The following is a 113,486-nucleotide window of genomic DNA, read 5'->3' on the forward strand; positions in this document are numbered from 1 at the left end:
GCCCCTGTACGCCTTCCAGCCGGCCACCGGCATCGACTTTACCCGCCCGGCGCAACACATTTCCTTCGAGCAGGTAGACCTGAACGAATGGGAGCGGCTGGTAATTGAGAGCTTCGACCAGCTAACAACGCCCGCCAATGAGGCGGCTATCCGGCGGCTGGATGAGCTGGCCGGCACGAAGCAGGGCAATACGCTGCGGGAGAACAAGCTCCGGTGGGCCGCGGTGCTGAAAAACCGCCTGCGCCCGGTATTCGCGGCGGAGGCGGCCACCGATTCGGCCGCCGCCCGGGAAGTATTCCGGCAGCGGCTGGTAGCCGGGCCGCTTGGGGCAATGTATTCCACCAAGGTGCTGCAGTTTGCCACCAAGCCGACCCCGCCGCTGCCCTCGGACATGGTGCCCTACGTGCTTGGGGAAGTAAGCCAGGTCGGGCCGCCAGACCACTCCCTCTCCCTGGCCGCGGTACCGCTGGCGCTGGCACCGGCCGGGCCGCTGCTGGTTTTTGTGGAGTCGCCGGCCGAAGACCAGGGCGCAGACCGCTACAAGCCCACGTACTTCGATCTGAAGCTGACCTACACGGGTCGCCTGCGGGAACTCCGGCCCAACGGCGGGCAGCCAGCCGAGTACGTGACCGAGCTGCGCTTTCTGACGCCGGCCGGGCAGCAATGGGCCAATATCCCGCTCACGTCAGACCTGGCCCTAGGCCACATTCCGGTGCTGCAGCACGATTTTCGAACCCTCTCGCTGATTTCCCAGGAAGCCCAGCCCGCCCCCGACTCCCTGCTGCGCTGGACCTGCCAGCTCGTGTACCGGCAGGACGCGCACTATCCCCAGGAGCGCCTCACGTTCAGGGTTGCCTTCAACGAAGCACCTGGAGCACCCCAGCCGGCGACGCCCCAGGTGCCGGCCGGCGTCTTTGCCGGGCTGGCCCAGTTTCGTAGCGTTTACCCAGACCTAATCCCCAACCTGCTCCCGATGCTGGCCCGCCTCGATGCTACCACCGACAAGCAGACTGCGACAACCGGCGCAGTGGCCCTGGGAGCCTTCAATGCTATGGTAACCCGCCTGGTGGCCGCCTTGGAGGCTCCGGCTCCCGGCCCCGACGTGGCCCAGCCGGCCCCGACGGGCAAGGATGTGTACACCTTCGAGCTACGGGAAAGCACTGCCACCATCGACGCGGTGGAGGCGCTGGTTATCCGCATTGGCACGCCTGCGCCGGCCGGGCTTCCTACGCCCGTAGTAGCGCTGGAAGGCTATACCACGCAGGTACACGAGCCAGCTCAGGAAGCGGGCGGCACCTGGTACTGCTTCCGGGATGCCGAGGGGCGCGTGCTATCGGCCGCCGACAGCCACGCGTTGACGCAACGCCTGCTGACCCTGCCCGATCTAAACGTGCTGGCCCACCAGCGCGTGCAGGTGCAGGTAACGGCCACCTGTAACGCAGAGCTCGTGCCCGGCCAACCATCTGCCCCGGCCTTTGTGTACACTACGGCGCCCAGTAGCTTCCCGAACGTAACGCCGCGGCCCAGCGACCCAGCGGCCGAGCCGCTGGATATTGCCGCCTTGCGGCCCGCCGCCGACCAGACGCATACGCGCCGCACGCTGGCCGGGCATCTACACGAGCTGTTCGACCACCTGCTGCCGGCCCAGATGCCCCCGGCCCTGTACCTGCAGCTGCAGTGCGCCTATACCTACGCCATAGCCCCAGGCCTGCCGCCGGCAACGCTACCCGTGCTGCTGCTGCCCTCCACGCTGCTCCTGATTCCGCCCGCTTCCCCGCCCCCCGCCGCCCCTGACCTTACCCGGCTACTCGACGAAGTGGCGGCTAGTATTGCGGCCTGGTACCAAGGTGCCCGGCCCGACTCCGCCGAGGGCGCTTTCGTCTTTGCGCTGAGCCTGTTCTCCGGCCTGGGCCCGCAGCCGGTGCCCCTGCTCCAGCTCCCCGAGCTAGTGCTGAAGACAGAGTACGTCACGGATTTTGCCTAATCCCAGCCTGCTCGAAGCTTCTGTGAGGTAGCCGCAGCACTAGGCGGTTCCCCGAAAAATGACAACCGCCGCTCCGAGCACATCGGGGCGGCGGTTGTCGTTGGTGGCCAGGGCGTGTATTCAGCCTAGTTTACCGCAGGAGTATCTTCTCGGTTTTGACGGTTTTGTTGGTCAGTACGGTAGCCACATAGAGGCCCTTGGCCAGGTGACGCACGTCGAGGGTAGTACTGCCGCTTTTCAGGCGGGCTTGCAGCACGATTTTGCCGCTGATATCTCGCAGGATAACTTCCGCCTCAGGTGTGTGCGCTTCCACGGAAAGGAAGTCAGTGGCCGGGTTCGGATATAGCTGCACGCCAGTAGCAGCGACGGCCGAGGTAGCACTCAGTACCGAGGCGCATTGCTGATGCTGGCCGAAGGCCCCATCGAGGTAGCTAAGCCGGCTTTGCACCCAGGCGCCTATAAAGGTTAGGTGGGCCTCGTCGAAGGGGAAGCCCGACCAGGTGCTGCCCTCCCGCTCGTACACGTTATTGGTGCGCAGATAGGCATGGTTGGCCCGAAACTTTTCTACGATGCGGGGCTGAGTAATAACATTTTTGCGCAGCTCTACCCAGCGCTTGTGTACCAGAGCCCGGAAGCCCGTGGGAGAGCAATCCTGCAGCAGCCGGTCGTAGAAGCCGTTGCCGAGCAGGTCGGTGGTTACTGTGTCGGGCTGCCCGGCCCAGTTGTTGCCAAATACCCCGTCCAGGTCCCAGGGCACGTAGAAATAAGGGTCCCCGGTTTTGTATTTGGCAATGTAGATGTTCTTGCCAGTGTTGTCGGCGGCCCGGGTCAGGTTCAGAAACAGGTAGTAGTCGACGGCACTCGTTATGTCGAAGCGCTTGGCGTAGTCGCGGTAAAACTCCTCGTTGGGGCTGTTCTTGACGAAGCTGACGAAGTTGTAGAGGTTGGTCCAGTTGATTTCCTCCTCGGGGTGCTTGTACTCAAACCCACCCCAGATGTCGCTCGTGTTGTCGAAAGGCGGCAGGCCGGTAAAGGTCACGGCTCCGCCCCAGTCGCTCCCCTTGTACAGCTCCCCTTTGATGCCGTTGCTGTACTTTTTGAGCTTAAGCTGCTTGCGGTCTACCCGCTCGGTCAGCGCATACAGGCCCCGGTACTCCTCATTGACGAATAGCTCGACATAGGTCATGGCAATGCCACTGACGGCATCCGGCTCGGCACTTTTGTAGTACACCTGGTGCATTTCCTTCCACAGCTCGTTGGCCACTTTGCTGTTCAGGCGCATGGGCTCGTTGTAGAGGGCCTGCAGGTTCCACTTGTTGTCGGTGCGCAGGCCCAGCAGGCTCAGGTCCCGACTCACGGCCCCGGTGGTATCGTTCCAGAAGCTGAGTTCGAACGACTTCTTGGGAAACGACTGCGAGTACGCCCCGCGAATTTCGACGCCCAGGTCCGACTGCGTCACGGTGCCGTTGCTTTCACTGAGCGAAAACTGCGCGTAGACGCTCGGGCTATCCACTATGGCGTGCCTGGTGGAAATATGGGCCACCGGCAGCGCGGTAAAGTAGAGCTTGTAGGGCGTGCCACCCAACTCCACCAGATACGAGACATTGGTTTGCCACACTGCCTGCGGCTGCGGAAAGGTGTAGGTCTGGTCGAGCCTCAGGTGCGTCTTTGCCCCCGGACTTTCGGTGTTTAGTGCCGCAACGCTTTTATTAATTACAATCAGGTGGTGAGCCTGGTCGATATGATAGTAGGCCGGCGCAATTGCAAGGGTGTCGCCAGCCGTTGCCTGCACCGCCGGAAATAGCAAAGTCACAAGTAAACGTGGTAATTTTGAAAGCATGAAGGGACTTTAAGTTTTTGACAACTAATTAAATAGCACGCTAGCACGAGCACGCAAAGCCTACGCTTGCGCACCCCGGTAATTTGTAATCATGCATACAGCTACTGCAGCTCCACGCCATTTGCCACTTTTCGGCGACTAGCTAATCCAGCGCAGAGCAAGACTCAGGGCTGAAATCCTGATCTGAGATTCCCAAAACCGGTATTCGGTTGCATCCGGCAGCAAAAGAAACGAAGCTCTTATTTCGCCTACATAGGGAAAGCCTATTTTTCGCAAACGGGCTGCGATTTACACACAAAACCCGGCAAATGATAATTAACGCGCATTATTAGTCAATAACTACTACTCTACAGGCCGTAGATCCAATATTTCCAAAAAGACTAGACGCAAAAAGCCCCGGCCGGCAGTCCGACCAGGGCTTATCAACTTAAGTACGGGCGACTATAGCAGTGCTCCGGCGACAGGAATACTGCCGGAGTATTGTCTACCGGTATTGTGGCTAGTGGCGGAGCCCGTTTATCAAATCAGCGTCGTAATATCCCGCACGCCCACGGGCCTTTCCCGGGTGAAGCCTTCCCCAAACTCGACGCCGATGATGTGGCCGAACTCCCGGGCCCGGGCTTCCATAAACTGGCTGAAGACCGGCGTCGATAGGTAGGTAACCGGCTCCTGGCTTTCGGGGTTGAAGAATTGGGTTTTGTAGGCCTGAATGGACTCCCACTTCTTGGGCCAGAACTCGGAGATGTCGACCACAAAATCGGGGGCAATCTGGCGGTCCTGAATGTAATGGTACACGTTGCGAGGCCGCCACGGCGCCTGGGGCCGGCCGTCGGCGTCGAAGGTTTCAATCATACGTAGGCCGCTCAGAAAGCAGGCCTCGGAAGCCAGGCTGGCCCCGCGGCCGTGGTCGGGGTGCCGGTCGTGAATGGCGTTGCAAAGGACCACGTCGGGCTGGTAGCGGCGCAGAGCCGCAATGAGCGGCAGCTGGTGTTCCCGGTCGTTGCGGAAGAAGCCGTCGGGCAGGCCCAGGTTTTCGCGGGCGCTCAAGCCCAGGATGTGGCTGGCCGCTTCGGCTTCGGCGGCCCGGGTAGCTGGCGTGCCCCGTGTGCCTAGCTCCCCCCGGGTGAAATCCACGATACCAACTTTCTTGCCCAGCGCGGCGGCGGCCAGCAAGGTGCCGGCAGCCGACATTTCAACGTCATCGGGGTGGGCGCCAAAGGCCAGGATATCGAGTTTCATGCGGGTGGGTGGGTTGATTTTACGGGAGGCAGTCAAAAAACCTGTCATCCTGAGCAGAACGAAGGACCTTATCACCGAAGAACAAGTCGTTGTTACGCTTGTCTTGCGAACGTGATAAGATCCTTCGCGCTGCGCAGGATGACAGGTCGTTAAAGCACAATTACAGGCTCTACTTAATCCGCAGTGTCTTGCCGGGGCGCAGCGTTTTCACGTTGCCGTTCAGGCGCCGCAGCTGGGCCTGCGACACGCCGTACTTCTGGGCAACTTCCGAAAGCGTGTCGCCGCTGCGGATGCGGTGCGTGACGACCCGACGGGCGGCGGAAGCGGCCGAGGCGCTGCGCTTTTTGGCGGCTGCTTTGGCCTTCAGGGCCTTGCTGTAGTAGTCAAACAGGGCCGAGGTAATCTGGAAGTTGTCCTTGAGCAGCTTGTAGTCGGGGAAGTCGTACATGCGCTCCGGGTCGATGGGGTTGCCCTCATAGCGAATTTCGAAGTGCAGGTGGGAGCCGGTGCTGCGGCCCGTGCTGCCCCCGCGCCCGATGAGCTGCCCGGCTTTTACAAAGGTGCCGGGTGCTACCAGGGCCTTGCTCAAATGGCCGTATACCGTCTCAATGCCGTTGTAGTGGCGCACCAGCAGGTAGTTGCCGTAGCCGCCGCCGTCCCACTTCGAAATGCGTACCACCCCGTCGAAAGCCGAGCGCACGGAGTCGCCGGTTTCCAGGTCCAGATCCACGCCGTAGTGCCAGCGGTAGCCCCTAAAGCCGAAGTCGGAAGTGAGGGGCGTGGAGCGCAGGGGCATCTTGGCGAAGCGCTGCTTCTCGGGTTCGATAAGCCGCAGGTTTAGGGTATCCCGGATACGGCGGCCATCGACCCGGTAAGGGTTAATGTTGCGCGTATCCCAGATAGCATAATAGCCGGCTACCTTAATCCAGGAGCTGTCAATCAGCACTTCTTCGCTCATTTCCACAATCTGCGGCTCGCCCTCGTTCAGCGTGGTCGTATCCTCACTAACGATGGAAAGCTTCTTGGCCGGATTGAAGAAAATAGAGCGGGCCTCGTCCGAGTTATCGTCGGGCAAATCCTTGGTTTCAATCAGAATCGTAGTATCAGGCCGCACGTACTTAATCTGGGGCGACTTGATGCGGAAGAAGTCTTTCCGCTTGCCGGCCGAGCCGGCCTTGGCCTTCGGTTGCGGCGCCTTCCGGCGCTGGGCCTGCGCCTGCCCCGTTGCCAGCAGCGCCAGCACCAGCAGCAACGTCCCCAGCCAGTATTTCACAAATTTCAACAAGAGTGAAGCTGTTTAGTGATGTAGTGATGTAGCGAATCAGTAATGGAAGGAATAGCCGGTCAACTTGCAGGGTTTGTACAAATTGACCGGCAGATTCACTTCATCATCAAGTCGCTAACTCACTTAATGAACGCCCAGCGCGGCCAGGTACCGCTCGGCGTCGAGGGCGGCCATGCACCCGCTGCCGGCGGCCGTCACGGCCTGGCGGTAGGTGTAGTCCTGCACGTCGCCGCAGGCAAAGACGCCGTCAACGTTGGTTTTGGCCGAGCCGGGAATGGTTTTCAGGTAGCCCTGCTCGTCGTGGTGCAGGTAGGGCTGGAAAATCTTGGAGTTGGGCTCGTGGCCGATGGCCACGAAAAAGCCTTCAACGGCCAGCTCGCGCGTTTCGTGTGTGAGCAGGTTTTTCACCCGCACGCCTTCCACCGCAAACTGCCCCAGAATCTCGTCGGTACCCGTGTTGAAGAGCACTTCAATCTTGGGATTGTCGAGCACGCGCTTCTGCATGATTTTCGAGGCCCGCATCTCCCCTTTCCGCACCAGCATGTACACCTTGTTGCACAGATTGGCCAGGTACGTAGCTTCCTCGGCGGCCGTGTCGCCGGCGCCCACAATGGCCACATCCTTGCCCCGGTAGAAAAACCCGTCGCACACGGCGCAGGCCGATACGCCCGAGCCATTCAGCCGCGCCTCCGATTCGATACCGAGCCACTTAGCCGAGGCCCCGGTGGCAATAATGACGGCATCGGCCGTCAACTGGGTCTTCTCGTCAATCGTGACCTTGTGCGGGTGGCTCGAAAAGTCGACGGCCGTGGCCAGCCCGTAGCGAATATCGGTGCCAAAGCGGGCCGCCTGCTTTTTGAGGTCCTCCATCATCTCCGGCCCCATAATACCGTCGGGGTAGCCGGGGAAGTTTTCCACGTCATTGGTAATGGTCAGCTGGCCGCCAGGCTGCAGGCCCTGGTACATAACGGGCGCCATATTGGCCCGGGCCGCGTAGATAGCAGCCGTATAGCCCGCGGGTCCCGAGCCGATAATCAGACACTTAACGTGTTCCGTGGTATTCTCCATGAGAGTAGTTGTGGCAATTTGAACTGCAAAAGTAACCTTCGCCGCGGCTTTTCACCCGCGACGCCTAACATTGGTTAGTCCCTAGCTTAAACTGAGCCATAGCCGGATTTATGCCTAAACGGCAGAGCCGGGCTACGGTACTGCACCAAGAACGTCAGGCGGAGGCAAAGCCACAGCCTGTCGCGTGTGCCGGTGAGGCACTACTCAGGCCTCAACCCGCAGCAGTATGTATCGGCCAGCACTGACTCTTCTTAATACTGGGTTGGATTTTTCGAATCACACTCACCAATCCACAAAGAAAAACCCCAACGGAACGCTGGGGTTTTTCTTTGTGGATAAGTAAAAAACTTATCCCAGGTAAGGTTTCAGGGCCTTGCTGCGCGAGGTGTGGCGCAGGCGGCGAATGGCTTTTTCCTTGATCTGGCGTACCCGCTCACGGGTCAGGTTGAACTTCTCGCCGATTTCTTCCAAGGTGAGGGAATGCTCGCCGTTGAGGCCGAAATACAGGGTGATGACGTCGGCTTCGCGCTTGGTGAGCGTGCTCAGGGCGCGCTGCACTTCCTTGCGGAGCGAGTCGTTCATCAGGCCGGTATCGGGGCTCTCCTCGTCTTCGTTTTCCAGCACGTCCAGCAGGCGGTTCTCCTCACCTTGCACGAAGGGAGCATCAACGGATACGTGACGGCCCGAAATCTTGAGCGTGTCGACCACTTCAGAAGTCGTCAACTCCAGTACTTCGGCAATTTCTTCGGGCGAGGGCTCCCGCTCGAATTTCTGCTCCAGCTCGGAAAACGACTTGGAAATCTTGTTCAGCGAACCGACGCGGTTCAAGGGCAAACGCACAATGCGCGACTGCTCGGCCAAGGCCTGCAGAATCGACTGGCGAATCCACCACACGGCGTAGGAAATGAACTTAAAGCCCCGGGTTTCGTCGAAACGCTTGGCGGCTTTAATCAAACCCAGGTTGCCCTCGTTGATCAAGTCGCCCAGCGACAAACCCTGGTTCTGGTATTGTTTGGCCACCGACACCACGAAGCGCAGGTTGGCTTTGGTTAGCTTTTCCAGCGCTTGCTGGTCGCCTTCTCGAATGCGTTGCGCCAGCGTTACCTCCTCGTCGGGGGTTAGCAAATCTACCTTACCAATCTCCTGGAGGTACTTATCCAGCGACTGGCTTTCGCGGTTGGTGATTTGCTTGCTGATCTTTAGCTGTCTCATTGCGGGCGCGGAAGTAGGGTATTTCTGAAAATATTAAAACATCGGGTACCCTTTCTACGGGTATCGGCTAATTGTGACCAACAGACCGATACCCGCGAAAGTTCTACGGCAGAAAAATGGTTAGGCTTGCGCCTCGCCGTTGCTGCCGGCTACGCGCTCCGGCTTGGGCAGCAATACCTTGCGCGACAAGCGGTACTTGCCCGTCTTCTTGTCGATGTCGAGCAGCTTTACGTCGATTTCCTGACCCACTTCAAGCACGCCTTCCAGCGTGGCGAGGCGGTCGTGCGAAACCTCCGAGATGTGCAGCAGGCCGTCTTTGCCCGGCATGATTTCCACGAAGGCGCCGTAGGGCTGAATGCTGCGCACTTTGCCTTTGTAGGTTTCGCCCACTTCCGGCGTGGCCGCAATGGCTCGGATCCGGTCGATGGCCGCCTGCATGTCTTCCTGGTTGGAAGCGTAGATGCTCACGTGGCCTTTCTCGTCCTTCTCCTCGATGATAACCGTGGCGTTGGTGTCCTTCTGAATCTGCTGAATGACTTTGCCGCCGGGCCCGATGACGGCCCCGATGTACTCCTTATCGATGATCATCTTATGCGAGCGAGGCGTGTGAGGCTTCAGCTCGGCCGCGGGCTGGCTGATGGTTTTGGCCATTTCGCGCAGGATGTGCAGGCGGCCCTCACGAGCCTGGTGCAGCGCCGCCGTCATGATTTCGGCGCTCAACCCCTGGATTTTGATGTCCATCTGGCAAGCTACGATACCCTTTTCGGTGCCGGTTACTTTGAAGTCCATGTCGCCGAGGTGGTCCTCATCGCCCAGGATGTCCGAAAGCACGGCGTACTCACCGGTTTCCTTGTCCTGCACGAGACCCATAGCAATGCCCGAAACGGCGGCACGCACCGGAATACCAGCGTCCATCAAGGCCATCGAGCCCGCACATACGGTAGCCATCGACGAAGAGCCGTTCGACTCCAGGATGTCCGACACGATGCGTACGGTGTAGGGGTTTTCGTCGTCCGAAGGCATCACCTTCTTCAACGAGCGCTGGGCCAGGTTGCCGTGGCCGATTTCGCGGCGGCCGGGGCCGCGGTTAGGTTTCACCTCGCCGGTCGAGAAGGCCGGGAAGTTGTAGTGCAGCATGAATTTGCTGTAGCCCGAGGTCATGGCCGTGTCGATGATCTGCTCATCGAGCTTGGTACCGAGGGCTACCGTGGTCAGCGACTGGGTTTCGCCGCGGGTGAACAAGGCCGAGCCGTGGGCACCGGGCAGGTAGTTCACTTCGCTCCAGATGGGGCGGATTTCCGTCAGCTGACGACCATCGAGGCGGGTGCGCTCTTTGATCATCATGTCACGGATAGCTTTCTTCTCGGCCGAAGAGTAGTAGCGGCCGAACATTTTCATGTCCAGCTCGGGCTGCTCTTCCAGCAGTTTCTCGGTCAGCGACTTCTTGATGGCACCGAAGCCTTCCTTACGGCCGGCCTTGCTGGGGTTGCCCGAGTGGGCCACCTTGTACGCCTGCTCGTACACGCCTTCCTGAATACGCTTTTTCAGGTCGTCGTTTTCCTCGTACTTGGGGTACTCGCGCTTCACATGGGATTTCTCCACTTCGGCGGCCAGCTCCAGCTGCACGCGTACCTGTTCCTTGATGGCTTCGTGGGCAAAGGCAATGGCTTCTACCATTTCTTCCTCGCTCACTTCGTTCATCTCGCCTTCTACCATGGCTACCGAATCGGCGGTGGCGCCAACAATCAGGTCGATGTCGGCGCGGGCAATATCGGCGGTCAGCGGGTTGATTTGCAGCTTGCCGTCGATACGGGCCACGCGAACCTCCGAGATGGGGCCGGCGAAGGGAATATCCGAAATCGAGAGGGCAGCCGAGGCAGCCAGGGCGGCCAGCGCGTCGGGCTGCACGGTCTTATCGGCCGAAATCAGGGTAATCATCACCTGCACCTCGTAGTGATAGTCCTTGGGGAACATCGGGCGCAGAATACGGTCTACGATGCGGCACACCAGAATTTCGTAGTCCGAGAGGCGGCCTTCGCGGCGCTGGAACGAGCCGGGAATGTTGCCGGCACCGCCGAACTTCTCTTGGTAATCGACCGACAGGGGCAGGAAATCCACGTCGCCGCGGGCGCTGGGCTGCGACACGACGGTAGCCAGCAGCATCGCGTCGCCGAGGCGCACGACTACGGCACCATCCGCGAATTTGGCCAGCTTGCCGGTTTCGATGGAAATCTGCCGACCATCGGGCAGGGTAATGGTTTTGGTAATAGCGGTGTAATTGGGCATCTTCTCAGTTTGCTTGAAAAAGCGACAGCGGGCGAGCAGCCTGGAAAAACAAGGGGCCGGCATCGGTCCTGTTTTGCTCTGGGTAGGCGGGAATTGCAAGGGCAACACCTGACGAGCACGGATTCGTTACCAGTCAGGCCAAAAAAAGAGCAGGGAACCTTCGTAAAAAGGCTCCCTGCTCCAATAGGGCGAGGTTACTTGCGGATACCCAGCTCTTTAATAATCGCGCGGTAGCGGTTGATTTCGCGGTGCTGCAGGTAATCCAGCAGACGGCGACGCTTACCAACGAGCTTCAACAGGCCCAGACGGGTTGAGAAGTCTTTCTTGTTCACCTTCAGGTGCTCCGTGAGGTGATTGATGCGGTGCGAAAACAGAGCAATTTGCGATTCAGCTGAGCCAGTATCAGTTGCAGTTTTGGTCAGGCTATTCTTCGCGAAAATTTCCTGTTTTAGTTCGGTAGTGAGTTTCATCGGCAGATAGGTTTTCCCCGTCTTGGATTTAAAATGTAAAAAAGCCACCCCGCACCTCGGGGTGGCCGCAAAGGTAGGGATTTACTGGGGAATATGCTAATGCGTTGGAATGTGGGTAATGTGCTAATGGAAGAGACGTGTCCTTGCGAGGCGCAGCCGTGGCACCCAAAGGACAGCGAAGCCAATCCGTCCCCCTGCGCGGTATGCCCCGCGCTTTTACCACAAAGCCCTCAACCGTACTAACGATTGAGGGCTTTTCATGGAAGGACACTCCGCACATGTCAGCGGACGGATTGCTTCGTGCCTCGCAAGGGCACTTTCAGCATTAGCACCTGAGCACATTAAATCAAACAGCTTTCTTATAGCCTCGGAACGGCCATTTTACTTTGCGGAACAGGCGGCCCCAGAAGTCGGTTTCGAGTAGGCCGGAGTCGCGGCGGGCCTGGTTGAGAAAGAAGACACCGACCGGCAGCAGCAGCACAGTGGCCATCCAGACGCCCGAGGCTACGGGCATAATTCCTTCCCGGCCATACTTCTCGCCGATGATGGACAGCACGTAATAGATGATAAAGAAAACGATGGAAATCAGCACGGGCACGCCCAAACCGCCTTTTTTAATAATAGCGCCCAGCGGGGCCCCAATCAGGAACATAAGCAGCACGGCCGCCGATTGGGTGTACTTCTTGTAGATTTCAATCCGGAAGTTGCCGGCCTCCTTGGCCAGGTTGCTCATGTGCTCGGAGGTGCTGCCCACGTAGGTGCGTAGGTTGCGCACCCGGTTTTCGGCCTGGTCCAGCAGATTGGCATTCAGCACAGGTAACTTGGTGGCGGGCACCTGCCAGTTCTCCACCTTACGGTTCAGGGCCCGGCCGCTGGTATCGAGCCGCATATACACATAGTACGGATTGAGCTGGCGCGGGAAAAGGCGGCGCTCCTGCACCAGTTTGTTGTGCAGCGAATCGGTGTACTGCTGCAGCTGGGGAATATTCTTCATCATCTTATTCCCCGTAAACAGCTTCTGATCCGTCAGATTCAGATTGAAAGAAGCCAGGGAAAAAGTAATCAGATTGCGGTCAAAGACCTGACGGTAAAAAGAAGCCCCGGCCCGGTCGCGCGCATCGGGCTGCTCCACGTAAGTGCGGCCGTGGAACAGTTCCAGGGCCAGGTAGCTGCCCCCGAAACGAGTAAACATGCGGCCTGAATCGGCCAGAATAACGGTGGCATTGCCTTGCGCGTTCCGGTGGTCGTAGATCATTACGCCCTTGAGCAGGTCGCCGTTTTCGCCTTCTTTCTGGTTGACCTTAATCGTGTAGCCGGGCAGGCCGGTGTAGAATACGCCTTCCTTGATATCGAGAGCCAACTTCTGCTGCCGTACGTCCCAGAGCAGGCTGAAGGTTTGCAGGTTGGCGCTGGGCACGATGCGGTTGTTGAACCAGAATGCCAGGCCCGTCAGCAGCAAACTCACAATCAGCACGGGCCGCAGAATGCGCGTCAGGGAAATGCCGGAGCTTTTGATGGCCGTCAGCTCGTGGTGTTCGCCCAAATTACCATAGGTCATCAGCGAGGAGAGCAGCACGGCCAGCGGCAGGGCCGTGGGAATGGTGATGACGCTGAAAAAGAAAATCAGCTTGGTAATCACCTGCCAACCTAGATCCTTGCCGATCAGGTCATCCATGTACTTGAGCAGGGTGACCATGAGCAGGATGAACTGCACCACGGCAAACGTGAGCAGGAAGGGCCCGGCAAAGGCCCGTAGAATGAGTTTATCGAGTTTTTTCATGACAGGCACTCCCCTGCCCGGCCACCGGGTGCGGCCGCCGCCAGGGAGCAAAAGACCAACGAAGATACAGCTCGTTTTGCTCTTGCTCCCCCAAGTTTATTTTCGCGGCTTCAGCCGCCAACCAGCTCACGCAGCTTCAGAATGAGGCTTTCCCACATTTCCTGCAGCTCGATATCGTCGGTTTCTTCGCTGTAGTCCATCACCCGCAGGTATACTTCCTGGGTTAGCTGCGACTCTTCCAAACTGAAGTCCAGATAGTTGGCATCGGGCGTATGGCGCTTGTTCTGGTCCAGGAATACGAAGCGCACCGAGCGGTTGGTGCGGTGGGAGCTCATTTCGGCGTAGTGCGACTGATTGTCCCAGATGAAATTGTAGCGGTGGTCCTCATCAATGCGCACATCCTGGCAGAACCACTGTGACAGGCCCGAAGCCGAAGCTAAATACGGATACAGGATTTTGGGTGAAGCATTTACGGGAAGCTCGACCGTGAAACGGTGCTTGGAACGAGTAGCGGAAAGCGGCATAAGCTGAACAAAAACTTAAGAAGAGAGGGAGAGCCCAGGGAAGAGACTTCGATGGGTAGAGCCAATATACACGGCTTTTTTTTTACACAAGGCTTGCGACAGTCGAAATCTTGTCATTACCTTTGCACCACCAAAACAGGGCGGGGTAGCTCAGTTGGTTAGAGCACAGGATTCATAACCCTGAGGTCACGAGTTCAACTCTCGTCCCCGCTACACTTGAAAAGGCCTTCCTAAACCAGGAAGGCCTTTTTCGTTTTCACTGACCCGTTCGTTCGCCTTTCGGCATCTATTCTACCACCCGGAATTCGACGACCCACACCCACTCGTTCCGGCTCCAGGCCGTGGGATAAATAGATTCGATAAGCGTCCGGAAAGCGTCTACCGCCGATGCTTGCGGGCACCGGCGCCCGGCCTCAGAATCAGCGCTGTACCCTGGCCCGCTACCCAATGCTGCCGGGAGCAAAACGATGCCTTCGGCCAAGGCCTGCGCTTCGGTAATAGCCTGCACCTGCTCGGCCCAAACGGCTGTTATTTCCAGCCTGACTGACGGCGCTTCCTGCACGCGCAGTACCTCTCCGGGTTGGCCAAATGGGCTGGCAATAGGCTCCACCAGAACAGCAGGCCACTGCCGATTGGTAAATAACGCGGAGCCGGCACTCATGCCCTGGAATTGGTAGTGGTCGGGAGCCTCGTTTAGCAGCAACGTGGGAGCGAAACGGCGACGGGTAACCGTTTTGCGGCCGGCGCGCAGCGCGTCCAGCATCAGAGGGCTAAATGAGAGCAGACGTTGCATTGGTAGCGGGCATTGAAAACAGCTTGGGCAATAAAATACTACCTTCCTTTTACTCTGTTTCTTCTTAATAAATACCGGCCGGGCGACCGGCGGCTGCTACCTATGGAGCAGGACATCTTGCCTTTTTTCCAAAGATACTGCCTGTGGCGGGTACGCCCCGACTTCGGCCGGGCCACGCCGAGTAATTCCTGTTGAGTGAATGTCCGCATTGGGTTATGTAGCCTTGAGCTTTTTACTTTGCTACTCTACTCCTGCAGTACCATTTCATACCGATGCTCAGCACTTACCCGCTCACCAGCCCGATTCCGACCATTAGCACCGAACGGCTGCGGCTGCGTGGCCATTACAGTACCGATCTGGCCCCGTTTACGGCTATGTTTCAGCAGCCTGCGGTTTACACCTACCTCGGCGGCCAGCCAGTGCCCGAAGAAGACGTCTGGACCAAGATACTGCGCAACAATGGCCTATGGCCGCTGCTGGGCTTTGGCTACTGGGCCGTGGAGGAAAAGGCCACCGGCCACTATATCGGGGCCGTGGGCTTTGCCGACTACCAGCGGGCCATTGAACCCAGCATCAAAGGGGAGCCGGAAATCGGGTGGGTATTGAGCCCGCAGGTGCATGGCCGGGGCTATGCCACCGAAGCCGTGCAGGCCGCCCTGGCGTGGGGAAACCGGCATTTTACCAGTTCCCGCACCGTTTGCATCATCGACCCGGCCAATACTGCTTCTCTGCGGGTAGCGGCCAAATGCGGCTATGAGCCGGTGCAACTTACTAGCTATAAAGGCCAAGACATTCTGCTGCTGGCCCGGCCGCAGTAGCCTGTTTCCTTCAATTGAACACAAAAAAAACCCGCAACCAGAACTGGTTGCGGGCCTTTTGAGCAAAGAGCGTATCTGGCGAGCCAGACGAGGCTATTTACTTAATCTTCTCCACAATGCCTTTGAAAGCGGCGGGGTGGTTGAGGGCGAGGTCGGCCAGAACCTTGCGGTTCAGTTCGATGCCGGCCTTTTTCAGGCCACCCATCAGTTGCGAATACGACAGGCCATGCTCACGGGCGCCAGCGTTGATACGCTGAATCCAGAGGGCGCGGAACTCACGCTTCTTAACTTTCCGGTCGCGGTAAGCATAGAGCAAGCCTTTCTCTACGGCGTTCTTGGCGACGGTCCATACGTTCTTGCGACGGCCGAAATAGCCTTTCGCCAGACGCATTACTTTCTTGCGGCGGTGGCGCGAGGCCACGTGGTTTACACTTCTTGGCATAACCTACTTGTTTTTGGCGGCCGGTGACTGTACAAATGAAGTCTTCGAGACCGGACGCCGGGTTGAAATTTATGAAAAGCTACTCGCTGAACTTAGATGTTCAGCATGTCCTTCACGCGGTTCATGTCCGCGGAGCTAACCAAGGTTACGTGCGTCAGGTTGCGCTTCTGCTTGGTCGACTTTTTGGTCAGGATGTGGCTTTTGAAGGCGTGCTTCCGCTTCACCTTGCCCGAGCCGGTGAGCGTGAAACGCTTCTTAGCACCGGATTTCGTCTTTACTTTCGGCATTGTGGTATGAATTGAGAAAAAAGAAAATGTGGGTGGGGAGGCTTATTCCTCTACCTCTTTGGGCTGCGCCTCTTTCGGAGCCGGAGCCCCGTCTTTGGCACCAGCGGCCGGGGCAGCAGGCTTCGGCTTGGCAACCGAGGGCGCTACTTTAGGGGCCAAGTACAGGAACATGCGTTTGCCCTCGAGCTTGGGCAGCTGCTCTACTTTGGCCAGCTCTTCGAGCGCCTGGGCAAACTTGAGCAGCAGGATTTCGCCCCGCTCCTTGAACACAATGGAACGTCCCACAAAGTGAACGTAGGCCTTGATCTTGGCACCTTCCTTCAGGAATTCCTGGGCGTGCTTCAGCTTAAAGGCGAAGTCGTGGTCATCGGTGTTGGGGCCGAAACGAATTTCCTTCAGAACTACTTTCGTAGCCTTAGCTTTCATTTCGCGGGTGCGCTTCTTCTGCTCGTACTTGAATTTCGAGTAGTCGATAACGCGGCACACCGGCGGCGTGGCAGTGGGCGAAATCTCGACCAGGTCGAGGTTCTGCTCCTGAGCCATCCGACGGGCCTGCTCGATTGAATAAATGCCTTGCTCGACGTTTTCGCCGACCAGGCGTACTTCCCGGGCCGTAATCTTCTGGTTGATTTTGAACGGCTCCTCTACCTGAGCACGGGGAATGTAGCGGCGGTTGGGGGTTGCTATGAGTTGGTCCTCCTTCTGAAAGGTGAGCTGATTATCTTTTAAGCTGGTTGAATGCTACAATGCCGGAGCTTTGTGGGTTCAATCAGCGGGCGAATATCCGCCTTTTTTTCCAAACCCTCAAAAAAGGCTATATAATTTAATGTCCTGGCCATGATTCCTTGTGTACTTACAAGACATAAGCTGACGCAATTCGTCATTGGTAATATGCCGAGTCACTTGATATAGAAAGCCCTTTCCTGCCCAAGCAGGAAAGGGCTTTCTGAGAAAAGCACGAGTCATACTGTGTAGCGCGAAGATTGATTCGCGCTACTCGCACCGACAGGTATTCTACCCCGCCATCATGGCCTCTACCTGCTCTTGGAAGCTGCGGATAAAGGCATCGAGGGGCACGCTGCCAATGTCGCCTTCGCCGTGCTTGCGCACCGAGACGATACCGTTTTCCTGCTCCTTCTCTCCTACTATAAGCATATAGGGCACCTTGGACATCTCCGCATCCCGAATTTTGCGGCCGATTTTCTCGTCGCGGCTATCCAGGGAACCACGCATTTCGGCCTGTACCAGCTTGTCGTACACCTGCTGGGCATACTCCTGATATTTCTCCGAAATAGGCAGCACGGCGAATTGCTCGGGCGAGAGCCACAGCGGGAAGTTGCCGGCGCAGTGCTCGATAAGCACAGCCACGAACCGCTCCAGCGAGCCGAACGGGGCGCGGTGCAGCATCACGGGGCGCTGCCGGGAATTGTCGGGGGCCACGTACTCCAACTCGAACCGCTCGGGCAGGTTGTAGTCTACCTGAATGGTGCCCAGCTGCCACTTGCGGCCCAGCGCGTCGCGCACCATAAAGTCGAGCTTGGGACCGTAGAAGGCCGCCTCGCCCAACTCCGTGACAGTGGTCAGTCCCTTCTCGGCGGCGGCTTCTTGAATGGCCGCTTCGGCGCGGGCCCAGTTCTCGTCCGAGCCGATGTACTTGGTCTTGTTTTCCGGGTCGCGCAGGGAAATCTGGGCGGTGTAATCGGCAAAGCCCAGGCTCTTAAACACGTAGAGGACAATGTCAATAACCTTCAGGAACTCTTCCTTTACTTGATCTGGCCGGCAGAAGATGTGAGCATCGTCCTGGGTGAAGCCGCGCACCCGCGTGAGGCCGTGCAGCTCGCCGCTTTGCTCGTAGCGGTACACCGTACCAAACTCGGCGAAGCGCACCGGCAGGTCGCGGTACGAGCGGGGCTTGGTCTTGTAAATCTCGCAGTGGTGGGGGCAGTTCATCGGCTTGAGGAAAAACTCCTCGCCGGGGTTGGGCGTCTTGATGGGCTGGAACGAGTCGGCGCCGTACTTCTCGTAGTGGCCGCTGGTCACGTAGAGCTCCTTGGAGCCGATGTGGGGCGTCACGACGGGCAAGTAGCCGGCCTTCACCTGGGCCTTGCGCAGAAACTGCTCGAGCCGCTCGCGCAGAGCCGTGCCCTTGGGCAGCCACAGGGGCAGGCCCGCTCCTACTTTCTCCGAAAAAGCAAACAGCTCCAGCTCCTTGCCCAGCTTACGATGGTCGCGGCGCTTGGCTTCCTCCAGCTTTTCGAGGTACTCGGTGAGCTCCTTGGCCTTGGGGAAGGTGATGCCGTAGATGCGCGTGAGCTGCTTGTTCTTCTCGTCGCCGCGCCAGTAGGCACCGGCCACGTTGAGCAGCTTCACCGCTTTAATCGGGGAAGTATCGGGAATGTGCGGGCCCCGGCAGAGGTCGGTGAAGTCGCCCTGTTGGTAGAAGGTGATGGTGCCGTCGTCGAGGCGCTCGAGCAGGTCGAGCTTGTACTCGTCGCCTTTCTCGGTGAAGTAGGCAATGGCATCGGCCTTGCTTACGTCGCGGCGCTCGTAGCGGCTTTTGTTCTTGGCCAGCTCCAGCATCTTCTTCTCGATTTCGGGGAAGTTCTCCGTCGAAATCGTGCGGCCTTCGCCCAGGTCGATGTCGTAATAAAAGCCGTTTTCGATGCTGGGGCCAATGCCAAGCTTCACGCCGGGGTACAGCGCCTCGAGGGCTTCGGCCATGAGGTGGGCCGACGAGTGCCAGAACGTGGCCTTGCCGGCGGTGTCGTTCCAGGTCAGAATTTCGAGGTTGGCACTGTCGTCGATGGGGCGGTTCAGGTCGCGAACCTCTCCGTTTACGCGGATGGCCAGGGCGTTGCGGGCCAGGCCCTCGCTGATGCTGGCGGCCACATCGTAGCCCGTTGCGCCGGACTCAAACTGGCGGACCGAGCCGTCGGGAAGCGTGATGTCAATCATGAGTGGGAAATAAAGTAGCTATACAAACAGCGTTAGCCCGCAAGTTAGCAGCTTGAGGCGGTTTTTAGCAGGCAAGAATAGAATTGAGCGGATATCCCGGCAGTTGCTACCAGGTAAAACAGCACTACCCTACTCCGTTACGGTGGGTGTGAAGCGCCGGGTGATGGGCGCAATGGGCTCGACGGAAGGGCGGCGGTATAGCCGGTACGTAGAGTCGGCGCGCAGCTGGCGGGCTTTTTCGCCGGCTTTCCAGACTTTGAAGGTCCAGTGGCGGTTGCCAGGGTTTTCGGCCACCAGCAGCCGGTATTGCGCCAGCGCATCGGCATTGCGGCCCACGCTCTCAAAGCTCTCAGCCAGCATCTGGCGGGCCGCGGGCAGGCGCGGCGCGCGGCGTACGGCCCGCTGCAGGTGCTGAATAGCCGTGGCGTACTGCCGCTGCTTAAAGGCGGCCAGGGCCAGGCGGTAGTCGGCGCGGTAGAGCGTGGTATCGAGCGTGATGGCGCGGGAGTAGCAGCGCAGGGCGCTATCGGGCTGGTTTTGCAGCTCAAACTGCCGGCCGTGGTCGTACCAGAGCAGGCCGTAGGTAGGCGCCAGCTTCAGGCCGCGCCGGGAGTAGACCACCGCTTCGGCCGGCAGCCCGTGGGCATTCGAGAGAAAAGCCAGCTGGTGCAGGGTTTCAGGCTGACGCGGGTCGCGGGAGATGCTGGCCCGTAGGTAGTGCAGGGCCTGCACCGTGTCGGCGAGGGCAATGTAGGCCACGCCCTTGTAGAAGAGCGCGGCGGCGTGGTCGGGCTCCTGCTGCAGGGTCCGGTCGAGCTGGTCGATGGCATCCTGGTAGTGGCGGGCGGCCAGCTGGGTTTCGCCCACCAATAAGTTGAGCTCCGGTGACGAAAAGCCGCGCCGTGAGGCTTCCTGGGCCGCATCCAGCGTGGCTTTAAGCTTATTCTGGGCCCGTAGCGCCCGGGCTTTGGTGAAGTAGAATTCGCCCGGCGCGTCGTCGAGGTCAATGGCTTTGTTGATATCTTCCAACGCGGCTACTATTAAGCCCGCATCGAGGCGAAAAGCGGCCCGGCGGGCGTAGAGTGAGGCATTGCGGGGCTGGCGGGCAATGGCGCCTTCCAGTTCCTGGGCCTGAATGCGGGGCCCGCTCTGCACCGTGGCCAGATTTACCATCGTTTCGGAGCGGCTGGCCGGGGCTTGCTCGCAGGCGCTCAGCAGCGTAGTGCTCAGCACAAAACCCAGAAAGTGGCGAAGGAAACTCACGGCAGAAGGAAAGGCAGTTGGGCAAAGATACGTGGCTTCGGCGCTTGGCGGCCTTAGAGCGTCTTTTTGACTTTGTGGTGGAGCTGCTTGAGCATTTTGCGGTTGAGCTGAATCAGCATCGCGCGGCAGCGGCGGCTCATTTCCAGCTCCTCGCTGGTAACGGGCGTAAGCTGGGCCGCTTCCTGCAGCACGTTGCTGGCGCGGGTGCGCTGGCCCTGGTTGAGGTGCACGCGGGCTAGGTCATAGCAGTACTGAATTTTTTTGGGCTCCAGCTCGTGGGCTTTTACCAGCGCCTCAATAGCCTTGGGTGTGCTGGCGCTGCCGGGCATGCCGCCCAGAAAAAGCTGGCTATAGACTTTTTCCAGCACGTTGTAGTGGTCGACGCGGTAGTGCCAGCGGCCCAGCAGCTGCCAGGCATCGGCCCACTTGGGCGCCTTTTCTACGGCCTTGAACACATAGGGCTTCATTTCCTTGTAGGCCACCAGCCGCCCACGGTTGCTGAGCAGCGTGGCCTGGTTGACCAGCGCCAGGGCTTCGGCATAATTGGATTCCGCTCCTTCCGGTTTTACCACCAAAGCCCGAGTGGAATACAGGCGAGCGGCGGCGAAATAGGCAGCTTTCCGGGTTTCATCGGTGTAGCGGGTGCCGATGTGCACGCTCAGCACCGAGGCCTGCCAGAGGGCTTCGTAGTGGCCGGGGGCCTGGGCCAGCACCTGCTCGTACTTGGCCAGCGCCTCCGACTCCTTGTACTTCTGTTGCAGGGCCCGGGCCTCGGCCAGCAGTTGGCTGATGTCGGTGGCCAACACTAGGAGGCGGTTTTCGGCGCCCACGGGCCACCCCGCTCCTGCCAGCAGCAGGAGCAGCAGCAACAGCCACTTTTTAGCGCAGAAAATCGGAGAAACCGGCATTAACAGAGAAAAGCCAAATCCGGCCAGCCCGGACTTGCGCTGGCGAAGGTGGCCTTGTTTGGCAAGAACACAAAAAAGTACCCCAGCTTCTCAACCGGGGTACATTACTTTTAGAACAACCCGAGCTGGGCTTTCGGTCGGCGCAGAATGGCCTGGGCCCGCTCCACGTCTTCATCCGTCACCTCCACCGGGCCCGTTATATCGGGCAGCGGGCCGGTGCCTTCGGGCGCGGCCGCCGCGGGGCGCGGAATGGTGGCCGGGCCCTTCTTCTTGGCTACCTGCCGGCGCTCCGGCTCGGGGCCTTCGTCGGTGAGCAGGGCCACGGAGTGGATTTTGAAGTAGTTGAGCTTGTTGCCCATGGCCTTCCAGCCCTTCACGTCGATAAACTCGTGGAGCAGCAGCTTTTCGGTTTCCTTGTCGGCCTTTTTGTCGCGCTGCAGCTTGATTTCCACCTGGGGCTCGGCAAAGGCCGTGGCGGCCAGCAGCTTCGAGCCCTTGGTTTCGGAAATGAAGATAAAGCGCTTCTCCAGGGTGCTCGTCTCGATTTTGAAACGCTTCACGTAGTGAATCTTCGTGTCACCGTCCATGTACACGGCGCTGAGTACGGTGTCGGGCTCCAGCTTGCGCAGCAGCACAATGTTGGGCACGTCGAAGTGCAGCGAAGGGTCAGGCGCCTTCATTTCGTACGAGCCATCTTTGTACACCACCAGCACCGTATTGTCGGTGTCGAAGGTACCCAGGTAGCGGCCGTGGCCAGCGGTGTTGAGGCGGCCCACCACGCTGTCGAAAAAGACCTCCCGGCCGCCCAGCGTGGAGTCGCCGAGGCTTTTCTGCGTAATTTTCTTGATGGGCTGCTTAGTCACGATGTTGCCCATCGAGCCCTTGCCCTTGATGGCCAACTCGGCAAAGTCGAAGTCGAACTGCTTGACGCGGGCCGGAGCCTTGTCGGTGAGCTGCACGCCCACCAGCTCCGACTCGGAGTTGGGGTTGGCCGTCAGATACAGCACTTTCGAGTTTTTGCCGCCCTTGGTCAGGTCGTACACTTTGTCGCGGGTGATGCCCGTGACCAGGAAGCGCTTGGCGTAGGCCACGCCCGAGGGCCCGTCCTGGTACACCATGTTGTACACCAGCCGGTCGTCGTTCTTGTTGTAGACGCCCACGTGCAGAATGTCCTTGCCGACGAAGGTTTTCTCGGCAATCTTGAACACGGTGAACGTCCCGTCGCGGCGGATGGCAATGATGTCGTCCAGGTCGGAACAGTCGCAGATGGTGACGGCGCTTTCGTCTTTTTTGAGGCCGTAGCCCACGAAACCGTCGGCGTAGTTGACGTAGAGCTTCTGGTTGGCCACGGCCACTTTCTGGGCCGTTACCACGTCGAAGGTGCGCAGCTGGGTTTTCCGCTCCCGCCCGGCGCCGTACTTTTTCAGCAGGTTTTCGAAGTAGGCAATGGCGTAGCGGGTGATGTTGGCCAAGTTGTCGGCCACCTCAGCCAGCTCGGCTTCGAGCCGCTGGATGTACTCGTCGGCCTTGAAGCCGTCGAACTTGCTGATGCGCTTGATGCGGATTTCGGTCAGACGCGTCAGGTCGTCCTCGGTGATGGGGCGGCGCAGCACCAGGCGCTGGTCGTCGGCCTTGGCCCGGGAGCCTTTCACGCGCACAAATTTGCTCAGGCCCTTCTCGATGGTTTCGAGAATATCGGCCCAGGTTTCGCACTCCTCGATTTTGCGGTAGATGCGGTTTTCGATGAAAATCTTCTCCAGCGAGGCATTATGCCACTTTTCCCAGAGCTCATCCTGCCGGATTTCTAGCTCACGTTCCAGCAGCCGTACCGTTTTCTGGGTGCTCAGCCGCAACATGTCCTCCACGCCCACGAAGCGGGGCTTGTCCTCGATGATGACGCAGGTATTGGGCGAAATCGAAATTTCGCAATCCGTAAAGGCGTACAGCGCGTCCATCGTCAGGTCGGGACTCACGCCGGCGGGCAGGTGCACCTGGATTTCGACGTTGGCGGCCGTGTTGTCGACCACCTTGCGGATCTTGATTTTGTTGGCTTCCGAGGCCTTCACGATGCTTTCCATCAGCGCCGTGGTGGTGGTGCCGTAGGGAATGTCGCGGATGACGAGCATGGTCTTATCGGCCTTCTCGATGGTAGCCCGCACCCGGATTTTAGCCCCGCGCAACCCGCCGTTATAGTTGGTAATGTCGCAGAGGCCGCCGGTGGGAAAGTCGGGAAACAGCTGAATTTCCCGGCCCCGCAGCACGTCGATAGAGGCCTTGCACAGCTCCCGGAAGTTGTGGGGCATGATCTTGGTGCTCAGGCCGACGGCAATGCCTTCCACGCCCTGGGCCAGCAGCAAGGGGAACTTGACGGGCAGCGTAGTAGGCTCCCGCTTGCGGCCGTCGTAGCTCATCTGCCAGTCGGTGATGTCGGGATTGAACACCACTTCGAGGGCAAACTTGGTGAGGCGGGCCTCAATATAACGCGGCGCGGCCGCCCCGTCGCCGGTGCGGATGTCGCCCCAGTTGCCCTGGGTTTCGATTAGCAGATCCTTCTGACCCAGGTTCACCATAGCGTCGCCAATGGAGGCGTCGCCGTGGGGATGGTACTGCATGGTCTGGCCGATGACGTTGGCGACCTTGTTGAAGCGGCCGTCGTCCATTTCCTTCATGGCGTGCAGAATGCGGCGCTGCACGGGCTTGAGGCCGTCTTCGATGGCGGGCACGGCCCGCTCCAGAATCACGTAGGAAGCATAATCCAGAAACCAGTTCTGGTACATGCCGGCCACGGTGGCCACGTCGTGAATGGTTTCGCCGGGGGCAAACTTGGGCTCCTCCTCGGTTTCCTCCGTCACGGGCGTCGATTCAGTTACGGCCTGCACGTCGTCCGACGATTCGGAGAGCAGCAGCTCGCCAGCTTCGCTCACGACCGACTCGGCCGTTTCGTCTTCGTCGCTCGCAGTAGCAGCCGGACCAGCCGCCGGGCCGGGCGTGGCACCGAACTCAATGGAGTCGCCGGCGCCGAACAGGTTGGGCTGCTCTTCCGGATTCAGATCGTGGGAATTTTTCTCTTCTGACACAGTGGGGTGTGGCATTGGCCACGGTTAATGTTCTTGTACCACTCTCCCAGCCTCGCGGCCGGAAGGATTTTCACGCAACAAACCGGCCCGGGAAGGGCACGGGCAACAACATGTAGGAGTCAACTCATGGGCGCAGAGTAAAAGCTACAAAGAAAACCAACGGGACGGGGCCATAGCAGCCCGCAACCCCGGAATATCAAAAGTACCGTTAGCTGCGCAGAACGCAATATTTGTAATGCGGACCACGGGCATAAAGTTCCTAATTATATTAGCCAAAGCCAAGCTTCCGGCTAAGTTTCCCGCCTTCTAAATCCGGCTTTATAGACACCTGACGCCTGATATACCCCGGCCCAGCCACCCAAATTAATTAGCATCAACATTCCTACTGCCTGCCGCTTCCCAGTCCAGCTTCCCAGCTCCGCCCGTTGGCAAGCTAGTCGCCCCAATAGTCGAGAGCGGCCAGGATGCAGAACACCACCACGAAAACAACGACCGATGCCCCCGCCGCCAGTACCATGCCCAGGCGGGGAAAGAAGCCCCCGGTATGACTGTCGCGCACATACTTTATCCAGTAGAGCAGCCCCAGGGCCAACGGCAGAAGCAGCCAATAAGGAGAAAAAGACATGGAGGATTGAGTAAGCACTGCTTATAATTCGTTGCCGTTACGGCAAGTCAAAATAGGGCGAGGATATCATCCGGCCTAGGCCGCCAAGGGAGCCCCGCCGGAGCCGGGGTTCAGGATAGCGAATTCCAAATAAATACCGAACATTGAACGGCCGCCGGCGCTTTATTGCCGGCCAGTATTTCATCCTCCGACTCTTTTTCTATGCTCGACTTAGTTATCAATGCCCGGCAGGCGGCCATCAGCGCCGGTTTCGACGTGAAGCGTATCCTGCCCTTCCGGGAGCGGCGCATGGTGGGGCCCTTTATCTTCATGGACCACGCCGGCCCCGTATCGGTGCCCGCCGCCCAGCTCCAGAGTCTCGACGTGCTGCCCCACCCCCACATCGGCCTGAGCACGGTGAGCTACCTGTTTGGCGGCCAGGTAACGCACCGCGACAGTCTGGGCGTGGAGCAGATCATCCGGCCCGGTGAGGTGAACTGGATGACGGCCGGCAGCGGCATTGCCCACTCCGAGCGGTTTGAGGACCCGGCCACGCTGGCCGGCGGGCAGCTGGAAATGATTCAGACCTGGGTGGCCCTGCCCGAGGCCGACGAGGAAACGGCCCCCAGCTTTACCAACTACCAGCCCCACGAGCTGCCCATCTTTACCGAGCCCGGCGTGTGGATGCGCCTGATTGCGGGCGACGCCTACGGGCTGCGCAACGGCGTGCAAACCCATTCGCCGCTGTTTTACCTGCACGTGGTGCTGCAGCCCGGCACCCGCTTCGGGCTGCCCCTGGGCCATCAGGAGCGCGGGGCCTACGTAGCCAAGGGTCAGGTGGAGGTAGCCGGCCATTTTTACTCGGCTGGGCAGCTGCTGGTATTCACGCCCGGCCAGGATCCGGTCATCACGGCCCGCGAAGCATCCACGCTCATGCTGCTGGGCGGCGAGCAGCTGGGCCCGCGCTTTATCTGGTGGAACTTCGTGTCGTCGCGCAAGGAGCGCATCGAGCAGGCCAAGGCCGACTGGGCTGCCGGCCGCATTGCCCTGCCCCCCACCGACAACCACGAATTCATTCCCCTGCCTCAGGATAAGTCGCGCCCGGCCTCCTCGGGGGCCGCGCCCGAGCCCCTCTCGTAGCCCGGTTTTCTACAAGCGCAAAGGCCACTCCCGATGGTTCGGGAGTGGCCTTTATGGTTTCTGGGGCTTCGTGCGCTTATTGGGTGCCGAGCAGCGTCATCGTCGGGGCGGCGTCGGGGCTTTTGGCCCGGCGGCTCACCACCAGCAGGCTGATCAGGGCCAGCAGCAACAGCCAGCCCATAGCCCGCTGCCGCCAGGGCGACGAATTGTTTTGGCCGGTCGGGCCAGAAGTGCCCGCCGAATAAGATTGTAGTGATGATGCCATAGATGTGGAGATGGAAGGAGCGGAAAAATACCTGTACGGATTACTACAAATAAAGTGGTAAACCACATACGGCGGTATCACATATTGATGTGCCCCGCCATATTGTGGGCAGTAAAAAACCGCACTGCCCACGGCGGCCACTCGGCCACCTATGAAATAGTCGGCGCCATCGGCAAGGCAGCTTCACTGCCGGTGCTTGCCGGCCGCAGCTTGGTTGCCGCGGGCAAAAACGCCCCACCCGGCGTAGGCCGAATGGGGCGTTTCAACTTTGGCACTGTACGCGGCTACGCGAAGGCCATATCCTCCTCGGCCACTTCGCTCACGGGCAGCACGTCGGAGGTTATCAGGTCTTTCTCCTGGCGCAGGTTGTCGATGATGAATTCCTGGCGGGCGGGCGTGTTTTTGCCCATGTAATACGTCAGCACCTGCTGGATGCTACGGTCGGACTGCAGAATCACGGGCTCGAGCTTGATGTTGTCGCCGATAAACTTGCCGAACTCGTCGGGGCTGATTTCGCCCAGGCCCTTGAAGCGCGTCACTTCGGGGTTGCGGCCCAGCTGGTGCATGGCATTCTGCTTTTCCTGCTCGTTGTAGCAGTAGATGGTCGTTTTCTTGTTGCGCACCCGGAACAGGGGCGTTTCCAGAATGAAGACGTGGCCGTTGCGCACCAAATCGGGGAAGAACTGCAAAAAGAAAGTGAGCAGCAGCAGGCGGATGTGCATGCCGTCGACGTCGGCATCGGTGGCAATAACGACGCGGTTGTAGCGCAGGTTCTCGATGCCTTCCTCGATGTTGAGGGCGTGCTGAAGCAGGTTCAGCTCCTCATTCTCGTACACGATTTTCTTTTTCAGCCCGAAGCAGTTCAGGGGCTTGCCGCGCAAACTGAAGACGGCTTCGGTTTCCACGTTACGGCTCTTGGTGATGGAGCCCGAGGCCGAGTCGCCCTCCGTAATGAAGAGAGTGGTCAGGGCTTCGGTTTCCTGCTTGCCTTCGCCGAGGTGGAAGCGGCAGTCGCGCAGCTTGCGGTTGTGCAGGTTGGCTTTCTTGGCGCGCTGGTTGGCCAGCTTTTTCACCCCGGCCATGTCCTTGCGCTCCCGCTCGTTTTGCTCGATGCGCTTTTTGAGGGCTTCGGCCACGGCCGGGTTCTGGTGCAGGTAGTTGTCGAGGTGCTCCTTGATGAAGTCCAGGACAAAGCCGCGCACCGTGGGCCCATCCTCGCCCATGTTGATGGAGCCGAGCTTGGTTTTGGTCTGGCTTTCGAACACGGGCTCCTGCACGCGCACCGAAATGGCGGCAATAATGGAGCCGCGAATATCGGCCGCGTCGTACTCCTTGTTCTTGTTGGCCTTGGCGTAGTACTCGCGCACGGTTTTCACCACGGCCTCGCGGAAGGCGGCCAGGTGGGTACCGCCCTGGGTGGTGTACTGCCCGTTGACGAACGAGTAGTATTCCTCGCCGTAGTCGTTGCCGTGGGTGAGGGCCAGCTCGATATCGGGGCCCTTGAGGTGGATGATGGGGTAGCGCAGGCTCTCGGGGTCGGCCTTGCGGGAGAGCAAGTCGAGCAGGCCGTTTTCGGAGTAGTACTTCTGCCCGTTGAAGTTGATGGTGAGCCCCGCGTTCAGGTAGACGTAGTTCCAGATCTGGTTTTCCAGGTATTCCGGAATGAAGCGGTAGTTCTTGAAGATGGTATCGTCGGGCTGAAATACCATCAGCGTGCCGTTGCGCTGGCTGGTTTTCTGGGGCTTGGGGTCCTGCACGAGCTTGCCTTGGCTGAACTCGGCGGCCTTCATCTGGCCCTCGCGCACGCTCTGCACCAGAAAGTAATTGCTGAGGGCGTTAACTGCTTTGGTGCCGACCCCGTTTAAACCCACAGACTTCTGGAAGACCTTCGAGTCGTATTTGCCGCCCGTATTGATTTTACTGACCACATCCACCACCTTGCCCAGCGGAATTCCCCGGCCGTAGTCGCGCACCTGCACGCGCTGGTCGGATATTTTGATGTCGATGGTGCGGCCGTGGCCCATCACGTGCTCGTCGATGGAGTTATCAATAACTTCCTTTACCAACACGTAGATACCATCGTCGTAAGCAGAACCGTCGCCGAGCTTGCCGATGTACATACCGGGCCGCAGCCGGATATGCTCGCGCCAGTCGAGGGAACGGATGCTGTCTTCGGTGTAGCCGTGGTCGGGAGTAGCAGCGATGGAGAGTTCTTCGTCAGCCATTGGGTTATGCGGAATTCTAATTTGAGGTAAAATAACGCAGAAAATTGAGGTTTTCCACGTATTGTTTTCGCTACTCAAGTTAGCAAAATCGTTTTTCACAACCTAGAAACCGTCCGCAAGGTTCACTCGAAATTTTCCCACCAAGCAAAATAACGCCCTTTTCTCCTCTCTCCAGCCTTCCAATCTAATTAGCAATATGCTCCCTCCCGTTACCCAACACCATTTGCCTCCTTCCGGCCACAAACCCCAGCCCGAGGTCAAGCAGCGCCCCATCGTCGAGTTCACCTTTATGCTCCTGGCGGGCGTGCTGCTGGTGTACTCCCTCAAAGTGCTCGACGACGTGCTGCTGCCGCTGGCCTTCGCGGCCGTGTTTACGCTGCTGCTGCTGCCCATCTGCCGCTGGTTGGAGGCCAAAGGCCTGGGCCGCGTGTGGGCCATCATTCTGTGCCTGCTGCTGCTGATCGTATTTTTTGCCGGTATTATTCTGGCCTTCGGCTCCCAGCTTACGCAGTTCAAGGACGAGCTACCGAAGCTGCAGACCAAGACGATGGAGTTCTTCAACTCGGCCCAGGAATGGGCTCACCAGCGCTTCGGTTACAAGCCCATGAGCATCGAGGAAGTGAAGGATTCGACGGTAAAGGCCCTCAAAAAGTCGGGTGGCACCTACCTGGGCACTACCCTGAACACCACGACTTCGGCCCTGAGCAACGTGGCCCAGGTGCTGATTTACATTTTCTGCTTGCTGCTCTACCGCGACCATCTGCGCCAGTTCATGTTCCGCTTCGTGGCCCCGGACAAGCGCACGGCCGTGCTGCACACCGTGGACAGCATCCAGACCGTGGTGCAGGCCTATATTTCGGGCTTGTTCAAGGTTATCGTCATCGTGGCTATTCTCAACGGTATCGGGCTGGTGGCGCTGGGCGTGAAATTTGCCATCTTCTTCGCCATTTTCGCCTCGGTGCTGGCCGTTATTCCCTACATCGGCATCATGATTGGGGCCACGCTGCCGGCCCTTATTACGCTGGTCGAAACCGGCTCCCCGCTGCAGGCCCTGGGCGTTATCGGCGTGTTTGTGTTCGTGCAGTTTCTGGAAGGCAACTTCATTACGCCCATGATTACGGGCTCCCAGGTGAGCATCAACCCGCTGGCCGCCATCCTGGCCCTGATTCTGGGCAACGAGCTGTGGGGCACGCCGGGCATGATTCTGAGCATTCCGATTATGGCCGTCATCAAGGTGGTACTCGATGCCAGCAAAACCACCGAGCCCTGGGGTTTCCTGCTCGGCGACACGGCCGAGGGCGAAGACTCCACCAAGCCCGGGGCACCCAACAAGGAGCCCACGTGGTGGGACCGGCTGCTGGGCCGCAAAGCCAAGCCCGCTAACTAACTACTGCCGCCGTTTCGGCCTTTTCTTCGCCCCTGCCCGCACCCGCCGGCAGGGGCTTTTTTGGCCCCAACATTCTGCTTACTACATATATAAACAAAATTTTATAGCGCCTCTTTGGCAACCCTACTGTCCAGCCGGGGGTATAAAAGCCAGGTCAGCCTACTGCGCTGGCCTTCTGAACTCTTACTTCCACCTAAACCTTTCTTGTCCTATGGCAATTATCACCGGAGAAACCGCCCGCGCTTATAACGACCTCGTAGAAATCAACAAAACGGCTGCTAAAGGCTACCAGGAAGCCGCCGAAGGCGTGAGCAGCCCCGATCTGAAGTCGAAGCTGAGCGAGCTAAGCCAGCAACGGGCCCAGTTTGCCTCCCAGCTGACGCAGCAGGCCCAGCAGGTGGGCATCAACGTAGAAAACGGCAACACCCTGGAAGGCGTAGTAGCTGATGCCGCCGCCGCCGTACACCGGGGCTGGATCAATATTAAATCGGCCGTAACGGGCCAGGACGACTCGGCCATTCTGGGCGAGTGCGAAACCGGCGACGCCACGGCGCTGTCGGCCTACGAAACGGCCCTGAAGTCGAACGAGATACCCGCCCAAGCCCGCACCGTAATCGAGAAGCAGCACGGCGAAATTCTGTCGGCTAAAAACTGGGTAACCCAGCAGAAAGGCAGCCGCTAGACGCCGGTTTTAGCCTATTGAATTGAAAAAGCCCGTTCGAAAGAGCGGGCTTTTTTTGTGGACTAGCGTTGACAACCAGAACGTCATGTCGAGCCTGCGAGACATCTCGCGTCCCATGGTAAAATCGCCTAATGCTGCGGTAGAGGTGCTTCGCGGGACGAATGCCAAATGAGGCCTGACGGTTAGTTTGGCAACGTCAGCAAGCGAGATATCTCGCGTTGCTCGACATGACGTTCAAGGTATTCATCCGGCCGGGCTTTTGCTAAACTTCCGGGCATGCAACCTTCGCTTGTGTTATCTTTGTTACCAACGCTATTAGTACTTCTCTTTCCCCTGAATCCGCACCGCTTTTGTACGCTATAATTGACCTTGAAACGACCGGGGGGCAGCCTGCGCAGGACCGCATCACGGAAATAGCCATCTTTATCCACGACGGCGAAAAAGTCGTTGAGCAATACGATACGCTCGTCAATCCGGGCCGGTCTATTCCCTTTTTTATCACCCAGCTCACCGGCATTACCGACGATATGGTGCGCGACGCGCCCAAGTTTCACGAGGTAGCCCGCAAAATTGTGGAGCTGACGGAAGGCTGCGTATTCGTGGCCCACAACGTGCGCTTCGACTATTCCTTTATGAAAAAGGAATTTGCCGACCTGGGCTACAACTTCTCGCGCAAAACCCTGTGTACGGTGCGCCTGAGCCGGTCTTTGATTCCGGGCCAGCCCAGCTACAGCCTGGGCAAGTTGTGCCAGAACATCGGCATTCCGCTAGAAGGCCGCCACCGCGCCGCCGGCGACGCGGCCGCCACGGCCATCCTGTTCGACCGGCTCCTCAAAATCAGCCAGCAGGATGAGGCCCTGCGCAACCCTGCCATTTCACCCGCCGACACCCTGGCCTCGGTAGATGCACTGGCTCCGGCGGGCCGCCCGCCCAAGGCTGCGCCGGCCGCCAAGCAGCCCAGCCCCAAGCGGGTGGCCGCCGTGCAGGAAGCCATCCGGACGGCACTGCTGCCGCCCAATATTACGCCCGAGAAAGTAGCCACTTTGCCCCAGGAGGCCGGGGTGTACTACTTCCACAACGAGCAGGGCGAGGTTATCTACGTCGGCAAGAGCATCAACATCTACAAGCGGATTCAGCAGCACTTTGCCGTCGACTACAAGTCGCGCAAGTCGCTGGAGTTTAAAAACTCGATTTCGGATATCACCTGGGAGCTGACGGGCTCGGAGCTGGTGGCGCTGCTCTACGAGTCGGCGGAAATAAAGCGCATGAAGCCGCTCTACAATCGGGCCCAACGCCGCTCGGTGTTTCCGGCGGGCATCTTCCTGCGCACCGACGAAAACGGCTACAAGCGCCTCTACTACGGCAAGGCCGACGACCACGCCGAGTCGCACCCGCTCATTGCCCTCGGCAACCAGTACAAGGCCAAGGGCTTCCTGTTTCATAAGGTGGCTAAGTTTAACCTGTGCCAGAAGCTCTGTGACCTGTACAAAACCAACGGCTCGTGCTTCGACTACCAGGTGCACCGCTGCAAAGGCGCCTGCCTGGGCCTGGAGCCGGCCGAGGAATACAACCTACGCGTGGAAGAAGCCATTGAGAGCTTCACCTACGAGCACGGCTCGTTCGTTATCATCGGCAAGGGCCGGCGCGAAGACGAGAAAACCGTGGTGGTGGTGGAGCACGGCCGCTACCTGGGCTTCGGCTACGTCGACGGCGAGTTTTCGGCCCGCCGCCTCAACGACTTCAAAGACATCATCACCCGCTACAACGACAACAAGGACGTGCAGCAGATTATCCGGCAGTACCTGCGCACCAAGCACAAAGACAAGGTGAAGGTTTTCAAGTAAGCCTGTTGTTTTTTCCTAAAAAGCCCGCCCGGCCTCGCGCCGGACGGGCTTTTGGTTTTCCGTCAAAGTAAGTTTCGCGGCCAAGGCTGGTTATTTATACAGCATTTGCTATATTCATTACGCAGTACCTCCGCTCTTGTCTACCCAGTAAACTGATGATGCTATGCAAACATTGTTTACCTCTTCCTACCTGCGTATTCACCACGATGGGTTTGCCCATGCCCTCGAACTGGAATGGCTGGATTTTGCCAACAGCGCCCAGCTGCGCACCGGCTTGAATACTGGCCTGCAGCTGGCCAGCCAGTACCACGTCCGGGCCTGGATTGGCAACCTGAAGCACATGCACGTTATCCGGCCCCAGGATCAGGAGTGGATTAACACCGACTGGTTTCCCCGCTTTGCGCAGCTCGATGTGCTGCACATGGCCGTGGTCGAATCGGAGGACGTACTCAACCGTCAGGGCGTAACGCACATCATGCACCACGCCCTGGGGCTGGCCCCGCTGAGCACCGCCTATTTCCGCACTGTAGAGGAAGCCCGGCACTGGGTACGCACCACGGCCTTTGCGTTTCAGCCGCACTAGCCTGACTGGGCTACGCCAGGCATTTTGGGAGCTACTTAATTTCTACTTGCGTTAACTATCAATTACTTGCCCTTCAAGCACGAGAGGCAAGCTGGTCAGCAGCGTGAATAAATACCGCAAAATAAAAGCGCTGCGAAGCTACTCAGCTCAGCATTTACCCGTATTATAGTATCCCGCCCCTCACCTACGCTTAAGCCGCTATTGCACGTGCCCAGTTCCTATCCTTTGCCTTAGCGGCGTACTATTATGGCCGATTTACTGTATCCTGCCAACGCTTCCCTGTATTACCACAACGAGCTGGCCACCGTCATTGAACATGCCCACGGTTACGCCCGCATCGACTGGAACCCCGTGCCGATACGCAGCAGCTCTTTGCGGGCCGTGTATGAGCACGCGCTGTACCTGCTGCGCGATGAAGGCTTTTCCAAAATTCTGACCGACCACCAGCTCATGCCGCCCGTACTGCCTCGCGACCAGGAATGGCTGACGCAGGATTGGGCACCGCGGGCCGTGCATGCCGGCTACCGCCTCTGCGCCGTGGTGCAGGCCTACGATGTGCTCAGCCAGCTTTCCACCCAGCAGATTGTCCAGCAAATCACCGACCTGCCCCTGACCATCCGCTACTTTACCGACAGCCGGGCCGCCGAAGACTGGCTGCGCTGCGCCTGAATACATACTAGGCGCTATTCAGGCCGCAAAATCAGTTAAAACAGCCGGTGCCGCAGCAACCAGCCAGCCGCGTCGAATTCGGTAGCGGCCGGCACGTAGCTCTCCACCTTCACGGGCTTGGCCACAGTGATGGTGTTGCCGTCGCCGCTGTCGTAGACCGTGACGCTGGTAGCGGCTTTGGCAGCTGATCCTTCCGTTTTGAGCGTTACCACATCCTGGCCTGCCCCGTCGTAGATGCCAATACTGAAGCGGTGGTCGGGTAGGCCGCGTAGCTCGAACACATCATTGCCGCCAAGGCCGAATACCTTGATGGAGCGCGTCTGGCGGTAGTCGAAGGTGCGCTGGCCCACGAGGCTGTCGGGCCGGCCAGCGTGCAAGCCGTACTGGCTCACGCGCACCAGTCCCGGCCCGGTGGGCTCGATGACGAACCGCTCGGATTGGTCGGTACCGGGCAGCTCAATGTCGCGGGCCAGCAGCTCGTAGAACTTGGCTGCTACCTCGTCGAGCTGGTCGCGGCGGCCGCGCAGGTTTTCGTCAAATTCGGCCCCGGCCTGAGCATACACCTCCTTGGGCCACAGTGCCAGGGCATTGTGAATTACCGGGTCGGAAAGGCTGCGCTGCATTGAGTCGGCCACTTGCTGGAAGTCCTGGGCGGTGAGGTAAGTCAGCAGCGACTTATCCATGGGCCGGGCGGCGCGGTTGAGGCCTTCCACGTCGGCCAGCCGGATTTTCTGGTGGAAGCTCTGGTAGTTGGATTTCACCCAGCCAATAATGTGGGTGATGAGGCCGTCGTCGAACTTGAAGAAAGCGTGGTCCCGGTCGCGGGGAATGGCGCGGTACACGGTGCTGCCGCCGGCGGCCGGAAAGCTGGCCCAGCGCCACTGGTCTTCGCGCCGGCTCCAGTCGCCGAGCCACATATCGAAGAGGCGGGCCCGCAGGTACCAACGGGCATCGATGCGGTGCTGCTGGTTGTACACCAGGTTGGAAAACACCTTGCGGGAACTTTCCACCTTGGCCGAGCGGCCAAAGCTGCTCACGGCGCTCTGGTCGCCCTCGGGCCGTTCCTCAAACAGGTAGAGGGCATTGGCAAAGGTTTGGCGAAACTCACCCAGGGCCGGGTCGTCGGCCACGTACACCAGCCGCGGGTTGGTATGATACACGCCGGCCGCCGCCGCCAGGGGGGCCACGATGTAGGCGCCGTAGGGGTTAATAACGCTGGTCTGGTCCTTCATCAGCCGGCCGATGGCCCCGTCGCGCAGGCCTTCCGGCAGGGCCTTGGTAGCATCCTTATCGACGGAGCGCAGCACGTACTGCACGCCGTTACGGTCGAGCAGGCGCAGGTTTTTGGTTTGGAAGCTGCCGCCTTCCCGCACCGGCGTAAGGCCGCCGGGCACAGCCGTGCGCAGGTTGAACACGGGAGCATCGATGGGTACGGCCCAGAGCTGCCGGTAGTGCTTGCCCCAGAAAAACCGGTGAACCGGCCCCCGCAGGTATTGGGGCCCCGCCGCCACACGCACCGTGGAATCGGGGCCGATGGTGGGCGGCGGACCGGCGGCGGGTGCGGCCGGGGCCGAGCAGGAACCCAGCAACAGGCCGCCAACCAGGGCGCTACTTACAATGGCAGGGCTCCATTCAACTTGAAAAAAGGACACGTAGGCAGAAGTAGAAAGGGCGGAAAGATGACTGGCCGGGCCAGCCCCGCCCTTATAGCGCAAACCGGCCGCCAGCGGTTGTGCTTGCTTTGCGGCCCACTTTTGTGGCGCAACTGCGTTGAAGGACTCGAGCCGCGCTTTTCCCCGTCCCGATGACCCAACGATTATTCTGTTCCCTGGCCCTTATTTTCTTCACTTCCTGCGTCCGGCAGCAGTATTTTCAGCCCGATGCCCGCCTGCCCACCGCCCCACCAGCCGCCGACAGTGCCCGGGTAACGGCGGGCCGGCATTACCAGCGCGGAGGTCTGCATAATTTATTCTGGGGCAAACATTACCGCCCGGTGTGGGCCACACCCGTGACGCTGCCCGTGCTGGACTTAAGCAAAACCGTGGCCGGCGGCCTGCAGGCCGGCAAGATGGGCGGGGGCTTCCAAAGCATCAGTATGACGCTGAACGGCACCCAGGGCCGGCAGTATTCATTGCGCACTCTTGACAAGGACCCGTACAAGACATTGCCCAAAGTGGCCCGCAAGTCGTTTCTGCTCAATATTGTGCGCGATGCCACGTCGGCCGCCAACCCATTCGGCGCTTTCGTGGTGCCGCCGCTGGCCGAGGCGGCGGGCGTGCTGCACACCAACCCCCGCCCCTACTACGTGCGCCCCGACGAAACCGGCCTGGGCGCTTCCTCGCCCCTGTTTCAGGGCAAAGTGGTGATGCTGGAAGAGAAATACGAGGGCCTGGAAAACCTGACGCCCGCCTTCGGGGCTGCCCGCGACCTGGAAGACAGCGACGAAATGCTGGCCCTGCGCTACCGCAACCCCACCCATCAGATCGACCAGCTGGCTTTTGCCCGGGCCCGGCTGCTGGATATCTGGCTCGGCGACTGGGACCGGCACGAGGGCCAGTGGCAGTGGGCTGTATATGAGCAAGCAGGCCGCACCCGCTACCGGGCCGTGCCCAAAGACCGGGACCAGGTTTTTTATCGCTTCGATGATGGCCTGATTCCGTGGCTGGCCAGCCGGCGCTGGGCCGTGCGTAAGTTTCGCACCTTCAAGCCCAAGTATGAAGACGTGGGTGGACTGGCAAAAAACGCCCAGTTCATCGACGAGCGGGCGTTGTCGGAGGTAAGCCGGACCCAGTTTCAGCAGCTAGCCCAGGACTTGCAGAAGCGCCTGACCGATGGTGTGATTGAGGATGCCCTGCATCTGTTTCCGACCCCGGTATATGCGCTGGAAGGCCCGCGCACGGCGGCGGCCCTGCGGGCCCGCCGCACCAGCTTGCCCAAAGCCGCCGATACATTTTACCGGCTGCTGGCCAAGCGCGTCACGGTAGCCGGCACCGACAAGGCCGAGCGTTTCGTGGTAGAGCGTCTCACCGATACCAGCACGGTGGTGAGCGTATACCGCATCCTGGACAAAGACGACAAGCCCACCACCGATACACTGCTCTACCGCCGCAGCTTCCGGCCCGACGAGACGAAGCGCATCACGCTGCACGGCCTCGAAGGCGAGGATATGTTTGAGGTGAGCGGGGAAGTAAAGCGCAGTATCCGGGTCGACATATATGGTGGGCCCAACGCGGATGAGGTAGTGAATACCTCCCGAGTGCAGCGCGGCGGTAAGAAAACCTACTACTACGACACCAAGCGCGGCAACACTATCGTGCGCGGCCACGACTTTAAGGACAAGACCGCCAGCGGCGTGCAAATGCACGCCTACGACCGGGAAGGCTACTAGGCGCTACTCTAGAAGCTGGAATAAGTAAAGTATCAGTTGTTTTTGTGGTCGGCCTATGGCAATACTTAGGTAGAAGTCGGTCTGCCTTTTAGGGTGTTCTTCTACCTAGTTAGGTAGAAGGCTATGCTGTTTTAGAGTATCCTTCTACCTGCCTGGGTAGAAGGTTGCCCTATTTTACACTAGTCTTCTACCTGATTAGGTAGAAGACTATGCTGTTTTAGAGCATCTTTCTACCTAGGCCGCCCTGCCATAGAAAAGCTCCTTGCAACTAGTTGCAAGGAGCTTTTCTATGGCAGGGCGGCCTACCGTATTTAACCCGGCTTTTCCACTTCGACCAGCATATCGAGCACCATGTGCTCGGTGGGCGTCAGCTGGTCGTTTTCGGCGGGGTCGGCATCGTGGCGGCGCAGGTAGTCGATGAGCTTATCGGAGTTAAACAGCTCTACTACCTGGGGGTGAATGTAGTATTTACTGCACACGGTGGGCGTGTTGCCCAGGCCAGTGGCTACGTCTTTCACGGCCCGCTTCAGCACCTTTTCTTTGGGTAGTTCGGGCTCTTCGTGCAGTATCGTTTCGAGGCACTCCACCATTTTCACAGTGCCGCCCCAGGTGCGGAAGTCCTTAGCCGAGAGGTTCAGGCCCGTGGCTGTGCGCAGGTACTCATTCACGTCGCCCGATTCGAGCTCCTGCCGGTGGCCGTCGGCGGCGTAGTACTGAAACAGGTGCTGGCCGGGTATTTCCTTGCATTTCTGCACTAGCCGGGCCAGGCGGCGGTTGTGCAGGCTCACATCGTGGGGCACGCCTTTCTTGCCCACGAAGGTGAAGTGCACCTCGTCGCCGGCTACCTGCACATGCCGGTCACGCAGCGTGGTCAGGCCGTAGCTCTTGTTCTTTTTGGCGTATTCCTTATTGCCGACCCGGATAAACGACTGGTCCATGAGGGTAAGCACAAGAGCCACCACTTTCTCGCGGTCCAGCTTGGGGCGCTTCAGATCCTGCTGAATCTGCTGGCGCAGGGCGGGCAGCTTTTCGCCGAAAGCGCGCAGGCGGCTAAACTTAGTAAGGCTCCGGGCCTGGTCCCAGGCCGGGTGGTAAATGTACTGCTTACGGCCCTTCGCGTCGCGCCCGGTTACCTGCAGGTGAGCGTTGGCCAAGGGCGAAATCCAGAGGTCAGTCCAGGCCGGCGGAATCACGAAGCTACCGATGCGGGCCAGGGTTTTCTCGTCGGTTATCTTCTCGCCCTTGGCGTCGAAGTAAGTGAACTTGCCGGTGCGGCCGGCCTTGCGGGTGATGCCGGCTTTGGTATCAGGCAGGTAGCGCAGGCCAGCCAGTTCGGCCTGCCGGGCGGGGTCTTTATAGAGTACATGAGCTTCTTCCTGGGGCAGCAGGTGCTTCTTTTTGGTTTTGGGGCGGGGCGCGGTGGTGGGCATATACATCAGCAAAGCCCACCGGGGTTGGCGGGCACCCGATTCTGTACGCAGAAAAGTTACCCGAGTAAATTCAGCAGGCATATTCCTGAAAAAAGCGGGCGAATTTCTTCCGCAAAACAGAGTCAGTCTCCTCCCCTAATCGGCTTGAAAATCAGCCGCCCAGTGACGGTTGGCAGGGCAGCTCGGAATCAGCACGGGCGCTTTTTGCAACACCGGCGCGTGCTTGGGCGTATCGAACAGCAACGGTTTTGGCACCGTTTTTTCTTTCGGGCCGGTACCTCTCCCTTTCGTTTTCCCTAATTCCTTCCTCCATGCATCGTTTATTCCGTAAGTCCTGGCTGTTTTTCAGCCTCGCGGCCGTTTCCCTCGGCTCCTTTTCCTGCTCCAAAGACGGCGACGGTGACGGCGTCGTATTGTTCTCTATTGAAGATGACCGCGCCCTCGGCGACCAGGTAGCCCACCAGACCGACTCACTGATGCGCGTAAACCCCGCCCAGTACGGCCGCCTGCTGGAGCGCAGCAGCAATGCCGCTGCCTACGCCGCCCTCGACAACGTGGTGAATAAGGTGCTCAACTCGGGCAAGCTTACCTACCGCACCGAGTTTCCCTGGGACGTAAAAATTGTGCAAAAGGATGAGAAAAACGCCTTTGCCACGCCCGGCGGCCATATTTACGTATACACGGGCCTCATCAAATACCTCGACCGGGAAGCTGAGTTGGCGGGTGTTATCGGCCACGAAATTGCCCACGCCGACCGGCGCCACACCACCAAGCAGCTCCAGACCCAGTATGGCATCGAGTTTCTGCTAAGCCTGGTACTGGGCGACAACTCCAACCAGCTCGTACAGATTGCCGCTGGCCTGGGTCAGCTCAAATTCAGCCGAGATGATGAAAGTGAGGCCGACAAGTACTCGGTTATCTACTTGGCTCCGACCGAATATTCCTGCGACGGTGCGGCTGGCTTTTTCATCAAGGCCCAGAGCGAAGGCGCCAGCAACCCGCCTACCTTCCTGAGCACCCACCCCAACCCCGACAACCGTATTTCGGCCATTCAGACCCAGGCTCAGTCGCTGAACTGCCAGAACAAGGCGGCTTCGGATGCGAATCTGAACAAGCTGAAGAGCCTGCTGTAAGCTGCTCACTGCTAACATTCTTAAGGCCCGCTGCTTCGGTAGCGGGCCTTTTTGTTGCGGGGCCGGTGGGGCCGACGGGCAACTTTTGGCCGGGCTGCCCGCGTAAGACTTACCAAATAGCTTGCTTTCTTTACGCGTACTATGGCTCCTTTACTCAACCGACTCGGCGACTGGGCCGAAAAAGCTGACGACCTGATTCTGCGCGCCCGCACCCGCCTGGGCCTGCTCGACCCGCTCCAGATTGTGCCCTACCGCAGCTACGGCACGCCCACGCGTCTCTACGTGAAGGGCCGCCTGCTCACCGATAAGGGCATCGGCGAGGCCGACCCCGCCGACTCGCGCTGGCACAACCTGCTGAATATGTACCGGCGCTTCGAAAGCAACGAAATTGCCGGCGCCCAATTACTGGTACGCCCCGCCGACAGTTCCGAGCACCTTGTGGTAACGGACGACGAGGGCTATTTCTCCCTGAACCTAGAACCGCAGGTGCTCGGGGAGCCCGTCGACTTTATGTGGTACCCGGTGGAAGTGCTGCTCCAGGGCTTGCCGGCCCACCTCACGATGCCGTCCGGCCTCTCGGCCCACGCCCCGGTTATGATTCCGCCGGCCGATGCGGAGTACGGCATTATCAGCGACCTGGACGACACCGTTATCCAGACCTCGGCCACCGATATTCTGCGCATGGCCCGCACCGTGCTGCTGCGCAATGCCCGCTCCCGCCTGCCCTTCAAGGGCGTGGCTGAGTTTTACCGGGCCCTGCAGCTGGGCCGCAACGGCAAGCGCAACAACCCGTTTTTCTACGTGAGCAGCAGCCCCTGGAACCTCTACGACCTACTGGAAGATTTCCTTACGCTCAACCAGATTCCGCCCGGCCCGCTCCTGCTCCGCGACTTTGCCGTGGTGCGCAAATCGGCCAAGGATGTATCGGAGCACCACGGGCACAAGCTCCAGGAAATTGACAACATTCTGCTGACCTACCCCAAGCTGCCCTTCGTGCTCATCGGCGACAGTGGGCAGGAAGACGCCAACATCTACCGCGAAGTAGTGCGCAAGCACCCCGGCCGCATCCTGGCCATCTACATCCGCGACGTGCTGCGCCCCGACCGCGCCACGCTCGTCGAGCGGGTATCGGAAGAGCTGCGCGGCGACAAAGTGGAAATGCTGCTGGTGCAGGACACGGTGCAGGCCGCCGAGCATGCCGCCAAAACCGGCCTCATTTTCACGGAAGCCATTCCGGCCGTGGCAGAGGAAAAGCACAAAGACGAAACCACCCCCGAAGACCCCGGCGAAGCCCACGACCAAGGCGCGTAGAGTTAATGTGCTTAGGTGCTAATGTGGTTGAATGTGCTAAATGTAGAGAATGTGTCATTGCGAGACGTAGTCGAAGCAATCCGTCCTCTGAAATGTGCGGCGCTACCTTCACTGAAAAGCCCTCAATCGTTGTTACGGTTGAGGGCTTTCTGGTAAAAGGACGTGACTACCTGCGCAGAGGACGGATTGCTTCGACTACGTCTCGCAATGACACGGGTTTAGCACATAAGCACATTAGAAATCTAGCTGGAATGGTCGGCGACGATAACCCACTGATTGTTGATGCGCCGGAAAACCAGCAGGAAGTGGCCTTGCAGGTCGCCGGCGGCGGGGCGGGCCAGGTGCCAGCGGCCTACTACGTGGGCCGTTTCGGGGCCGTCGGGGGTGATGCGCAGGTTGGTGAAGGTGAGCTGGCCCATGGCCGCCGCGTCGGGGTAGTTGCGGCGGTAATTATCCAGGGTGGGCTGCCAGCCGTAAGTCAGGCCGCGCTTACCGATGAAGACCAGCGAATCGGACTCCCAGTAGCCCTGCATGAAGCCGGCCACGTCGCCGCGGTTCCAGGCGGCCGTTTGGGTAGCCAGCACTTGCCGGATGGCCGCACTGGGCGAAGCCGAATCCGGGGTGGAGCAGGCGCTGAGGGCGGCGCTGAACAGGGCAATAACGAGTAGTTTTCTCATCGAGTCGGCGGGAAGCAGAGTTGGGGTCGGGCTTATTCTTCAATCAACTCGCGCACGTAGGTAGTGCCGCCCAGTCGGCGCATATTGCGCATCACGCGGCGCTGTTTGGCGCGGGCCGCCGGACCGGGGTTACTGGCCCGAAACCGCAGCGGGTTGGGCAGCACCCCGGCCAACAGCGCCGCCTCGGCGGGTGTTACCTTGCTGGCCGGCTTGTGGAAATAGCGCTGGGAAGCGGCTTCCACGCCGAAGGTACAGTCGCCCATTTCGGCCACGCTCAAATACATTTCCATAATGCGGCGCTTGCTCCACAGCAGCTCGATGAGCATCGTGAAATATGCTTCAGCGGCCTTGCGCACGTAGCTGCGGCCGTGCCACAGAAACACGTTTTTGGCCACCTGCTGCGAAATTGTGCTGCCGCCCACCAGCTTCTTACCCTCCTGCATATTGGTTTTGACGGCCTGCTGCAGGGCGTTGAAATCGAAGCCGTGGTGGCGCAGAAACAGCTGGTCTTCGGCCGCAATAAGGGCCAGCGGCACGTGCGGCGACACTTCGTCGAGCCCCTTGAAGTCGTAGCTGATCTGCCGCTCCTCTTCCCGGATGCCGTAGTAGCCCTTGCCCACCGGGGCGTGGGCGCGGCGCTCCAGCATGAGCCAGGTAGCCGGCGGCGACACCCAGCGGTAAATGAGCACCCAGGCCACCGAGGTCAGAAACAAAGCCGTTAGTACCTGCAGGGCGGCCCGCCAGGTTTGCTGCCAATACCGTTGATATTTCGTCACTCGCTTCTGAATTGTACTACTTCGATTAAGAGCCGGCAGGCCGGTTTCGGCGCAAAAATAGCGGAATTGTAGCCGGGCAGCCGTACCCGGCCGGTATTTAGCCGTACTTTTTACCGAATACTCTGTTGTCTCTGTATGCCCCGTTTACTAGCTCTGTTTCCACTCAACCTCGTGGTTTTTCCCGGCGAAAAACTTAACCTCCACATCTTCGAGCCCCGCTACCGCCAACTGGTGCGCGACTGTATGGAGGCCGACATCACCTTCGGTATTCCACCCTTTCTCAACGAGGCCGTGAGTGACCTGGGCACTGAAGTGCGCCTGCTCAGCGTAGACAAGCACTACGACAATGGCGAAATGGACATCCGGACCAAGGCCGTGGGCGTGTTCCGCATCCGGGAGTTTTACCGGCAGGCTCCAGGCAAGCTTTACGCTGCCGGTACCGTGGACGACGTGCCCGATGACCCCGGCCAGGACGCAGCTCTCAAGGCGCGCATCACCGAATACGTGCAGCAGCTTTACACGGCCCTGGGCCTGCGCAAGCTGTTTGTGGAGCTTCCCCCCACCTACCGCATCTATGACATTGCCCACAACCTGGGCCTTACCACCGACCAGGAATACCAGCTGCTGGCTGCCACCAGTGAGCAGGAACGGCAGGAAATTGTATTGGAGCACCTGGAGAATATTCTGCCCGTCATCATGGAAACCGAACGGCTCAAGGACCGGGCCCGGCTCAACGGCCACTTCAAAAACCTCACGCCGCCGAATTTTTAGTTGCTTGCTCCCGCCGTGCTTTGCCTAATTGCCAGGGCGCTGCGTACATACCGTTCTCTCCTACGCCCTGCCGCTTGCTGACTCTGTTCCACTTTCTGCTGCTACTCGGCGCCATAGCGGGCCTGCTGGGGCTGTGGCTGCTCTACCGCTACCGGCAGGAGCGCCGCTACCGCCGACAGGTATACGTGGCCCCAGCCGAAGCCACCTGGGCCGCTCACGCCCCCGACTCAGCCCAGCAACTGCGCTTCAGCCTGGCTCTGGTCGGCGACCTGGGCGCGGTGGCTACCGATGGCCACGACCCGGTGCTGAACCTGCTACAGCACTGGCTGCGCGCTGCCGGCCCAGCCAGCGGCGTGGTTATCCTCGGCGACAATGTGTATCCCACGGGTATTCCGGCCCCTAACCATCCCGGCCGGGCCGCCGCCGAGCGGCGCCTGGATATTCAACTGGATGCCTTTCGGCAGTATGCCGGGCGCGTTATCTTCCTCAGCGGCAACCACGACTGGAACAAGGGCCGCCCCGACGGCTACCAATACTTGCTGCGTCAGGAGGCCTACGTGCTCGACAACCTTCCTGGGGCGCAGTACCTGCCGCCCAAAGGCTGTCCCGGCCCCGTAACGGTGCAGCTGGCTGAGGGAATTCTGCTAGTGGTGCTCAATACGCAGTGGTGGGTACAGAACGGCCCCAAGCCGCTGGGTCCGGACTATGGCTGCACGGTGAGCAATGCCAAAGAGCCGTTTCAGCAACTGCAGGAAATCTTGGAGAGCAACCGCCACCAGCAGATCGTGGTGGCCGGGCACCACCCGCTCTATTCCAACGCCATGCACGGGGGCAAGTTTACGACCAAGCAGCACCTGTTTCCGCTTACGGCGGCGCATAAAAAAGCCTACGTGCCGCTGCCGCTGCTGGGCTCCCTGTTTCCGGTGTACCGCCAGCTTATCGGGGCCGAGGAAGACATGGCCCACCCGCCCTACCGCAAGATGCGCCGCCGCCTGCTGCGGGTGCTGCACCAATTTCCCAACGTCATCTACGCCGCCGGCCACGACCATAACCTGCAGTATTTCCACTTCCGCCAGGGGCACTACCTGGTGAGCGGCTCGGGTAGCAAAACGGCCTTCGTACAGCACGGCGGCAAGGCCAGCTTTACCCACGAGCACAAGGGTTTTTTCGGGCTGGAATTCTACCGCAATGGCGAGGTATGGCTGCGCACCTTCGAGCCTAACTCGGCACCCGCCGACAATCCGGTAGCGCCCGAGGTATTCCGCAAAAAGCTGCTTAGCGGGTTCAAAACCAACGTTACGCCAACGGCGGAAGCAGCACCCGCAGGCTTTGGGGCTGAATCGTGACCTGAACCGGGGTTGGCATTTCTAGCGGCTCGCCGTCTATCTGCAGCAGCACCTGGCGCTGGCCCGGCACGTCTATCGTGGCCTGGCGGCAGCGCAACCGCTTTGTATAGATGGAAGCGTCGAAGTCTTCGGTATAGAGTTGGTAGAGAATTCCCAGCGCGGCCGTGCCCGGAAACGGCTCAATCAGGCAGATTTCAAACTCCCCATCATCAAGGCGACTGTCGGGGTTGATAACTACGTTGCTGCCAAAGGTATTGGCGTTGGCCACCGTTACCATAAAGGCGGCGCCTTCATATGTTTCCCGGTCCGTCACGATGCGGTAGTGCGCAGGCTCGTAGCTCAGATATTCCTGCATGGCGATGCGCACGTAAGCGGCCGGCCCGCGGGTGTCGCCGCTGCAAAACCGCTCCACCACCAAAGCATTGAATCCCAGATCGGCCAGGTGGGCACAAAATGTGTTGCCCACTTGCAGCGTGTCGATGGCCCGCACCTGATGCTCCCACACCAGGCGCAGTGCTGCTTCCTGCTCCTGCGGAATGCCCAAGTCCTTGGAAAGCCCGTTGCCCGAGCCCAGCGGCAGGATTCCCAGCGGAATGTCAGCCTCCACCAAAGCCGATGCCACCAGACTCACTGTACCGTCGCCGCCGGCGGCAAACACCGCATCGTAGCCGGGCTGGTGCTGGCGGAGGTGGTTTCGCAGCTTGTTCAGGTCATCTTCGCCGGAGGTGTGGAAAAACTCGGCGCGGCGGCCCCGCTCGGCGCAAAATGCTTCGACAGTGGCTTCCAACGACGACTTGTCGATGTCGCCGGAAATGGGATTGAGCACAAACAGTAGTCGATGCAAAACGGGTAGCGCGGTCATAAAACGGGGAAATCAGGGCGGGAAGCGTGAGAATACTACGGCAATAAACGCACTGTGGCCGAGCTTGCGCCCGGCCACAGGTAAAAACCAGTCTTAGAAACAACTACGGTTTCAGGCCTGCGGGCAGCCCCTGGGGGAAGTCGGCGGCAATTTCCCGCTGTATCTCCCCAATACGGTTGCCGGGGTTGGGGTGGGTGCTCATAAACTCCGGCGTACGGCCCCCGCCGCCCTGCTGCTCCAGAATCTGCATCACCTGCACCATAGCTTCGGGGTTGTAGCCGGCCTGGGACGTAAAATCAACAGCCAACCGGTCAGACTCCAGCTCGTCTTCGCGGCCGAAGCGCATCGTTACCAGTTTGGCAACCATGGCTGTAGCCGCCGCGGCGGCAGCCGTGCTGGGCCGATCTGGGTCGTACACGGCAATGGCGGCGGCGCCGGTCAGGCCCTGAGTCAGGCTGGACTTCGCCACCTGCTCGGCCGAGTGCCGGCCTACTACGTGGCCGATTTCGTGGGCCAACACACCAGCCACCTGACCTTCAGTCTTCAGGTTTTTTAGCAGACCCGCCGTAATGAAAATCTGACCGCCGGGCAAGGCAAAGGCGTTAATCGTATTTTCGTCGGCCAGCAAATGAAACTGGAACTTGTAGGGCGTCTGGCCGGCCTTGGTGCTGCGCACAATCTGCTGGCCGATTTCCTCCACGCGGGCCGCCGCCTGCCGGTCGGGGTGCAGGCCGCCGTACTGCTGGGCCATTTCGGGCGCGGCCTGCAGGCCCAGAGCTATTTCCTGCTCCGTCGTCATATCAACGTGCTGCACTTCGCCCGTTACCTCGTTGGTGGAGCGTTTGCAGTAGTAGGTTATCAATGAAAACCCGGCAATCAGCAGGGCAATGATGTAGCGGAGTCCTCCTCTCATGATGGTGTGGTTGTGGAAAAATGGGCGGATACTAAAAGCGGCCCCACAGCAGGGCACTTTCGCTTGTAACGCGAAGCCGCAGGCAGGGTTGTGCCGCTGCTATATACCCAAATGGGAGGTATCTGCGTATCAGGCCTAACTGCCCCCTGTCCGGCGGATTTTTCCTTTTTGCTTCCTCTAACTCTCTCTTCAATATGAACCAGAAACGCACATTCGGCTCCATCCTGACCATTTTGGGTATCATTGGCATCATCGTCGGTGCGCTGGGCTTTCTGCAGGTTGGCGGCATCGGTCTGAGCAAGATGAACTCTCTGGTGCCCTTCGCCGTGGGTCTGATTTTCTTTTTTGCCGGCATCAATCTGGTAAAAGCTACCGGCGACCGGGCCTAGCAAAGCCTGCGCCCCCTACAAGCAAAAAGCCCCGCCAGACCGGCGGGGCTTTTTCTATGCGTCATGGCAGTAAGTGCAGCCTACAGCGAGGCCAGCCCCTGGGTGCGGGCAAAGGCGTTGAGGGCCGGGTCGAGTTGCAGGAAGGACGAATTGTAGTTTACCGCGGCCGGGGCGTGGGCATAAATCACCGAGCCGCCTTTGATGGCCCGGATAATGTTGCTGGCCTGGTCGGTGGGCAGGGCCGGACAGCCCTGGCTGCGGCCCAGGCGGCCGTGCTGGCGCACAAACTCCTCACACACGTATTCGGCGCCGTGTACTACTACTGCCCGGCTGGCCGCGTTGCTGTTGTAGCGCGGCTCCAGGCCCTGCAGCTTCAGCGAAAGGCCGTGTTTACCGTTGTAGGTGTTGCCGGTCAGGTAAAAGCCCACGCTGCTTTGCTCCGAGCCATTTTTGTTGGAAAAAGCCTGTGCAAACTCTTCCCCCGTGTTTTTGCCGTGCGCTACCAGCGTATGAAACAGCACCCGCTGCTTGCGCAAGTCTACCACCCAAAGGCGCTTGAGGCGGCTGGAGCGGCTGAAGTCGATAACAGTCAGCAGCGGCTTGGCAGCCGAAGCCACGCCCCGTTGCTGCAGGTTGTAGTAGCCAGTGAGGGCCTCCCGGAAAACATCTACTGCCATCCCGCTCTGCGCGAGGCCGCTCTGGGCGTAAGTCAGCAGCATGTGTTGCTCAAAGGCGGCTGTGTAATAGGCCTTGCGAGCGGCAGCATTGGCCGTAATAGTAATTTTTCGGGGGTCCCGTGGGTTGTCGGCGGCCGACAGAGCCGTTGGTAACGAAAGCAGTGTAAGAGCAGTAAGCAGTAAGCCCGCAAAGGCAGTCCGTGTAGTTGGCATGGGCTGAAATAGGCCTAAATTGATGAAGATGGCGAATTACCGGAGGTGTGGCTACGCAAATCTAGTACTTTAGCAGTTCAGTACCATCTTTTCTTGGCGCTGCTAACGCGTCTTTTTTGCCGGCAGTTCCCGGCGCCCTGTTGCTTATGTCCGTTTCCCGGTTGCTACCCGCTTTGTTTTGCACTCTCCTTCTAACGGCCTGCGGCCACGCCCTGCCCGAGCTACCGGGCTTCGACGCGGCCATCTGGCGACGTGACACCTACGCTTGTCAAAATCAGCGCCAAAGTCAGCTAAATACCCTGCAGAAGCACAAGGAGCTGCTTTACGGCACCCGCGCCGACGATATTGACGCTTTTTTTGGTCGGCCCGACGAGGAGGAGCTCAGTGAGCAAACAGAAAAAATTTACTTTTATTACCTCGAGCCGGGCCCACAGTGTGAGCCCAGCCATCAACGCTCAACAGCCAATAAGCTGGTGTTGCGCTTCGGGCCTTTGGGCACCGTTACAGAAGTCTTGTTCGAGCGACCAATAGTGCAGGCGCCGACCGGAATATAACAATACGAATAACCCACTGTTTTTTAGCGGACAAATAAAAGGCTGCCCTTCCAAGGGCAGCCTTTTATTTGTCCGCTAAGCGTGGTGAAGAGGCCTAGCCCATGCCACCTTCGTTGGCAGGCGGACTTGGCACAGCATCGTGCTGCTGTTGGTTGCGGAACATGCTTAGCTGGGAAGGAGTCAAGATACGGCTGCACTCAGCTTCGTACTGGGCTTCCAGCTCGGCTATTTTTGCGTGCTGCTGCGCCGGGTTAGCTTTGTATTCCCACTGAATCTCATCGAGGCGGGCCAGCTTGATGCGGTTAGCGGCCCGCAGCCGAATGTACTGCGCCTCATTTAGGTGCAGCTGGTCGCACATCTGCCGGGTCATGTCGGCCACGCGGCTTTCAGATACTTCTTCGGAGCCGGGCATTTCGGCAAATTTATCTTTGCGCTGCGCCGTGGCCAGGGAGCTAAGGCTTAGCAGTAAGGCAAAAGTAAGCAATAGGAATTTCATGGGAGCGGTGGTAAAGAATGCACAAAACGGAAGCAGATTAAAAAAAGCGTGAGTAGTTGAAAGCAAGGAAGAGCCTCCAGTATTCACTATATATTATCCAAATATATATTTCTTTAATCAAACTTCCAACAGCATTATCAACATTGTTTTTACTGCGGTAAGTTCCTTGTTGCTTGACAACGGGCTACAAAAAAGGCCGATTTCGCGCACGAAACCGGCCTTTTCCTGGCAGCAAATTCCCCTTACTCAATGCCTTCAAGTGGCTTATGATCAGGGCTTTTGAAATACTGCATGGCAATCAGAGAGATAATCATACCCGACATTACGCTCTGCAGCAGAATAGCCAGGAAAGCAATGGTTACCGACAGGTCGAAGCCGAACAGGTCACGGGCCCGCAGCTGATCCATAATAGTGGGGTTGATGACGGTGTAGACGACGAAGAAGAGGGCAAATGCCACCGAGGCCACAATGGACGTAACGATGCCGGTACCGAAGCCGTGCAGATATGGCATCCGGTCGTGGCGCACGTGGCGGTAGTGCGAAATGGCCATGCAGATACCGATGGCCAGCACCACGCCGTTGAGGAAGCTGAACTCGACTCGGTCGGTAAGGTGGAGCAGCGAGGCCAGCAGGAAATAGAGAATCATACCGCCGGCCGTAAATAAGCCGTACCGGACGCCGTTTCTTTCGGGAGTGAGGTTTACGCTATTCATAATACATGAAGGAAAAAAAGTGTATGATGAAGACGGCTAGGGCCCGGAACTGCAACCCGGCCTAGCTTGTTGAGGAAGCTGCCTGTTACGCCAGTCGAACCAGCCGTATTGAATATACTTGATTCTGTGTAAGGATGTTGTGTTACCGCTTCATTTTCCCAGTTCCTTACAATTCGCCCCCGGCTGGTTTAGCGGGTGTTTGCCGACTAGTGCCCGGGCCACCGCCTGCCGACTTTGGGTTTTGCGCGCATTGGTGGGGCCGGGAAATATAATGCCCCGCGCATTTTGCCTATTTTTGTGCGCCGATTGACTTCTTACCAGTTTCCCAGCCTGGTTCTTTCCTTCGTTTCCTCGCTTTTTCCCCTATATGATCAGTACCTCCAACGTTAGCCTGCGCTACGGTAAGCGCATCCTTTTCGAAGACGTAACCATTAAATTCCTGCCCGGCAACGTGTATGGCCTTATCGGGGCAAACGGGGCGGGCAAGTCTACTTTCCTCAAAATTCTGTCGGGCGAAATTGAGCCCAACACCGGCTCGGTGGATATGCCCGCCGGGGCCCGCCTCTCGGTGCTGCGCCAGGATCAGTTTGCCTACGACCAGTACCCGGTGCTCCAGACCGTGATTATGGGCCACACCCGGCTGTGGAAAGTAATGGAGGAAAAAGATGCGCTGTATGCCAAGCCCGACTTCTCGGACGCCGACGGTGAGCGGGCAGCTCAGCTCGAAGGCGACTTTGCCGACCTCGAAGGCTGGAACGCCGACTACGAAGCCGCTGAGTTGCTCTCCGGCCTGGGCATCGGCGAAGACAAGCATTTCACGCTGATGGGCGACCTGGGCGGCTCCGATAAAGTGCGGGTGCTGTTGGCCCAGGCCCTGTTTGGCAACCCCGATGTGTTGCTGCTCGACGAACCGACCAACGGCCTCGACGCCGAAACCGTGCTGTGGCTGGAGAACTTCCTCGACAACTTCCAGAACACAGTGATTGTCGTAAGCCACGACCGGCACTTCCTGGATGCCGTGTGTAACTACATGGCCGACCTGGACTTCTCGAAAATCACGATGTATCCCGGCAACTACTCCTTCTGGTACGAAAGCTCGCAGCTGGTGCTGAAGCAGCGCCAGGACGTGAACAAGAAAACCGAGGACAAGCGCAAAGAACTGGAAGAGTTTGTGCGCCGCTTCTCGGCCAACGCCTCGAAGTCGAAGCAGGCTACTTCGCGCCAGAAGCTGCTCCAGAAGCTCACGCTGGAAGAAATCAAGCCTTCCTCGCGCAAGTACCCCTACATTGCCTTCAAGCCCGAGCGGGAAGCCGGCAACCAGCTGCTCACGGTCGAAAACCTGAGCAAGTCGGTGGATGGGCAGGTAGTGTTCCGCAACGTGGCCTTCGCCCTCGATAAGAAGGATAAAGTGGCCATCATCAGCCGCGACGACCGGGCCGCTTCCCTTCTCTTCGACATCCTCTTCGAGCAGATCAAGGCCGATACGGGTGACTTCAAGTGGGGCACAACCATCACACCCTCGTACTTCCCGCGCGAAAACGCAGAGTTCTTCGATACCGACCTGAACCTGGTGGACTGGCTGCGCCAATACTCGACCGAGAAGGACGAATCATTTATCCGCGGTTTCCTGGGCCGGATGCTGTTTTCGGGCGAGGAGTCGCAGAAGAAATCGAACGTGCTCAGCGGGGGCGAGAAAGTGCGCTGCATGCTCTCCAAAGTGATGATGGAAGCCGGCAACGTGCTCGTGCTCGACGACCCGACGAACCACCTCGACCTGGAAAGCATTACGGCCCTCAACAACTCGCTGCGCGACTACCAGGGCACGCTCATCTTCTCCTCGCACGACTTGCAGTTCGTCGAAACCGTGGCCAACCGCATTATCGAGCTGACACCCGACGGAATTATCGACCGTCGGATGACGTATGAAGAGTACTTGGCCGACGACCAGATCAAGGCCCTGCGCCAGCGTAAATACCAACTAGTATCTAAATAGCGTTATCCCCGCTCATGAAACGAATTCTCTTTTTGCTGGCAGTGAGCGGGGCTACGCTTGGCACCGCCCAGGCCCAAACCGACAGCACCCGCACCACCAAGCCGCAGCTGAACACGGCTCCTCCCGGCGCCGTGACGCCCCGGCCTACGCAGCCCGTCCAGCGTCCGGCAGTACCGGTGCCCGCGCCACCACCCGCCGGCCAGGACCTGCCCCAGCCTACCTCCGACTCGCCCTCGGGCCTGAGCTTTCCCAAGGGTACCAGCAAGGCCGAGCAGCCCAAGCCCGTTTACAAGTATTTCCTCTACGGCAACGTAGGCCTGGGCTACTCTACCGTCAATACCCAGTTTGGGCAGATTGGCCAGCTTAGTGCCAGCATCGGCCCATCCATCGGCTACCGGATTACCGACAAATTCGCGGTGGGCCCCGGCATCAGCTACACCTACAACAACTACTATTTTGAGGGTGGCACCCGGCTCAAGCGCAACAGCTTTGGGTTGAAAGCCTTTGCCCAGTACATCGTCTATAAGGAGTTTTTCATCCATGCCGAGTACGAGGCCACCAAAGCGGAGTCGTTTGATCTGGTACCGGTCAGCCCAACGATGGTAGGTATCCTGCCCACTACCCGCAACTACCGCACTCCCCTGCTGGGGCTCGGCTACCGCAGCAACCTGAGTGAGCGGTTTGCGGCCGATATCGTGGTGCTCTACAACTTCAACAACGGCTACAACTCCGACGGCACGCCCCTGTCGCAATACGGGCAGCCGGTCATTCGCTTCAACTTTCTCTACAACCTGAAGTGGAACTCCCGGCTCTAAATGCCGAATAGTTTAGACACAGAAAGGGCCTCCCGGAATTCCGGGAGGCCCTTTCTGTGTTTTCAGGCTAAATATTGATCCTGCCTCGGAGGGCAGGAGGCAGAAGCTAGACTACCCGGCCGCCGCGAATAACACGCAGCAGGATGGCGATGATGGCAATTACCAGTAGGATGTGAATCAGGCCGTTGCCTGCAATACCGGCGCCCAGAATGCCAAAGAAGCCCAGGGCCCAGACGATGATCAGAATGACAGCGATGATATACAGCAGATTTCCCATGGTGGTAGGTGATTGGGTTGGAAGGAAGGTGAAAGAAGGAAAAAACAAATCGACTTGCTGGTAGTTGTCAAGGGTTACAAGCTACTAGTAAGGGGATTTGCGGATTTGTACGCGGGCCTTTTCAAAAGGATATATCGAGATAAAAAAATTTAATTAATCCCACATAGAATTACCTCAAAAAGCGGGTTTGCTGCTTGCGAATGGCATTTCCCGCCGTTTTATATTTTTTTTCACAATTGCCTGTAATTGTCGGGACGAGCATTTTTCGCCGGCTTGGGCTGCCCGTTATTTCCGGTTAGCTTTGCGCACCGAAGCCGGCTTTTGGCGCCGGTTTTCCACCCTGCTTTTTCTTTCCCACCCTTCTTTTCTGCTTTCCATGATGAATGTCGCCGTTATTGGCTCGGGCACCATGGGCAATGGTATTGCCCACGTTTTTGCCCAGCACGGGTTTCAGGTTGCTCTTATTGACATCAGCCAGCCGGCCCTGGACAAGGCGCTGGGCACGATTGGCAAAAATCTGGACCGCCAGGTAGCCAAGGGCAGCCTGAGTGAGGACGACAAAACGGCTACCCTGGGCCGTATCACAACGCATACCAGTATTGCCGAGGGCGTGCGCAATACCGAGCTAGTGGTAGAAGCGGCCACCGAAAACGTGGAGCTCAAGCTGCAAATCTTCCGCGACCTGGACCAGCACGCCCCCGAAGCGGCTATTCTGGCCTCCAACACCTCGTCGATTTCCATCACCAAGATTGCCGCCGTTACCAAGCGGGCCGATAAGGTGATTGGCATGCACTTCATGAACCCGGTGCCGGTGATGAAGCTGGTGGAGGTTATCCGGGGCTACGCTACGTCGGATGAAGTGACGAGCCGCATCATGGATATTTCGCGGCAGCTGGGCAAAACCCCGACCGAGGTGAACGACTACCCCGGCTTCGTGGCCAACCGTATTCTGATGCCGATGATTAACGAGGCCATCATTACCCTGTTTGAGGGCGTGGCCGGCGTCGAGGAAATTGATACCGTTATGAAGCTGGGCATGGCCCACCCGATGGGGCCGCTGCAACTGGCCGACTTTATCGGCCTGGACGTGTGCCTGGCCATTCTGCGGGTGCTGCACGAGGGCCTGGGCAACCCCAAATACGCCCCCTGCCCCCTGCTGGTAAACATGGTAATGGCCGGCCGCCTGGGCGTGAAGTCGGGCGAAGGATTCTATACCTGGGGCCACGGCACCAAGGAGCTTATCGTTGCCGACCGGTTTAAGAAGTAACTGCTACACCACTTTGCCCAAAGCCCTTCCCGAGTACCCGGGAAGGGCTTTTTGTTGTAATACATGCCCCTCGCCGAGGCGACAGGCACTACAGCCACCACAACAGCTTGCCTGGGCAAGGCGACACGCATTTTTGCAACTACAAAAGTCATCCTAGGCAAGGCGACACGCACTTTTGAACGTACAAATACCCGCCTAGGCGAGGCGACACGCACTTTTGCAAGCGTAAAAGAATGCCTAGGCAAGGCGACAGTCCCTTCTGGAGTTGTGTAAACCTGCCTAGGCGAGGCGACACGTGTTTTCCAGGTTTCAGTATAATAGCTGGCTACGTGGTCATTGAACCGCACTGAAACCTTCGGGGTAGGAATTCGCTTATAGAGTATTGATTTCTGACCTGAACTTTAGTTATACAACGACATGGAACAAGCCACATTTGGCGGCGGGTGCTTCTGGTGCACCGAGGCCGTCTTTCAGAATCTGAACGGGGTGGAGAAAGTGGTATCGGGCTACACCGGGGGCCGCATTGCCAACCCCACCTATAAGGAAGTATGCAGCGGCCTGACGGGCCACAACGAAGTGATTCAGGTAACCTACGACCCGCAGGTTATCAGCTACGAGGAGCTGCTGGAGGTGTTCTGGAAAACCCACGACCCGACGACGCTCAACCAGCAGGGCAACGACGTGGGCACCCAGTACCGCTCGGGCGTGTATACTCACAACGCCGAGCAGCAGCGCCTAGCCGAATCCTATAAGCAGAAGCTAACCGACGCCGGGGCTTTCGAGCGGGGCATCACGACGGAAATCGTGCCGCTGAAAGAGTTTTATCCGGCCGAAAACTACCACCAGAACTACTACAATCTGAACGGCAGCCAGCCCTACTGCCAGTTTGTGGTGAAGAGCAAAGTAGACAAGGTGAAAGCCGTATTTGGCGACAAGCTGAAAAAGTCGGTAGCGTAGCGCTTCGGGCAAGCTCGACATAACAAAAGCACGGCGCGGGCCGTGCTTTTGTTGTTTCTACCCATTTCACTCGTGAAGTATGCCAAAGTCACCCACCAAACCCAAGTACGTTCTGATCATTCACGGCGGGGCCGTGCAAACCGACCCTGCCACCATTCCGCCCGAGAAGGAAGCCGCCCTGAAGGCCGGGCTGGAGGAAGCCTTGCAGGCCGGCTGGGAAATTTTGAGCCGGGGCGGCACCGCTCTCGACGCGGTGGAGGCCGCCGTGATGACGATGGAAGACAACGAGCTGTTCAACGCCGGCCGGGGCGGTATGTTCAACCTCAACGGCGAGGTCGAAACCGAGTCGTCGATTATGGATGGTCTCACGCTGCGGGGCGGGGCCGTGAGCGGGCTGAAGCTGGTGAAAAACCCGGTGCATCTGGCCCGGCTGGTAATGGAGAAGTGTAAGCACACCTTTCTCACGGCCGAGGGCGCCCAGGAATTTGCCCTGGCCCAGGGCCTGATGTTGCAAGACCCGAGCTACTTCAAAACCGAGGAACAGCGCCGGGAGTGGCTCGACATCATTCTGGAAGCCGATAAAAAGCACGCCAATGCCCATGATACCGTGGGCGCCGTGGCCCTCGACCAGCACGGCAACCTGGCTACGGCCACCTCTACCGGCGGCATTGAGGGCAAGCTGCGGGGCCGCGTCGGCGACAGTTGCATTTACGGGGGTGGCAGCTACGCCAACAACGAGGTGTGCGCCGCCTCCTGCACCGGCGACGGCGAAATCATCATGCTGGGGGCCCTGGCCCACGAGGTGTACGCGCTGCGCAAGTACAAAGGCCTGCGTATCGACAAAGCCGCCCGCGAAGCCGTGACGATGTACGCCGACAAGCTGCAGGGCGACCGGGGCATCATTGCCGTGGACCCCGAGGGCAACATTGCCATTGAGTCGAATACCAACGTGTTCCGGCGAGCCTACCGCGTGAATGAGGACGAGCCGTTCGTGGACATCTGGATGGATAAGGAGTAGCTGCGCCAGTAAAGCAACAGAGGGTTGGCCTACGGTAGTCCAACCCTCTGTTGCTTATTTACGAAGCCGGTTCGTTCCGGAAACAGGCATCCAGCCGGACGAGGTCTTTTCGTAACCAGCCGTCGATATCCGGTGTCACTTTTGCCACCATATGGGCGTGGTGGCTTAGTACCCAGGTTTCTTTCTTCCTGCCTTTCACCGTGCTTTCCAAAAAGCCACTGTGCAGGCTGGCTAGGGCGAAGATGCGCGGGCGGCGCAGCCAGCGGCTTACCGTCACCTGGCCCGTGCCCGGGTCAATTTCGACACTCTGGAGCGGGGGCTCCACCACGTTGACTACCAGCAGAAACGCGTTGATACACAGCACAAACCCGAGCATCACCGGCACCGACCACTTCGGGCTCTCCTGGTTGAGCAGCTTGCCCACCAGGAGGCAAACAATGATGAACCCGTTGGTTTGCAGATAATTCCGGATAACGAGCTTCGGGTTCCACCGGAAGCTAACGGCTGCGGCCTGCGGCACGGGCTTAAACCGACACGCCGAAGTCGCGCAGGGCGTCGTTGAGGCTGGTTTTCAAATCGGTGCTGGGCTTGCGCTGGCCGATGATGAGGGCGCAGGGCACCTGGTAGTCGCCGGCGGGGAAAGTCTTGGTGATGGAGCCGGGAATAACCACCGAGCGGGCCGGCACGAAGCCTTTGTACTCCTTGGGCACTTCTCCCGTCACGTCGATAATCTTGGTGCTGCCGGTGATGGTAACGCCCGCGCCGATAACGGCTTCCTTGCCCACGTGGCAGCCCTCTACCAGGATGCTGCGCGAGCCAATGAAGGCGCCGTCTTCGATGATAACGGGCGCGGCCTGCACGGGCTCCAGCACGCCGCCGATGCCCACGCCGCCGCTCAGATGCACACCCGCGCCAATCTGGGCGCAGGAGCCCACCGTGGCCCAGGTGTCCACCATCGTGCCCTCACCCACCCAGGCCCCGATATTCACGTAGCTCGGCATCAGGATAACGCCGGGGGCCAGAAAGGCGCCGTAGCGGGCCGTAGCGGGCGGTACTACCCGCACGCCCTGGCCGGCGTAGTCGGTTTTGAGGCGCATTTTGTCGCGGTACTCGAACGGCTTCAACTCAATGGTTTCCATCTGCTGAATCGGGAAATAGAGGATAACGGCCTTTTTCACCCAGTCATTCACCTGCCACTGCCCATCGGCGGTGGGCTCGGCCACGCGCAGGCGGCCCTTGTCCAGCTCTTCGATTACGGCGTGAATGGCATCGGTGGTAGCAGCTTGCTGCAAGAGGCTACGGTCGGTCCAGGCAGCTTCTATGGTTGCTTGCAGGTTGGTCATGTAAGGGGGTGTTAGTTGTTGATTGCTGGTTGTTGGCAGGCGTAAATGCCCGGGGTGGTTTCAATCGGGCCAGGCCGAGAAGTGCAAACTTACCATCTTAGCGGCCACAATGCCGCATCCATCGTCCTCAACCGTCGTTTTACTGGCCTCCGTGCTCAAGCCCGTCGACGACACGCGCATGTTCGGCAAGTTTGCCCCTACGCTGGCCGCCCGGCCGCACACGACGGTGCACGTAGCCGGCCGTGGCCCGGGCAGCGCTTCAGCGGCAGCTGCACCGAGCGGCATTCAGCAGCACGTGCTGTTTAGCGGCAGCCGCCTGAGCTGGAGCCGGCTCCGGGCCCAGTGGAGCTACTGGCAGCTGCTGCGCCGCCTGCGGCCCGATGTGGTATTCGTGCACGCGCCGGAGCTGCTGCCGCTCACGCTGCTCTGGCACGGGCTGGACCGGCAGCGGCAGTTCGTGTACGATATCCGGGAAAACTACGCCCTGAACGTGACGACCCAGCGAGTATACGGCGGCCTCACGCGGCGCGCATTGGCGGCGGGCCTGCGCTGGATAGAAACCCTGGCGGCCCGCCGGGCGGCCGGAGTAGTGCTGGCCGAGCGCAGCTACGCCGAAGAGCTGCCGTTTCTGCGGGCGCTGCCGGCCGGCAGCGTGGTCGTGCTGGAAAACAAGTACCAGCCCGCCCCGGCGGAAGCCTTGCTAAGCCACTCACGCACCCTGCCCGCCCGCCACGAGCCGCTGGAGCTGCTGTATTCGGGCACTATTTCCGAATTGAACGGGGTGTTTGAGGCTATTACCTTCACCCAAACGCTGCGGCAGCACTGGCCGCTGGCCCGGCTCACCATCATCGGCTTTTGCCAGCGCCCCGACCAGCTGCAGCGCCTCACCCAGGTCGTGGCGGCCAGCCACGGAGCCGCAATGCTCATTGGTGGCGCTACGCTCGTGCCCCACGCCCAGATCAGGGCCCAGATTCAGCGCAGTCACCTGGGTTTGCTGCCCTACCGGCCCCACCCGAGTACCTGGCGCTGCGTGCCCACCAAGCTGTTTGAGTACCTGGCCAACGGTCTGCCCCTGCTGATTCCGGCCAACGATTACTGGCGCAGGCTGGTGCAGCAACATGGGGCCGGGCTAGTCGTTGGCTTCGATGAAACTTTTGATGCCGCCGCGTTTGTAGAGGTCCTTACTGCCAGTTCTTTTTACCTGCAAGGCATTCCGCCAGAGGCTTTTTGGCATACCGAAGCCACAAAATTGCGGGCCCTGCTGGATACTATTCGGTAACTGTCGACCTTTGCCGGCCGTTAGCGGAAATGAGCAGCCGATTTTGCTATCTTCGCCTCCTTTTTTTCCGCTCTTTCCCCGCATACTCCCACTTCCCTAATATGAGCACACTGCGTCATTCCGAAATTGCCGGCGTCGGCCATTACGTTCCTTCCCGCGTTGTTACCAATGCCGACATCACCGAACTCATGGAAACCACCGACGAGTGGATTCAGGAGCGCACCGGCATCAAGGAGCGCCGTTGGTTTGAGGAAGGCAAGGACACTACGGCCAACATGGGCGCCAACGCGGCCCGCAAAGCCCTGGAAATGGCCGGCCTCGAGCCCGACGACGTGCAGATGATTGTATTTGCCACGCTCTCCCCCGACTACTTCTTCCCCGGCTCGGGCGTGCTGCTGCAGCGCGAGCTAGGCATCAAGGCCCCCATCCCGGCCTTCGACGTGCGCAACCAGTGCTCGGGCTTCGTGTATGCGCTGAGCATGGCCGACCAGTTCGTGAAAACCGGCATGTACGATACCGTGCTGGTGGTAGGCTCCGAAATTCACTCCTCGGGCCTCGATATCAGCACCCGCGGCCGGGGCGTGTCGGTTATCTTCGGGGATGGCGCGGGTGCCGTAGTGCTGCGGCCCAGCACCCGCGAAGGGCACGGCATTCTGAGCACCCACCTGCACTCGCAGGGCGAGCATGCCGAGGAACTGATTGTGAAAGAGCCCGGCTCCAACCGCAATAACCGCGTGCAGTACGTAATGGCCAACGAGCTGGACATGTACCCCTACATGAACGGTCAGAACGTGTTTAAGCACGCCGTGGTACGCTTTCCGCAGGTTATCAAGGAGGCCCTCGACCAGAACGGCTACGAGTCCAAGGACATCGACATGCTGATTCCGCACCAGGCCAACCTGCGCATTACCCAGTATGTGCAGCAGAAAATGGGCCTGACGAATGACAAGATCTACAGCAACATTCAGCGCTACGGCAACACGACGGCCGCCTCGGTGCCCATTGCCCTGAGCGAGGCCGTGGGCGAAGGCAAGATCAAGCGCGGCGACCTGGTGTGCCTGGCCGCTTTCGGCTCGGGGTTCACCTGGGCCTCGGCGCTTATTAAATGGTAGTACTGTAACTTGGCTTCGGCCCTGCGTAGAATCGCCCATAAAAAAACCGCGCAGCCAGAACTGGCTGCGCGGTTTTTTTATGACCCAGCTGGGCTGCTTAGAGCGTGGCTATGTCGATTACGAACCGGTAGCGCACGTCGCCTTTCACCATCCGCTCGTAGGCGGAAGTAATGTCTTTGATATCAATCAGCTCGATATCGGACACGATGTTGTGCTCGGCGCAGAAGTCCAGCATTTCCTGGGTTTCGGCAATGCCGCCGATGGTGGAGCCGGACACGCTTTTGCGGCCGGGAATCAGCGCGAAGGCCGGAACCTCCATCGGTTTGGGCGGTGCGCCAACCAGAATGTGCGTGCCGCTGGTTTTGAGCAGCGACAGGTACAGTGGGATGTCGTGGTCAGCCGAAACGGTATCCAGGATAAAGTCGAAGCTGCCCTGCACGGCCTTGAGCTGGGCCTCGTCGGAGGTCACCACGAAGTTGTGGGCGCCCAGGGCCTTGGCATCCTGCTCCTTGGCGGGCGAAGTGCTCAGCACCGTTACCTCGGCCCCGAAGGCGACGCCAAACTTGACGCCCATGTGGCCCAGGCCGCCCAGGCCCACCACGGCCAGCTTGTGGCCTTTGCCCACCTTCCAGTAGCGCAAGGGCGAGTACGTAGTGATACCAGCGCACAGCAACGGGGCCACAGCGGCCAGGTCGAGCTTCTCAGACACACCCACCACAAACTCCTCGCGCACCACGATGGTATTGGAGTAGCCGCCGTAGGTCGGGGCACCGTCCCGGCCCAGGTTGTTATAGGTTTGGGTGCTGCCTTCCAGGCAGTATTGCTCCAGGTCGGCGCGGCAGTTTTCACACACCTGGCAGGAGTCGACCAGGCAGCCTACGCCGGCCAGGTCATCTACCTTAAATTTCTTGACATGGTCACCGACCTTGACAATGCGGCCCACGATTTCGTGACCAGGCACCATGGGAAAGATGCCGGGAAACCATTCGTTCTTAATCTGGTGCAGGTCGGAATGGCACACGCCACAGTAGTGAATCTCAATCTGAACGTCGTGCGGGCCGACGTCCCGGCGCTCAAAGTCCCAGGGGGTCAGCTCAGCAGTAGGGCTTTGGGCGGCGTAGGCTTTGGTTTGGATCATGGGGTTTGGTTTTGGCAAGAATTAGAGTGGTAAAGTAAAAGAGAGGCGGGCGAAGCTACGGACCCGCGCCGAGCGGCAGCTAGTAGCGTTCCAACAGGTTCTGCTGCTCTTCAAACGGCCCGGCGAAAGGTCATGGGCGTATTACCGGTGTGCTTTTTGAAAAAGTGGGTAAAATAGTTGGCGTACTCGAAGCCCAAACGGTCGGCAATATCGGCTACGCTCCAGTCGGTGTGGTGCAGCAGCAGCTTGGCCTCACTCACGAGGCGCTCGGCAATGTGGGCCGTGGTGGGCTTGCCGGTCACTTCCTTCACCGCCCGGTTCAGGTGGTTGACGTGCACGGCCAGGCGGTCGGCGTAGTCCTGGGCGTGCTTCAAAATGGGCTGTTGCTGCGCTATGGTGACGGGAAATTGCGCGTCCAGCAAGGTCAGAAATAAATTGGTGATGCGCGCGGCCGCGTTGATTGGTGGCCCCGGGTACGCGGGGGCCGGCTCCATCTGCACCGCTTCATGGATAATCATCGACAGCTGATTGCGCAGCAGGTCGTGCTTGTGCGCGTAGTCGGTATCCATGTCGCGGCGCATGCGCCCAAACATTTCGGTCAGGTATTGCTGCTGCGCCTCCGTGAGGAAATATACCGGGTTGCCGTCTACCCGATAGAGCACCGTTTCTTTCAGACTGACGCCGCGCATGGCCGAGTGCAGAAAGTCTTCGGTGAAGCCGCAGATATAGCCCTGCTGCTCCCCGGAGCCCTCCACCACGTCCCAGGCATAGGGCACCAAGCGGTTGGTAAACACCAGCGCAGGCTTATCGATGGCGTAACTGCGGGTGGCGTAGTGCAGCTCGTTTGCGCCTTCCAGCACCAGCACTACTTTGAAATGGTCGCGCCGGCTAAAGCCCCCCATCACGCGCCGCGCCTCTGCCATAGTAGCCACGCAGATGTCGCCGTCGAGGGTAACGGGGGCGGGCTGAAGTGCGGTAACTGAGGCAAGCAGGCGAGGTTCGGTCATGGGCATAAACAGCGCCCGGTGCAAAAGGCGTTGTCGGTAATAACCCCGAATAAGCATGTATGGTTGAAAATTCGTCGTCATACCCTGAAATGCACCGGTAGAAATCAAAGGCTACCGGCGTGCAACAGCCATTGGCGTTTACTTATAGCTGTTGTATTCCTTATCGGTCACGGGCTGTAGCCATGTTACGATGCCCTTTTCAGTATTCACGTTGAGGGCAATGTGGGTCAGAGCCTGGGTGGGCGAGGCGCCGTGCCAATGCTCCACGCCCGGCTGGGCCTGAATAACGTCGCCCTTGCGCAGTAGCCGGATGGGCTGGCCTTTTTCCTGGTAGTAGCCCACCCCGTCGGTTACCAGCAGAATCTGGCCGGCCGGGTGCTGGTGCCAGTTGGAGCGGGCACCCGGCTCAAACTGCACACTGCTGCTCACGCACGTAAAGGTGGGGTCGTTTTTCACCAGCGTGTGCACATACACCGGGCCCGTAAAATTGGCCTCTGGGGCCCGTTCGCCCTTCGGGAAAAGAGGACCCGGCCCGGCCGCCGAGGTGGCCGGCACGGTTTGGCCGTAGCTGGTAAGGCCGAGCAGTACATTACAGGCAATAGTCAGCAGCACAGGGGTTTTCATAGCAGAAGGTAGTAGTGGTGAAAAACAGGCGTCAGTTGGCGGAACTGGCCATGTCAGAGCTTCTTCACAAGCCGGGCCGGCACGCCGGCCACAATGCTGTTGGCCGGCACGTCTTTAGTCACAACCGCACCGGCGCCCACAATGGCATTTTCACCGATGGTAATACCGGGCATTATCGTGGCATTGGCCCCAATCCAGGCTTTTTCCTGGATGACAATTGGCCGGGAATAGGTACTGCGCCGCTGGGCAGGCTCCAAGGGATGATTCGTGGTAATCAGGTTGACCTTGGGCCCAATCAGCACATAGTCTTCCAGCGTAATGCCGCCCCGGTCCATAAACGTGCAGGCATGATTGACGAATACGTTGCGGCCAATCTGAATATTATGCCCGAAATCGGAGTAGAAAGGCGGAATCAGGAAAAAGGTGTCGTCCACTTTTTTGTTGATCAACTCGCTGAAAACCCGCCGGATTTCCTCCTCATCATCCGCCGGCAGCGTGTTGAGTTGCGCCGTTAGCCGAATGGCTTTGCGAATGACAGCGTACAGCTGCAGATACTCTGGGTCATCGAGACGAATTATTTCACCCGATAAATCCCGCTCGAAAATGCTTTTTACGTGGTGCTCCATGTGCATTGCTGGGTTAGCGGTAAGGGGGCAGCCCTGAGGCAAGGAAGCAGTCTTCCCCGCTGCTCCTTTCTGTTACGCTTGATACGACTGATATTCTTCCTCCGTCACGGCTTGTAGCCACTCCACCATTCCCTGGCTGGCACTAGGGTTGATGGCAGTGTGGGTGAAGCGGCCTTCGGGCGTGGCCCCGTGCCAGTGTACCACGCCAGGGGCAATGCTCACGGCTTCTCCCTGGCGCAGCAGCTGCATGGGCTGCCCCTGCTGCTGGTAGTAGCCCGTGCCCGCCGTTACCACCAGCACTTGGCCGTGGGGGTGCGAGTGCCAGTTGTTGCGCGCCCCGGGCTCAAAGGTGACCTCACTCACGACGCAATCCGTCGGGTGGCCGGCTGCTACCAGGGGCTTTACCCAGGCCACGCCGGTGAAATAGTCGGCCGGGGCCTGGGTGGCACCCGCCGGGGCTGGCTGTTGCTCGTGCTTGTTCATATTGCTCATAAAGGGGCTACTTGTTGGGCGGCGGTGAGGCGGCCTGCTATAGATTCTGCAAAGATCTGTCGCCCATAGCACTACGCATAAGGCGAATCAAACCAATAAGTATAAAATTCAAACAGGGGCTGCCTCCTGCCCACTTAAGCGCAGACCTGGCCGCCGCCTACCCGCGTCCGGATGCTGGGCGGCGCTTTACAAGACCGGTACGGCCATGCGCCGAGTTGCGCTCAGAATTCCTAATTTTGAGCCTTAACCCTCCCTACTTTGCCCAGCTACACCGAGGAAAATTACCTGAAGGCCATTTTTAAGCTCTCCGAAGCCGAACCGGGCACCGAAGTCAGCACCAACCGCATTGCGGAGGTTCTGCAGACCCGGGCCGCCTCCGTGACGGATATGCTGCGGCGGCTGGGTGAAAAAGACCTGCTCAACTACACCCGCTACCGGGGCGTGTCGCTCACGCCGGAAGGCCGGCGGCTTGCCCTGCAAACCATTCGCAAGCATCGGCTCTGGGAAGTATTTCTGGTGCAGAAGCTAGGCTTCAACTGGGATGAGGTGCACGAGGTAGCCGAAGAAATGGAGCATATCCAGTCGCCGCTGCTGGTGCGCCGCCTCGATGAGTTTCTGGGCTTTCCCCAAACTGACCCCCACGGCGACCCTATCCCGACGGAGGAAGGCGCCATCCGGCGGCCCCAGAACCGCCTCGTGGCCGACCTCAGCCCCGGCGACTCCGGCACGCTGGTGGCCGTCAAAAACACCTCCGCGCCCTTCCTGCAATACCTCGATAAAGTCGGGCTGTGCCTGGGAGCTCACCTTGAAGTACTGGACAAAGTCAGCTTCGACAATTCTCTGGAAATCAAAGTTAATAAGCAGAAGACAACCTTAATTTCCGCTGAGGTCAGCCGCAACCTTTTCGTGACGGGCTAAGCGCTCAGTAACGCGAATCTTAGCTTCTCATAACCTGCCCCGGTTGCTTACCTTTGCGGCTTCACTTTCCGGCTTTCCGTGGCACTTCCGCTTCCTCCCGCACTTTCCGATACCATCGTTGCCCTCTCCACGCCGCCCGGTGCGGGGGCCATTGCCATGCTGCGCCTGTCGGGACCCGAAGCCATTAGCCTAGCCGATGCCGTGTTTGCCGGCAAGAAGTTGGCCGACCAGCCCAGCCACACCCTGCACTTCGGCACCATCCGCGACGGGAGCCGCATTCTGGATGAAGTCGTGGTGTCGCTCTTCAAGGGGCCGCACTCCTACACCCGCGAGGATGTGGTGGAAATCAGCTGCCACGGCTCCGACTATATCGTGGAGCAGATTCTGACGCTGCTCACCCGCCATGGGGCGCGGCTGGCCGAAGCCGGCGAGTTTACGAAGCGCGCCTTTCTGCACGGAGCCTTCGACCTGGCCCAGGCCGAAGCCGTGGCCGACCTCATTGCCGCCGACTCGGCCCTCTCGCATCAGGTGGCGTTGCAGCAGATGCGCGGCGGTTTTTCTCAGGAGCTGCGTGAATTGCGCGGCCGGCTGGTGCAGTTTGCAGCCCTGCTGGAGTTGGAGCTGGACTTCGGGGAGGAAGACGTGGAGTTTGCCGACCGGGCCGGGCTGGTAACGCTGCTCAACGAAGTACAGACGTTGGTGCGCCGGCTGCTCCGGTCTTTCGAGCTGGGTAACGTCATCAAGAACGGCGTCACCACCGTCATTGCCGGCCGGCCCAACGCGGGCAAATCAACCTTGCTCAACGCCCTGCTCAACGAGGAGCGCGCCATCGTCTCGGCCGTGGCCGGCACCACCCGCGACCTGATTGAGGATGAGGTCAGCATCGAAGGCATCCGGTTTCGGTTTGTGGATACGGCCGGCCTGCGCGACACCGTCGACGTGGTCGAATCCATCGGCGTGGAGCGCACCAAAAAGCGCGTGACACAGGCGGCCTTGCTGATATATCTGTTTGATATCACGAGCACTACCCCTACGGAGCTTGAAGCTGAAATTGAAGCTCTGAACCCGGGCCGCAGCATTCCGGTGCTGGCAGTCGGCAACAAGCTCGACGTGGCTTCCGACCCCGAAATTGACGCTTTCCGAAGCCAGCGCGATGTGCTGCTCATTGCTGCCGCCCGCGGCGACGGACTCGACGAACTGCGCGAGGCTCTGCTGCAGAAAGTGCGCGGCGCGGGCCTCGACCGCACCGGTCAAAGTACCATCGTTACCAACCTGCGCCACGCCCGTAGCCTGGAACTTACTAATCAGGCTCTCGACGCGGTACTGCTCGGCATCGACCACGGCAGCGGCACCGAGCTGCTGGCCGCCGACCTGCGTCAGGCCCTGGCCGCGCTGGGCGAAATCACCGGCGAAATTTCTTCCGACGATTTGCTCACCAGCATCTTCACCCAGTTCTGCATCGGTAAATAGCAGCCGGCCTAGCGGTGCTGCTCGTAGCGGTTGACTGGAATAGCCTGCCGCAGCATTGCCAGCTCAGCAGCGCTTAACGGTTGCCGGGTTGCGGCCCGAATAGCGTCGTCGAGCTGCTGGTCGGTGCGGATTCCGAGCACGGCCGACGTCACGGCTGGCTCCTGTAGCACGAAGCCGACGGCCACTTCAGCCGGCGTGTGGGAGCCAGCAGCTACCTGTTGCACCACTGCGGCAGCCCGCTGCACTTCAGCTTCTGAGTAGTTCAGGTAGGGCTTGGCGGGCTTGTCTACCAGCAAACCCTGGGCGTAGCTGCCCCGCGTCAGCACGCTGATTTGATGCTCTTGCAACAGCGCAAAGCAGCTTTCCTCGGGGCGCCGGTCCAGCAGGCTATACTGCATCATCACGCTGGCAACACTGGACTTGCGCACGTATTCGCGAATCACGTTGGGCCGGATGGATGAAATGCCATACTCCCGGATTTTGCCCTGCTCTTTCAGCCGCTCGAAGGCTTCTATCGTCTCGTCAATGGGGTCGTCGAGGGTGCCGCCGTGCAGCTGGTAGAGGTCAATGTAATCGGTTTGTAGGCGGCGCAGGCTGTGCTCCACGGCTTGTAGGATGTAGGCTTTCGTCGGGTTCCAGTCCCAGCCGCTGCCGTCGGGCCGCCACTGGTTGCCCACTTTGGTAGCCAGCACCACCTGCTGCCGCTGCCCCTTGAAAGCTTGCCCTACGAGAGTTTCGTTGGCGCCTTTATCGTAGAGGTCGGCGGTATCAAACAGGGTGATGCCCGACGCCCGGGCCCGGTGCAGCAGGTCCGTACCGGCCGCGTGGTCGGGGCCGAGCGACATGCAGCCGAAGCTGATTTCACTGACCTGAATGGTGGATTTGCCCAACTGATTGTAGTTCATGCCGTATAGTCTGCTACCCCAATGGCGGGATTTTTCTTGTCTCTATCCTACCGTTTTCGCGGGTTTGGGGTTGGGCCCTGGCCCACATTCCTCACCCCAAACCGGCCTTGTCCGCTGCCGGACAAGTAACTTTTCCCGGATAGTTAGAATCTAACCCATCTTGGACGTAATTTGCGCGGCGGCCCACACTGAGCCGTCTTGTATCCAAACAACACCCTGGGGCAAGCTGTAGTGTAGTGTTTCTCTCCCGCACGTTCCGGCCCGCCGGTTATTCTTTAGTTTCGCCCCGCAACCACCTCTCTAACCCAGTCCTATGGCAGAGTCTGCTGAACTGATCCTCGACGGGAAGTCCTACTCCTTCCCAGTTACCGAGGGCACCGAACACGAAAAGGCAATTGATATTGCCAAGCTGCGTGACCAGACCGGTTACATCACTATCGATTCGGGCTACAAAAACACGGGAGCTACCAAAAGCGCCATTACGTTCCTCGACGGCGAGGAAGGCATTCTGCGCTACCGCGGCTATCCAATCGAGCAGCTGGCCGAGCAGTCCAGCTTTCTGGAAGTGGCTTACCTGCTGATTTACGGCACGCTGCCCACCCAGGCCGAGCTCGACAACTTCAGCCACCAGATTACCAAGCATACCCTCGTGCACGAGGACGTGCGCAAGATTTTCGACGGCTTCCCCTCGGCCGCCCACCCCATGGCCATCCTGAGCAGCCTGATCTGCTCGCTGACCGCCTTCTACCCCGAAAGCGTGTCGCCGGATCTGAGCAAGGAAGAAATTGACCTGAACGTAATCCGTCTCATGGCCAAGATTTCGACCATCGCCGCCTGGACCTACAAGAACAATATGGGTCACCCGCTGAACTATCCGCGCAATGACCTCGACTACTGCTCCAACTTCCTGTACATGATGTTCAGCTTCCCTACGGAGAAGTATGAAATCGACCCACGCATTGTGTCGGCCCTCAACAAGCTGCTCATCCTGCACGCCGACCATGAGCAGAACTGCTCCACCTCGACCGTGCGCCTTGTAGGTTCGGCCAACGCCAGCCTGTACGGCTCGGTTTCGGCCGGTATCAACGCCCTGTGGGGCCCGTTGCATGGCGGCGCCAACCAGGAAGTACTGGAGATGCTGCAGGCCATTCAGAAGGACGGCGGCGACACGAGCAAGTTCATTGCCAAGGCCAAGGACAAAAACGACCCGTTCCGTTTGATGGGCTTTGGTCACCGCGTTTATAAGAACTTCGACCCCCGCGCCAAAATCATCAAGAAGGCCGCCGACGATGTTCTCTCGGCTTTGGGCATCAACGACCCGCTGCTCAAGATTGCCCAGGAGTTGGAGCAGGCTGCTCTCACCGATGAGTATTTCATTGAGCGTAAGCTGTATCCAAACGTTGACTTCTACTCCGGCATCATCTACCGTGCCATCGGTATTCCGACCGAGATGTTCACGGTAATGTTTGCCCTGGGCCGCCTGCCCGGCTGGATTGCCCAGTGGAAAGAGATGCGCGAAAACAAGGAGCCCATCGGCCGTCCCCGCCAGGTATACACCGGCGAGCTGGAGCGTGACTATGTTGGCATCGAGCAGCGCTAATCGTTACCCGAGAGCCACAAAAAAAGACCCGCCGGTGGCGGGTCTTTTTTTGTGTGGTAGTAAGGCCTGCGGTTTATTGCCGGCCCCAGGGCTTAGCGGCCGTTAAAGGCCGTCACGCTCAGCTTCGACTGCGTGTAGGCAGCCATCTGCCGGGGCCACAGTATGGAAGCTAGGTCCCACTCGTAGCGCATCTGGGCTTCGGCTAGCTGCTCATCCAGGGCCGGAGTGCCATTGAGGCGGGCCTTGAGGTCGGCTACTTCGCTGAGCATGCGCAGGTTAAGCTGTTTGACTTTGAGGTACTGGCCCTCGTCGAGCTTGGTCGTTTCCGACATGCGCCGCGTCAGGGCAGCAGCCCGGCCTTTCAGGGTTGATTCGTCGCCGTTGCCGGCCGTCGACATTAAAGGGGCCGTCAGAGTGGCAACCAGCAGGGTGAGGAAGTAAAACTTTTTCATAACGGTGGAAGTGGTTGAGAAGGTGGGATTGAAATCAAAACAAGCCTCATAATACCTTGACCGACAAAGCACTGAGGCTACGCGTACCGTTAAATAAATATATCTTTTATATTACACTAAACCAAGAAAATATCGTCATTTTTCTAGTAGCTAAAACGCCTCTCACGAAAAGAGCCTGCTGGTAGCAGGCTCTTTTCGTGGTAGCTACCCCTAGCGGGTACCGCCTAGGGCCGTCATGCTGGAGCGCGACTGCTGGTAAACGGCAAACTGGGCCGGCCGGAGCAGTGAGGACAATTCCAGCTCGTAGCGCGTCTGGGCATTGGCCAGTTGCTGGTCCATTACGGCCGGGTCGGCGGCGAAACGGGTTTTCAGGTCGTCCATCTCTGTGAGCATGCGCAGATTCAGCTGCTTCACTTTCAGATACTGGCCTTCATCCAGCCGGGCTTTCTCCGACATGGTGCGGGTCAGAGTAGTGGCACGGGCCTGAATAGCGCCGGGGCCGTCCGTGTCGTTGGAAGCCAGCGCGACGCCTTGCGTGCCTACTGCCAGCAAGGCAAGGAAATAGACTTTGTTCATAACGGTGAAAGATGTGAGGTTAGAAATGATGAGTGCAGATTTGGTTTTGTTTCGATTAAGAGCCTTTAGAAGCGCAGCATTCACAAATACTGGCTCTATTAAGTCCATTCGAAGAACACTCAAACATAAACTTTAACATTTAATAATCCAAAGAATTTTTATCACTATTTTATTCCAAAGCTTCCATGCAAAACAACTAGACAGCTGACAATCTGCCTTTTAATAATCCAACAAGAAAGACATACTACAATAAAAAAACCTGGCAGCCAGGCTACCAGGTTCAGGTGAATTCAACTAGTTCAATGCTTAAAGAATCTTCAACTCGATGCGGCGGTTTTGCTGCCGGTGCAGGTCGGAGTCGTTGGCGGCCAATGGTTTGGTTTCGCCATACCCCTTATAGCGCAACCGGCTGGCTTTCACGCCGTGCTCCACCAAGTAATTGTAGACGGCCCGGGCCCGGTTCTGCGACAGGGTGATATTGTCCGCGTCGGCACCTACGTCGTCGGTGTGGCCCGATACTTCCACCTGCACATCCTGGTACTGGCGCATGAACTGAATCAGGCGGTTGAGCTCGGTGCGGGAAGTGGGCTTAAGATCAAACTGATTGGTGTCGAAAAACAGGTTGTTGAGTACGATGCTGCGCCCGGCCCGGAGCGGCTCTAGGTAGATATCCAGCGTGAGTGGATCGAAAGCGTGCTTGTTGGAATAGTCGAAGCTCAGGCTTTTCATCAGGTACTTATCGGCGGCGGCGTACATGGCGTACTGCCGGCCTTCGTTGAGCACTACCGTATAGTCGCCGTTTTCCGAGTCGGAGGTTACATACTGGGTCAGCTCGTCGGTGAGCAGGTCGTAGAGCTGCACGTCAGCCTTAATGGGCTTTTTGGTAATGGCATCGAACACCCGGCCCTGGGTGTAGGTGCTGGTTTCGCGGGCCTGCACGGGCTGGGGCACCTCGAAGGCAAACAGCTCTACGGGCCGGTCACGCTCGGCTTTCACACCTACCTCGGGCGCCCGGGAGCGGGAGCAGAAGCCTCGGCGGTTGTCGGAGGAAATAAAGAGGGAAGCTTCATTTTCGAACGTATTCAGCGGATAGCCCAGATTCTGGGGCTCCGTCCACTTGTTGCTGGCCTGCAACTCGCAACGGTACACATCCAGTCCGCCCATGCCCACCAAGCCATCGGTAACGTAGTAGAGCGTGGTGCCGCTGGCGTGGATAAACGGGGCCATGTCCTTGCCGGGCGTGTTCACCGGCTCGCCCAGGTTGCGGGCCAGGCTCCAGGTGCCGTCGGGCTGCAGGGTCGTCACGTAGAGGTCTTCCTGGCCTTTGCCGCCGCGCCTAGTCGAGGTGAAGTAGAGCGTACGTCCATCGGCCGACAGCGTGGGCTGGGAGTCCCACTCCACCGAGTTAACGTTGCGGCCCAGGTTCTGGGGCTTGCTCCAGGCGTTGCCGGTGCGCCGCGAAATGTACAGGTCGCAGTTGCCCACGGCGTTGGGCCGGTCACAGGAAGCAAAAACCAGCGTTTTACCATCACCCGAGATTGAGCCGGCTCCTTCGTTGTAGCTGGTATTGATGGCTGGCGAAATAGACACCGGGCTGCCCAGCGAGCCGTCCTTGTTCTGCTTCGAGATGTAGAGGTCTTCGTTGCTCTGCACCGTGGGCCGGGCCGTGTACACCAGAAAGCGGTTGTCAGCAGTCAGGGCCGGGAAGTACTGGTAGCGAAACGTATTGATGGGCTCCGTCAGGCGCGTGGGCTCGATGCCAACGGGCTTGGTCATGGCCTTGAGGGCAAACTCGCAGTTGAGCAGCTGCCGCTGGGCCCGAAACACGAACCGCTGGCCCTTGGGCGCCGTCTTCACGAAACGCTTGTAGTTGTCGGCGGCCGTGGTATAGTCGCCGAAGCTCATGGCCAGGTCGGCCAGCGTGTAGTAGTCCAAGGAGCGGGCCGGGTCGAGGGGCAGCTTGGTCAGCCCGTCGCGGTAGGCTTCGAAGGCGCTGCGGTTTTCGCCCATGGCCTTCAGCAAGGAGCCTTTCATCACGTAGGGCTCACCCAGCGACGGAAACTTCTGGTTGAGCTGCGTCAGCGTTTCAATGGCTTTGTCGAACTGCCGGTCGCGGGCCTGGGCCTGGGCCTTGTCGTACAGGTTTTTGGCCTTGGTATTGGTGCTCGACAGCTTGTTCTGGGCCACCGACTGCGTAGGCAGTACGATACCGATACCAAATAGTAGCAAAAGGGGAATTCGTTGCAGAAGGCGCATAGGCCCGGAAGCTACGGAATATCGAGGTATTTATGCGTCTGTAGCGACACTTGCCAGCGCGGATTTTCTTTCACGTAATCCACTATTAGTGGCGTCATTTGCGGGGCTTTGCTCCACTCGGGCTGCAGGTACAGGCGCGTATGCTCGCCCACCAGGGCCGCGTGCTGCTCGGCCCAGGCAAAGTCGCTCTTGTTGAAGACGATTATCTTCAGCTCGTGGGCCTGCCGCAGCACCTCGGGCAGCGGGGCCTTAAACTTCTTGGGCGATACGCAGATCCAGTCCCACTCGCCGGTGAGCGGGTAGGCGCCGGAAGTTTCAATCCAGTTCTGGCAGCCGGCCGCGTGCAGGGCGGCAGTCAGCTGGGTCAAATCGTGCATCAGCGGCTCCCCGCCGGTAATAACCACGTTGCGGCCGGGATGGGCCGTAACGGCAGCCACCATATCGGTAATGGCTACGCGCGGGTGGGCATCCATATCCCACGACTCTTTCACGTCGCACCACACGCAGCCGACGTCGCAGCCGCCCAGGCGCAGAAAATAGGCGGCGCGGCCCGTGTTGTAGCCTTCGCCCTGAATGGTGTAAAACTGCTCCATCAGGGGCAGCGCGGCCACCGCCGGCCCAGAGGAGGCCAGGGGCGCCGACGTAAGTGGAAGTACGTGCAGCAAAACGAGAGAAAACAAGTAAGTCCGGCCACGGCCCAGGGCGCCAAAGCGCTGGGTAGCGCCGGCCCTGGGCCGCAACCGGACCTCAAAAGTACGATAACCGCCTGTATTTCGAAAGGTTGCGGCCCGAATAACCTATTCTACTTCGGGTACACTTCCCCTTTGGCGGCCCGCAACGTGTTCAGCAGCAGCATGGCAATGGTCATGGGGCCTACGCCGCCGGGCACGGGCGTGATATAGCTGGCCTTGGGCGCTACTTCGTCGAAGTTGACGTCGCCGCGCAGGGCCCAGCCGGCTTTCTTGGTGGCATCCTCCACGCGGGTCGTGCCCACGTCGATAACTACCGCGCCGGGGCTCACCATATCGGCCGTTACGAAGCCGGGCCGGCCCAGCGCCGCCACCAGAATATCGGCAGTGCGGGTTATTGCGGCCAGGTTCTGAGTGCGGGAGTGGCATAAAGTAACTGTACAGTTGCCGGGCTCCAAGTTCTTAGCCAGCAGAATACTAACCGGCGTACCGACGATGTTGCTCCGTCCGATTACCACGCAGTGCTTGCCGTCCGTCACCAGTTCGTAGCGGCGCAGCAGCTCCACGATACCCGAGGGCGTAGCGGGCAGCAGCGCCGGCAGCCCAGCCACCATGCGGCCAATGTTCATCGGGTGAAAACCGTCCACGTCCTTTTCGGGCCGGATGGCTTCGATGACCTTGTTGGGGTCGATGTGCTTGGGCAGGGGCAGCTGCACGATGAAGCCGTCGATGCTGTCGTCGTGGTTCAGCTCCTGCACTTTGGCCAGCAGCTCGGCTTCGGTGATGCTGTCTTCGTAACGCAGCAGGGTGCTATCGAAGCCGACCCGCTCGCAGGCCAGCACCTTGTTGCGCACGTAGGTTTCGGAGCCGCCGTCGTGGCCGACGAGGATGGCCGCGAGGTGCGGAGTTTTCAGGCCGTCGGCTTTGCGCTGGGCTACTTCGGCGGCAATTTCCACTTTAATGTCTTCGGCAGTCTGCTTGCCGTCGATCAGGCGGTAGGTGGCGGGGGCTTCAGGAGCAGTGGTCATGCTGAGTTCAGTTGGTTATCAGTGAAAGGTCAGTGCTTAGTGAGGGTCGATTTCCCGGGTGATGGAGTTGTCTGTATTCACGCAATAATGAGTTTCTCCCTGGTAGGTGATAAACCAGCTAGTATCCCAGTCCCGTAGCGGCGAAAGGTCGTTCATGACTTGCAGCTGCCGCCCATCGGCAAAACCCAGCTTCAAGTCGTGCCACTCCGAAACGTCGACACTAGTCACCACCAGTCCTTCCAGGGTTGCCAGTCCCGGCGCGAGTACCTCATCCGGGTCGTCGTGCCAGCTAAAGAGCAGGCCAGAGCCAAGTGCCACCACCCGCCAGGCGCAGTACACCATCAGCGAAAACTCGCCCTGGATAGCATTGCCGGGCAGCGGCGGACCAAACTCCAGCGTGAAGATGGAGCCGGTACCGCTACCGGCCCGGCTGCGCCAAGCCTGCGCTCCTATCATCCGGGCCGTTAGCTCACGCAAAACAACAGGGGAGACAGCAGCTACAGTGCTCATGCCGGGCTCGGTTAGCTCGTTAAACCAACCCTTGGTCGGGGTTGTGCACGATGTGGTTTTTCTCTTCGTGGCGGGCAATAGCGGCTTTGCCCTCGGTGATGAGCGCCTGCTCCATCTGAGCCCAGTCGTCGCGCCACCGGAACTTGCGCTCCTGGCCTTTGACGATTTTTTCCAGCTGAGCCTGGCTGGTGCAGTTCTGAGTGAGGCTACTTGACATCTTACTTAAATGAGTTACTTATTCGGAAAAATCTATATTGCGGCCTCAATCATTCACCAACCATTTCCTTTTTACTGAATTATGGAAGAGTCTACTGCAGGAGGACTATTTGCGGGTATCGGCGGCTTGTTGTATCTGGCGTTCATCGTCCTGATTTTTGCCGGGATGTGGAAAATGTTCCAGAAAGCCGGCAAGCCGGGCTGGGCAGCCATTATTCCGATCTACAATTTTATCGTGATGCACGAAATCGTAGGCCGGGAAACCTGGAAGTTCATTCTGCTTTTTATTCCGCTGGTCAACATTTACTTCTTTATCACGCTGTATGTAAGCCTGTCGAAATCGTATGGCAAAACTGGAATCGGGAATTACCTGGCCATGATTTTCTTCGGTTTCATTTTCATTCCTTACCTGGGCTTTTCGTCTGATGTACGGTATGTAGGTCCAGTAGAAGGACCAACGGCCAATTCGCTGAATCCAGCGCTGTAAGGCCATTTGCGGAAGCAAAACAAAAAGGGGCGGCTCCGTAGAGCTGCCCCTTTTTTTGATCAATCCAGTTTGAGTACGGCCAGAAAGGCTTCCTGTGGTATTTCGACGGAACCGACTGAGCGCATCCGCTTCTTGCCTTCCTTCTGCTTTTCGAGCAGCTTGCGCTTGCGGCTGATATCACCGCCGTAGCACTTGGCAATTACGTTTTTGCGCAGGGCCTTCACCGTTTCGCGGGCAATGATCTTCTGCCCGATAGAGGCCTGAATGGCAATGTCGAACATCTGCCGGGGCAGCAGCTCACGCAGCTTTTCGCAGATGCGCTTGCCCCAGTCGTACGATTTGGAACGGTGCACGATGGCCGATAGGGCATCCACCTTCTCGCCGTTGAGCATGATGTCGAGCTTGACCATATCCGACTCGCGGAAGCCGATCAGCTCGTAGTCGAGTGAAGCGTAGCCGCGGCTGATGGTCTTGAGCTTGTCGAAGAAGTCGAACACGATTTCGCCCAGGGGCAGCTCAAAGTTCATTTCTACCCGCTCGGAAGTCAGGTAGCTCTGGCCCTTGATGATGCCGCGCTTTTCCATGCACAGCGTGATGATGGCGCCCACATACTCCGAAGCCGTGATGATCTGGGCTTTGATGTAGGGCTCCTCGATGTGCTTAATCAGGTTGGGCTCGGGCATTTCGCTCGGCGCGTTGATGGTCAGCAGCTGGTCTTTGGTGCCGGTGGCGTGAAACTGCACGCTGGGCACGGTGGTGATGACCGTCATGTTGAACTCGCGCTCCAGACGCTCCTGCACGATTTCCATGTGCAGCATGCCCAAAAAGCCGCAGCGGAAGCCGAAGCCCAGAGCCGCCGAGGTTTCGGGCTCCCACACCAGGGACGCGTCGTTGAGCTGGAGCTTTTCCATCGAGGAGCGCAGCTCCTCGTACTCGGTCGTATCGACAGGGTAGATACCGGCAAATACCATCGGCTTCACGTCCTCGAAGCCCACGATGGCCTCGGTAGTGGGGCGCGCGACGTGCGTAATCGTGTCGCCGACCTTTACTTCCCGGGCTTCCTTGATGCCCGAAATGAGGTAGCCCACGTTGCCGGCACTCATTTCCTGGCGCGGCTCCTGGTTGAGGCCCAGAATACCGATTTCATCAGCGCCGTATTCCTTACCGGTGGCCATGAAGCGGAGCTTGTCGCCCTTGCGCATGGTGCCGTTCTTGATGCGGAACAATACTTCGATACCCCGGTAGGAGTTATAGACCGAGTCAAAAATCAACGCCTGCAGGGGAGCTTCCGGGTCGCCTTTCGGGGCCGGAATTCTGTCGCAGATGGCGTTCAGAATATCCTCAATGCCGATGCCGGCCTTGCCCGAGGCGTGGATAATATCCTCGATGTCGCAGCCAATCAGGTCCACGATTTCGTCGGACACCTCATCGGGCATGGCGTGGGGCAGGTCGATTTTGTTGAGTACCGGAATGATTTCCAGGTTCGAGCCGATGGCCAGATACAGGTTGGAAATCGTCTGAGCCTCAATACCCTGCGAAGCATCCACAATCAGCAAAGCCCCTTCGCAGGCGGCAATAGAGCGGCTTACTTCGTAGCTAAAATCGACGTGGCCGGGCGTGTCAATCAGGTTCAGCGTGTACATTTCCCCTTTGTAGGGGTACTGCATCTGAATGGCGTGGCTCTTAATGGTGATGCCCCGCTCCCGCTCCAGATCCATGTTATCGAGCAGCTGGGCCTGCATATCGCGCTTCGATACGGTGCTGGTAAATTCCAGGAGCCGGTCGGCCAGGGTACTTTTACCGTGGTCGATGTGGGCGATGATGCAGAAATTGCGAATGTTCTTCACTAGTGGCGTATTTTCAAAGACAAAGGTAGGCAAACCCGCCCGCAAATGCTATTCGGAGCCGGCACCCCCCTGCGGCAAGTCAACCCGGAACTCCCTATTTTTAGTCCGCCTTCGTCCGTTTTATTTCCCGTCCATGTCTGCTCCGGCCCCTGCTGTTTCCTACAGCGCCTCCACCAAGACCACCATTTCCGCCCTCAACAGCACTATTATCTACCTGCTGGCCTACCTGCTCGTCAACGGCCTGCACCAGCTGGCTACCGTGCGCATGGCCGTGCGTTTGGGCATTCCCGGGGTGTGGCGCGTGAGCAGCATCCGCTTTAGCATCAGTGACCCGGAATGGTGGCGCACGGCCGTGCTGGCAGTGTATGGTGTGGGGCCGGCCGTGTGCGCGGTGGTGGGACTGGCGGCGGCCCTGTGGTTCTGGAAGCGTGAGCGGGGCAAGCGGGGCCTGCGCAAGCTGCTGCTGGTCTGGATTGCCTTTCACGCCTGCAATCTGGTGCTGGGTGCTATGGTCGGCGACACGTTTACCGAGTCGGGCTTCTGGTACGTGCCCAGCTGGCTGTTTCTGGCCGGTAATATTCCTAATATTATCGTGGCCGTGCTCTGCGGGCTGCTGCAAATGGTAGTAGGCTACTTCGCGGCCGTAGGCTTTCTGCAAACCCACGACTCCATTACGCTGATGCAGTACCAGAACCGGCGCAAGCTGATTTTCGCCACCATTCTGGTGCCCTGGGTGGCGGGCAGCGTCCTGCTGGCCTTGTTCAAGTACCCCGACCTGAGTCTGAACGAGCGGCTGCATTTTGGCACGATGGGCCTGCTGCTGTTGCCCCTGGCGCTGGCCTGTTCCAACGAGCTGTTTGAGTTTACGGTGAAGGCTCCCCAGAAAACCCAGCTGGCCTCGGGCTGGCTGGTCCTCACACTACTACTGGCCCTGGGCTGGTGGCTGACCTTGAGCGGGGGGCGGGCCTTTTAATTGTGTGGGCGCAACCTTCCGCCCCGGCTTCGGTTGCTTAGCTTCACAATCATTCCTTCCCTATGAGCATTCTTCTCGAACAAGCCCAGGCCGCCGTGCGCGCCGCCCAGCAAAAAGCCGTTGAAATCGGCGTTAAAATGAATATTGCCGTCGTCGATGCCGGGGCCAATCTGACGGCCTTTGCCCGCATGGACGGCGCCTGGCTGGGCTCGTTGGACATCTCCATCAAAAAGGCCAAAACTGCCCGCTTCTTCGATATGCCCACTGGTGACTTGGGCAAAGCCTCCCAGCCTGGTGGCCCGCTCTTCAACATTGAGCACTCCAACGGTGGCCTGATTACCTTTCCCGGCGGCATCCCGATTACCGACAGCAACGGCCGCGTAATTGGCGCTATCGGCGTATCGGGCAGCACCGTGGAAAACGACCACACTGTGGCCGCCGCCGGCGTAGCCGCCGTGCGCGACGTGCGCTAGGCTGCTGCCCTTATTCATTCGACAGCCGGACTACCGCAGGGTGGTCCGGCTGTTTTGGTTTCCGGCGGTAAGCTCGGCCTTAACCAAGCCTCCGCCGGCGCGTATTGCCTAGTATGCTCCGGGCGCTTTTTAGGCGCCTCTCTCCCACCTCTACACCACACTTTCCCGATGAGCGTCAAACTCAATTCCGCCGCCGTTACCTACGCCAAGCAGCTTATTCAGGACGGCAAGCTCAAGAACGACGAAGGCCACTGGGGTGAGCATAACCCCGACTCTGGTGACGAAAACAAGTTTCTCGACAAGCACGAAATGGCAGAGTACGCCAAGTGGCACTTGGGCCAGGACGCCAGCAAGGGCGAAGACACCAAGGGCCGCTATAAGTTTCCCTACGGCGACTTTAAAACCGTGCACCGCGACGGCCTAATTGCCGCTAAGGAACGGGCGGCCCAGCAAGGGTATTCCGACATCGAAAAGGCCGCTGATGAGCTGCTGCAGGCCCTGGAGAAAAAGGCCAACGCCTAATTTATCCGTCTTTTTACCTCACTTTTTCCTCCTTTAGCCCCGCCTCTGCGTATTTCCCGCAGTCGGCGGGGCTGCTTGTTTCCGGCGCGCCGGGCCCGATTCACTTTTTCGCCTATTATTTTTTACCCGACCTGTTCCTTCCTTACATGGCCAAGCCAACCAAAACTAACCCGACTTCCTCCACCCCAACACCCGCCCAGGACGCCAAATCGGCCGACCTGGAGCAAAACCGCGAATACGGCCACGGTGAGTTTCTGACTTCCAACCAGGGCCTGCGCGTGAATGACGACCAGAACTCGCTGAAAGGCGGGGAGCGGGGACCCACCCTGCTGGAAGACTTCCTGCTGCGCGAGAAAATCACCCACTTCGACCACGAGCGGATTCCGGAGCGCGTGGTGCACGCCCGCGGCGCCGGCGCCCACGGCTACTTCGAAGCCTTCGACAACGCCAGCCAGTACTCCCGGGCCCACTTCCTGCAGCCCGGCGTCCGCACGCCGGTGTTTACCCGCTTCAGCACCGTGGCCGGCTTCCGCGGCTCCACCGACCTGGCCCGCGACGTGCGCGGCTTCGCGGTGAAATTCTACACCCAGGAAGGCATCTACGACTTCGTGGGCAACAACATTCCGGTGTTCTTTATCCAGGATGCCATCAAGTTTCCGGACCTGGTGCACGCCGTGAAACCCGAGCCGCACAACGAAATTCCGCAGGCCGCCTCGGCCCACGATACGTTCTGGGACTTTATTTCGGTTAACCCCGAAGCCATGCACATGATTATGTGGGTGATGTCGGACCGGGCCATTCCGCGCAGCTACCGCATGATGGAGGGCTTCAACGTGCACACCTGGCGCCTGATTGACGCCGAGGGCAAGTCGCGCTTCGTCAAGTTTCACTGGAAGCCCAAGCTCGGCATCAAGTCGGTGGCCTGGGACGAGGCCCTGCAGATTTCGGGCAAAGACCCCGACTTCCACCGCCGCGACCTGTTCGAGAACATCGAGGCCGGCAACTTCCCCGAGTGGGAGCTGGGCGTGCAGGTAGTAGAGCAGGAAGACGAGTTCAAGTTCGGCTTCGACCTGCTCGACGCCACCAAGATCATTCCCGAAGAGCTGGTGCCCGTCACCATCATCGGCCGCCTGGTGCTCAACCGCAACCCCGACAACTATTTCGCCGAAACCGAGCAGGTGGCCTTCCACCCCGGCCATATCGTGCCCGGCATCGACTTCACCAACGACCCGCTGCTCCAGGGCCGCCTGTTTTCGTACACCGACACCCAGCTTACGCGCCTGGGCAGCCCCAACTTCCACGAAATCCCGATCAACCGCTCCATTGCGCCCATCCACAACAACCAGCGCGACGGGCACATGCGCCAGCAGATCAACGTGGGCAAGTTCAGCTACGGCCCCAACCTGCTCAACGACAACACGCCCAAGCAGGCCAAGCAGAGCGAAGGCGGCTTTGCCAGCCACCAGGAGCGCGTGGATGGTCACAAGATCCGGGCCCGCAGCAAGAGCTTCGTGGATCATTACTCCCAGGCCCGCCTGTTCTGGAACAGCCAGGCCGACATCGAGAAGGTGCACATCATTAAGGCCCTGCGTTTCGAGCTGGGCAAGGTAGAGGCCGAGTCGGTGCGCCAGCGCATGCTGCTGCAGCTTAGCCTGGTAGCCGACGAGCTGGCCACCCGCGTGGCCCAGGGTCTGGGCCTGGAGGTTCCCTCCGCCGAGGGCGTGCAGCTCAATTACAGCGTGGGCGCCGACACCGATCCGGCCCCATTGCAGTCGAAGCCCGCCACCGGCAACGAGTCCAAATCGGACGCGCTGAGCATCGAAAACCACCCGCTCAACGCCAACAAGAGCATCGAAACCAAACAGGTAGCTATTCTGGCCACCGACGGGGCCGATGGGGCCGCCATTGCCGCCCTCACCAAGGCCCTGCAGGCCCAGGGCGCCACCGCCAAGCTGGTGGCCCCGCACCTGGGTCAGCTGAAAGTAAGCGGCGGCGTGGCCCTCACCATCGACTTCAGTCTGCAAACCACGGCCTCTGTGCTGTTCGACGGCGTGTACGTCGTCGGCGACGGCCAGGTCCTGAGCCAGCAGCACGACGCGGTCCACTTCGTGAACGAGGCTTTCCGCCACTGCAAGCCCGTAGCCGCCACGGCCGCCGGCCAGGCTCTGCTGAGCGAGGCAGCTTACGGCGGCGCCAAGAACATCCTGACTAGCACCGGCGTCAGCATCGGCGACGGCAGCCACGCCCAGTTTCTGGCCGACCTGGCTTTCGGCCGCTTCTGGACCCGCGAGTTGGAGTCGGAGCCCAAGGTATAGGTCGGCGCTCTGCCTTTTATAGATTCGGTAAAAAGCCCCGCTACCTTCGTAGCGGGGCTTTTTACGTACTAAGTCACGCCGCACCGGTGCAGAGTCTACCGCTGCCACGAACCGCAAGCGGCTCCGGCTTCGTTAGTCTTTCCGAATCTACTACCTCATCCCCACCCCTTGCCTCCCGTATTCTCCCGCGCCAAGCTGCGCGCTGCCGTGCCTTCCTTCCCCATTGCCGCTCTTGCCCGCCCCTCCCGCTGGTTGCGTGTCTGGCCGCTGATTCTGCTGCTGAGTGTTGCTTGTCCCCCGCTGGCCCGGGCCCAGCTCGTGGCCGTAGCGGGCCAGGTCCTCAACGCCAAAACCCAGGAACCCGTCCCCTTCGCCATCCTCGGCGTACGGGGCAAGGCCATCGGCACCGCCGCCGACGAGCAGGGCCGCTACCTGCTGCGCCTCCCGCCCGACCTGCGCGACACGCTCATCGTATCCTGCGTCGGCTTCGAGCCCCGCCTGATTCCTCCAGCCCAGATTATTGCCGGGCAGCGCGTGTTTCAGCTCACGCCCCAGCCGCAGGTGCTCAAGGGCGTCACCATTCAAAGCCGCAAAGTGAAGCCCGGTAAGCTGGGCCGCTCGGCCGAAAAGGCCGACGTGCGCTGGATGGGCGGCAGCTCGGGCAAAACCACCGTCGACGACGAATGGGGCTGGGAAATCGGGGCCCTGCTCACCCCCGAGCGCCGGAGTTACCTCGAAGAGCTCCACGTCTACTTCACCGACAACAAGTACGAGCTGCTGCGCTTTCGCCTCAACCTCTACACTGTGCGCGACAACCGCCCCGATAAGCTCCTGAGCACCCAGGACGTGCAGCTCATCTGCCCGCCCACCCGCCAGGGCTGGCTCAAGCTGGATCTGCGCCCCTACAACATTGAGCTCGAAGCCCAGCCCGTAGCCGCTACCCTGCAGTGGCTGCAAAGCGAGAAGAAAGACCCGGAAGACAAGTATTTCTCCATCCCCGTCGTGCGTCAGAAGCAGCCCGGCATGGTGGAGCGCGAAAACGGCCACGCCGCCTGGACCGTCCACAACCTGCTCCCCAGCCTCTACTTCACGGTGCTCACCGAGCAGAAGTAGTTGCCCCAGTAAAATCGGCTGTCATCCTGAGCAGAGCGAAGGACCTTCCTCGCCTACCCCACCAAGCCCGCTACCAACTTCCCTTGTCACTCGGCCACGAAGCATTGTGAGCAGGACACAAGCCATTGTGAGCAGGTCACAGGGCATTGTCACCAGGGCAGCGGCCATTGTCACCCTGACACAAGGCGTTGTCACGAAGACAGAAGTCATTGTCACCTCGTCACCAGCCATTGTCACGAGGTCAGCGGCCATTGACACTTGGTTACTGCTCGTTGTCACAAGGGCAGTGGGCATTGTCAGTAGGTCAGCACGCATTGTCACCCCGTCACTACCCCTTGTCACGCGGGCAGCAGGCATTGCCACCTGGTCACCACACATTATCACGAGGTCAGATGCCCTTGTCACCTGGTCACGAGCCATTGTCACGAGGTCAGCACGCATTGCCACGAGGTCAGCGGGCATTGACACCCGGTCAGCAGCCATTGACACCTCGTCATGGTGCCTTGCTCCCCCGCCGTAGCCAGCTACCGCCAGCCCCAGCGGGGCGGCATATCGGTAGCCCAAACGCCTCTCATTCGTTCAAAAGCCCCAGCGGGGCGAAACCATCCTTGCCACGATTGGTGCCGCCCCGCTGGGGCTATCCAATCATTCACCCTATCATTACTACCGATATGCCGCCCCGCTGGGGCTGGCTTTGCTACTCCGCACCTGAGAAACACTTTACTTGAACCCGTCCTATGAGCTTCACAGTTGGCAACCGGCAATTCGAACTCCAGTCGTTCAGTGACGTCGGCACCCGCGACGGGGCCGGCTGGGAGTTGTGGGAATGCAAGGGCGAAGAAAAACTCCTGCTAATCGAAATCTTCCGCCACGATGATTTGAAGAAGATTGATTTCGCCACGTTCGAGGCTGTCGATATTCCGCTGGAAGCCGTAGATGAGCTGTTGAAGACGTTCAGCGAAGAAGGCTCCCGAAATTTTGTGGATGATTCTTTGTGGTCATAAAAAGCCTATTCCACTCCCCTACAAAAAGCCCCCGCTCCCACCGCCGGGGCTTTTTGCGTACCTTCGCCTACCCAAATTCCACCCCATTCCCCCGCGCTATGTCAGTAGCTCCCGCAGCTCCCTATAAGCCGAAAAACCACATCCGCATCGTCACCGCCGCCGCCCTCTTCGACGGCCACGACGCGGCCATCAACATCATGCGCCGCATCATCCAGAGCAGCGGCGCCGAAGTAATCCACCTGGGCCACAACCGCTCGGTGCAAGAAATCGTGGACTGCGCCATCCAGGAAGATGCCCAGGCCATTGCCATTACCTCCTACCAGGGCGGCCACAACGAGTACTTCAAGTACATGCACGACCTGCTCAAGGAGCGCGGGGCGGGCCACATCCGCCTCTTCGGCGGCGGGGGAGGCGTGATTCTGCCCACCGAAATCGAGGACCTGCACGCCTACGGCATCGAGCAGATCTACTCCCCCGACGCCGGCCGCGCTATGGGCCTGCAGGGCATGATCAACGATTTGCTCCAGCGCTGCGACTTCCCCACCGGCCAGAACCTCAACGGCGAAGTAACCCACGTCAAAGAAAAAGACGCCCGCAGCATCGGCCGCCTGATTTCGGCCGCCGAAAACTTCCCCGAGGAGTTTGAGAAGGTTCGTCAGTTGTTAGTTGCTAGTTGTCAGTTGTCAGTTGGAGGAGAGCAAGCCCAACAGAACGACCTAACAACTGACAACAAACAACTAACAACTCCAATATTAGGTATCACCGGCACCGGCGGCGCCGGTAAATCTTCCCTCGTGGATGAGTTGGTGCGGCGCTTTTTGATGGACTTCCCCGAGAAGACCATTGCCATCATCTCCGTCGACCCCTCGAAGCGCAAAACCGGCGGGGCCCTGCTCGGCGACCGGATCCGGATGAACTCCATCAACTCGCCGCGCGTGTACATGCGCAGCCTGGCCACCCGCCAAAGCAACCTGGCCCTGAGCAAGTACGTGCAGGACGCCGTCGACGTGGTGCGCGCCGCCGAGTTTGACCTGATCATCCTCGAAACCTCCGGCATCGGCCAGTCCGACACCGAAATCATCGAGCACTCCGACGCCAGCCTCTACGTGATGACGCCCGAGTACGGGGCCGCCACCCAGCTGGAGAAAATCGACATGCTCGACTTCGCCGACGTCATTGCCCTCAACAAGTTCGACAAGCGCGGCGCCCTCGACGCCCTGCGCGACGTGCGCAAGCAGTACCAGCGCAACCACGGCCACTGGGACCAGCCCCTCGACGAAATGCCCGTCTTCGGCACCATTGCCTCGCAGTTCAACGACCCGGGCATGAACCGCCTCTACCGCGCCATTCTGAGCATGGTGGAAGCTAAAACGGGGGTTCCCTTTGCCTCCCAATTGGCGACGACCAAGGAAGACTCCGAGAAAATCTATATCATTCCGCCGCACCGCACGCGGTACCTGTCTGAAATCGCCGAAACCAACCGCCAATATGACCAGTGGGTTCTCAAACAAGCTGACACCGCTCAGCAGCTCTATGGAATCAAGCAAGCCATCGGAGCCGTCCAAAGTATCGGAAACGCCGCTGGCGGACCTGGCGCCGGGCACGGCAGCAGTGGACCCGATGCCGGAGGCCTCGTGGCCGGCCTGGAGAGGACCTTCGAGGAGGTCAAACTCCGGCTGGACGGCCAGAACTGGAAGCTCCTGGAAACCTGGCCGAATAAAGTAGCCGCCTACAAGGCCCCGGAGTTCGTCTTCAAGGTGCGCGACAAGGAAATCCGCATCCAGACCCACACCACCAGCCTGAGTAACCAGCAGATTCCCAAAGTCAGCCTGCCGCGCTACACCGCCTGGGGTGATTTGCTACGCTGGCAGCTCCAGGAAAACGTGCCCGGCGAATTCCCCTACACCGCCGGCGTGTTTCCCTTCAAGCGCGAGGGCGAAGACCCAACCCGCATGTTTGCCGGCGAAGGCGGCCCAGAGCGCACCAACCGCCGCTTTCACTACGTGAGCATGGGCCTGCCCGCCAAGCGCCTGAGTACAGCCTTCGACTCGGTGACCCTCTACGGCGAGGACCCCGACCACCGGCCCGACATCTACGGCAAAATCGGTAACGCCGGGGTGAGCATCTGCTGCCTCGACGACGCTAAAAAGCTTTACTCGGGCTTCAACCTGGCCAACCCCAGCACCTCGGTGAGCATGACCATCAACGGCCCCGCCGCTACCCTGGCCGCCTTCTTCATGAACGCCGCCGTCGACCAGCAGTGTGAGCTTTATATTAAAGAGCAAGGCATCGAGGCAGATATTGACGCCAAGATCAACCAGCTCTACGCCGACAAGGGCCTCAACCGTCCCCGCTACCAGGGCGAGCTGCCCGCCGGCAACGACGGCCTGGGCCTGATGCTGCTCGGCGTCACCGGCGACCAGGTGCTGCCCGCCGACGTGTACCACACCATCAAAACCCGCACGCTGAGCCAGGTGCGCGGCACCGTGCAGGCCGACATTCTCAAGGAAGACCAGGCCCAGAACACCTGCATCTTCTCCACTGAGTTTGCCCTGCGCCTGATGGGCGACGTGCAGGAGTATTTCATTAAAGAGAAGGTCCGCAACTTCTACTCGGTGTCCATTTCCGGCTACCACATTGCCGAAGCCGGCGCCAACCCGCTGACCCAGCTGGCCCTGACGCTGAGCAACGGCTTCACCTTCGTGGAGTACTACGTGAGCCGGGGCATGAGCGTGAACGACTTCGCGCCCAACCTCTCCTTCTTCTTCTCCAACGGCATCGACCCCGAGTACGCCGTCATTGGCCGCGTGGCGCGCCGCATCTGGGCCAAGGCCATGAAGCTCAAGTACGGCGCCGACGCCCGGAGCCAGATGCTCAAGTACCACATCCAGACCAGCGGCCGGAGCCTGCACGCCCAGGAAATCGACTTCAACGATATCCGCACCACCCTGCAGGCCCTCTACGCCATCTACGACAACTGCAACTCGTTGCACACCAACGCCTACGACGAGGCTATTACCACCCCCACCGAGGAATCGGTGCGCCGGGCCATGGCCATTCAGCTCATCATCAACCGGGAGCTGGGCCTGGCCAAAAACGAAAACCCGCTGCAAGGCTCCTTCATCATCGAGGAACTAACCGACCTGGTAGAAGAGGCCGTGCTGCTGGAGTTTGACCGCATCACCGAGCGGGGCGGCGTGCTGGGCGCCATGGAAACCATGTACCAGCGCGGCAAAATCCAGGAGGAAAGCATGCACTACGAGATGCTCAAGCACACGGGCGAGTATCCCATCATCGGCGTGAATACCTTCCTCTCCTCCAAAGGCTCGCCCACGGTGGTGCCCGCCGAGGTTATCCGCGCCACCGACGAGGAAAAGCAGTATCAAATCGAGATGCTCAACATCCTGCACACCCGCAACGCCGACCAGACCGCCAGCCGCCTCAAGCAGCTCCAGCAAGTCGCCATTGCCAACGGCAACCTCTTCGCCGAGCTGATGGAAACGGTCAAGTTCTGCTCGTTAGGGCAGATTACGAATGCGCTGTTCGAGGTGGGCGGGCAGTATCGCCGGAATATGTAATTCTTCATTCGCGCTAACATAAAAAGGGCGCTACCTTGCTGAGGTAGCGCCCTTTTTATGTTTCATAAGAGACTATCATGACAGGTTCAAACCTTTGGAAAAGGCTATTTAAACGTGTGGATCAAGCTACTGAAATTGCCTTGCATATAGCTGGAGCAACTGTACAACACAGAAATCCTTTCGAGCAGCTTGAGGCTTTTCGAAATCAAGATGAACTCTCAGAGGAGTTTATTGAGAAATGGGTCATGGAATTTTATATGCCCTCAATAAACCGACTCGATGATCAAACGATGGAGGCATTTGTCACAGCCTCCAAAGAAATTACCCAGGAAATTATCCAGCAATTACTAGGTGACTTCGACTGGCGGCCAAGAATTGTGGGGGCTTATTTTGCTGCGATTAAAGGATACACTGACCTGACCGATATTATTGGTGTTCACCTATTGAAGAGTGAAGTATGTTATGCCGGTTTAGGGTATGCTTTGGCCTTGGCTACATTTGGAGGAGACCAGTCGAAGGAATACTTGAAAATGTATCTTGACTTTTATCTCAAGCAGAAAGACCTATGGTTTGATCAAAACTCAGTCTTAGCAGCACTTCATCTGATTTCACCTGATGAAGCATCCAGCTATTTTAATAGCTGGCAAGAGTATATATCTGACAAGCCTTATCACGACTTATCAAACAATATAGAAGGCATGATAAAGAGCGTTAATATAGTTAAACAGATTCGGCAAGCCTCTAACTGATTCCAATCTTTTCAGGGTAGCTTATAATGGGCGGTACCACCGGATGTAGAAACGCATAATTGCGTCTCTATCGTTGCTGACGTTATTTACCCTGCATTATACTCCAGCGTACTCGTTCAACGACGAGACGCAAGTATGCGTCTCTACATCGTTCTATTTATGGCTACCGAATTATACCACGATACCTACCGCGTGGCCTCGGCTCGGCTGCGGGGCTACGACTACGGGCAGAACGGGGCCTACTTCGTTACCATCTGCACCCAGCACCGCACCCGCTTCTTCGGCGACATCGTAGTGCCCGACTACGACTGGGACCAAGCCTACCTCTCGCCCACGCCCGTAGCCGCGCTGGTTTCCGCTGCCTGGCAGCAGATTCCGCAGCGCTTCCCTTTCGTGCTTCTGGATGCCTTCATCCTTATGCCCGACCATCTGCACGGCCTGCTGCTGTTCGACAAACCCACCGAACCTGCCCCAGCCCTGCACTACGAAAACCGCTTCACGCCCCAGCGCGAAAACCTGTCCGCCGTCCTACGCGGTTTCAAAGCCGGCACCGCCGCCCAGGCCCGCCGCGCCAGCCTACCCCTGGCCTGGCAGCCCCGCTACCACGACCGGGTCGTGCGCAGCCCTGAGGAGCTGGACAAAATCCGCCACTACATTCTCACCAACCCCACCCGCTGGCAGCACGAACAATCTGGCGAAGAAGACCTGTTCCGTTAGCACGATGTAGAGACGCATATTTGCGTCTCGTCGTTGAACGATAACACCCGCACGGATTCGGGATAAACAACGATTGAGACGCAAATATGCGTCTCTACATCCCGTACTGTCACAAGCACGCCGCCTGGAGCAATCCAGGCGGCGTTTTCTGTACTCCACCCATGCGTTACACGCCAGCTGCCCTCCCCAAACACCTCCCCAGAACTTTCGCCCCCGCCCCGGGTTAGCAACCTGAACCGGCTTCTGCTGCTTCCCAACCCCACCAATAAAACCCCCATGAAATCTACCCTTATCCTCGCGGCGGCCCTGGCGACAGTTACCACGCAGGCGCAAGCCCAAACCGCCTCCGCGCCGCGTGCCGCCGCCGACCAGATTGCCACCAAGAAAGGCCCGCTCACGGTGCAGCCCATCACCCACGGCAGCGTGGTGTTCACCTGGAACGGCAAGACCATTTACGTGGACCCCTACGGCGGAACCGCCGCCTACGCCGGCCTGGCCGCCCCCGATGTCATCCTCATCACCGACATCCACGGCGACCACCTCGACCCCAAGACGCTGGCGGGTCTTTCCGTGGGCAAGGCCCTGATGATCGTGCCCCAGGCCGTGGCCGATAAGCTGCCCGCCGAGTACAAAGCCCAGGTCCGCGTGCTGGGCAACGGGCAGAAGCTCGACACACTGGGTATGAGCGTGGCGGCCATTCCGATGTACAACCTGCCCGAAGCCCCCGACGCCATGCACACCAAAGGCCGGGGCAATGGCTACGTGCTGAACCTGGGCGGCAAAAACGTGTACCTCTCCGGCGACACCGAAGACACGCCCGAGATGCGCGCCCTCAAGAACATCGACGTGGCCTTCGTGTGCATGAACCTGCCCTACACCATGGACGTAAACCAGGCCGCGCAGGGCGTCCTGGCCTTCAAGCCCGGCATTGTGTATCCGTATCACTACCGGGGCCAGAGCGGCCTGAGCGACGTGGCTAGCTTCCAGAAAACCGTGACTACGGCCAACAAGAAAATTGACGTTCGGCTGCGCAACTGGTACCCGGCGGCTAACTAAGTCAACCCGCGCCCAAACTGGCGCGGGTTTCGGCGCAGTCGCACCTGGTGCCCAGCCATAGCGTGGAGGTACAACCTTCATTCCCACCCCGCCGCCCGGAGCACCCCGGGCGGCGGGGTCATTTTTACAGAAGCGGCATAGCAATGTACCCCAATCAGTTTTCACGCCCGCAGGCAACGCCTCACCACCCGCCGCCATCTGTAGGGCCACACCTTCCTGCTTACGCCGCGTGAAAGCCCTCTTCCTTGCCCTGCTGGCCTTGCTCAGCCTCCCCGCCCTCAGCCAGCAGTTGCCCCCGGGCGTGGTGGGCGACTACACGCCGGGTACGGCCAAAGATGCCAAATACGGCATCCTGGTGCTCGGGGGCGCGGAAGGCGGCAAGCCCACCGCCCTGGCCAAAATGTTCATCGACCAAGGCTACCCGGTCTTGTCGCTGGCCTACTTCAAGGTCCCCACGCTGCCCGCCGAGCTGGAGAACATTCCCCTGGAGTACTTCGCTACCGCCATGAAGTGGCTGGCCCAGCAGACGCCCGGCAAGCGCAAAGGCATCCTAGTCGTCGGCTGGTCGAAAGGGGCCGAGCTGGCCCTGCTGCTGGCCAGCCGGTATCCGGCCGTGAAGGGCGTGGTGGCCATTTCCCCCAGCTCCGTGGTGTGGGCGGGCATCCTCAAGGACTGGAAAAAGACGCCCGGCTCCAGCTGGACGGCCCAGGGCCGCCCCATGCCCTCGGTGCCCTTCAACGCCACCGGCGCCACCTCCCTGCTGACGCTCTACGCCAACTCGCTCCAGAACCAGCCCGCCGCCACCGCCGCCGCTATTCCCCTGGAACGCAGCAAAGCCGCCGTGTTGCTGCTTTCCAGCTCGCAGGACGATATCTGGCCCGCGGCCCTCATGTGCGAGCAGCTCATGGCCCGGCTACAAGAAAAGAAATACACCCGCTCCTACCGCCACCTCAACTACCCGGAGCTGGGCCACATTCTGGATCAAAAATACCTCCCCGCCACCCCCGAACACCCCTCCCGCCCGGCTATCCTCTCCTTCCTGCGCGCCGTGGAGTGAGCCGGGCGGGCAGCCCCCAGCTGGGCACGAGCTACGGCCGCGCCTAAACTTGCACCATTACCAGCCAGGACCAAATACAAAAACGGCCCGCTCTTCCGAGCGGGCCGTTTCCTATGCAAGCTACTCTACTTCACCCCATCCTCCCCACTGCCTTTCCCACCCGTCGTCACCAGCTTGCGCGCCTGCCGATACCCCGCATATAGCTCCTTATCCAGCAGCTTAAAGGCCTTCATATCCTCATCCAGCTGCCGCACCTCTACCATCAGCTCGTCCAGCAACTCCTCCAGCGCCGCCCCGGCTACCACCCGCTCGTTGATGGTTTTGCGCGTGGCCGGCTGGGCCGTTTGAAACGCCGCCAACGCGTCGTGCAACGGCTGGAGCGTAGCCGGTTTCAGGCCCTGCTTGCCCAGCTCGGGCACCACCTCGGCCCGGGCACTGCTCTTCAGCACCGCTGGCAACTACTTCCCTGCCGCAACACGACCACGCCGCCCGAATCACGCCGCCTGGAGCAATCCGGGCGGCGTGGTCGTGTTACCAGCACGGGCATCGTCGGGCCCCGCCCATTTTCCCGCCAGGCGCCTTTGCTTGCTCATCCCCGCCCCTTTACTCAAATTGTCGTACAGTAGGGCACGACCATTCCTCTCTGCCCTGTATGCACCCCGCTTCGCTCACTGTTATTGACCTGCAGCCCGAAATGGACGGGGTAAATCAGTACAAGAACATTCCCCTGACCCTGGTCAACGACCACGTCGTGCGGCTCAGCGTGATGACCGAACCCTTCTACTGGCACTACCACCCCAACTCCGACGAAACCTTTCTGGTGCTGGAAGGCACCCTCTGCATCGACCTGGAAGGCCGCACCGTGGAGCTCACGCCCGGGCAGCTCTTCTCTATTCCGGCCTACGTGGCGCACTGCACCCGCCCCAAGGATGGCCGCACGGTCAATATCACCTTCGAGCTAGCCGATATCCAGACGGTGAAGACGGCGTAGTCCGCCACCCAGCTAGGCCGAGCGACTATCTGCTCCGTCTGGCTCCCCCTCTCTTTTCGGAGACTCTGCGCTTCCAGCAGATGCGGCCGGGGGTGCTGAGGCACACGCCCGGGGCGCCCCAGCACCCCACCAGCATAGCAAAACCGCCCATTCACCGAAAAGCCCTGCCCCGCCACCCCGCAATTGCCTAGCTTTACCCATGCGCACTGCTCCCTACCGGTGGGGAAATATGCTGCTAGCCCTGCTAGTGGCCCTTACCGCCTGCTCTTCCCCCGACCATCCCGCCAGCGCCCCCGTCAAAGACCCCAGCACCGGCGAAACCTACACGCCCCGCCGCGTGGTCGTGGCCGATTCCCTCATCCGCGGCCGCCTCCTCGACCGGAACGATTCGGTGCTCGTCGATACCCGCCTGCAATACCTGCTCAAGCTCCCCCGCCGCGCCCTCGATACCCTGGCCCTGGGCCAATTGCTGGGCTGGGACTCGACCACCGTGCGCCGCCGTATCCAGGAGGCGCTACCCTACCCGGGTGCCTACGGCGTGGCCGTGCAGCTGCGCCTCACCAAGAAGGAAGCCGCGCGTATCCGCCGCGACAGCAGCGCCACCGTACCCCAGCTTACCCTCACCGAACGCTACCAACGCACCTACACTACCCCCGCCGGCGCCCCCGTATTAGGCTACCGCAGCACCGAGGCCCAACCCTTTTTCCGCCAGGCGAAGCGCACCGGCCGGGGCCGCTTCTACCGCCTGCGCAACGGCGGCGTGGAGGCCTACTACAACGGTCTGCTCACCGGCCACCACGGATACCTCCACCCCCTGGTCGATGCCAAAGGCAAGCAGCACGGCACCTGGGCCAAAGACACCGCCTTTCAGCAGGGCCAGGATCTGCATCTGACCCTCGACGCCAAGCTCCAGGCCTACGCCGAAAAGCTGCTCGGCAACCGCCGCGGCTACCTCGTGGCCCTCGACCCGCGTACCGGTGAAATCCTGGCCTACGTATCGGCCCCCGTGTACCCGGCCGCCACCATCACCGCCCCCGACCAGGCCGGCATCCGTGCCGAGCTGCTGGAGCACGAAAACCTGCCCCTGCTCAACCGCCCCGCCATGCTGGCCAACCCACCCGGCTCGGTTTTTAAGCTCGTGAATGCCGCCGTGGCCCTGCAATTGGGCGCCATCACGCCCGGCACCGGCTTCCGCTGCGACCAGTCGCTGGTGAGCTGCGTGCACTACCACAAGCCGGCCCGGAGCCTGACCCTGGGCCTGAAGTACAGCTGCAACCCCTACTTCTACCAGGTACTGCAAAACGTCATCAACCATGTGCCCGACTCCCTGGTGCAGGACACCGTGGCCGCCCGCCACCACAACTTGGCGCAGTGGCGCCGCTATGCCCGCTCCTTCGGCCTCGACTCGGTGCTGGGCGTCGATATGCCCCGCGAAGCCCCCGGCTTCCTGCCCACCCCGGCCTACTACGACAAGGCCCGCCGTACCCGCCAGTGGACCTACCGCTCCATCTACTCGCTCAGCATCGGGCAGGGCGAAATCAACCTCACCGGGCTGCAAATGGCCAACATGGCCGCCATCATTGCCAACCGCGGCTGGTACTACCCGCCCCACCTCGTGCGCGGCATCGGCGAGAATGGTCCCCTGGACCGCTTCACCCGCCGGCACCACACCCTCATCGACAGCGCCAACTTCGAAGCTCTCATCCCGGGCATGATAGCCGTGCTACAGCGCGGCGGCACCGCCGACGCCTCCAGCCTCGCCGATGTGGGCATCACGGTGGCGGGCAAAACCGGCACCGTCGAAAACGACGAGGGCGACGACCACGCCGCCTTCGTTGGCTTTGCCCCCGCTAACAACCCCAAAATAGCCGTGGCCGTGTACCTCGAAAACGCCGGCTTCGGCGCTACCGCCGCTGCCCCCTGCGCCGTAATGGTGATGGAAAAGTACCTGCGCGGCTCCATTGCCCCCAAGCGCAAGCGCTGGGAAAAGCGCATCCAGCACCGGGCCAAATACGATTACTAGCCTGGGTGGCGAGCTGTGGTAAGCAGTAGTCCCAGGCAGTGGTGGGAAGGGCCCAATGGTTGGGCTTTGCGGAAAAACCCCTAAGCTTACCCCTGCAAACCCCTTCAACTATGCTGCATTCCTACTCTGTATCCGTTGTTCCTAAGTTTTTGGCGGCCTTGCTGCTGGCCGTGCCGCTCAGTGCCTGCGGCAGCCTGTTTGGCAAAGAAGTAGCTCGCCTGTCCATCAACACCATCAGCACGCCGGAGCGGGAAGTAATGAAAGAAGCCGCGCTGCCGCTGCAACAGGGCGAGGAGCTGGCTTTGTGGTCGGATATGGACATGGCCTACGAGGGCGAGGCCCCGGTGCGCTTTCAGGTGCAGGTGCTGCAAGACGGCCAGCCCTACCAGCAGCTCGAACTGGACCCCACCGAGAAAAACATGACGGTGGGCGAAGTCAAGACTGACATGAATGGCAAAGTCACCTGGAGCTTCACTGGCAAAAACGGCAATCTGACGATTCCTAAAACGGGTACCTACACCTTCAAGGCCCGCCTGGTAGCTGCAGCCAACCCCACGCTGAAAATCAAAAAGGCCGAGTTGGTACTAAAGAAATAAGCTCCCGGTTTGGCTGGAACACGCGTCCGGCCCTAACCGGCCCTGCCGTCAACCAGCACCACTCTTTACCAGCCGCCCGCATGAAACCCGAAGTCCGGCAGCAGATTCACCGCCTCGGCGGCACCACCACCGCCGCTGCCACCACCGACCTGGCCGAGTTTCTGGCCGCCACCTCGTTTCCCCATCCGCTCTATCCCCGACACTACGCGGAAGAGCTTTTCGGCCTCGACGAATTCTATCAGCAGCATCGGGCGCTGTATACCGCCAACCCCGCGGCCTTCTACGAGGCGCTGCTCCTGCATTTCTTCGCCGACCACCAGCTTCCCTACGGGCAGGATTTTTTTCGCCCTTTTCGCTTTACGCCCTTCACCCCCGGTACACCCGACTATGGCGAGCTGGAGGGCCTGGTCACGGCCGAAGAGGTAGCCCTTACCGTGGCCGGCGGGCCGCTGGAGTTTATCTGCATCTGCTATTCCTACGGCTTTCCCGACCACTACTTTGTGTGCCCGGGCGACCCTAACCCCGAAAACCCGACCGTGTACGGCACCGACCACGAAGTCTTTTTCCAGGAAATAACCGCCGTAGGCAGTCTGGAGGAATTCTTCAACCGCTACTTGTCGAAAGACGAGTTTCTGGCTATTGCCCGGCGGCATCTTACCGCTCAACACGCGGCCGGGTAGAGTTTTCGTCCCTGCTACCGGCTTGCCCTACTGAGCGTCGTGGTTCCGCCTTTACCGTTTTATGCGTCATTTCCTCTTGCTAGTCTGCCTGCTCGGGGCGGCTACTGTCAGCCGCGCCCAGCGTACGTTCACCATCTCCCGGGCCTCAGCGCGCTACTCGGCCACGGTCACCGTTGCCGGCTGCGAGGCCGACCAGTGCCAGGGCGCGGGCACCATCCGACTCTACGACCAGCAAACCAAGCAGCTGGTCCAGGCTTTCACGTCCGATGACCTCACCTTCTACCTCGACAGCCGCCAGCAGCCGTCGGTAAAGACCGTGGAGCTGTACGGCGAGCAAAGCCCGCTGCTGTTCGACGATTTCAACTTCGACGGCACCGAAGATCTGGCCATTCGCAACGGCAACAACAGCGGCTACGGCGGCCCTTCCTACGACGTGTACGTGTACGCCAGCCGCCCCCGCAAATTCATCCGCAGCGCCGAGCTAACGGCCCTGGCGTCGGAAAAGCTGGGCATGTTTATGGTCGATAAGAAGCGTAAACGCCTGGTCACATTCGAGAAGAGCGGCTGCTGCTGGCACCTGACCACCGAGTACGAAGTACTACCAGGCAAAGGCCTCAGCGAAGTGCTGACTATCGAGGAAAATGCTACCGGGGCCGGCGAAAACGTGGTGGTAAAAACCCGCCGCAAAACCAACGGCCGCTGGACTACCACCACCCGCTCGTTTCCCATCAAGGAATACTACAAGGAATAGGCGGCCGGGCGCATTAGAATTTATCTATATAGCTTGCGCCCCTCTTCACCATCCTCTCTGCTATGATCTTCAAACACGCACTTACCTGGTCCCTGCTGCCTTTCGCGGCGCTGCTGGTAGCGGCCGGCTCGGCTCCCGCGCCTACCGCTACGCTCGCCGTGGCTCCCTTCACCCAGGGCATCATCACCACCCGCGTATCGTTGCCGGGCAACCCCTACGATAAGCTGCTCAGCAAGCTCGACCCGGCCAAAGGCAACATTCAGGGCCAGATGCAGCAGTTGGCGGCCAGCCTCACCCCGGCCGAGCAGCAGCAGCTGCAAACCGAAGCCGCCAAGCTCAGCCCAGCCATGACCATCGGGGCCATGATGCTGCCGCGCAAGGGTACGATCTACTGCCGGGGCCAGGAGGCCCGCGCCACCACCGACGCGCTAACCTACCACCTGGAAAACTACTTCAATAATGCCACCCACAAAGGCTTGCTGCTGATGGCCTCGCAATCGACGCCCCAGACGGTGAACTACACCTACGATGCCGCCTCGGTGAAGAAAACCTGGCAGAGCATCGTGGTAACGGCCCAGGACTACACCGCCAAAACCAGCACCGAAACGGCCCTGGTATCCGGCTACCCCAGCCAGAAAACCACCTACACCCTCAAGCCCGGCGCCGCTGAAACCACCTCCCCCGAGCCCGGCCAGCTGCCCAACAAGCCCACCGCCCTCGACGTGTGGACTTCGGCCCAGATTCCGCAGAGCCTCAACTTTGCCCACCCCGTGTACGTGGCCGAAACCCACGGCATCACCCGCCTGGTGGTGTATTTCGACAAGGAGCGTAAGCAGCGCATGGTTTACGAGTTTGCCAGCGTGCAGCCCAAAGCCATTACCGACCAGGACCTCAAGATCAAAACCACGGCTCCGGTGCTCGACTACGCCAAGGATGAAATGCAGGTGGGCATGAAGATGCTGGCCCTGATGCTGGGCGGCGGCCCGCAGCAGTCCGGCTCCGACGAATAGGCCTGCGCCGAAGTCCCACCACCGTTTGTTGAGCACTGCCTCTACCGCGCCGCCCGCAATCCGGGCGGCGCTTTTGTTGCCAACCGATTGAACCGCGTTGTTGCGACCGGGCTGGCCGCGTATTGCCGTAGCATGTATTTTCGGGGCTTCTTTCCGTTTTATAACTATAGCTATTGACAACGGCATGAAACACCATCGGCTCTGGCTGCTTCTGGCAGTGCTGCTCTCATCCTTCACCGCGCCAGCGCAGTCGTTATCGGGTATCTGGCAGGGCGTGGAAACCGATACCGGCGAGGCCGACAGCAATTGGCCGGCCGTGCTGCGGCTGCAGCAAGCCAAGGCAGGCAGCCTGTTTGGGGTGCTCTACCAGGAAGTGGGTGGCTTGCCCGGCATCACGGCCACGTTCCAGGTAAAAGCCACCCGCACGGCGGCCGGCCTGCGGCTCGAGCACGTGCGCAAGCTCAGCGAAACCGGCCGCACACCCTTCAGCTACTGGTGCGAGGGCTACATCAGCTTCACCTACGACGACGCCCAGGAAAAGCTAACCGGCCGCGCCACCTACCGCCCCGTCGGCGACTGCGACGTGGGCACCTTCACGCTCTACCGGGTTAAGCTCAAATCGGCCGAAACGGTACCGGCGGCCACCGAAACCACCATCCGCGTGTCGGGCCGCAACGTGCGCTGGTACGCCGATGCCAGCCTGAAACAGCCCGTGGCCACGGGCAACACCTACCGCACACGCCTGACCAAAACCACTACTTTCTACCTCACCCAGGGCTACTACCCTACCAGCCAAGGCGCTGTAGTGCCCATCACGGTGCAAGTGAAAGGCAGCCCGCCGCCGAAGTCTGCGCCCGCCAAGCCCACACCGCCCGCCGCCCCGGCCCCACTGGATACCGTGCGCCCGGCCCCGCTGCCCCCGCTCGATACGGTGCGCCGCCCGGTGCTGCCCCCACTGGCCGCCACGCCCGTGGTACTGCCTACCGTGCTGTTCCGGCTGGGCACGGCCGAGCTGCTGCCCGAGGGCCAGCCCGCCCTGGCCCAGCTGGCCACCGAGCTGCGGGCACGCCCGGCCCTGAAAATCCGGGTGCTGGGGCATACAGACCGCATCGGGGAGCCGCAGAAAAACCTGGTACTGTCGGAGCAGCGGGCCCAGGTAGTGAAGCAGTACCTGGTGCAGGCCGGCATTGCCGCCGAGCGCATCGGCACCGCTGGCTACGGCGACACCCGCCCGCTTTATCCCTCGCCTGATGCCCGCAACCGCCGGGTGGAAGTGCAGCTGGTGGAATAAGCATCGGCCGCCGGGCGCAGACTTTCTCGCCCCGCCGGCAGGAGCCGAAACTGCGTGAATCCGGCCGGACTCCCCGATTCGCGGGCGGCTCTTATATTCATGGCCCGAACGCACACCCTGTTCTTTACCCGATACGTTCCACTTATGCTCTCCGAAACCTTACGTCTGCTCTTTAGCCGCGACCTGAGCCGATTGACGCACGAAATAGAAGCCTACCAGGATGAAGCGCAGCTTTGGGTGGTCGAGAAAACTATAGCCAACTCGGCCGGCAACCTCTGCCTGCACCTGGTCGGCAACCTGAATACCTATATCGGTGCGGAGCTGGGCGGCGTGGCCTACACCCGTAACCGGGACCTGGAATTTTCTCTAAAGAACGTACCCCGGGCTGAGTTGCTAGCCAAGGTGGCCGAAACCGCCCGCATCGTCGACCATGCCCTGCGGGAGCTGCCCCTGGCGGCTATGGCGCAGGAGTATCCGCTGCTGGTCTTCGACGCCAAAACCTCGACCGAGTATTTCCTGGTGCATTTGGCCACCCACCTGGCTTACCACCTGGGCCAGATCAACTACCATCGTCGCCTCCTAGACCGCTCCAAACCAGCCGGCCGCGCCTAACAGCCCCGCGGAAACGTTTGGCTGCCCACCCTGTATCGATTCGCCTTGCTATGATAAAACATCAGCTCCTGACCGCGGCCCTGTTGCTCACCGCTGCCGCCAGCCCCGCCCAGTCTTCCAGCTCCTGGAACAACAAGCAGTGCGCCGTGGTGCTTACCTACGACGACGCCATCGACGTGGACCTGGACAACGTGGTGCCGGCCCTCGATTCGTTTAAGCTGCGCGGCACGTTTTACCTGATTGGCTCCTCACCGGTGGTGGCCCGGCGGCTGCCCGAGTGGCGGAGCGCGGCCCAGCGCGGCCACGAGCTGGGCAACCACGCCCTGATGCACCCCTGCGACGGCAGCCTGCCCGGCCGCGGCTTTGTGACGCCCGACAACGACCTGAGCAAATATACTGTGAGCCGGGCCGTGAGTGAAGTGCGCGCCAACAATGTACTGCTGAGCGCCATCGACGGCAAAACGGCCCGCACTTTCGCCTACCCCTGCGGCGACCTGACCATCGGCGGCGTCCGGTTCTACGATCAGCTTCAGAACGATTTTGTGGCCGCCCGGGGCGTCAGGGCCGGTCTGCAAACGGCCCCGCAGGTAGATTTGACCAATATCAACAGCTACATGATTAATGGGCAGTCGGGCGACTACCTGATTGACCTGGTGAAGCAGGCCGAAAAGTCGCACACGCTGCTCGTGTTCCTGTTTCACGGCGTAGGCGGCGGCCACGCGCTGAACGTGGATCTGCAAGCCCACCGCCAGCTGCTGCGCTACCTCAAGAACCACGAAAAGGACATCTGGGTAGCGCCGATGGTGGAAGTAGCCGCCAACATAAAAGCTGCCCAGCCGGGGGTGCCTGCCACACCACTCCGCTAAAGCCGCCTCCTAAGCACTCTTGCTGGCCTATGGCTAAAAAAATGCTTGTCTGTTTTTCGGTTGCGGCGAGCTGTCGACAGCATGTTCCTTTGCTCAAAAAAGAACATGCTCACTATAACTGCCGCACAGGTCTTCCGCCAGCTCCACTACCAACCCCAGCCTTTGTTGCTGCCCAACGTGTGGGATGCCCGCAGTGCCGCCGCGTGCCAGGCGGCCGGCTTTGCGGCGCTGGGCACTTCCAGCGCGGCCATTGCCAGTATGCTGGGTTACGAAGACGGTGAGCAGATGCCCTTCGCCGAAATGCGCTACGTGGTAAGCCGCATCTGCGCCAGCACCACTCTCCCCGTTACCGTTGACCTGGAAGGGGGCTACAGCCGCAGCCCCGAGCAGATTGCCGCCCACGTGCTGGAGCTGGCCCGGCTGGGCGTAGCCGGCATCAACCTGGAAGACTCCGTAGTATCGGCCGCGGGCCGCCAACTGCAGCCAGCCGATACCTTTGCTGACATTCTGCGCACCGTGCGGGCTCGTTGCCGGCAGCAGCAGCTGGATATCTTCCTCAACGTGCGCACCGACACCTTCCTGCTGCTCATAACCGGCCAGCTGGCCGCCACTCAGCAACGGCTGCACCACTACGAAGCGGCCGGCGCCGATGGGCTCTTCGTGCCCGGCTTGCTGAAGCTGGCCGACGTCAAGGCAGTCTGCGAGGCTACATCGTTGCCGGTCAATGTAATGGCGCTACCCGGCCTGCCGGAGGTAGCCGCTCTGGCCGCCGCCGGGGTAAGGCGTATCAGCATGGGTAATTTTCTGTTTGAAGCCGTAGCCGCCCGCCAGCTGCACCTAAGCCAGCAACTGCGGCAGCAGCAAAGTCTCACCGCCCTATTTGCCTAATGATGCTGCTGAAACCGACACTCCCAGCCCCGCCGCTTTCCGCCGCCGAGTGCTACCAGGCACTGCTGGCCAAGGACGCCGCTTATGAGGGGCGCTTTATTGCGGCTGTAAAAACCACGGGCATCTTTTGCCGCCCCACCTGCACTGCCCGCAAGCCCAAGCCCGAAAACGTGGAATTCCTGGCTACCGCTAAAGAGGCCCTGCTGCGTGGCTATCGGCCTTGCAAGGTGTGCACGCCGCTGGAAGCCCGGGATACCACGCCGGGCTACATTCACGAGCTGCTGCAGGCGCTGACCCGGCAGCCCGGTACCCGGTTTTCCGACCAGGACCTGCGCCGCCAAGGCCTGGAGCCCGCTACGGTGCGGCGCTGGTTTCTGCGCCAGCACGGCATTACCTTTCAGGCCTACCAGCGTCTGAACCGCATCAACCAGGCGTTTCAAAAGCTGCAAACCGGCGTTTCGGTGACGGACGCGGCTTTCGAGAGCGGCTACGAGTCATTGAGCGGCTTCCAGGATTCCTTCAAGGCGGTATTCGGCGTGGCCCCTTCCCGCAGCCGGCAACAGCACGCTATGCAGCTCACCCGGCTGGAAACGCCCCTGGGCACGATGCTGGCCTGCGCCACCGACGCGGGTATTTGCCTGCTGGAGTTTACCGACCGGCGGGGGCTGGAAACCGAGCTGAAAGAGTTGGCCCGAAAACTCAATGCCACGGTGCTACAAAGCCCCAATCCGCACTTCGAGCTGCTGCGGAGCCAGCTGGCCGAGTATTTTGCCGGCCACCGCCGCACATTCTCGGTCCCGCTGGTTACGCCCGGCACCGCGTTTCAGCAGGCGGTATGGCAGCAGCTGCACACCATTCCCTACGGTACTACCCGCTCCTACGCCCGGCAGGCCGCGGCCCTGCAGCAGCCCGGTGCCGTGCGGGCCGTAGCCGCCGCCAACGGCCGCAACCGGGTCGCCATTCTGATTCCCTGCCACCGTGTTGTCGGCACCGATGGCCACCTCACGGGCTATGGCGGCGGCCTGTGGCGCAAGCAGTGGCTGCTCGATCTGGAAAGCCAGCAGGTGGCCGAACCGCCGCTGGGCAGTTGAAAACCCGGCGCCGTTGCTGCCCGGCGGTTCCCGGCTGATTTTCCCACCTTCTGATTTGCCAGCGGGGTTTTGCCTGCCTGGTCCAACTGCTCGGAGCGACAGAAGCTACAAATTAGTTATGCTTGCATAACACTTTCTTAACCTTTCCGTATTATCTTTGTACCCAACAAGCTGAATTGCTTTTACATACCATTTTTGCCATGAAAAAGACCACTGCCTTCTCGTCGCTGCTGTTGCTGGGCGGCCTCGGCTCCCTGGGCTACCTCACTGCCCAGCTCAAAGACCTGAACCTGCATTTCGACCTGCGGGGCGAAGACCAGTGCTACTACTGCTAGGCGCCTCTACGCCAGCCAAATTCCCGACGAAGCCCCGCCCTGGCGGGGCTTCGCTGTTTTCGGGCCGGAAATAATCCGGCTGTCAGAATCAAGGTGTTAAGGTGGAATAAATAAAAAAACCACATCCATTCGAGCCGGTTTTCGGTACTTCACACTGCAGCGGCCCGCGCGGGGCGGCTGGTATTCTTTCACCCACCAAGTATTCCGGGGCTGTGCCCACCACGCTGCGCCAGCCCGGAAATCCGTAAAACGCACTGGTTTATGAACCTCAACAGCCTCCAGGAGCAAATCAGCTACATCATTGGGCGCGATTTGGCCCGCAATTTCGCCCAGCAGGGCCTCGATCTGGACATCGACGTACTGGCTGCCAGCCTTAAGGAAGGCCTGGCTGGCGCGCCCGTGCGCCTTAGCCAAGAGCAGATGCGCGCGGCCATGGAGCAGCTGCAGGCCCAGATGGGCGGCCCCGAAGAAGACGACGACACCCAAAACTCCCCTGATATGAGCAATAACAAGCAGGCCGGCGAAGATTTCCTGGCCGAAAACAAGAACAAAGCCGGCGTAACCACCCTGCCCAGCGGCCTGCAGTACGAAGTGCTGACCGAAGGCAGCGGCAAAAAGCCCGGTCCCACCTCGCAGGTAACCACCCACTACCACGGCACGCTGCTCAACGGCACCGTATTCGACAGCAGCTACCAGCGCGGCCAGCCCGCCACGTTCGGCGTCAATCAGGTTATTGCCGGCTGGACAGAAGCCCTGCAGTTGATGCCCGAAGGCTCGAAGTGGCGCCTGTACATTCCCTCCGACATGGCCTACGGCAAGCGTGGTGCGGGCCGCGACATTGGCCCCGACTCGGCGTTGATTTTCGACGTGGAGCTGCTCAAAGTCAACAACTGAAGCAGCCCTTCGGCTACCGCTAGTGCCACCCAGCCCCCGAGCTGGGTGCGCACCAGCACGGCCGAAGCTAAAAAACCTGTTTCACCGGCGCCCATGCCCGCTACCGAACCTCCATCGGCTGAACCACTACCCTCGCCTGCATCAGAGCCCGAACCGGCTCCGAAGCCAACGCCCGCCTTGCCACCCGCGCCCCTACCCACGCTGCGCAGCGAGAATGGCCGCCTGGAACTGACAGCCGACCGGCTGACGGTAAACGGGCAGCCATTTTCGCTACTGGAGCTGGAAGGCGTGGAAGTGCAGCCCGTGCGCTGGCTGCTGTGGTTTATGCTGGGTGGTCTGGTGCTGGCCGGCTTCACGCTGGCTTTTTTGCAAAACTGGCTGCGGACCATGCCCGCTATGGCCGGCATGGCCGCCGGGGCGCTTATTCTGGCCTATGGCAACCGAGGGGCTAACCGCCTGCGCCTGCATCGGCTCGGGCGCGAAGCCCTATATTTTTCTTTTCCGGGCGCTGCCGAGCCTTGGCTAAAGCTGGCCGCCGAAGCCAACCGGCGCATCCGGCAGCGGCACGACCAGGCCGCGGCCGAAGCAGCCGCGCTGTTGCAGGCCGAGGCCGATGCGGCTGCCCAGGCTGCCAGCTCCGAAGAACCTTTACCGACCAGCTAAGTAGTAGCACCAGGCGTTTTGCGCCGAACTTGCCTTCATCTTTGGTTTAGCCGGTTTGCCCTACCTTTGCCCGCTTTTATTTTTTGAGGCAAGCTTCTCCTTTTCCCCTTCTCATGGACGCCAAACATCGGCACACCGCCATTTCTACGGGTGGCTTACTGATTGCCCTCGGTATTATTTACGGCGACATCGGAACCTCGCCGCTCTACGTGATGAAGGCCATTGTGCCCGAGCTCATCGACCCACGCTTGGTGCTGGGCGGTATTTCCTGCGTACTCTGGACCCTGACGCTGCAAACCACCATCAAGTACGTGCTGCTCACGCTCAATGCGGACAACAACGGGGAAGGTGGCATATTCTCGCTCTATGCCCTGGTGCGCCGGCGGGCCGCTTGGCTTACGGTACCGGCCATTATTGGCGGGGCCGCACTGCTGGCCGATGGCGTCATTACGCCGCCCATTTCGGTTTCTTCGGCCATTGAGGGGCTAAAGCAGGTGTATCCGCACCTGACTCAGGACGTCATTGTCTACATTGTTATTGCCATTATTGCGGGCATGTTTTTCCTGCAAAGCTTTGGCACTCAGATAGTCGGCAAGGCTTTCGGCCCGATTATGTTTTTGTGGTTCGGGATGCTGGGCGTGCTGGGCGCGAGCTGGATTGTACAAAACCCAGAGGTACTAAAGGCCATTAACCCCTATTACGCCTACGAGTTGTTGGTGCATTACCCGGGCGGCTTCTGGCTGCTGGGCGCGGTATTTCTGTGCACCACCGGGGCCGAGGCGCTCTATTCAGACCTGGGGCACTGCGGCAAAGGCAACATCCGCATCAGCTGGGTTTTCGTGAAGACCTGCCTGGTGCTCAACTACTTCGGCCAGGGCGCGTGGCTTCTGGCCAACCAGGGCCAGCAACTAGCCGGCCGCAACCCGTTCTATGAGCTGATGCCCGACTGGTTTCTGCTCATCGGCATTGGCATTGCTACTATTGCGGCCATCATTGCCTCCCAGGCCCTCATTACGGGCTCTTTCACGCTGGTAGCCGAGGCCATTCGCCTCAATATGTGGCCTAAAGTGAAGCTCAACTACCCCACCGACGTGAAGGGCCAGCTCTACGTGCCCAGCATGAACCGCCTGCTGCTGCTGGGCTGCATCGGGGTGGTGCTATACTTCCGCGAGTCCAGCAATATGGAAGCGGCCTACGGCCTGGCCATTACCCTGACCATGCTCATGACCACCCTGCTGCTTACGGTGTGGCTGCGCACCAAGCGCGTGCCTATCATCGTCGTAGTGCTGTTTGCGGCCCTCTACGGCCTGATTGAAGGCTCGTTTCTGGTAGCCAACCTGATTAAGTTTCCGCACGGCGGCTGGGTGTCGCTGGCCATCGGCTCGGCTCTTATCGGGGTGATGTACGTGTGGCTGCGGGCCTACTACATCAAGCGCCGCCTGACGGAATTCGTGAAAATCGACCCGTATATGGACGCGCTGAAGCAGCTCAGCGACGACGACTCGGTGCCCAAATACGCCACCCACCTCGTGTTTATGACCTCGGCCGAGCGGGCTTCCGAAATTGAGTCCAAGATCATCTACTCCATCTTCCAGAAGCGCCCCAAGCGGGCCGACATCTACTGGTTCGTGCACGTCGATACCACCGATGAGCCCTATACCATGGAATACAAAGTGGTAGAGCTGGCTCCCGACGATGCCTTCCGCATCACCTTCCGGCTGGGCTTCCGCGTGGAGCAGCGCATCAACCTCTACTTTCGCAAAGTGGTGGAAGACCTGGTGCGCAACAAGGAAGTGGACATTACCTCCCGCTACGAGTCGTTGAGCAAGCAGCACGTTACCGGCGACTTCCGCTTCGTGGTGCTGGAGAAATTCCTGTCGGTGGAAAACGACTTCCCCATCGTGGAAAAGCTGGTGATGCAGGCCTACTTCTACATCAAGCAGTTCATTGCCTCCGAAGACAAATACTTCGGGCTCGACACTTCCTCGGTGAAGGTGGAAAAGGTGCCGATGGTGATTACGCCGGTGCGCGACGTGGCCCTGAAACGGGTGATGTAGAAATATATAGCCCCCGCCGATGGATTCGGCACGCCTAAAAAAGCCCCGCTGGTTGTCAGCGGGGCTTTTTCATTTTTCAGCCGGCACCAGCTACGATTTGAGGGCCAAAAAGTTATGCTAGCAGCATATTGTATTTGACCTATGTTTTGCTTCCATTCGCCTAGTACACTGTTCTTTCCAACCCAAACACCCACAACACTATGCGTACCACTACCCTTTCCGCCGCGCTCGGCGCGGCCCTGCTATTGGCCGGCTGTCAGCAGGAAGCCAACCAACAACTGCCCCAACCGGCCGACAACCCCAAGGAGGCCCTCAGCGCCCAGCAGCTCGATGAGCAGATCATCAGCAAGCTCAGCCAGACCGGCGTCTTCAATTGGAACGAGGCCACGCCCCACTTCGTCTGGAGCGCCCTTACCCGTTCCGACTACGTGCTGTCGGTGGGCTACCAGCCGGCCGGCTGCGGCTCCTATATTCCCGAGGATGCCGCCACCGACCCGGCCTGGCAGGCAGCCCGCCAGCAGGTGCTGAGCCTGATTCTGGCCGAGGAACGCAAAGCCCGTCCCGAGCTGACGCTGACCGACCTGATTGCCTACCAGGAAAACGTGCTACCCGTGCTCGACGTGACGGTGCGTGAGCTGAGCACCATTCAGAAGCTACGCGCCTCCAAGCTGGTGCGCTACGCCGAACCCATTGGCTACGAGCCCAACCGGCCCGCCGCTACCACGGCCAACAAAGGCACCGCCGCGCTCAGCAGCAGCGGCTGCGGTAGCAATACGGCCACCGCCGGCCTCGTGGCCGGCTCCGACTACACGGTGCTCAGCAACGGCAGCAAATCGAGTTGGAACCAGGCCGACCAGTACCACGGCATCCGGGCCAGCTGGAGCCAGAGCACGGGCCAAGGCATTAAGATTGTCATTATTGACTCGGGTTCGTCTGATGCACAGGAGAATCTGGGCGCGGCCTTCAACCAGGGCTTAAGCAGCGGCCGAACCATTGAGCGCCTCGTGACCCTGCCGCGCAACTCCATCTTTGGCATTCCCTACGGCGACGCCGAAACACCCAACGACGGCTGCGGCCACGGCACCAGCATGGCCGGTGCGGCCGCCGCACCCCGCGGCACCGACGGCGCCTCGGTGGGCGTAGCCTACAACGCCAGCCTGATAACCATCCGGGCTGCCGAAGACGTGTTTATCGACGGCAGCCGGGAAGTAAAGGGCGTGTCGGATGCCTACATCCTGGCCGGCAACCGGGCCGATGTGCGCATCATTTCGATGAGCATGGGCCGCCTGACCAGCTCGTCGCAGATGACGGACGCCATTCGCTACGCTTACGGCAAAGGCAAGCTCATCTTCTGCGCCGCCGGCACGTCCTTCGACTGGAGCGCGGGCATTGTAGGCGTCATCTACCCCGCTTCCCTGCCCGAAGCCGTGGCCGTAACGGGCGTGAAAGACAACCTGACCACCCGCTGCGACGAGTGCCACACCGGCTCCGACGTCGAATTTACGGTGGTGATGCAGCGCACCAGCAACGACCGGCGGCCCCTGACGCTGGCCATGAGCGGCGACGCGCCCAGCACGGTGGGCGGCTCGTCGGTGGCTACTTCCAGCATGGCCGGCATGACGGCCGTGGTCTGGGCGCGCTACCCCACCGAAAGCCGCGCCCAGATTATGAGCCGGCTGGTGGCCAACAGCAGCAACCGCAACGCCCGCAGCAGCAGCTTCGGCTGGGGCCGGGTGAATGTGGGAGCCGCCGTGGGCGTTTTGCCGCTGTAGCTCTGGGTTGTTTGCCAATAGAAAAGGCCCCGGAGAAATTCTCCGGGGCCTTTTTTGCATCAGGAAACCAGTGCGCTTACTTGGTGCGCAGCCACTTGTTGAACACCGTTTGCTGGGCGGCCGTGGGGCTGGGCAGCTTTTCGATGCGGTAGCGCTGGGTGGTGCTGGCCGTGAGTGGGAAGCTCACTTCCTTCATCTGCCCGTCGCGGTTTACCAGCAGTGTGATGGGCGTGCCAGCCGGCGCCCCGGTCAGCAGCTTGTTCACGTCGTCCGTCACCCGGGCCCCGTTCAGGGCTAGCACCTCGTCGCCCACGCTCAGGCCGCCCTGCCAGGCGCTGCCGTTGCGCACCACGCTCGTCACCGTAAACTTGCCGCCCGCGGTGCTCATGTTGGCGCCCAGGGCAGCATCCGCCGACACCGGCGCGGTCGTCAGCGTAAGGCCGGCGTAGCCCAGGGCCGTGTTGTAGGGCAGCGTTTCGGTGCCGTACACGTTTTGGCGGAAGAAGCCGTCGAAGCGGCGGCCGGCTACTTTGGCTACGGCATCCTGGTACTCGTCGTCGGTGAAGCCCCGGCCCAGCTTTTTGTAGTACTGGTCGTAGAGGTAGCGCATCACGTCGTCGAGGCTTTTCTGGCCCTTGGTTTCGTTGATGATCATCAGGTCCAGCACGGCCCCGATAACCTCACCCTTGTCGTAGTAGCTGATGCCGGTGTTCTGCGAGTTTTCGTTGGGCCGGTAGTACTTGATCCAGGCGTCGAAGCTCGACTCGGCCGCGGCCTGCTGCTTGTTGCCGGGCGTATTCTCCACCCGGCTGATGCCGTTGCTGAGGTCGGCCAGGTAGCCCTCGGGCGTTACGAAGCCGGCCCGCTGCACAATCAGGTTGCTGAAATACTCGGTGCCGCCCTCACTCACCCACAGCATGTGCGTGTAGTTTTCCGCATCGTAGTTGAACGGGCCCAGCGCCACGGGCCGGATGCGCTTCACGTTCCAGAGGTGGAAATACTCGTGGGCCACCAAGCCCAGGAAGCCTTTCCAGCCTGCTTCCGAGCTATAGGCATTGCGCGAAACCGACAGCGTGGTCGAAAACAGGTGCTCCAGGCCGCCGGTGCCCCGGTCGATGTTGTGAATGATGAACAGGTAGCGGTCCAGCGGATTCTGGCCCACTACGCGGTGCGCTTCCTCGCAGGTACGCTTCATGTCGGAGAGCAGGCGGGCCTCGTCGTATTTGGGGTTGCCAAACATGGCAATGGTATGCGGCGTGCCGTTAGCCTCGAAGGTGAGCACCTTGTGCGTCCCGATTTCGATGGGCGAGTCGGCCAGTTCGTCGTAGTTGGCCGAGCGGAACGTGTTGGGCGCACCGGCTGATTTGAGGCTGGTGCTCACCTGCGTCCAGCCTGGAGCCGGCTGCACCGTGAGGGTGCTGGGCAGCTGCTGACCCTCGGCGGGGTACATAAACACGCTCGTGCCGTTCAGATAGCCGTGGGCAGCATCGATAAAGCTGGTGCGCACGCTCAGCTCGAAGGCGTACACGCGGTAGTGCACCGTGAAGTTCTTGGCGCCGGGGTGATACACGCGCCAGGTGTTCTTGCTCACCTTCTCGGTGCGCAACGACTGGCTGCCGGCTTTAGCCTCGAAGCCTTCCACGTTTTTGGCAAACTCCCTCACCAGGTACGAGCCCGGGGCCCATACCGGCATCTTCACGTCGGTGAATTGCTTGCTGAACCCGTCCAGGGCCATGTCAACTTCAAAGTAGTGGGTCTGCGGGGCCGGCATCGACAGCGTGTAGCGCAGCGTGGAGGCCGCCATAGCCGGGGCAAACCGGCTGAGCAGCAACACCGCGGCTACGGCCAGCAGCCGGCGGAAAGAGGAATGCGTCATGCGGAAAGAAAGTGAGAAGAGAAACAAACCGGCACGCCAGGTGCCACCATTCCGACGCTAAAAACCGGCCGGGGTTGCAAGATACTGCCGAAAACCAGCCTTGGCACCGCCATTTATGTATAGCCTGTCGGAAAATTTCCGAGGAACCCGCACCTAAGCTCTACCGTTAGGGCAGTGCGGCCCCGATATTTCCTGGAGCCTATATTTCCCCAACATGCGTTACGTCTGGCTTACATTTCTTATCCTGGCAGCAGGAATTCTGGCTTTTTTCGGCTGGCCGCGCTTTCATAAGGCGCCCGGCCGCACCCTGGCCATCGTAAGCACCGACTTGCCGGCCCGCCCGGTGTCCGATACCATGCCTGCTGCCTCCGCCGCCAGCCCCGGCGAGCCGCCGGGCGCCGACCGCCTCATTGCGTTTGCCATGGAGCAGTTGGGCTCACCCTACACCTATGCCGGCACCACCCCCAACGGCGGCTTCGACTGCTCCGGCTTTCTGATGTACGTCTACGGCCACTTCGGCATTGCTGTGCCTCATTCTACGGCCCTGCTTATCAATGCTGGCCGACCCGTGGAGCGTGAGCAGGCCCGCCGCGGCGACATGGTTATTTTCACGGGCACGGCCAAAACTGCCACCACACCTGGGCACGCGGGCATCATTATCTCGGAGCCTGGGGAGCCACTGCGTTTCATTCATTCTTCGTCGGCCCGGCGCGAGTCAGGCGTGAAAATCAGCCAAGTGGAAGGCACCGACTACGAGCGGCGCTTTATGGGCATCCGGCGGGTGCTGGATGGCACCGTTACGGCCACCGCCGCTTCTCCTGCTCCGGCGGACCGCCGCGTAGTACCGGTAGCCACGCTCAAGCCCAAAACTCCGAAAGTGGCCACCAAGCTCGTGGTAGCGGCTCCCAAAGTGCGGCCGGTAGCCCGTAAAGCGAAGGCCAAGTCAGTGGTGAAGGTGAAAAGCGCTGCTAAGCGTTCTTCAACTACCAAGGCTAAAACCAGCCCTGCCCGCCGCACCGCTACGCGCGCGGTGGCGAAAAAGCCCGTAGTAAAGAAGCCGGCAGCCAAAAAACCGGCCACGAAAAAGCCCGTTACTTCCCAGAAGTAGCGGGCCAGAGCAAAGCCAGAATTGGCTATAAAAAACGATACCCGGTGCGCCTATGCAGAACTTCACAGAGAAGCTGCTGGGCGAACCGGGTATCTAATCCTTCAAATCTTACCAAGCGACGAGTCTGGGGTACAGCCCCGTCATCCTTCGAGTAAGACCTTGCCAGAATGCGGGAACCCGCCCTGAAGGGCTAACAGAGGTTCCGCGCGAAAGCTGTTGTTAAGCGCGTCCGGCGGTGAAGCGGACTACATTCGACAGGCTTGGCAGGATTTGTTTGGGACTACTAGACATTTTGTACCTCCTTTCTTTAGATCCGACATCCCCCATCGGCGCTACCCAGCACCTTAGGGCTGCTTGGATGGGGTCGTAGCACTCACTACTGGTTGGTAAAGTTAAAAGCCCCTGGGATGGTTCAAAATAAAAAGCCCTTTTTCTCGGGGCTTTACTGGGCTTTTGAGCCATAGAACTGAGGATCAGTCGGTTTTTTTTGTAAATATTTTTCAGCCAGGCACTATTTTCTGCTTTCCACGGCCTTGGCCTCAAACTTGCAATTCAGGATTTCTACAATGAAAAAGGTGCGCATACCGCGTATCTGCGAGTTTTCTCCTATCTTTTTCCCGTCAACACCCCACTCACCTTTATTTCCATGAAAAAAACCCTGTTCCTCTGCCTGGCTTTGCTGCTTGGCTTCACGGGCATTGCTTCGGCCCAAAAACTCTCGCCCCTCGGTATCTGGACCAACGAAGAGAAAAAGGCCACCTTCGAAATCTATCAGCAGGGAGACAAGCTCTTCGGCAAAATCGTGTCGCTGACCGTGCCCAACGACCCGGCTACCGGTAAGCCCAAGCTCGACTCGCAGAACCCCGATGCCAAGCTGCGCAACCGCCCCCGGCTGGGCTTGGTGTTCATGAAGGACTTCAAGAAGGACAGCGAAAACAAGTGGGACGATGGCACCATCTACAACCCCGAGGATGGCAAAACCTACTCCTGCTACATGAAAGTCCTCAACGCCAACACGATGGAAGTGAAAGGTTACATTGGCTTCTCGCTCATCGGCAAGTCGCAAACCTGGACGCGGGTGAAATAAGCCCCACTGCGGCCCCTATAGTACCGGCGACGCCCCATTCGGGGCGTCGCTTTTTTTGTGCTACCTTCCTTGCCGAAACTTTACCGGCCTGGCCCCGGTTTAGGTTGCCCTTCCCCACCACCCGCCTTGAAAAAGCTCCTGCCCGGTCTGCTGCTCGTATTGGCCTGCTCTTTCGGAGCCCGGGCCCAGGCTGTGGCACCCCTCGGCGTGTGGGCCGACGACACGGGCGAGTCGCATATCGAGATATTCCGGTGCGGCGAAACGCTGTGCGGCCGCCTGGTGTGGCAGCAGCAGCCCCAGGAAAGCAATACCGGCCGACCCAAAGCTGATACCCGTAACCCCGACCCGGAAAAGCGCGGCCAGCCCCTGCACAATCTGACTGTGCTGCAGGGCCTGCGCTACAACGCTGCCACCGAACGGTGGGAAGATGGCCAGATTTATGACCCGCACAACGGGCGCACCTACTCCTGCTACGTGAGCCTGGTGAGCAAAGACAAGCTGGAGCTGAAGGGCTACATCGGGTTTTCCCTGATTGGCCGCTCCCACTACTGGCTGCGAATAAAGTAGCCGAGCTCATAGGCTGATTGGCTGCGACTTAATGGCCCAGGCTGGAGAATAATGCCTTGTTATTCGGTAGTCGGCCCAGGCGCCAGCAACAGCTACAGAAGGGCAAAGACGAATTTTGAGCGGCCAGGGCTGCATGCCACGCCAAAACCTATTGCCTGTCCCGGGTGTTTCTTCTCAAACCCATTCCCCTCCCTTGTTTTCCTTTTTAAAGAAGATATTCTCTGCCGGTCAGGCCGCGGGCCCAACCAGCTGGCAGCCGCTGCTTCGTACGCCGGCGCAGCAGCGTGCCCACAAGCAGTGGGTGGCGCAACAGGTGTATCTGAACTGGATGGGGCCCTTCTTCAAAGCATACCACTTCCAGAAAACCGGGGTGTGTGCCCGGCAGCTCCGGGTACAGCTGCTGCAGCAGGAAGGCCGCCAGGGCGCGCTGTTTTTCTACGACCCCAGCATCGGGCCCGGCAACTTCCGTCACCTCTTCGACTTCATTCGGGACCGGGTGCTCACGCAGGGCTACAACGTGTCGGTGTCGGATAAGCGGCTGGCCAAACACGAGCGGTACGCCGAGTGCATCGAAAAGCACTTCCTCAAGCCCCTGCCCAACGACTGCACTGCCACGGGCCGCTGCAACCAGCGCTTCGGCAACGTGACGGTGGATTTGGTCAGCATTAACGGGCAGCCGGGCTTCATCCGGTTTTTCGCCAACCCCTACCACGACACGATTTTCACGCCGCCCACCTCGTTCGACACGCTCATGGACGCCGTGTTTAATCTGCCTCCCGCCCCAACCGATGTCCAAAGCCTGATTGGGAAGTATTATAAGTAAAAAAGCCTCTTCGAATATCCGAAGAGGCTTTTTTTATGGCTTATAAGCACTACCGAAGCTACTCCCGCATGAAGCGGGCGAAGGACGTGACACCCTCGGGCGTAGTGAGGCGCAGGTGGTAAAGGCTAGGCGTTAGGGGGCTGGTGTTGAGCTGGCTTTGGGCCACTCCTACTGCTTGGCGCAGCACCACGCGGCCCGTCATGTCGGTTACCTCGGCCTGGGCTGTGCGCATGGTTAGGTTGGTGAGCTGCAGCATTTCCCGGCACGGGTTGGGGTACACCGTCAGGGGCAGCATGGCGGCGGCCGCTTTGGTAGCCAGCGTATTGTCGCGACTCACCACGCCGCTGCCGTTGAGCAGCCACTGGTCGGGGTCGAGCTGAATGCTGGTGATGGTGCCGGCCACGGGCAGGGTAAAGGAGGTTTCGGCCAGGCTCTGGCGCAGGCGTACCACCTGGCTGGTACCGTTGCTGTAGTTGATTTTGTAGTCGAGCTCGGTATCGAAAAACGGCGTTATCGAGGCGGCCGATACGGCTTCTGTCGATTTGATGTAGAGCGAGCTACCCACCTGGTTCCAACGCACGGTAAACGTTGGGTAGCCTTCACCCTGCACCCACTGGCGGAAGAAGTAGTCGAGCGAGCGGCCGGCTTCGGCCTCAAACACGCGCTGCATATCGATGGTACGGGCAGTGCTGCCGGCGTAGCGCGTTTGGTAGGTGCGCAGGGCCCGGAAAAACTTCACGTCGTCGTTGAGCAGGTAGCGCAGCATGTGCACCACGGTGGCGCCTTTCTTATAGCTGAGGCGGCTGCTGAAAATGCGGCCCACGTTGGTCGTGTCGGGCACCAATACGCTACCGCTGGCGGCCTGCATAGTAATGGCGTGGGCGTTATCCATCCAGGTGCGGGCGCCGGCGGCCGTCGAGAAAGCCTGCAGCGAAAGGTATTCGCCGTAGGAGGCAAAGCTTTCATTGAGCCAGATATCCTTCCAGGAAGCACAGGTAACGTTGTCGCCGAACCACTGGTGGAACAGCTCGTGGGCCGTAAGCGTGAAGGTGAAGCCGTCCTGGGTGGTCATGGTTTGGTGCTCCATGCCGCCGCCGATGGGCCCCATGGAGTGGCCGTATTTTTCCTTGGCAAATGGATAGAGCCCGACCAGCGACGAGTAGTTCTCGATGAAGCCCGGAGTGCGGTCTATTTCGGTTTTGTAGTAGTTGAGCGCGGCCGTATTATAGACGTAGTTCACAATCGGGATGCGCGGACCACCGGCCGGGTTGGCGTAGTTGACATACTCGATATACGGGGCCACGGCCACCGAAATCAGGTAGTAGTCAATCGGGTAGCGCGACTTCCACTCGTAGCGGCTTTTGCCGTTAGGCTGGGCCGAAACGCGCTCCAGAATGCCGTTGGAGCCCACTTTGTTCAGGCTGCTGGTTGTTACCCACACGTCTGACGAGTCGGCTTTGTCGGTTAGCACCTGCTTGCAGGGCCACCACTCGTAGGCGTTGAAAGGCTCACTCAGGCTCCAGGTCACACTCACGCCGAAGTCGGGGTCAATATCCGTGTCGAGGGCATTGCCGATGGCGGCGGAGTTACCGTTCGGGGCCGTGCCGCGGTAGTAGATGTAGGCATCGAAGAGCGAGCCGGCAGCCACCGGCTCCGCCAGGCGCACGGTTACGTCGCCGGCGGCGCGGCGGGTGCCCACCGCTTTTTTGCGGTTTACCACCACCGAGTCGATAGTGAAAGTCGGGTAGAGCTCAAAGGCCAGCGAAT

The 113,486-nt window shown here is 59.8% G+C and carries 105 protein-coding genes, 1 tRNA gene and 1 pseudogene (2 of these 107 cut by a window edge); 58 read left to right on the top strand and 49 right to left on the bottom strand.

Annotated elements, in window-relative coordinates; translation table 11 throughout:
* Positions 1 to 1,984 carry the 3' portion of a hypothetical protein gene (locus tag LGH74_RS18500; protein WP_226177906.1) on the top strand. It extends 1,133 nt beyond the left edge of the window, so 1,984 of the gene's 3,117 nt are visible here — the last part of the coding sequence; its start codon lies beyond the left edge, outside the window; it ends in the stop codon at positions 1,982 to 1,984.
* Positions 1,985 to 2,114: 130 nt separating this feature from the next.
* Here the strand turns inward: LGH74_RS18500 and LGH74_RS18505 are convergent, their stop codons facing one another.
* The 9 genes from LGH74_RS18505 to LGH74_RS18545 all read right to left on the bottom strand — a co-directional run bounded on the left by LGH74_RS18505 (position 2,115) and on the right by LGH74_RS18545 (position 13,688).
* Positions 2,115 to 3,797, bottom strand: coding sequence for a CotH family protein (locus tag LGH74_RS18505; protein WP_226177908.1), 1,683 nt, complete (start codon positions 3,795 to 3,797; stop codon positions 2,115 to 2,117).
* Positions 3,798 to 4,343: 546 nt separating this feature from the next.
* The gene (gene bshB1 / locus LGH74_RS18510) at positions 4,344 to 5,063 is read right to left on the bottom strand and encodes a bacillithiol biosynthesis deacetylase BshB1 (protein WP_226177909.1); all 720 of its coding nucleotides are present in this window, start codon (positions 5,061 to 5,063) and stop codon (positions 4,344 to 4,346) included.
* A 169-nt stretch (positions 5,064 to 5,232) separates the two neighbouring features.
* Positions 5,233 to 6,336 (bottom strand): peptidoglycan DD-metalloendopeptidase family protein, encoded by a 1,104-nt coding sequence (locus LGH74_RS25025; protein WP_348533001.1) that lies wholly within the window; start codon positions 6,334 to 6,336, stop codon positions 5,233 to 5,235.
* A 135-nt stretch (positions 6,337 to 6,471) separates the two neighbouring features.
* Positions 6,472 to 7,416 carry a thioredoxin-disulfide reductase gene (gene trxB, locus LGH74_RS18520; RefSeq protein ID WP_226177910.1) on the bottom strand — a complete coding sequence of 315 codons (945 nt, stop codon included), beginning with the start codon at positions 7,414 to 7,416 and terminating at the stop codon, positions 6,472 to 6,474.
* Positions 7,417 to 7,764: 348 nt separating this feature from the next.
* A complete protein-coding gene (locus LGH74_RS18525; protein WP_073111364.1) occupies positions 7,765 to 8,628 on the bottom strand; it encodes a sigma-70 family RNA polymerase sigma factor in 864 nt (287 codons plus the stop codon).
* 120 nt (positions 8,629 to 8,748) lie between these two features.
* The gene (gene pnp, locus LGH74_RS18530; protein ID WP_226177912.1) at positions 8,749 to 10,914 is read right to left on the bottom strand and encodes a polyribonucleotide nucleotidyltransferase; all 2,166 of its coding nucleotides are present in this window, start codon (positions 10,912 to 10,914) and stop codon (positions 8,749 to 8,751) included.
* 194 nt (positions 10,915 to 11,108) lie between these two features.
* Positions 11,109 to 11,384, bottom strand: coding sequence for a 30S ribosomal protein S15 (gene rpsO / locus LGH74_RS18535; RefSeq protein ID WP_226177922.1), 276 nt, complete (start codon positions 11,382 to 11,384; stop codon positions 11,109 to 11,111).
* A 346-nt stretch (positions 11,385 to 11,730) separates the two neighbouring features.
* Positions 11,731 to 13,164 (bottom strand): LptF/LptG family permease, encoded by a 1,434-nt coding sequence (locus LGH74_RS18540; protein WP_226177923.1) that lies wholly within the window; start codon positions 13,162 to 13,164, stop codon positions 11,731 to 11,733.
* 110 nt (positions 13,165 to 13,274) lie between these two features.
* Positions 13,275 to 13,688, bottom strand: coding sequence for an START-like domain-containing protein (locus tag LGH74_RS18545; protein ID WP_226177925.1), 414 nt, complete (start codon positions 13,686 to 13,688; stop codon positions 13,275 to 13,277).
* A 139-nt stretch (positions 13,689 to 13,827) separates the two neighbouring features.
* Here LGH74_RS18545 and LGH74_RS18550 point away from each other — a divergent pair.
* A tRNA-Met gene (locus LGH74_RS18550) sits at positions 13,828 to 13,901 on the top strand.
* A gap of 73 nt (positions 13,902 to 13,974) precedes the next feature.
* On the opposite strand, the gene LGH74_RS18555 is transcribed toward LGH74_RS18550, so the two are convergent.
* Positions 13,975 to 14,481 (bottom strand): hypothetical protein, encoded by a 507-nt coding sequence (locus LGH74_RS18555; RefSeq protein ID WP_226177927.1) that lies wholly within the window; start codon positions 14,479 to 14,481, stop codon positions 13,975 to 13,977.
* A gap of 272 nt (positions 14,482 to 14,753) precedes the next feature.
* On the opposite strand from LGH74_RS18555, the gene LGH74_RS18560 reads away from it, so the two are divergent.
* Positions 14,754 to 15,299, top strand: coding sequence for a GNAT family N-acetyltransferase (locus tag LGH74_RS18560; RefSeq protein ID WP_226177928.1), 546 nt, complete (start codon positions 14,754 to 14,756; stop codon positions 15,297 to 15,299).
* A gap of 97 nt (positions 15,300 to 15,396) precedes the next feature.
* Here the strand turns inward: LGH74_RS18560 and rplT are convergent, their stop codons facing one another.
* The 8 genes and pseudogenes from rplT to LGH74_RS18600 all read right to left on the bottom strand — a co-directional run bounded on the left by rplT (position 15,397) and on the right by LGH74_RS18600 (position 24,856).
* On the bottom strand, positions 15,397 to 15,741 hold the full coding sequence (gene rplT / locus LGH74_RS18565; RefSeq protein WP_129922792.1) for a 50S ribosomal protein L20: 345 nt from the start codon (positions 15,739 to 15,741) through the stop codon (positions 15,397 to 15,399).
* A gap of 92 nt (positions 15,742 to 15,833) precedes the next feature.
* Positions 15,834 to 16,028, bottom strand: a complete 195-nt coding sequence (gene rpmI / locus LGH74_RS18570; RefSeq protein ID WP_226177930.1) for a 50S ribosomal protein L35 — start codon at positions 16,026 to 16,028, stop codon at positions 15,834 to 15,836.
* Positions 16,029 to 16,166: 138 nt separating this feature from the next.
* Positions 16,167 to 16,715: pseudogene (gene infC, locus LGH74_RS18575) on the bottom strand (translation initiation factor IF-3); the annotation flags it as partial.
* Positions 16,716 to 17,042: 327 nt separating this feature from the next.
* Positions 17,043 to 18,983 carry a threonine--tRNA ligase gene (thrS, locus tag LGH74_RS18580; protein WP_226177932.1) on the bottom strand — a complete coding sequence of 647 codons (1,941 nt, stop codon included), beginning with the start codon at positions 18,981 to 18,983 and terminating at the stop codon, positions 17,043 to 17,045.
* 129 nt (positions 18,984 to 19,112) lie between these two features.
* Positions 19,113 to 20,246, bottom strand: coding sequence for a tetratricopeptide repeat protein (locus tag LGH74_RS18585; protein ID WP_226177934.1), 1,134 nt, complete (start codon positions 20,244 to 20,246; stop codon positions 19,113 to 19,115).
* Between the two features lie 53 nt (positions 20,247 to 20,299).
* Positions 20,300 to 21,154, bottom strand: coding sequence for a tetratricopeptide repeat protein (locus LGH74_RS18590; protein WP_226177936.1), 855 nt, complete (start codon positions 21,152 to 21,154; stop codon positions 20,300 to 20,302).
* Between the two features lie 110 nt (positions 21,155 to 21,264).
* Positions 21,265 to 24,246 carry a DNA gyrase/topoisomerase IV subunit A gene (locus tag LGH74_RS18595; RefSeq protein ID WP_226177938.1) on the bottom strand — a complete coding sequence of 994 codons (2,982 nt, stop codon included), beginning with the start codon at positions 24,244 to 24,246 and terminating at the stop codon, positions 21,265 to 21,267.
* Between the two features lie 418 nt (positions 24,247 to 24,664).
* Positions 24,665 to 24,856, bottom strand: a complete 192-nt coding sequence (locus tag LGH74_RS18600) for a hypothetical protein (RefSeq protein WP_226177940.1) — start codon at positions 24,854 to 24,856, stop codon at positions 24,665 to 24,667.
* Positions 24,857 to 25,057: 201 nt separating this feature from the next.
* Here LGH74_RS18600 and LGH74_RS18605 point away from each other — a divergent pair, with 201 nt between their 5' ends.
* On the top strand, positions 25,058 to 25,975 hold the full coding sequence (locus LGH74_RS18605; protein ID WP_226177942.1) for a pirin family protein: 918 nt from the start codon (positions 25,058 to 25,060) through the stop codon (positions 25,973 to 25,975).
* A gap of 76 nt (positions 25,976 to 26,051) precedes the next feature.
* On the opposite strand, the gene LGH74_RS18610 is transcribed toward LGH74_RS18605, so the two are convergent.
* Both LGH74_RS18610 and LGH74_RS18615 read right to left on the bottom strand, forming a co-directional pair.
* Entirely contained in the window at positions 26,052 to 26,240 is a 189-nt protein-coding gene (locus LGH74_RS18610) for a hypothetical protein (protein WP_226177944.1), read from the bottom strand.
* 284 nt (positions 26,241 to 26,524) lie between these two features.
* Entirely contained in the window at positions 26,525 to 28,465 is a 1,941-nt protein-coding gene (locus tag LGH74_RS18615; protein WP_226177946.1) for a DNA topoisomerase IV subunit B, read from the bottom strand.
* Between the two features lie 196 nt (positions 28,466 to 28,661).
* Here LGH74_RS18615 and LGH74_RS18620 point away from each other — a divergent pair, with 196 nt between their 5' ends.
* From LGH74_RS18620 to LGH74_RS18640, 5 genes are all read left to right on the top strand, one after another.
* The gene (locus LGH74_RS18620; RefSeq protein ID WP_226177948.1) at positions 28,662 to 29,852 is read left to right on the top strand and encodes an AI-2E family transporter; all 1,191 of its coding nucleotides are present in this window, start codon (positions 28,662 to 28,664) and stop codon (positions 29,850 to 29,852) included.
* Positions 29,853 to 30,063: 211 nt separating this feature from the next.
* The gene (locus LGH74_RS18625; protein ID WP_226177950.1) at positions 30,064 to 30,534 is read left to right on the top strand and encodes a ferritin-like domain-containing protein; all 471 of its coding nucleotides are present in this window, start codon (positions 30,064 to 30,066) and stop codon (positions 30,532 to 30,534) included.
* A 350-nt stretch (positions 30,535 to 30,884) separates the two neighbouring features.
* Positions 30,885 to 32,378 (top strand): exonuclease domain-containing protein, encoded by a 1,494-nt coding sequence (locus tag LGH74_RS18630; RefSeq protein ID WP_226177952.1) that lies wholly within the window; start codon positions 30,885 to 30,887, stop codon positions 32,376 to 32,378.
* Between the two features lie 163 nt (positions 32,379 to 32,541).
* Entirely contained in the window at positions 32,542 to 32,961 is a 420-nt protein-coding gene (locus LGH74_RS18635; RefSeq protein WP_226177954.1) for a hypothetical protein, read from the top strand.
* Between the two features lie 246 nt (positions 32,962 to 33,207).
* Positions 33,208 to 33,630, top strand: a complete 423-nt coding sequence (locus LGH74_RS18640) for a hypothetical protein (protein ID WP_226177955.1) — start codon at positions 33,208 to 33,210, stop codon at positions 33,628 to 33,630.
* 35 nt (positions 33,631 to 33,665) lie between these two features.
* Here LGH74_RS18640 and LGH74_RS18645 read toward each other — a convergent pair whose 3' ends face one another.
* Positions 33,666 to 35,282 (bottom strand): hypothetical protein, encoded by a 1,617-nt coding sequence (locus tag LGH74_RS18645; RefSeq protein ID WP_226177956.1) that lies wholly within the window; start codon positions 35,280 to 35,282, stop codon positions 33,666 to 33,668.
* A 152-nt stretch (positions 35,283 to 35,434) separates the two neighbouring features.
* Between LGH74_RS18645 and LGH74_RS18650 the strand changes: the two genes are divergently transcribed.
* The gene (locus tag LGH74_RS18650; protein WP_226177957.1) at positions 35,435 to 37,018 is read left to right on the top strand and encodes a hypothetical protein; all 1,584 of its coding nucleotides are present in this window, start codon (positions 35,435 to 35,437) and stop codon (positions 37,016 to 37,018) included.
* 311 nt (positions 37,019 to 37,329) lie between these two features.
* Here LGH74_RS18650 and LGH74_RS18655 read toward each other — a convergent pair whose 3' ends face one another.
* Positions 37,330 to 38,448 carry a DNA topoisomerase IB gene (locus LGH74_RS18655; RefSeq protein ID WP_226177958.1) on the bottom strand — a complete coding sequence of 373 codons (1,119 nt, stop codon included), beginning with the start codon at positions 38,446 to 38,448 and terminating at the stop codon, positions 37,330 to 37,332.
* 311 nt (positions 38,449 to 38,759) lie between these two features.
* Here LGH74_RS18655 and LGH74_RS18660 point away from each other — a divergent pair, with 311 nt between their 5' ends.
* Positions 38,760 to 39,581 (top strand): M48 family metalloprotease, encoded by an 822-nt coding sequence (locus LGH74_RS18660; RefSeq protein WP_226177959.1) that lies wholly within the window; start codon positions 38,760 to 38,762, stop codon positions 39,579 to 39,581.
* 141 nt (positions 39,582 to 39,722) lie between these two features.
* A complete protein-coding gene (locus LGH74_RS18665; protein WP_226177960.1) occupies positions 39,723 to 40,892 on the top strand; it encodes an App1 family protein phosphatidate phosphatase in 1,170 nt (389 codons plus the stop codon).
* 242 nt (positions 40,893 to 41,134) lie between these two features.
* Here the strand turns inward: LGH74_RS18665 and LGH74_RS18670 are convergent, their stop codons facing one another.
* On the bottom strand, positions 41,135 to 41,569 hold the full coding sequence (locus tag LGH74_RS18670; RefSeq protein WP_226177961.1) for a YybH family protein: 435 nt from the start codon (positions 41,567 to 41,569) through the stop codon (positions 41,135 to 41,137).
* 32 nt (positions 41,570 to 41,601) lie between these two features.
* The gene (gene mtgA, locus LGH74_RS18675; RefSeq protein ID WP_226177963.1) at positions 41,602 to 42,345 is read right to left on the bottom strand and encodes a monofunctional biosynthetic peptidoglycan transglycosylase; all 744 of its coding nucleotides are present in this window, start codon (positions 42,343 to 42,345) and stop codon (positions 41,602 to 41,604) included.
* Positions 42,346 to 42,480: 135 nt separating this feature from the next.
* On the opposite strand from mtgA, the gene LGH74_RS18680 reads away from it, so the two are divergent.
* Both LGH74_RS18680 and LGH74_RS18685 read left to right on the top strand, forming a co-directional pair.
* Positions 42,481 to 43,116, top strand: a complete 636-nt coding sequence (locus LGH74_RS18680) for an LON peptidase substrate-binding domain-containing protein (RefSeq protein ID WP_226177964.1) — start codon at positions 42,481 to 42,483, stop codon at positions 43,114 to 43,116.
* A 74-nt stretch (positions 43,117 to 43,190) separates the two neighbouring features.
* Positions 43,191 to 44,462: a metallophosphoesterase gene (locus LGH74_RS18685; protein WP_226177965.1), complete on the top strand. Its 1,272-nt coding sequence runs from the start codon at positions 43,191 to 43,193 to the stop codon at positions 44,460 to 44,462.
* Here the strand turns inward: LGH74_RS18685 and LGH74_RS18690 are convergent.
* Both LGH74_RS18690 and LGH74_RS18695 read right to left on the bottom strand, forming a co-directional pair.
* Positions 44,413 to 45,324 (bottom strand): diacylglycerol/lipid kinase family protein, encoded by a 912-nt coding sequence (locus tag LGH74_RS18690; protein ID WP_226177966.1) that lies wholly within the window; start codon positions 45,322 to 45,324, stop codon positions 44,413 to 44,415. The genes LGH74_RS18685 and LGH74_RS18690 overlap by 50 nt on opposite strands.
* Positions 45,325 to 45,427: 103 nt before the next feature.
* A complete protein-coding gene (locus LGH74_RS18695) occupies positions 45,428 to 46,237 on the bottom strand; it encodes a M48 family metallopeptidase (protein ID WP_226177967.1) in 810 nt (269 codons plus the stop codon).
* A 194-nt stretch (positions 46,238 to 46,431) separates the two neighbouring features.
* Between LGH74_RS18695 and LGH74_RS18700 the strand changes: the two genes are divergently transcribed.
* Positions 46,432 to 46,626 carry a hypothetical protein gene (locus LGH74_RS18700; protein ID WP_226177968.1) on the top strand — a complete coding sequence of 65 codons (195 nt, stop codon included), beginning with the start codon at positions 46,432 to 46,434 and terminating at the stop codon, positions 46,624 to 46,626.
* 80 nt (positions 46,627 to 46,706) lie between these two features.
* Here the strand turns inward: LGH74_RS18700 and LGH74_RS18705 are convergent, their stop codons facing one another.
* A complete protein-coding gene (locus tag LGH74_RS18705) occupies positions 46,707 to 47,516 on the bottom strand; it encodes a murein L,D-transpeptidase catalytic domain family protein (RefSeq protein ID WP_226177970.1) in 810 nt (269 codons plus the stop codon).
* A 146-nt stretch (positions 47,517 to 47,662) separates the two neighbouring features.
* Here LGH74_RS18705 and LGH74_RS18710 point away from each other — a divergent pair, with 146 nt between their 5' ends.
* Positions 47,663 to 48,070: a hypothetical protein gene (locus tag LGH74_RS18710; RefSeq protein WP_226177972.1), complete on the top strand. Its 408-nt coding sequence runs from the start codon at positions 47,663 to 47,665 to the stop codon at positions 48,068 to 48,070.
* A 94-nt stretch (positions 48,071 to 48,164) separates the two neighbouring features.
* Here LGH74_RS18710 and LGH74_RS18715 read toward each other — a convergent pair whose 3' ends face one another.
* Positions 48,165 to 48,566: a hypothetical protein gene (locus LGH74_RS18715; RefSeq protein ID WP_226177974.1), complete on the bottom strand. Its 402-nt coding sequence runs from the start codon at positions 48,564 to 48,566 to the stop codon at positions 48,165 to 48,167.
* A 242-nt stretch (positions 48,567 to 48,808) separates the two neighbouring features.
* The gene (locus tag LGH74_RS18720; RefSeq protein ID WP_226177977.1) at positions 48,809 to 49,279 is read right to left on the bottom strand and encodes a DUF4199 domain-containing protein; all 471 of its coding nucleotides are present in this window, start codon (positions 49,277 to 49,279) and stop codon (positions 48,809 to 48,811) included.
* A 367-nt stretch (positions 49,280 to 49,646) separates the two neighbouring features.
* Here LGH74_RS18720 and LGH74_RS18725 point away from each other — a divergent pair, with 367 nt between their 5' ends.
* On the top strand, positions 49,647 to 51,272 hold the full coding sequence (locus tag LGH74_RS18725) for an ABC-F family ATP-binding cassette domain-containing protein (RefSeq protein WP_226177979.1): 1,626 nt from the start codon (positions 49,647 to 49,649) through the stop codon (positions 51,270 to 51,272).
* Between the two features lie 14 nt (positions 51,273 to 51,286).
* The gene (locus LGH74_RS18730) at positions 51,287 to 52,087 is read left to right on the top strand and encodes a hypothetical protein (RefSeq protein ID WP_226177980.1); all 801 of its coding nucleotides are present in this window, start codon (positions 51,287 to 51,289) and stop codon (positions 52,085 to 52,087) included.
* 106 nt (positions 52,088 to 52,193) lie between these two features.
* On the opposite strand, the gene LGH74_RS18735 is transcribed toward LGH74_RS18730, so the two are convergent.
* Entirely contained in the window at positions 52,194 to 52,364 is a 171-nt protein-coding gene (locus LGH74_RS18735; RefSeq protein ID WP_226177981.1) for a lmo0937 family membrane protein, read from the bottom strand.
* Between the two features lie 376 nt (positions 52,365 to 52,740).
* Here LGH74_RS18735 and LGH74_RS18740 point away from each other — a divergent pair, with 376 nt between their 5' ends.
* From LGH74_RS18740 to LGH74_RS18750, 3 genes are all read left to right on the top strand, one after another.
* Positions 52,741 to 53,631, top strand: coding sequence for a 3-hydroxybutyryl-CoA dehydrogenase (locus LGH74_RS18740; protein ID WP_226177982.1), 891 nt, complete (start codon positions 52,741 to 52,743; stop codon positions 53,629 to 53,631).
* A 417-nt stretch (positions 53,632 to 54,048) separates the two neighbouring features.
* On the top strand, positions 54,049 to 54,588 hold the full coding sequence (gene msrA, locus LGH74_RS18745; protein WP_226177983.1) for a peptide-methionine (S)-S-oxide reductase MsrA: 540 nt from the start codon (positions 54,049 to 54,051) through the stop codon (positions 54,586 to 54,588).
* 79 nt (positions 54,589 to 54,667) lie between these two features.
* Complete coding sequence (locus LGH74_RS18750) at positions 54,668 to 55,606, top strand: isoaspartyl peptidase/L-asparaginase family protein (protein WP_226177985.1); 939 nt, start codon at positions 54,668 to 54,670, stop codon at positions 55,604 to 55,606.
* 58 nt (positions 55,607 to 55,664) lie between these two features.
* Here LGH74_RS18750 and LGH74_RS18755 read toward each other — a convergent pair whose 3' ends face one another.
* Positions 55,665 to 56,126 carry a hypothetical protein gene (locus LGH74_RS18755; RefSeq protein ID WP_226177986.1) on the bottom strand — a complete coding sequence of 154 codons (462 nt, stop codon included), beginning with the start codon at positions 56,124 to 56,126 and terminating at the stop codon, positions 55,665 to 55,667.
* Between the two features lie 4 nt (positions 56,127 to 56,130).
* Positions 56,131 to 56,949: a 2,3,4,5-tetrahydropyridine-2,6-dicarboxylate N-succinyltransferase gene (locus LGH74_RS18760; RefSeq protein WP_226177988.1), complete on the bottom strand. Its 819-nt coding sequence runs from the start codon at positions 56,947 to 56,949 to the stop codon at positions 56,131 to 56,133.
* A gap of 109 nt (positions 56,950 to 57,058) precedes the next feature.
* Between LGH74_RS18760 and LGH74_RS18765 the strand changes: the two genes are divergently transcribed.
* Positions 57,059 to 58,228 (top strand): glycosyltransferase, encoded by a 1,170-nt coding sequence (locus tag LGH74_RS18765; RefSeq protein ID WP_226177989.1) that lies wholly within the window; start codon positions 57,059 to 57,061, stop codon positions 58,226 to 58,228.
* Between the two features lie 110 nt (positions 58,229 to 58,338).
* Entirely contained in the window at positions 58,339 to 59,340 is a 1,002-nt protein-coding gene (locus LGH74_RS18770; protein WP_226178943.1) for a 3-oxoacyl-ACP synthase III family protein, read from the top strand.
* 97 nt (positions 59,341 to 59,437) lie between these two features.
* Here the strand turns inward: LGH74_RS18770 and LGH74_RS18775 are convergent, their stop codons facing one another.
* The 5 genes from LGH74_RS18775 to LGH74_RS18795 all read right to left on the bottom strand — a co-directional run bounded on the left by LGH74_RS18775 (position 59,438) and on the right by LGH74_RS18795 (position 63,227).
* Positions 59,438 to 60,478 carry an NAD(P)-dependent alcohol dehydrogenase gene (locus LGH74_RS18775; protein ID WP_226177990.1) on the bottom strand — a complete coding sequence of 347 codons (1,041 nt, stop codon included), beginning with the start codon at positions 60,476 to 60,478 and terminating at the stop codon, positions 59,438 to 59,440.
* Between the two features lie 110 nt (positions 60,479 to 60,588).
* Positions 60,589 to 61,485 carry a helix-turn-helix domain-containing protein gene (locus tag LGH74_RS18780; protein WP_226177991.1) on the bottom strand — a complete coding sequence of 299 codons (897 nt, stop codon included), beginning with the start codon at positions 61,483 to 61,485 and terminating at the stop codon, positions 60,589 to 60,591.
* A 138-nt stretch (positions 61,486 to 61,623) separates the two neighbouring features.
* The gene (locus LGH74_RS18785; protein WP_226177995.1) at positions 61,624 to 62,109 is read right to left on the bottom strand and encodes a (R)-mandelonitrile lyase; all 486 of its coding nucleotides are present in this window, start codon (positions 62,107 to 62,109) and stop codon (positions 61,624 to 61,626) included.
* Positions 62,110 to 62,162: 53 nt separating this feature from the next.
* Positions 62,163 to 62,735, bottom strand: a complete 573-nt coding sequence (locus LGH74_RS18790; protein ID WP_226177997.1) for a sugar O-acetyltransferase — start codon at positions 62,733 to 62,735, stop codon at positions 62,163 to 62,165.
* A 72-nt stretch (positions 62,736 to 62,807) separates the two neighbouring features.
* Positions 62,808 to 63,227: a cupin domain-containing protein gene (locus LGH74_RS18795; RefSeq protein WP_226177998.1), complete on the bottom strand. Its 420-nt coding sequence runs from the start codon at positions 63,225 to 63,227 to the stop codon at positions 62,808 to 62,810.
* 258 nt (positions 63,228 to 63,485) lie between these two features.
* On the opposite strand from LGH74_RS18795, the gene LGH74_RS18800 reads away from it, so the two are divergent.
* Complete coding sequence (locus tag LGH74_RS18800) at positions 63,486 to 64,145, top strand: metal-dependent transcriptional regulator (protein WP_226178000.1); 660 nt, start codon at positions 63,486 to 63,488, stop codon at positions 64,143 to 64,145.
* Positions 64,146 to 64,223: 78 nt separating this feature from the next.
* Positions 64,224 to 65,615 (top strand): tRNA uridine-5-carboxymethylaminomethyl(34) synthesis GTPase MnmE, encoded by a 1,392-nt coding sequence (gene mnmE / locus LGH74_RS18805; protein ID WP_226178002.1) that lies wholly within the window; start codon positions 64,224 to 64,226, stop codon positions 65,613 to 65,615.
* A gap of 8 nt (positions 65,616 to 65,623) precedes the next feature.
* On the opposite strand, the gene LGH74_RS18810 is transcribed toward mnmE, so the two are convergent.
* A complete protein-coding gene (locus tag LGH74_RS18810; protein WP_226178003.1) occupies positions 65,624 to 66,520 on the bottom strand; it encodes an aldo/keto reductase in 897 nt (298 codons plus the stop codon).
* Between the two features lie 313 nt (positions 66,521 to 66,833).
* Between LGH74_RS18810 and LGH74_RS18815 the strand changes: the two genes are divergently transcribed.
* Positions 66,834 to 68,120: a citrate synthase gene (locus LGH74_RS18815; RefSeq protein ID WP_226178005.1), complete on the top strand. Its 1,287-nt coding sequence runs from the start codon at positions 66,834 to 66,836 to the stop codon at positions 68,118 to 68,120.
* Positions 68,121 to 68,212: 92 nt separating this feature from the next.
* Here the strand turns inward: LGH74_RS18815 and LGH74_RS18820 are convergent, their stop codons facing one another.
* The 7 genes from LGH74_RS18820 to LGH74_RS18850 all read right to left on the bottom strand — a co-directional run bounded on the left by LGH74_RS18820 (position 68,213) and on the right by LGH74_RS18850 (position 73,848).
* Positions 68,213 to 68,572, bottom strand: a complete 360-nt coding sequence (locus tag LGH74_RS18820) for a hypothetical protein (protein WP_226178007.1) — start codon at positions 68,570 to 68,572, stop codon at positions 68,213 to 68,215.
* A 210-nt stretch (positions 68,573 to 68,782) separates the two neighbouring features.
* The gene (locus tag LGH74_RS18825) at positions 68,783 to 69,148 is read right to left on the bottom strand and encodes a hypothetical protein (protein WP_226178009.1); all 366 of its coding nucleotides are present in this window, start codon (positions 69,146 to 69,148) and stop codon (positions 68,783 to 68,785) included.
* A 306-nt stretch (positions 69,149 to 69,454) separates the two neighbouring features.
* Entirely contained in the window at positions 69,455 to 71,404 is a 1,950-nt protein-coding gene (locus LGH74_RS18830) for an OmpA family protein (protein WP_226178016.1), read from the bottom strand.
* Positions 71,405 to 71,415: 11 nt separating this feature from the next.
* Positions 71,416 to 71,997 (bottom strand): 7-carboxy-7-deazaguanine synthase QueE, encoded by a 582-nt coding sequence (locus LGH74_RS18835; protein WP_226178951.1) that lies wholly within the window; start codon positions 71,995 to 71,997, stop codon positions 71,416 to 71,418.
* 209 nt (positions 71,998 to 72,206) lie between these two features.
* Entirely contained in the window at positions 72,207 to 73,121 is a 915-nt protein-coding gene (locus tag LGH74_RS18840) for a bifunctional 5,10-methylenetetrahydrofolate dehydrogenase/5,10-methenyltetrahydrofolate cyclohydrolase (RefSeq protein WP_226178017.1), read from the bottom strand.
* 36 nt (positions 73,122 to 73,157) lie between these two features.
* Entirely contained in the window at positions 73,158 to 73,631 is a 474-nt protein-coding gene (locus LGH74_RS18845) for a hypothetical protein (RefSeq protein ID WP_226178018.1), read from the bottom strand.
* Positions 73,632 to 73,650: 19 nt separating this feature from the next.
* On the bottom strand, positions 73,651 to 73,848 hold the full coding sequence (locus tag LGH74_RS18850) for a hypothetical protein (protein ID WP_226178019.1): 198 nt from the start codon (positions 73,846 to 73,848) through the stop codon (positions 73,651 to 73,653).
* A gap of 81 nt (positions 73,849 to 73,929) precedes the next feature.
* Between LGH74_RS18850 and LGH74_RS18855 the strand changes: the two genes are divergently transcribed.
* Entirely contained in the window at positions 73,930 to 74,334 is a 405-nt protein-coding gene (locus LGH74_RS18855; protein WP_226178020.1) for a DUF5684 domain-containing protein, read from the top strand.
* 59 nt (positions 74,335 to 74,393) lie between these two features.
* Here the strand turns inward: LGH74_RS18855 and lepA are convergent, their stop codons facing one another.
* Positions 74,394 to 76,181 carry a translation elongation factor 4 gene (lepA, locus tag LGH74_RS18860; protein WP_226178967.1) on the bottom strand — a complete coding sequence of 596 codons (1,788 nt, stop codon included), beginning with the start codon at positions 76,179 to 76,181 and terminating at the stop codon, positions 74,394 to 74,396.
* Between the two features lie 133 nt (positions 76,182 to 76,314).
* On the opposite strand from lepA, the gene LGH74_RS18865 reads away from it, so the two are divergent.
* From LGH74_RS18865 to LGH74_RS18915, 11 genes are all read left to right on the top strand, one after another.
* Positions 76,315 to 77,154: a hypothetical protein gene (locus LGH74_RS18865; protein ID WP_226178021.1), complete on the top strand. Its 840-nt coding sequence runs from the start codon at positions 76,315 to 76,317 to the stop codon at positions 77,152 to 77,154.
* 62 nt (positions 77,155 to 77,216) lie between these two features.
* On the top strand, positions 77,217 to 77,627 hold the full coding sequence (locus LGH74_RS18870; protein ID WP_226178024.1) for a GlcG/HbpS family heme-binding protein: 411 nt from the start codon (positions 77,217 to 77,219) through the stop codon (positions 77,625 to 77,627).
* Between the two features lie 168 nt (positions 77,628 to 77,795).
* The gene (locus LGH74_RS18875; RefSeq protein ID WP_226178025.1) at positions 77,796 to 78,149 is read left to right on the top strand and encodes a hypothetical protein; all 354 of its coding nucleotides are present in this window, start codon (positions 77,796 to 77,798) and stop codon (positions 78,147 to 78,149) included.
* A 146-nt stretch (positions 78,150 to 78,295) separates the two neighbouring features.
* Complete coding sequence (locus tag LGH74_RS18880) at positions 78,296 to 80,464, top strand: catalase (protein ID WP_226178026.1); 2,169 nt, start codon at positions 78,296 to 78,298, stop codon at positions 80,462 to 80,464.
* A 168-nt stretch (positions 80,465 to 80,632) separates the two neighbouring features.
* Positions 80,633 to 81,577 (top strand): carboxypeptidase-like regulatory domain-containing protein, encoded by a 945-nt coding sequence (locus LGH74_RS18885; protein ID WP_226178027.1) that lies wholly within the window; start codon positions 80,633 to 80,635, stop codon positions 81,575 to 81,577.
* A gap of 737 nt (positions 81,578 to 82,314) precedes the next feature.
* Positions 82,315 to 82,581 carry a hypothetical protein gene (locus LGH74_RS18890; protein WP_226178028.1) on the top strand — a complete coding sequence of 89 codons (267 nt, stop codon included), beginning with the start codon at positions 82,315 to 82,317 and terminating at the stop codon, positions 82,579 to 82,581.
* 98 nt (positions 82,582 to 82,679) lie between these two features.
* A complete protein-coding gene (locus LGH74_RS18895) occupies positions 82,680 to 86,159 on the top strand; it encodes a methylmalonyl-CoA mutase family protein (RefSeq protein ID WP_226178030.1) in 3,480 nt (1,159 codons plus the stop codon).
* A 77-nt stretch (positions 86,160 to 86,236) separates the two neighbouring features.
* Positions 86,237 to 86,908, top strand: a complete 672-nt coding sequence (locus LGH74_RS18900) for a DUF6000 family protein (RefSeq protein ID WP_226178032.1) — start codon at positions 86,237 to 86,239, stop codon at positions 86,906 to 86,908.
* 159 nt (positions 86,909 to 87,067) lie between these two features.
* A complete protein-coding gene (locus LGH74_RS18905; RefSeq protein WP_226178034.1) occupies positions 87,068 to 87,625 on the top strand; it encodes a transposase in 558 nt (185 codons plus the stop codon).
* Positions 87,626 to 87,901: 276 nt separating this feature from the next.
* Entirely contained in the window at positions 87,902 to 88,681 is a 780-nt protein-coding gene (locus LGH74_RS18910) for an MBL fold metallo-hydrolase (protein WP_226178036.1), read from the top strand.
* Between the two features lie 229 nt (positions 88,682 to 88,910).
* Positions 88,911 to 89,738: an acyl-CoA thioester hydrolase/BAAT C-terminal domain-containing protein gene (locus tag LGH74_RS18915; RefSeq protein ID WP_226178037.1), complete on the top strand. Its 828-nt coding sequence runs from the start codon at positions 88,911 to 88,913 to the stop codon at positions 89,736 to 89,738.
* A 125-nt stretch (positions 89,739 to 89,863) separates the two neighbouring features.
* On the opposite strand, the gene LGH74_RS18920 is transcribed toward LGH74_RS18915, so the two are convergent.
* Positions 89,864 to 90,187, bottom strand: coding sequence for a hypothetical protein (locus LGH74_RS18920; protein WP_226178038.1), 324 nt, complete (start codon positions 90,185 to 90,187; stop codon positions 89,864 to 89,866).
* A 203-nt stretch (positions 90,188 to 90,390) separates the two neighbouring features.
* On the opposite strand from LGH74_RS18920, the gene LGH74_RS18925 reads away from it, so the two are divergent.
* The 16 genes from LGH74_RS18925 to LGH74_RS18995 all read left to right on the top strand — a co-directional run bounded on the left by LGH74_RS18925 (position 90,391) and on the right by LGH74_RS18995 (position 106,258).
* Positions 90,391 to 90,729: a cupin domain-containing protein gene (locus LGH74_RS18925; RefSeq protein ID WP_226178039.1), complete on the top strand. Its 339-nt coding sequence runs from the start codon at positions 90,391 to 90,393 to the stop codon at positions 90,727 to 90,729.
* A 199-nt stretch (positions 90,730 to 90,928) separates the two neighbouring features.
* The gene (locus tag LGH74_RS18930; protein WP_226178040.1) at positions 90,929 to 92,752 is read left to right on the top strand and encodes a peptidoglycan D,D-transpeptidase FtsI family protein; all 1,824 of its coding nucleotides are present in this window, start codon (positions 90,929 to 90,931) and stop codon (positions 92,750 to 92,752) included.
* Between the two features lie 110 nt (positions 92,753 to 92,862).
* A complete protein-coding gene (locus tag LGH74_RS18935; protein WP_226178041.1) occupies positions 92,863 to 93,348 on the top strand; it encodes a DUF4198 domain-containing protein in 486 nt (161 codons plus the stop codon).
* Between the two features lie 80 nt (positions 93,349 to 93,428).
* Positions 93,429 to 94,028, top strand: coding sequence for a hypothetical protein (locus tag LGH74_RS18940; protein WP_226178042.1), 600 nt, complete (start codon positions 93,429 to 93,431; stop codon positions 94,026 to 94,028).
* A gap of 61 nt (positions 94,029 to 94,089) precedes the next feature.
* Entirely contained in the window at positions 94,090 to 94,779 is a 690-nt protein-coding gene (locus tag LGH74_RS18945) for an XAC2610-related protein (protein ID WP_226178043.1), read from the top strand.
* 62 nt (positions 94,780 to 94,841) lie between these two features.
* Entirely contained in the window at positions 94,842 to 95,789 is a 948-nt protein-coding gene (locus LGH74_RS18950; RefSeq protein ID WP_226178045.1) for a hypothetical protein, read from the top strand.
* Positions 95,790 to 95,973: 184 nt separating this feature from the next.
* Entirely contained in the window at positions 95,974 to 97,080 is a 1,107-nt protein-coding gene (locus LGH74_RS18955) for an OmpA family protein (RefSeq protein WP_226178047.1), read from the top strand.
* 144 nt (positions 97,081 to 97,224) lie between these two features.
* Positions 97,225 to 97,692, top strand: a complete 468-nt coding sequence (locus LGH74_RS18960) for a DUF1572 family protein (RefSeq protein WP_226178049.1) — start codon at positions 97,225 to 97,227, stop codon at positions 97,690 to 97,692.
* A gap of 50 nt (positions 97,693 to 97,742) precedes the next feature.
* A complete protein-coding gene (locus tag LGH74_RS18965; RefSeq protein ID WP_226178050.1) occupies positions 97,743 to 98,558 on the top strand; it encodes a polysaccharide deacetylase family protein in 816 nt (271 codons plus the stop codon).
* A 105-nt stretch (positions 98,559 to 98,663) separates the two neighbouring features.
* The gene (locus tag LGH74_RS18970; RefSeq protein WP_226178052.1) at positions 98,664 to 99,446 is read left to right on the top strand and encodes an isocitrate lyase/PEP mutase family protein; all 783 of its coding nucleotides are present in this window, start codon (positions 98,664 to 98,666) and stop codon (positions 99,444 to 99,446) included.
* Positions 99,446 to 100,537: a bifunctional transcriptional activator/DNA repair enzyme AdaA gene (locus LGH74_RS18975; protein WP_226178054.1), complete on the top strand. Its 1,092-nt coding sequence runs from the start codon at positions 99,446 to 99,448 to the stop codon at positions 100,535 to 100,537. The genes LGH74_RS18970 and LGH74_RS18975 overlap by 1 nt, the downstream gene beginning before the upstream one ends.
* A gap of 200 nt (positions 100,538 to 100,737) precedes the next feature.
* Complete coding sequence (locus LGH74_RS24935; protein WP_262904702.1) at positions 100,738 to 100,872, top strand: hypothetical protein; 135 nt, start codon at positions 100,738 to 100,740, stop codon at positions 100,870 to 100,872.
* 261 nt (positions 100,873 to 101,133) lie between these two features.
* Positions 101,134 to 101,766: a BamJ family beta-barrel-assembly machinery protein gene (gene bamJ / locus LGH74_RS18980; RefSeq protein WP_226178055.1), complete on the top strand. Its 633-nt coding sequence runs from the start codon at positions 101,134 to 101,136 to the stop codon at positions 101,764 to 101,766.
* A gap of 93 nt (positions 101,767 to 101,859) precedes the next feature.
* On the top strand, positions 101,860 to 102,429 hold the full coding sequence (locus LGH74_RS18985; RefSeq protein ID WP_226178056.1) for a hypothetical protein: 570 nt from the start codon (positions 101,860 to 101,862) through the stop codon (positions 102,427 to 102,429).
* A 113-nt stretch (positions 102,430 to 102,542) separates the two neighbouring features.
* The gene (locus LGH74_RS18990; RefSeq protein WP_226178058.1) at positions 102,543 to 104,486 is read left to right on the top strand and encodes a KUP/HAK/KT family potassium transporter; all 1,944 of its coding nucleotides are present in this window, start codon (positions 102,543 to 102,545) and stop codon (positions 104,484 to 104,486) included.
* 200 nt (positions 104,487 to 104,686) lie between these two features.
* Positions 104,687 to 106,258: a S8 family peptidase gene (locus tag LGH74_RS18995; RefSeq protein WP_226178060.1), complete on the top strand. Its 1,572-nt coding sequence runs from the start codon at positions 104,687 to 104,689 to the stop codon at positions 106,256 to 106,258.
* Positions 106,259 to 106,334: 76 nt separating this feature from the next.
* On the opposite strand, the gene LGH74_RS19000 is transcribed toward LGH74_RS18995, so the two are convergent.
* The gene (locus LGH74_RS19000) at positions 106,335 to 108,134 is read right to left on the bottom strand and encodes a M61 family metallopeptidase (protein WP_226178062.1); all 1,800 of its coding nucleotides are present in this window, start codon (positions 108,132 to 108,134) and stop codon (positions 106,335 to 106,337) included.
* A 214-nt stretch (positions 108,135 to 108,348) separates the two neighbouring features.
* Between LGH74_RS19000 and LGH74_RS19005 the strand changes: the two genes are divergently transcribed.
* The 4 genes from LGH74_RS19005 (at position 108,349) to LGH74_RS19020 (ending at position 111,719) form a co-directional block, all read left to right on the top strand.
* Positions 108,349 to 109,242, top strand: a complete 894-nt coding sequence (locus LGH74_RS19005; protein WP_226178064.1) for a C40 family peptidase — start codon at positions 108,349 to 108,351, stop codon at positions 109,240 to 109,242.
* A 646-nt stretch (positions 109,243 to 109,888) separates the two neighbouring features.
* A complete protein-coding gene (locus LGH74_RS19010) occupies positions 109,889 to 110,329 on the top strand; it encodes a DUF2147 domain-containing protein (protein ID WP_226178065.1) in 441 nt (146 codons plus the stop codon).
* 126 nt (positions 110,330 to 110,455) lie between these two features.
* Positions 110,456 to 110,896, top strand: coding sequence for a DUF2147 domain-containing protein (locus LGH74_RS19015; protein ID WP_226178066.1), 441 nt, complete (start codon positions 110,456 to 110,458; stop codon positions 110,894 to 110,896).
* 193 nt (positions 110,897 to 111,089) lie between these two features.
* Positions 111,090 to 111,719, top strand: a complete 630-nt coding sequence (locus tag LGH74_RS19020; RefSeq protein WP_226178067.1) for a hypothetical protein — start codon at positions 111,090 to 111,092, stop codon at positions 111,717 to 111,719.
* Between the two features lie 58 nt (positions 111,720 to 111,777).
* Here the strand turns inward: LGH74_RS19020 and LGH74_RS19025 are convergent, their stop codons facing one another.
* On the bottom strand, positions 111,778 to 113,486 hold the 3' portion of the coding sequence (locus LGH74_RS19025; RefSeq protein WP_226178068.1) for a M1 family metallopeptidase. The gene runs 292 nt beyond the window's last position; the window shows 1,709 of its 2,001 coding nt (coding positions 293–2,001); its start codon lies beyond the right edge, outside the window; the stop codon is at positions 111,778 to 111,780.

Origin of the sequence: Hymenobacter lucidus, from assembly GCF_020447265.1 — a bacterium.
GTDB lineage: Bacteria > Bacteroidota > Bacteroidia > Cytophagales > Hymenobacteraceae > Hymenobacter > Hymenobacter lucidus.

Bases quoted from the DNA above. Each gene is read 5' to 3' on its own strand.
- LGH74_RS18935 (WP_226178041.1), top strand. From the start codon at position 92,863: ATGCTGCATTCCTACTCTGTATCCGTTGTTCCTAAGTTTTTGGCGGCC.
- LGH74_RS18880 (WP_226178026.1), top strand. From the start codon at position 78,296: ATGGCCAAGCCAACCAAAACTAACCCGACTTCCTCCACCCCAACACCC.
- LGH74_RS19000 (WP_226178062.1), bottom strand. From the start codon at position 108,134: ATGACGCATTCCTCTTTCCGCCGGCTGCTGGCCGTAGCCGCGGTGTTG.
- LGH74_RS18865 (WP_226178021.1), top strand. From the start codon at position 76,315: ATGTCTGCTCCGGCCCCTGCTGTTTCCTACAGCGCCTCCACCAAGACC.
- LGH74_RS18970 (WP_226178052.1), top strand. From the start codon at position 98,664: ATGCTCACTATAACTGCCGCACAGGTCTTCCGCCAGCTCCACTACCAA.
- LGH74_RS18595 (WP_226177938.1), bottom strand. From the start codon at position 24,246: ATGCCACACCCCACTGTGTCAGAAGAGAAAAATTCCCACGATCTGAAT.
- LGH74_RS18835 (WP_226178951.1), bottom strand. From the start codon at position 71,997: ATGGAGCAGTTTTACACCATTCAGGGCGAAGGCTACAACACGGGCCGC.
- LGH74_RS18635 (WP_226177954.1), top strand. From the start codon at position 32,542: ATGCAAACATTGTTTACCTCTTCCTACCTGCGTATTCACCACGATGGG.
- LGH74_RS18610 (WP_226177944.1), bottom strand. From the start codon at position 26,240: ATGGCATCATCACTACAATCTTATTCGGCGGGCACTTCTGGCCCGACC.
- LGH74_RS18900 (WP_226178032.1), top strand. From the start codon at position 86,237: ATGACAGGTTCAAACCTTTGGAAAAGGCTATTTAAACGTGTGGATCAA.
- LGH74_RS24935 (WP_262904702.1), top strand. From the start codon at position 100,738: ATGAAAAAGACCACTGCCTTCTCGTCGCTGCTGTTGCTGGGCGGCCTC.
- LGH74_RS18910 (WP_226178036.1), top strand. From the start codon at position 87,902: ATGAAATCTACCCTTATCCTCGCGGCGGCCCTGGCGACAGTTACCACG.
- LGH74_RS18845 (WP_226178018.1), bottom strand. From the start codon at position 73,631: ATGAGCACTGTAGCTGCTGTCTCCCCTGTTGTTTTGCGTGAGCTAACG.
- LGH74_RS18780 (WP_226177991.1), bottom strand. From the start codon at position 61,485: ATGACCGAACCTCGCCTGCTTGCCTCAGTTACCGCACTTCAGCCCGCC.
- LGH74_RS18540 (WP_226177923.1), bottom strand. From the start codon at position 13,164: ATGAAAAAACTCGATAAACTCATTCTACGGGCCTTTGCCGGGCCCTTC.
- LGH74_RS18840 (WP_226178017.1), bottom strand. From the start codon at position 73,121: ATGACCACTGCTCCTGAAGCCCCCGCCACCTACCGCCTGATCGACGGC.
- LGH74_RS18925 (WP_226178039.1), top strand. From the start codon at position 90,391: ATGCACCCCGCTTCGCTCACTGTTATTGACCTGCAGCCCGAAATGGAC.
- LGH74_RS18965 (WP_226178050.1), top strand. From the start codon at position 97,743: ATGATAAAACATCAGCTCCTGACCGCGGCCCTGTTGCTCACCGCTGCC.
- LGH74_RS18790 (WP_226177997.1), bottom strand. From the start codon at position 62,735: ATGGAGCACCACGTAAAAAGCATTTTCGAGCGGGATTTATCGGGTGAA.
- LGH74_RS18850 (WP_226178019.1), bottom strand. From the start codon at position 73,848: ATGTCAAGTAGCCTCACTCAGAACTGCACCAGCCAGGCTCAGCTGGAA.
- msrA (WP_226177983.1), top strand. From the start codon at position 54,049: ATGGAACAAGCCACATTTGGCGGCGGGTGCTTCTGGTGCACCGAGGCC.
- LGH74_RS18940 (WP_226178042.1), top strand. From the start codon at position 93,429: ATGAAACCCGAAGTCCGGCAGCAGATTCACCGCCTCGGCGGCACCACC.
- LGH74_RS18670 (WP_226177961.1), bottom strand. From the start codon at position 41,569: ATGAGAAAACTACTCGTTATTGCCCTGTTCAGCGCCGCCCTCAGCGCC.
- LGH74_RS18825 (WP_226178009.1), bottom strand. From the start codon at position 69,148: ATGAACAAAGTCTATTTCCTTGCCTTGCTGGCAGTAGGCACGCAAGGC.
- LGH74_RS18810 (WP_226178003.1), bottom strand. From the start codon at position 66,520: ATGAACTACAATCAGTTGGGCAAATCCACCATTCAGGTCAGTGAAATC.
- LGH74_RS18695 (WP_226177967.1), bottom strand. From the start codon at position 46,237: ATGAGAGGAGGACTCCGCTACATCATTGCCCTGCTGATTGCCGGGTTT.
- LGH74_RS18625 (WP_226177950.1), top strand. From the start codon at position 30,064: ATGGCAATTATCACCGGAGAAACCGCCCGCGCTTATAACGACCTCGTA.
- LGH74_RS18775 (WP_226177990.1), bottom strand. From the start codon at position 60,478: ATGATCCAAACCAAAGCCTACGCCGCCCAAAGCCCTACTGCTGAGCTG.
- LGH74_RS18765 (WP_226177989.1), top strand. From the start codon at position 57,059: ATGCCGCATCCATCGTCCTCAACCGTCGTTTTACTGGCCTCCGTGCTC.
- LGH74_RS18995 (WP_226178060.1), top strand. From the start codon at position 104,687: ATGCGTACCACTACCCTTTCCGCCGCGCTCGGCGCGGCCCTGCTATTG.
- LGH74_RS18950 (WP_226178045.1), top strand. From the start codon at position 94,842: ATGATCTTCAAACACGCACTTACCTGGTCCCTGCTGCCTTTCGCGGCG.
- LGH74_RS18735 (WP_226177981.1), bottom strand. From the start codon at position 52,364: ATGGGAAATCTGCTGTATATCATCGCTGTCATTCTGATCATCGTCTGG.
- LGH74_RS18605 (WP_226177942.1), top strand. From the start codon at position 25,058: ATGCTCGACTTAGTTATCAATGCCCGGCAGGCGGCCATCAGCGCCGGT.
- LGH74_RS18795 (WP_226177998.1), bottom strand. From the start codon at position 63,227: ATGAGCAATATGAACAAGCACGAGCAACAGCCAGCCCCGGCGGGTGCC.
- LGH74_RS18690 (WP_226177966.1), bottom strand. From the start codon at position 45,324: ATGACCGCGCTACCCGTTTTGCATCGACTACTGTTTGTGCTCAATCCC.
- LGH74_RS18785 (WP_226177995.1), bottom strand. From the start codon at position 62,109: ATGAAAACCCCTGTGCTGCTGACTATTGCCTGTAATGTACTGCTCGGC.
- rplT (WP_129922792.1), bottom strand. From the start codon at position 15,741: ATGCCAAGAAGTGTAAACCACGTGGCCTCGCGCCACCGCCGCAAGAAA.
- LGH74_RS18715 (WP_226177974.1), bottom strand. From the start codon at position 48,566: ATGAAATTCCTATTGCTTACTTTTGCCTTACTGCTAAGCCTTAGCTCC.
- LGH74_RS18990 (WP_226178058.1), top strand. From the start codon at position 102,543: ATGGACGCCAAACATCGGCACACCGCCATTTCTACGGGTGGCTTACTG.
- LGH74_RS18590 (WP_226177936.1), bottom strand. From the start codon at position 21,154: ATGCCGGTTTCTCCGATTTTCTGCGCTAAAAAGTGGCTGTTGCTGCTG.
- LGH74_RS18895 (WP_226178030.1), top strand. From the start codon at position 82,680: ATGTCAGTAGCTCCCGCAGCTCCCTATAAGCCGAAAAACCACATCCGC.
- LGH74_RS18870 (WP_226178024.1), top strand. From the start codon at position 77,217: ATGAGCATTCTTCTCGAACAAGCCCAGGCCGCCGTGCGCGCCGCCCAG.
- LGH74_RS18620 (WP_226177948.1), top strand. From the start codon at position 28,662: ATGCTCCCTCCCGTTACCCAACACCATTTGCCTCCTTCCGGCCACAAA.
- LGH74_RS18600 (WP_226177940.1), bottom strand. From the start codon at position 24,856: ATGTCTTTTTCTCCTTATTGGCTGCTTCTGCCGTTGGCCCTGGGGCTG.
- LGH74_RS18655 (WP_226177958.1), bottom strand. From the start codon at position 38,448: ATGCCCACCACCGCGCCCCGCCCCAAAACCAAAAAGAAGCACCTGCTG.
- LGH74_RS18985 (WP_226178056.1), top strand. From the start codon at position 101,860: ATGCCCGCTACCGAACCTCCATCGGCTGAACCACTACCCTCGCCTGCA.
- LGH74_RS18955 (WP_226178047.1), top strand. From the start codon at position 95,974: ATGAAACACCATCGGCTCTGGCTGCTTCTGGCAGTGCTGCTCTCATCC.
- LGH74_RS18975 (WP_226178054.1), top strand. From the start codon at position 99,446: ATGATGCTGCTGAAACCGACACTCCCAGCCCCGCCGCTTTCCGCCGCC.
- bshB1 (WP_226177909.1), bottom strand. From the start codon at position 5,063: ATGAAACTCGATATCCTGGCCTTTGGCGCCCACCCCGATGACGTTGAA.
- rpsO (WP_226177922.1), bottom strand. From the start codon at position 11,384: ATGAAACTCACTACCGAACTAAAACAGGAAATTTTCGCGAAGAATAGC.
- LGH74_RS18875 (WP_226178025.1), top strand. From the start codon at position 77,796: ATGAGCGTCAAACTCAATTCCGCCGCCGTTACCTACGCCAAGCAGCTT.
- LGH74_RS18815 (WP_226178005.1), top strand. From the start codon at position 66,834: ATGGCAGAGTCTGCTGAACTGATCCTCGACGGGAAGTCCTACTCCTTC.
- LGH74_RS18750 (WP_226177985.1), top strand. From the start codon at position 54,668: ATGCCAAAGTCACCCACCAAACCCAAGTACGTTCTGATCATTCACGGC.
- LGH74_RS18890 (WP_226178028.1), top strand. From the start codon at position 82,315: ATGAGCTTCACAGTTGGCAACCGGCAATTCGAACTCCAGTCGTTCAGT.
- LGH74_RS18730 (WP_226177980.1), top strand. From the start codon at position 51,287: ATGAAACGAATTCTCTTTTTGCTGGCAGTGAGCGGGGCTACGCTTGGC.
- LGH74_RS18760 (WP_226177988.1), bottom strand. From the start codon at position 56,949: ATGACCAACCTGCAAGCAACCATAGAAGCTGCCTGGACCGACCGTAGC.
- rpmI (WP_226177930.1), bottom strand. From the start codon at position 16,028: ATGCCGAAAGTAAAGACGAAATCCGGTGCTAAGAAGCGTTTCACGCTC.
- LGH74_RS18680 (WP_226177964.1), top strand. From the start codon at position 42,481: ATGCCCCGTTTACTAGCTCTGTTTCCACTCAACCTCGTGGTTTTTCCC.
- LGH74_RS18560 (WP_226177928.1), top strand. From the start codon at position 14,754: ATGCTCAGCACTTACCCGCTCACCAGCCCGATTCCGACCATTAGCACC.
- LGH74_RS18545 (WP_226177925.1), bottom strand. From the start codon at position 13,688: ATGCCGCTTTCCGCTACTCGTTCCAAGCACCGTTTCACGGTCGAGCTT.
- LGH74_RS18660 (WP_226177959.1), top strand. From the start codon at position 38,760: ATGCATCGTTTATTCCGTAAGTCCTGGCTGTTTTTCAGCCTCGCGGCC.
- bamJ (WP_226178055.1), top strand. From the start codon at position 101,134: ATGAACCTCAACAGCCTCCAGGAGCAAATCAGCTACATCATTGGGCGC.
- LGH74_RS18720 (WP_226177977.1), bottom strand. From the start codon at position 49,279: ATGAATAGCGTAAACCTCACTCCCGAAAGAAACGGCGTCCGGTACGGC.
- LGH74_RS18945 (WP_226178043.1), top strand. From the start codon at position 94,090: ATGCGTCATTTCCTCTTGCTAGTCTGCCTGCTCGGGGCGGCTACTGTC.
- LGH74_RS18555 (WP_226177927.1), bottom strand. From the start codon at position 14,481: ATGCAACGTCTGCTCTCATTTAGCCCTCTGATGCTGGACGCGCTGCGC.
- thrS (WP_226177932.1), bottom strand. From the start codon at position 18,983: ATGATTGACATCACGCTTCCCGACGGCTCGGTCCGCCAGTTTGAGTCC.
- LGH74_RS18700 (WP_226177968.1), top strand. From the start codon at position 46,432: ATGAACCAGAAACGCACATTCGGCTCCATCCTGACCATTTTGGGTATC.
- LGH74_RS18725 (WP_226177979.1), top strand. From the start codon at position 49,647: ATGATCAGTACCTCCAACGTTAGCCTGCGCTACGGTAAGCGCATCCTT.
- LGH74_RS18705 (WP_226177970.1), bottom strand. From the start codon at position 47,516: ATGCCAACTACACGGACTGCCTTTGCGGGCTTACTGCTTACTGCTCTT.
- LGH74_RS18665 (WP_226177960.1), top strand. From the start codon at position 39,723: ATGGCTCCTTTACTCAACCGACTCGGCGACTGGGCCGAAAAAGCTGAC.
- LGH74_RS18905 (WP_226178034.1), top strand. From the start codon at position 87,068: ATGGCTACCGAATTATACCACGATACCTACCGCGTGGCCTCGGCTCGG.
- pnp (WP_226177912.1), bottom strand. From the start codon at position 10,914: ATGCCCAATTACACCGCTATTACCAAAACCATTACCCTGCCCGATGGT.
- LGH74_RS19010 (WP_226178065.1), top strand. From the start codon at position 109,889: ATGAAAAAAACCCTGTTCCTCTGCCTGGCTTTGCTGCTTGGCTTCACG.
- LGH74_RS19005 (WP_226178064.1), top strand. From the start codon at position 108,349: ATGCGTTACGTCTGGCTTACATTTCTTATCCTGGCAGCAGGAATTCTG.
- LGH74_RS18855 (WP_226178020.1), top strand. From the start codon at position 73,930: ATGGAAGAGTCTACTGCAGGAGGACTATTTGCGGGTATCGGCGGCTTG.
- LGH74_RS18615 (WP_226177946.1), bottom strand. From the start codon at position 28,465: ATGGCTGACGAAGAACTCTCCATCGCTGCTACTCCCGACCACGGCTAC.
- LGH74_RS18525 (WP_073111364.1), bottom strand. From the start codon at position 8,628: ATGAGACAGCTAAAGATCAGCAAGCAAATCACCAACCGCGAAAGCCAG.
- LGH74_RS18740 (WP_226177982.1), top strand. From the start codon at position 52,741: ATGATGAATGTCGCCGTTATTGGCTCGGGCACCATGGGCAATGGTATT.
- LGH74_RS18650 (WP_226177957.1), top strand. From the start codon at position 35,435: ATGACCCAACGATTATTCTGTTCCCTGGCCCTTATTTTCTTCACTTCC.
- LGH74_RS18820 (WP_226178007.1), bottom strand. From the start codon at position 68,572: ATGAAAAAGTTTTACTTCCTCACCCTGCTGGTTGCCACTCTGACGGCC.
- LGH74_RS18930 (WP_226178040.1), top strand. From the start codon at position 90,929: ATGCGCACTGCTCCCTACCGGTGGGGAAATATGCTGCTAGCCCTGCTA.
- LGH74_RS18640 (WP_226177955.1), top strand. From the start codon at position 33,208: ATGGCCGATTTACTGTATCCTGCCAACGCTTCCCTGTATTACCACAAC.
- trxB (WP_226177910.1), bottom strand. From the start codon at position 7,416: ATGGAGAATACCACGGAACACGTTAAGTGTCTGATTATCGGCTCGGGA.
- LGH74_RS18830 (WP_226178016.1), bottom strand. From the start codon at position 71,404: ATGCGCCTTCTGCAACGAATTCCCCTTTTGCTACTATTTGGTATCGGT.
- LGH74_RS18960 (WP_226178049.1), top strand. From the start codon at position 97,225: ATGCTCTCCGAAACCTTACGTCTGCTCTTTAGCCGCGACCTGAGCCGA.
- LGH74_RS18710 (WP_226177972.1), top strand. From the start codon at position 47,663: ATGTCCGTTTCCCGGTTGCTACCCGCTTTGTTTTGCACTCTCCTTCTA.